Origin of the sequence: Lactiplantibacillus paraplantarum (assembly GCF_003641145.1) — a bacterium.
Taxonomy (GTDB): Bacteria; Bacillota; Bacilli; order Lactobacillales; family Lactobacillaceae; genus Lactiplantibacillus; species Lactiplantibacillus paraplantarum.
Map to the genome: position 1 here is coordinate 2,536,341 of NZ_CP032744.1, position 115,343 is coordinate 2,651,683.

Below are 115,343 nucleotides of genomic sequence, written 5' to 3' on the forward strand. Positions count from 1 at the left end.
ACTGTGTGCTGCTCGAGTGAAAACACCGTCGCGAGCGTCCCCTGAATCATTGCTTGCGTACTAGCCGCTTGACCATCACGATGACCATTGTTGAGCCACTGCACAATACTGGTCACAACACCACTGACTAAGTAAGCTGTTAAATCCGGGTGCTGTGACTGTCGAATCATCGCAAAGACCCGGTCGTCCGCACCCGTTTGCGCGACCGTGACAAAACAGTCGTTGATCACTTGTTGTGAACGTGTATTATCGCCCTCATTATTAGTGACTAATAAATGCCGTAACACCTGCGTGTGCGTCCCAATAAATGTCGACATGATTGCCGAGCCGACTGTATCCGTCCGTTCAGCTGCTAGTAATTCGTCAAGTGTATGCATCACCATCTGCCTGAGTAAATCAAACTTATCGGTATAGTACCGATAAAAACTACTGCGATGTATAAATGCTTGTTTACAAATCTGCTCAACCGTAATCTGTGAGATTGAACGTTGCTCCAACAATTGGTACATCGCTCGCTGTAAATCCAGCTCCGTACGAATTGAAATTACCATCACCCCGTTTTTTAATTCTTATATTCGAATGGAAGAATATAGTTGCCATAAAAACACCGCTGCATCCCCGTGCAACGATCGCTGGTATTCATTCAGTTAGTGCAAGTACGGCTTCAATTCCAGATCAGCCTTGAGCGTATGAATTAAATGCTCCACTTGCGTTAGTGGCGCGTCGAACGTCACCCGGTAATAGTTCCGAGTCCCCTGATGTTCAACAGCGACAAAGTGACGTTCCCTTAACGTCTTCAATTGATGCGAGACAGCCGGTTGCGAAATGTGCATCCGTTCAGTCAACTCACCCACGGTCATTCCCTGCGCATGTTGCGAGAGTTCAATCATGATTTGTTGACGCCGTTCATCCGCTAAGACTTCAAAGATCGGAATTGTTTCCCGAAATTCTTGCAGTGCTTCCTCACTACTGACCATGCTGGCAGCCTCCTATATTCTTATATTCTAATGTTCGAATGTATCAATGATAAAGCTTTTTGTATTCGTTTGCAACAACTAAAACGGCTATGTCGACAAACGCGACAAATCATTAAATATGTCGCATTTTTAGTCAAAAAAAACGTCTGACCACGCAGTCAGACGTTTCCAAGGGTAATTAGTACTAGCAATCAAAACGATTGATAGCAACGCCCGGTTGGGAGCCGGGGCCGTTGTATGGAAAATCACAGGTGTTTGGGAAGGCCCCATGATCTAAGACATCGCGCTACTTGTTAATAATGACAGAAACATCAGCAAATTAACGGCGGTTAAGTAACTCGAATAACTACAGTATAATCGCTCAGCCTAACTTTGCTAGTCCTAGTTTAAAAATTTTGTCGTAAAACGGAACATTTAGCATAAACTGTTGCATCGATTATCGGCAATCCCAAAGAGTGACAGCTGTCATACGAAGCTTTATCACTGTCCTGACGCTTAATTCAGCGCTCTCTTCACATATTTGTAACCATACTTAACCAACTCACGCTCAACTTGCTTACTAGTCGTCGTCGATTGAGAATAGCGACTCGCACTCGTATTCTGACTACTGTTGACTTTATCAGCCCCGGCGATCTGCATCGCTGAATCCGCTTTGCCGCGACCAGTCGCATAGTCAAAGCTAACGCCGGGTTCAACATTCCAAATGTAGACATTAAAATTGACGCTACCGTCAGTTGAAATTGCTTGTGACCAGTAACCCCGAGGCATTAACTCATTGCCCCGAAAGACCGTCGTCACCCGATAAATAACTTTCTTGCCTTGCTCTAACGCCGTACGTACTTGCTCTTCATAAATCTGCATCGTCTTCTGATTCGAGTAGGCCGTCTGCGTTGCCAGGTTCTTCGGGTTATCCAAGCTACCATCTTCACCGGCTCGATATTTACCGTCAGACGTCAGGTTAAAGGATAACGTGTACGCAATCAAATGCCCCCGATTTTGCGGATAGACCCGCTTACCGTTGACCGTGATTGGTTGGTTATGCCAGCCAGTTGGACTCCAAGTTTGTGCCGTTCGTCCTTCAGACCGTCCCAAATTAGCCTTACTCAAATAAGCCGTGTCCGTGGTTGTGCGATTCAGTGAATCTAAATTACCATAATCGATCTTCGAATTTTTCCACTGACTCGCCGCCAACGTACTCTTACCACTATTGACCTTAATCGCTGCCGCACTACCCGATTGATAAGTCATCTTAGCCAGTTGCTGATACGTCTGTTGCGTATTACCAGTCGTGCTGGTCGTTTGACTACTGGATTCGGACTGCTGACTAGTCGTTGAACTCGTCGTATCCGTACCAGATGTTAACAAGCTACAGCCGCCCAATAATAAGCTCAAGCTTAAGAGACCCGCTATGCCAACGCGTCGCATTAATTTCACCATGATTCTCTTCCACCCCGTCTTTTTTAAGTACAGTTCTATCATACCGTACTTTCACGAGGGGAACAAACGTTTTCTTTTAATCTTTTTGTGGGTGCCAGTCAGACCTTAGAATGCCATACTTAACCGAATCATAATACTGGCCTTGCCAGTAGCGGACTTGTGGAATCCGGGCCTCCTGTTTTAAGCCTACCGCTTCAGCTAAGTGCATCATTCGTGTATTCCCCGACCAAGTTGTTAACCCAATGTGCGGTAAGGTCGTCTCTTCTTGGAATAAGTGAGTCAACCATTTAGTCAACGCAATCCGACCAATATGTTCACCCCAATGCGCCTGATCATAAATGATAATGCCCACCTCTAACCAACGCTTTAGTGGCCCATCCACAAAGTGCCAATTAACACTGCCGACAATCCCGCCATCCCGTGTGATGACCCAGTTACGCGGTTGAATCAACCAATCACGGGGGCCAATAATCGTCTCAAAGTCCGTTTGAGTCGGTAGTTGGTCATGAAAATACGGTCCATTCCAGCGCGTCCACTCCGCATCTGGATTACTGAAACCTAGTTGCCATAACGTCGTTAATTCTGCGCGCTGAAGCGGTCGAATTGTAATTGTTGCCGTCATTTGATCACACCCTCTCAATTCATAGGTCTACTATATCGAAAACCCGCCCTAACAACAATCAAATTCGTGGACATATAAACTTACATTAACCGGCCCCTTTTCCAGCGGACCGAAGCTAGCCGTCCTTGACTTTAGCTCACCTGGGGACAACGACAGCCAAAAAACCATCATTCTGGCTGAAAGAATGGTGGTCATAAGTCTTAAGCGTGTGTTGCAAGCTGTCGCAACAAATTTAGTATAGTTGCTGAAACGCGTTTCAAGTCAAGCACTAAGTTGGCGCCAGGTTGCTTTGGTCAGTAAGTACCGCATGACGTGGATCACTTCACCTTTATCACTGGTAAACGTGTGCAGTTCTCCAGCCGCTTGCATGCCCATCTTAGCCATCACCCGGCCAGAATTAGGGTTGGCACTCGCATAGTGGGCCTCGATGGTCTCATAGTTCAGCGTTTCGAACCCATAATGCATCAAGCAATTGCCGGCTTCCGCAACGTAGCCGTGCCCCCACGCAGCTGGGCTTAAAGCGTACGTCAATTCACCGGTCGCACCACTACCATGAAACTCATAAAATCCAATCAGTTGATGATCACGTCGGCGTTCAATGCCAAAAACAGTGGTCGTGTCTGCCAAAAAGTGCGTCGTAAACAGTTGCTCGAACGCTTCCGGACTCTGAACCCGTCGGTAACGTAAATAAGCGACAACCTGCGGATCAAAAATCATGTCCGCTAACGCATCATGATCCGCCGTTGTCATTGGTCGTAATATCAACCGTTCCGTTTCAAACTGAGTCAAATTGCCATCTCCAAATTATTATTGATTCGTTAATTATAATAATCTACTGACAAATGTAAATTATTTCGTTCCACTCTCAATGATTTGGCAAGGTCACCTGTGCCAGCATCGCAGTTCCTACCGCTTCAAACCGATCGTCGGCAATCTGATTCACGTACGTAAATATGCCAGTGCTACATTGCAACAATAACCACTGTATCACTAATGGTGGTATTTGTAAGTCTGTCCCATAACCAGCCCCAAAAGCTTGAATCAACGTTGAAGATTGTTGAAGATCCTCAAAAAAGAATTTAAAACAGTCCTCGAGGACATAACCACGGCGAGCCCGTTCAAAATCAATCAGGACTAGCTGACCATGATGGTAGCGAAAATTACGAGTGCCCATGTCTCCATGCAGTGTCACGACTGGTTGCTGTGCTAATGCGGTTCTAATCATCATCCGGTGGTCGAGAAAGTATTGTAATGCGGACACCAGCTTACCATAATAGGGACTAGTCTTTAACCGTTCGACCCGCGCCACCATCCCATCAAAATCCAGAACAGGCATTAAATCTGGGGTTGTCGGAAGCTGAACTGTATGATGAAATTGAGCGACGACCTGACCCATTTGGTAAACGAGCATCGGAGTCAAAGCTGTTTGTACAGGGGTTAGTTGCCAATCCCGCAACACCAATACCCACTCGTGACTTGCTAATTGAAAACTGGCTAAGACCCGGTTCATTAGTTGCGCTGTCACTTGCTGCTCAGTTCTAAATTTACGTTCGCGGTCCGGACCAAAAACCTTAACAAAAATCACAGTGCCGTAGTAGCGACTATAACCGGTATACATCTGATTGAATGAGACATGCGTAATCTGGATCAAATCTGCTTGCAGCATCGTTGATAACGTTTTGTGTAGCGCTTTCATTTCAGTCTCCTAAATCTTGATTTCACAAATTTTAACCATAATAAAAGGGCCGGTAACCAACCGTCCCTTATCTGATCGACTTGCAAACCCCAAGCTTGCCATTGTGTATGTGCCTCGTCATGGACCCAGCCCATCCCGAGAGGTATAAATGATTGTCAAACGTTATGATTCAGCTAACTGAGCTACTTATCACTATCAATAATTGCTTATTAACAATGTCCTGACAAAGTAAATCGATCCGGCTCCCAACCTAAATCCGCTGACAAAGCGTATGTATTAATCCCATAACTCTGTTTTTAGTATAGCGAGCCAGCATTGCGTTTAGATAACACGAAGATTACAAAAATGTTACAACTGGTCTAAACCAACTAAAAGTTAGCTTGGTATTGCTTAATCGTCCCTGACTACGGACACCCAGTTTATCTTTAACGAACAAAGTCGCCCACTATGACCTTAACAGTCGGTCTTTATTGAGCTAAAAGCCGTTGATTGACATGTGCTTGAATAACTTGTCGCCGGGAACCGGTCAAGAAATAAATCGTTATGCCAACAAAAATAATGACGGTAGCACCGATTGTTTGCCATTCGAACGCATCCGGCTTAACCATCGTCTGGCTACCCGATGCCATCATGCTCAAAATATCAATGGCGGCATGGATCACCATCGGCAGCAAGATACTACCTGAGTACAGGTACGTCGAGGCTAAAAACCAGCCTAGCGTCGCTGCAAAAATGATTTGCTCAACCGTGGCTGACAAAGGTTGGCCCGCAAAAACGTTTGTAATATGCCACATTCCAAATAGGCCACCGCTTAGCCACACTGCCCAGTCGAGTTGGTGACGCCGATGCTGAAAAGCTTGTAATAACAAGGTCAAAACGGCAAAACGATACAACCATTCCTCCGCGATCCCCGGTTCTAAACCACTCAAAAACATTTTCCAAGTTGCTGACCGTAGCTGGAAGTCCCAATGTGTGAACGTCGTCGCCCACGAACTACCCGCACTAAAGGCATTCCATAGACTAAAAGCCGTCCCCACCACGATCAGCCCAACCACTAAACTGGTTTGAGTCTGACGATTAAACCGCCACGATGGGCCCATCAATCCCCATCCCCGCAGTAAGACCCCAACGGCAATCACAAAGCCCAGGGCGCCTAAAATACCAGTATCACTGACCATCTCAAACACTGATGGTGCTTGCAGATTCGGTAAAATCAGAAAAGTCTGCTGCGCACTGACGACGCCACTAAAAATAGCCGTAATTAGGACCACAATCCGGCCAATCACAGATTCGATCGGTTTAGTGACCACCACTGCCACCGGCACGAATGCGACCATTAAATAAGCCATCCCCACAGCAATCAGTCCCTGTTCGTCTAACCATGACAGCTGACTTAACCAAGCCACAAGGTTCGCCAGCAAAATCGGCAAGAGTGTGAACTGCAGTACTGTTTGGACGTAATAATTAACATGTCGCAAGCGCCGCCACTGTGCTTGGTCCTCCTCGGCAGCTGGCCACCAAGCTAACAGTCCCCATATCAGCAACTGCATACCACCAACGGGGAAGAACACACCACCATCAAACGTAAATAGTTGAATAAAGGCCGCGCCAAATAACACGATAAGCTGCCCCATGTACCAGCGTCGTAATAATTGTTCGGTTTCCGGCGTCATAAAAAAATCCCCCAATCTGATATGCATTAATCATACCAGATTGGGGGACGCTCACACGTGATTTTGTTTATATTTATATGGTTCAGCGACGCATTGTACTAGTTAATTTGTCATGAATCATGATTAAAACGTGCCAAACAGTTAAGGTCAAAAGCAGCCAGCTTAGGCCCGCTGGAAACAGTTCGAGGTAGCGTAAACTTGCTTAGTTAGTTCGTCCTACGCCGACTTCCAGGCATTTCTGCCAATTGCTGGAACGCGGTGGACACAGATTTAAGCCGAAGACCACGTCTTAAATACTGGTCTTCCACGCCCAATGCAATATTGTCGAAACGTGTTCGGGTCAGACTGAGACTTCCGGTTAGCTACGCTATGCCGCCAAGCGGAAATTCACCGCTTAACGCCCTAGCTAGGCTAATCCTCAGTCTCACCCCGTCTGAACCTCACACTCTGGAACCGCTGAGCATTGGCCGAAACGCCTTCCAGTCGGGATGGTATTCGAATGGCTGACATAGACGTACCCAATTTTTTGATGAACTAGTCGTTGCTTTTCACGATCAGTAATTTTGTCATTCAACTGTCAGACTGATAATGCTATTGTGATAGTTTGTCTGATTCTAAATCACAATACTAGTATTAAAAAATAGTCAATGATAACTTAGTGTTTAATTGAAGTTCCAATATCGGAATATACAACGAGCAATTGTATCAAGTTCGGTGGCCATTCATCCGCCATTCGAGTGGTTTTCTGAAACGTGTTCGGTGCCACTGAAACCTGTGCTTGCTACGCCAATGGACTAATGCCAAGACCATTAATCCGTTGGTCAGGCAATGCTCGGCTTCAACCCGTGGCCCCTCACAGGCTTTTAGACCGGAGGGGCTGGGTGACAATGCTCAGTAGCCAAATTATTCTTAGCTGGAAGCGAACTGCTTCCGGCTTAGAATAAGACTCGTATTTGAGATGACGCGGGTTGGGCGTTAGCTCAAATCGACGTCGGCTGCGTTCCAGCAATTGGCACCCAGCCCCGGAGGTCGGCATAGGACGCACACGTGCTGACGAACAACAAACCACCTAACCAGCACGCTTTAATCATGATTCATCCCAAACAGTAACTAGCACAACGCGTGGTTCAGCGACTAACTAGTAAAGATCTTGCACCCGGCCCTGTGTTGCTTCATGGGCCAAGTATTCATCATAAGTCGTATCACCACGATCAACCACGCCTTTTGCACTCACTTCGACAATGTGGTCGGCAATCGTTTGAATAAATTCATGGTCATGAGAAGTAAAGACGATGGCGCCTTTAAAATCAATCAAACTATCATTCAGTGCGGTAATGGATTCCAAGTCCAAATGGTTGGTCGGATCATCTAATAATAAGACGTTAGCCCGACTAAGCATCATCTTTGATAACATTCCCCGTACTTTTTCACCACCAGATAGCACATTCACTGGTCGTTCAACATCGCTACCAGAGAACAACATTTTACCCAGGAAACCTCGCAAGAAAGTATTGTCACTTTCTTCTTTCGATGCAAACTGGCGTAACCAATCAATAATTGGCAATTCACTACCCGCGTATTTTTCATTAATATCTTTAGGCAAATAAGTCCGCGAAGTCGTTTGTCCCCAGGTCACCGTACCACTATCTGGCGCCATCGACCCAGCAATAATTTGCATCAGCGTTGTCGTTGCCAAATCGTTACGGCTGATCAACGCCGTTTTTTCATTGGGACGCAGCGTAAAGCTAATGTTATCAAGAATCTTAACGCCTTCAATCGACTTGGAAACGTTCTCGACCTTCACAAGGTCATTACCGATTTCACGGTCTGGCGTGAACTTAATGAACGGATATTTACGTGATGATGGTTTGATATCATCCAACGTAATTTTCTCCAATTGTTTCTTCCGTGAGGTGGCTTGCTTAGATTTCGAAGCATTGGCACTAAATCGCGCCACGAATTCTTGCAACTCTTTGATTTGGTCAGCTTTCTTGGCATTGGCATTCGCTTGCAACTTGGCCGCTAACTGGCTAGATTCCATCCAAAAATCATAATTCCCAACAAATAGTGTAATCTTGCCAAAGTCAACATCACACATGTGGGTACAAACTTGATTTAGAAAATGCCGGTCATGAGAAACGACAATGACTGTCTTTTCGTAACCAGCCAAAAAGTCTTCCAACCAGCTAATTGATTGGACGTCCAACCCGTTCGTCGGTTCATCCAGTAATAGTACATCAGGGCTACCAAAGAGCGCTTGGCCTAATAAGACTTTCACTTTTTGGGGTTCCGTTAATTCACTCATTTTCATGTGTTGCATTGATTCGTCGATACCTAAATTTTGTAACAACTGGTCCGCTTCCGACTCCGCGTTCCAGCCATCCATTTCGGCAAATTCGCCTTCTAATTCAGCGGCCCGAATCCCATCTTCATCGCTAAAATCAGGCTTGGCATACAGCGCATCTTTTTCAGTCATGATTTCATACAACTTTTCGTGACCACGAATAACAGTTGCTAACACTTCTTCATCTTCGAAAGCAAAGTGATTTTGATTCAAGCTAGACATCCGCTCGTTAGGCCCCATCGAGACCGTCCCGGACGTTGGCTGTAACTTACCCTCCAAGATTTTTAAGAACGTCGACTTACCAGCACCATTGGCTCCGATAACGCCGTAACAGTTTCCCGGCGTGAATTTTAAATTGACATCTTCATAAAGCTTACGTGTTGAAAACTGCATACTAACATTATTTACGGTGAGCATTGCATTACCTCTTCTTTTTTAAGTGAAATTGTCCGATAGAAAAGAGGTCGGAATTAAGCAAACCTTCCAGACCTCTGCGTCGTTAATTATATAAGTTCAATTCTAGCATGCTTTTAACCAGTTTGGCAATCAAAACCATAGCTCGCTTTCTGAAAACGGTTCATCATTTTCATAAGCAAGCTACCATCACCGCTACTTTCATTAATACCAATACGAACTAACGATGCGCTTAACTAATCAGCCCGTTGTACCAGCCCTATGTCTCACTCGTGCCAGCCCCAACCCATCAGTTATGCCAAAACATGTTGCTCAATATAAGCTAAAACGCCATTATCAGCATTGGTCCCAGTTATCGCCGTTGCGTTAGCTTGTACGTTAGCCGGGGCATTTTGCATCGCGACCGCATGCGTTGCATAGTGAAACATCTCAAGATCATTAGTACCATCACCAAAGACTAGCATCTCATCGGCACTAATTCCTAACTGTTCCCCCAATTGCTTAAGTGCACGCCCTTTATGCATGCCTGGTTGAATCAAGTCCATACTTCCCTGACCGCCCGAAGCGGGAACCGCGATTCCCGCTAATTTAGGTGTCAGTTCATATACTAATTGGTCGGTCATCGCTGGTGGACAGATAATATCAAACTTAACGACCGGATCAGTAATCATAGTCAAATCCGCACACGTCTCTAATTGATAGTAATAGTCCCGCATATTAGCAACAAATTGTGGATTGGCATGCGTTAATACATGGACTTTATGTGTACCACACAGTGCGATTTGTAATTCAGGATACGGTGCTAACGCCGCTAGTACTTGTCGCGTCGCTGCGGGGCTAAACGTTGTCGCGGTCAACCCCACTGCACGTTGCCACAACTCTGCACCATTGCCACCAATCAACCACATTTCGGGATAGTCTGTAAACGTTGTCGCTAATTCAATCGCCTGGTGACCACTTGCAATCACGAACTGAATGCCGCGCCGTGCTAGCGCTGCATAATCCTTTGCAAAGCGGACTTGATCATATTCACCATGATTATCTAAGAAGGTCCCATCCATATCTGCTGCAATCAATTTAATTGTCATTACTAATCATCCATTTCATGTAAGCCTTTACTACCCCTAGCCTACCGATAATTCTACTAAAGTACAAGCCTTTTATGACACCACTTAAAAGGCACCACCACCAGATCCGCCACCGAAACCGCCGGAACTACCACCTGAGAAGCCGCCGGAACTACCGGATGAAGAACTGGCGCTACCTGAAGCATCCAACGCACCGCTGAAACTATCGTTGATTGCCCCAGACAAATCAAAGTCGAGGCCGCCATTCGCATAAAAGAGCGGGTAATAGACAAGCATCCCAGTTGCCAGGGCTTCCGTACCAAAGTCGATTGCCAACTGCTTGGTGACTTGATCAGCCAGTCCAAACGCTGCAGCATAAGGTAGAATTTGCTCCCATAAAATCAAATCACCGACTTGGGCCGTATTAAAGTGCCCAATATCCTTAAGCATGCGGCGTAGTCCATTGATCTGATTACGTAATTCCAAGCCTTCGTCAGTATTGATGGCAATCCGCCGCCGTTGAATCAACCAGCCGATCCAGAAAACCACCGCGGCCACCACCGCTGGAACCGCCATCAGGATCACAGCCTTCGAACTAACTAATAGACCAGCACCCGTGGCAATGACGCCCATAATACTTACGATATTCGCCGCCATCAGCCATTGATTACGCAGCCGGTAATTAGCTTCATCTTGATAGACTGCGACATCTTGGTCAACCTCGGTCTGCCACTTGCTGAACCATTTACCTAGCCGCCCTGCTTTATCACGCTTGCCATATTTTTTAAGGTCAGTTAACAGAAACTGCCCATCGACAGCCACCTTATCAAAGCAGTGCGCCAAAAATGAATTAGTCACTGGTTTCAGCTGAGTTAACCGCACATCTGGCTTTCGTTTACCAGCAACCGTCTCAATAGTTAATTCTTGATTCGCAGCTGCCCGCAAAATTTCGGCCGTTAAAGCATCCGTATTCGGCGACTTCTGCGCCCATAACGATTCTGCGACTGCCGGCGCTACTGGTGGTACATCAAACGAATGGTTAATGGGAATCGGCTGTTGATGTCGCTTGGCCGGATGCCGTGCTAACCACCAAGCATAGCCAATCATGACCAGCAACCAAACAACTACGGCAACCCCAAACAACCCGCGACGCAATAATTGATTGTGACGTCGCTTTTCATTGGCCGCCTGCGCTAACTTAGCTTCTTGTTTTTGGACCGTTGCCTTCCGTTTTACCGTACTCGTACGCGTATTCGTAGCTGTGACCGTCGTTGGAAACAGTAAGTGACTTTCCACAAACTGGTTCGCCGGATTATGCCCCAACGTCATTGTGACCCGTCCAGCTGCCCGATCAACCTTCGTCTGGCCACTCAACGGACCGTGCGTCCAAGCTTGTAATGCGCTCACATTTTTAGCTGGTAGTTGAATCACAATTTTTACGTTGTCTAACGCAACATCCCAACCACTACCGATGACTTTCCAATTAAGCTCGGCCGTATCGGCGTAGTTAGTCACAACACCTTGCAGTCGATACCGATAAACAACCCTTAATTCATCATCATCTTGAACTTGTCGATAAAGCTTGACGCGCATTCGATCAGCATTTTGCGTTAATTGATACGTATTGTTTGCCTCAGTGTTGCCTGCCGTTGCAATCGTCGTTGGGCCACTGTTAAGTTGCGTTGTGACGCTTTCTAACTGAGCCCCCCGAATCCCCTTCAAATCTTGAACATTAAATACCCCGTGATAATCATCATCAAATTGATAGGTCATTGCTTGCGTCACATTGGCGCTACCATCACGTTGAATGTCCACATTTACTCGGTATTGATCGATATCATAATCGGCCGCCGCTTGCATTGATAAGCTAAACCACAAGCAAAATCCCGCTAAGAGCCCAAGCACGCTCAGCCAACTCAATCGTCGTTTCTTTTGCATCTCATCGTCTCCCCCTCCAATAATCGTTAGCCCTAGTTTATCATACTCACTCAGTCGTTGGGCGCGAGATACTGCCACCGCTTTTTTAGGCAATGGCACCTTTTTGTTGTAGCATAGAAGATGACACGAAAGGGGTTTTAGCCATGCCACAAACCACGTTGCCGACCCACATTCAAGTGCGGGGCGCACACGTTAATAACTTAAAAGACTTAAATATCGATATTCCACTTAACGAATTCGTTGCAATTACCGGTCGTAGTGGGTCTGGTAAATCATCGCTCGCAATGGGCGTCCTGTATGCGGAGGGAGCTCGGCGTTACTTAAACGCACTGTCCACCTTTACCCGCCGACGAATCAATCAGGTCGGCAAGGCTAGCGTTGATTCAGTGCAATACTTACCATCCGCCCTCGCGCTCCGGCAACGACCACAAGTACCAGGTGTCCGTTCGACCGTCGGCACGATGTCGGAAAGCCTGAACATCTTACGACTGGCCTTTTCGCGACTCAGTTCGGCAGTTTGCCCCAATGGTCACCGTATGTCGCCAACACTCGATGTGGCTGAAAACGACGGGTACGTGACTTGTCCGACTTGTGGCGTTGAATTCAGAGCACCCGGCGCAGAAGATTTTGCTTTTAACTCTGCCGGGGCCTGCCCAACTTGTGGTGGCTTAGGCCAGGTCCGCCAAATTGACCCAACGCTCATTATCGCCGACGAAGACCAGACGATTGAACAAGGTGCTGTCGCATCTTGGCACCTTCCTGGTCGTAACTTTATGCCCATCGTCGCGCGTGAGATTGGTATTCCTATTGACATTCCGTATAAAGACCTTAGTGCAGCTGATAAGCAGCGCGTACTACACGGCCCAAAACAAACCGTCGCCATTAACATTCCGAGTTCTAAGGGCAAGATCTTTCACATGGATAACGCGGTTTATGAGAATGCCTTTGCCGCCGTTGAAGATAGCATGGCAACAACTAAAAATGAACGGGCCATTACTCGGCTGAATCGCTTTTATAAATTTGATACTTGTCCAGACTGCCACGGGTCGCGCTTCAATCCGCAATTGCTTAACTACGAATTGAATGGCCAAAATATTGCAACGGTTAGCGATATGACCGTCGCTAACTTACATGACTTTGCGGCCACGATTGTCCCGTGGCTCCCTACTAAAATGCACCATCTTGGGCAATCACTAGTCGATGAACTGTTATTCAGTCTGCAGCCCATGGAAGAACTTGGTCTCGATTACCTCACGCTCAGTCGTCCCGGTGCGACCCTGTCAACCGGTGAATTACAACGCATTCAACTTGGACGCACCTTGCGAAGTGCCACGACTGGTGTGCTATACGTTTTAGATGAACCTTCCGTGGGACTGCACCCCGCTAACGTGGCGGGCTTAATTAAAGCTTTCCGCGGACTAGTCGCTCAGGGTAATTCCGTCGTCGTGGTTGACCACGACACTAGCATTATCAGTGCAGCCGACGATGTGATTGAAATTGGCCCGGGGGCTGGCAAACACGGTGGTACCGTTGTTGGCCAAGGAACTGTCGCGGCAATCAAGCAGGATAAAAACTCCTTGATTGCCCCATTTCTCACCGGTACTGCCCCGCTGCGTGAGCGTCCCGTGCTGACAGACGATGCGCTCTGGCAAAAAGGCGCCCTCGCCATTGAAGTCGCCCATCATTTTAATATTCAAGATATTACGGCACACATCCCCAAGAACCGTTTCACGACCGTCACGGGTATGAGTGGTGCTGGTAAAACGACTCTCATACTGGATAGTTTGATTCCGGCACTGCAAGCCACAGCCAAAAAGCGACCGCTACCAACTCACGTTAAGACCTTCGACAACGGCCACATTCGGCATGTCGTTACCGTCGATTCGGTCCCCGTCGGCAAGAATGTACGGTCAACGGTCGCCACTTATACTAATATTCTCGACCACCTACGCCAATTATTCGCCGCCACCCCAGTAGCACAAGCACACGGTTGGACCGCTAGCCAATTTTCATACAATGTCGCTGCGGGAGCTTGCCCAACTTGTGGTGGTACGGGCCAAATCTCATTAGATGTGCAATACTTGCCAGACATCACCGAAGTCTGCCCACAATGTCACGGCAAACGCTACAATCAGCAGACCCTGACCGTTAAATGGCATGGTTATTCGATTGCGGATATTTTAGATCTCGCGGTTGACGAAGCACTACCGATTTTTAAAGATCAAGCCGCCATCGCTAATACGCTCCAGATTTTGCATGATATGGGGCTAGGCTACTTGTTGTTAGGCGAAAGTACACCGGCACTCTCTGGTGGTGAAGCTCAGCGCTTGAAACTCACCTCCCGCATCGGCAAACGCCAAACGGGAACGCTCTTTGTATTCGATGAACCCTCAGTCGGTTTACACCCGCTCGACATTCAACAACTCGTCAAAGTCTTCGACCAGCTGATTCAGCAGGGCGCAACGGTTATTGCTATCGAACACGACCTCGACGTTATCGCCAACGCCGATTACGTTATTGACATGGGACCAGCTGGCGGTATCAACGGTGGTAACATTGTCGCCACTGGTACCCCACAGGTTGTTAGCGAAAATCCGGCTAGCGTGACGGGCAAGTACTTGAAGGCGCATTTGGCGCTGTTTCGCAGTTAACTAATGCACTTCGAACTCACCTAATCCATCACAACGGTCTTAGTTGAACATTTAATCAAAAGCGTGTCCAACACCAAGCCAGTTAACTACTGACTTAGTGTTGGACACGCTTTTTTTACTAAGCTGATGTTAGGAAGATAGAATGCAACGAACCACGTTCTACCCGAGTTACCACATCAATAAAATTTGGCACTATCTCTAAATACTTTGACCTGAACATTAACGGACTAATCATTTAAAGAAACATGCTTATATTTCAAACGCTACTCAAAAAGCATTTTAGAATACTATTTCCTTAATGAGCAGTCTCACCCTTCGCCTATATCCATACATCAATTTTGTGTATTTTTTAAATATTTTTATTCAAAGGCATGCTATCACCCTGATGCACCATCACTGCCCAAATCAACGCCAGCGCACTCATACCAATCACTAGTGAACACGCCGCCGTTGCACCAACTAAGTTATATAGTAAGACGATACCAACGCTACCAACTGGTGCGGCCAACGTCACAATCGAACTGATGGTTCCAAAGACCGTGCCCGTTAAGTGTGGATCAATTTGTGGCATCATAATGGCGAACATCTTCGGATCTAGTTTGCCGCTCATAAACCCAACCGCAAACATGCCCCCAAGAATTAGGAGCAGCCGTGGCAATGCCAATAAGATCAGATACGTTACCATTGGTGCTAAAATCGCCGCTAGCAACAATTGAAACAATGAGAACCGATCAAACCAAGTATTTTTAGTGATGCCACCTAACACACTTCCAGCAACAAAAACCACGTTGACCATTAAAATCGCTGCTGAATAACTCACGTGCATGCGGGGAGCCAAATCAATAAACATCAAGTTCAATATTGCATCACTGCTCATCGTCGCCACGTTTAAAATCATCAGAATTCCCAGATAACTCACCGCTCCCATCCCAGTCGTTGTCATCATCACCCGTTGAATCACGAGCCAGACCCGATCATGTCGTGGTTGAACAGCCACTTTGGGTGTCGTGCGGATTGCTGAACGCCCCACCAATAAACAAACCGCCGCTAAAATAAAGGTCAGCGCGTTAACGACTCCGGCTAGCGCGTAATTCTGCCACCATGCAATAATTAGTACGCCTAACGTCTGCCCTAATGGTTCAATGATCGTACTGACACTCGTATTAATTCCCATCACTTGTTGGCGATCATCAGGCGCAACTCGGTCTTGAATAACGATTGTCAAGATGTTGCCACCGTAGCGCCCCAGCAAATCTGAAATGAAGTTGATCGCCACGACCGTATAAAAGATACTGGCAGTTCGTCGATTGATAATTAGGGCCAACACAAGATATAGCCCTGCCTGAATGAACTTGGTGCTAATCAGCCAGTTAGTCTTCCGACGTGTCTGGTCGGCTAATCGGCCTGTCAAGCCCCCGAATACGTAAGGAACGACCGTCACAATTGAAACTATCGAAACAAACCAATGTGGATCATGAAAATCTTTAGCATACGTCAGTAAAATGATATTGAACAAGCTCACACCCAACATTGTAAAGAAGTTCGCACTAGCAATCGTTTGAAGTGTCCGATTCTTTAAAAGAACACGCATTAACCCATCTCCCATCAAGATAATGACCTTAGCTTACCCTCAAATACCGTGATACAATTAGTAAGTAGGTTGCATATATGCCACATTAAGGAGAATGCGATGACAACAATCGGAGAAACCATTCATCAGATTCGGTTAACGAAGGGCTTGACCCAAAAAGAAGTGTACAGCGGCATTATCTCACGTTCATTTGCCTCGCGCTTTGAAAGCGGCGCCAACGATATTGGCGCTAGCAAGCTCTTTGCAATTCTGGATAACTTGGCCATTTCAGCTGATGAGTTACGATTCATACACCAGAATTATCAGCCATCGTCGTACGACCAAGCCTTTTGGACCATTCGTCACGCTTACGAAACACAGAATTTCCCCGCCCTAGCAGCCTGGATTCGCAACCATCAACACAGTCCTCACGCCTACGAACAACTTATTGCCAGCTACGCCAGTATTTTGTTGCTATCCTATGACCATCGTTCAATCGGCGTCACAACCGCAACTCAGCCTGCTTTTGACCATCTTCGTCAAGCCAAGACTTGGACCTTGCAGGAACTAAAATTGGTACCCGTCTTGATTCCAATCATTACTACCGTCGACGGCTTAGCCGCATTAGCGCCACTAACGACTCATATGGAGGTGAATTGTGCCCGTTATCAAACGGCTTGGGGTGATCCCTTTCACGTTAGCAATGACTTACTTGATTTTTATGGCTCTTTATTCCAAGGAGAATTGAACTTTCATGATTTTCAATCGGCCAAAAAACTGCAAACAAAGTTCGCTGCCATCGACAGTCATCAGTTAAATTGGGATGGCCGTTTGAGCCAGCAATTCTGGTTGGGCATCTGGGCCCTCTACTTTGGCGACTGGCAAACCGGCAATCAATTACTTGACGAAGTTGTCGCCTTAGAAGCACATCATCACCCGCGAATTGATAATACGTTATTTGCAATTCGTAACGTTCGCACTAAGCAAGCCCAAACTTATCGACAATCAAGCTCTCATCATGTTAATTAACGCGGCAGTCTTTAAGGTCAAAAACAAATAACTGTAATCACTAGGAAGGTATTATTTAGTTTTCAAATTGTGAAAGTCTAATCGTAAGTAAACACAACCAATAACCCAAAGTTACAACAAAGACAGTAGCCATAATCATATGATCACCAATCCAACAGTATGCTTGACTTATTTTTATTCACAAAATTCTTTTACAGACTCATTGGGAAACTCAAACAAGCACTATGTATAAAAAATGACATTGAAAAGTTTCAATGTCATTTTTGCTTAGTATTTAATTAAACTGACTTTGTCTGATTCAAATGCGGCAATGCCAAGAAGATCACTAACCCGACGACGAACAAAATGCTCAATGAAACGGCACCAATCGTCGATTTACCCGTCATTTGAGTCACGATTCCAACTAGAACGGGGCCCATCACGGCTGAAAACTTACCGAGAATGTTGTAAAAGCCAAAGAACTCACTCCCACTAGTCTTAGGAATCAAGCGACCAAAATACGACCGACTGAGTGCTTGAATCCCACCCTGACTAGTCCCGACTAGTATGGCTAAGATCCAAAAATCCGTCGTACTGTTCAATCGTAAGGCATACAAACAAATCCCTAAATAAATGATGATTCCAAGTAAGATTCCCGTCCGAGTCGACGTTTTATTCGCTAACCATCCGTACAGTAGCGAGAACGGAAACGCGACTAGCTGGACGACCAACAACACAATCATTAGCGTGGTGGTCGTAATCCCCATATCCATGCCAATCGAAGTCGCCATTGTAAAAATGGTATCAACCCCATCAATGTAGAAGAAATACGCTACTAAAAACCAGGCCGCAGCACGATAATTACGAATATGCTTCAAAGTCGACCATACCCGTTGAAAACTTGAACGCCCCGGATGTGTACTAGGTGCCAATGCGTACTTTTGGTGAACATTTTTCAACAAAGGAACATAGAAGATAATCCACCACGCGGCAGCTAAGACAAAGCTCCACCGTGCGACCCCGTAACTCGATAATTGGCCAAAACCACTAGTTAATTGCAAGACCAAGAATAAGATAAATGCCAAGACACCACCGAGGTAACCAAACCCATAACCATATGACGACAAACGGTCCATCTGGTCATCAGGCGCCACGTCCGTCAAAAAACTATCATAGAATAAATTACCACCAGAATAGCCGATAATCGATAAAATATAAATACCTAACAGCCACTTCCAAGCACTGGTCGGCGCAACACTCAGGCCAAGTGTCATCACCATTCCGAGTGCCGCAAAAATATTAAGCATTCGTTTTTTAGCATGCGGATAATCTGCTAGTGCACCTAAGACCGGTGCCAAAATTGAAACTAGTAAGGTGCCAATACTATTGGCATAACCCCAGTAAGCCGTTGCATTGGCTGATGTCACGCCGTTACTCTGAGCAACCGCCTTAAAGTAAACGGGGAGCACTGCCGTTGTAACAATAATCCCGTAGCCCGAGTTGGCCCAATCATAAAAGATCCAACTCCACTGCTGTTTGTTAAATTTCATTAAGTTACTTTGCGGGAACCTCTGATCGTAATCGGAGGCGGAATAATCACTAACCATATGATGAGTGATACTTCAGTCCGCCCGCTTTTCCTTTCTCTCTTTTTATCTAGGCCTTAAAAATCTCATCGAGGCATTGTCCTGGCATGGGCTCATCGAAGTTTAATCCGAGTAGTCGAGCAAAGGTTGGTGCTTCATCGACTAAATTGGCAGTTTCAATTGTTCCACCAGCTTTGACCGCTGGCCCATTGAATAACAGCGTTGTCTGGTAGTCAGGCTTAGTCGGATCATAACCATGGACACCATGATAGCGGTCCGGTTGACCGAGTGTTGCTGGATGAACAGGCTCAACCACTGCTGGCCGCCGACTTTCATCAGTAAAGTAATAGCCTTCCTTCGCTTCAACCATCAGCGCACAAGTTGGATCAGCACCACGTAAAGCAGCTGCATCACCGGTAATAATGGCTTCAACGCCTTCCACTTGACTGATCAAAGTCTTTAGTTCATCTAACTGATCAAATCCTGGACGAGTATAAATATACGTGGACCCATCCGCCGTCTTCGCCATCACAGACCAGTCCTCTTCAAACGTCTGATCTTGGCGCGGCGTTAACCACCCCTGTTGAGCAAATAACGTATTTAAGTGAATCATATGATCAACATTGATTTGATAATGATCACCTAAAATGACAAAGTTGGTATCTGCAAACGTCCCCGCGGCTTTAGTCGCATCAATCAACTGGCCCACGTGGCGGTCTAACCGACGTAAAGCCGCCATCGCCTCATTGGACCGCACACCATAGCGATGACGCATACTATCCATATCAACTAAGTGAATCATCGTTAAGTTCGGCTTTTTATGGGTCAAGGTATCCACCGCACAAGCCGTAATAAATTCATCTAATTGCGGCTGCTTAATGCCGTTGCGTAAGTGACCGTATTTATGATTCATTTCTAGTAAGAACAACGGCGAGCTCGCTTTCAATGAGACCAAAACTTGATTCGTCCAAATGCGGTTAGGAAAAATCTCGGCAAGGTTATATGTAATCTTGCTGCCAGCCGTCACTGGCCATAAAAAGGCCGCCGTTGTTAGTTTTTGTTTGCGTGCCAAATCATATAATGTCGGCACTTGGACATCCTTTTGGTACCAGTACCAATCTGGTGATCGCCGAGTCGGCTGTAACTTAGTATTGTTGACAATCCCGTGTACGCTTGGATACTGCCCCGTAATAATCGTGGTATGCGATGGGTAAGTCAGCGTTGGGTAGATACCCGTCACTGACTTGACCCAAGTACCACCGGTCATTAAACCATTCAGTACGGGTAATTCTGCTTGGTGTTCCCGTAAATCCCGGAACCCTAGAGCATCTAAGGAAATAATGACTAGGTGTTGATTCATTGCCATCTCAATCGCTCCCTATTAATAAGCTTATTCGTATTATTATACCGCAGATAATTAATCGGTGTCAGGATCGTTGACAAAAAGCGGCAATCAGTGGACCGCTTGTCAGTCCACTGATTGCCCCATTGATTATGTCAAAAAGTACCCGCTAATAACGATTGTTCTTGTAACCATCGTAGTGCGAGCTGCGGCCAGATTGCCGCTTGTTCATTCAAGTACTTAGCTTTACCAGGCTTTTGCGTCACATGGTCGGCCAGCGCTAAACCGTGAATTCCACTACCAAACAAATGATACGCGGTTGCAACGTGACACTGTAGCAATGCCTGCACATATATTAACGAATTTACGGGTGGTACTAATTCATCCGTCACCGTTTGCCAGACAAATGCGGGCTTGCTAGCTGCCGTCACTAACCGCTGCGCAGCCCACAAATGGTCATCGGTTGTAATTCGCTGCCGTTCCGCGGCGGTCGTGGGAAACCCAGCTGTCAGATCAATCACCGGATAACCGAGGATAACCGCAGCATGCTGGCCCTTATAATGATTTAAGCGATAACGTGCTCGTAATACAGGTTGGGTTGCAACGCCATTATAAGTTGCAACTACGTGTCCACCAGCCGAAAAGCCTGCAAGAATAATTCGTTGACAATCAACATGGTGCGCGGACGCTTGGGTGGTGACCCAATCAATCGTTGCGGCTAATTGTTGTAACGCTCCTGGATAGACCAGCTGATTTCCGGCAACTAATTGATAATTTAAGATGACCGTATGCATCCCAGCAGCCATCATCCGGGTGGCAATCGGCGCTTCTTCCCGACCAGAATGATAAGTAAAGCCGCCGCCCGGACAGATAATCATGACAGGATAATCAACCGCCGTCTCAAAGTCACTGATCTGATCTAACCAATAGGCAGTCACCTGAAACGGCTGTCCCGCGGTATTTAGTGTACGTTGTTCAACTTGCATATAGTCTCCTCCTACTCCCGTATTGCCGATTTGATTTCGCTTTCATTATAGAAGGTTGCCTGAGCGCTTGTCAATTTTTATTCGAACAAATATTAATATTTGTTCGTTCTTTTAGCTCTTAGCAGTCATAATTTGTTATAATTAAATTAATCACATGATGGTCGGAGGCATTCAAATGGGTAGTCAAACATTCAACGAAATCTATCACATTTTAAGAGAACGTATTCTAGCAGGTAAATATAGCGTTAAAATGCGTCTTCCCATTGAAGACGCATTAATAGCAGAATTTGATAGTAGCCGCTATGCGGTTCGTAAAGCCATTGCTAAGCTCGCAAAAGAAGGTCTGGTTTATAGTGTTAAGGGCCGCGGCGTAGTCCTACTGGAACATTCACCACAAACGCAGCAATTCAACCTGGCCTTAAATAATCTCAACGGCCTACAAAGTCTCAACGCAGAGCGACACCTTGATTATCAGACCGAGGTCGTTGCTTTTCACCAACAAATTGTGGATCAAGCCCTTAGTGAGCACACTGCCTTTGAGGTCGGTATTCCAGTATATGCCATCCAACGCGTCCGAATCGTTGATGGTATTCGTGCCGTTCTCGACATCAACTATTTCAATGCGCAACGTACACCTACGCTGACTGCGGCAATTGCTAAACGCTCGATCTATCAACATTTCAAAAAAAACGGGCTCAAAATTGCGGTTGTTAAAAGAATGCTTCGTGTCGAAACCGCAACCGAACTTGATCAAGCGCAACTAGCACTCGATGACAATAACTGTATCGGTAACATGATTAGCATCGCGTTCAATGATGAAGGTCGTCAATTCGAATACACTGAATCACACTTCATCCCTAACAAATTCAACTTCAACGAATTAATTCGTAACTAAACATTACTAACCCCAATTAACTGGATGATCATTAGTGTCATTCAGTTTTTTAGCCCATGCCTACCTAACTTTAGGCCGATGAACTTAGTTGATGAGACTCACCCGTAAATAGGTTTCAACATAATCATGATATATATTCGAATAAATATTGACTAATGTGCTGAAGTCTTTATAATGATTATTATAAAGACTAATGGGGGTTAGTATTTATACCACGTTTACCTAGTGGCGCATTTGGGGTCAAGGAATTAGGTCGGTCATGGAGTAGATAGAATTGAGCGTCACTAGACCAATTTGGTTTAGTGACTTTTTTAGTGCAAAAAAACTGTCGATTTGCTAGGTTATCCTCGTCAAATCAACAGTTTTTCAAATATTATTCTAGTTATTAATTCTGCCGTTTCCGTCGACTGACAGCCGTTGCACCTAATACCAAAGTGCTGGCTAATGCGATGCCTGCTAAGCTAATCATTTGATCAGCACCTTCACTAGTCTGTGGTAGCGACTGGCCTTGAGCAACCGCCAACGCCGCAGCAACCTTAGTCCGTAAGGCTTGTAGTTGTGCAACTAATGCCGTATTGTGATGAGCCTTAGCTCGTACGATTGCTTGATCAATTAAGTTAAGCAGACTGGCCTCATCCTTAATCTGATTACCGACAACTGCTTCCTTTTGAACTTCTTCAAACGCTGTTTCTAATTCAGTCACTGTTTCGTCCGTAACCCAGTCCGCTGTAATTTCATTTTTGACTTCTTCTTCAATTTGATCAACAACTTCATCCGGAGTCACACCAGCTTCAATTTCATCTTCAATGGCATCTTCAAATTCTTCTTCGGCCTCTTCAGCTTCGGCTTCATCTTCAATGTCATCAAAATCGGGCATTTCAATATCAATGCTTGGATGGACTGGCTTTTCATATTCCGATTCATCTTCGTCATCACCGGCACTTGGCATTTCGACGACATCAATGATTGGGTGAACCGGCTTTTCATATTCCGGTTCATCTTCGTCGTCACCATCACTTGGCATTTCGACATCAATGCTTGGGTGAACTGGCTTTTCATATTCCGGTTCATCTTCGTCGTCACCGTCGCTTGGCATTTCAATATCAATGCTTGGGTGAACTGGCTTTTCATATTCCGGTTCATCTTCGTCGTCGCCATCACCATCACCTGGCATTTCGACATCGATCGTTGGTGGTACTGGCTTATCGTAATCTGGCTCTGGTTCTTCGCCATTGCCGTTGTCACCGGGTTCTTCGCCATTGCCGTTGTCACCGGGTTCTTCGCCGTTGCCGTTGTCGCCGGGTTCTTCGCCGTTGCCGTTGTCACCAGGTTCTGGATCATTTTCGTTATCGACATTATCCTGCAAATCCCAACGGTGCGTTTCTGCTCGCACATTGACTTTATTGGCAATTAAGTTGCCATCTATATTTTGGTTTGCATCAATTTCTGCCGCGGGGGCTAAAATACTCCCTTGGAACGGACGCTCCACGCTAATTACACCACTAGCCAATCTGTCAGTCGCAGTTGAATCGTAAAAGTTCCAAAGTAAATGGTTATCACCAAAATCTTCAGTTTCCTTATTGTTACGTTCCGTCCCATCATCATAGATGATTTTAATTTGTGAATTAACCTGGTAAGTTGCTGCTCCAGCTGTATCAACGTTAATAATCACCGTATTACCATCAGCATCCGCTGATAGTCCTTTGATAGTCAAAGGTGTACTCGTATTTAAGACATCTGCTGACAAATTGATTACAATATGACCATTCGCATCAGGCTGCATATCAGTCACATCAATGACCCGTTGATTCATATCTTCAAAACTATCACTAGTATAAGTTACATCAGCTGGCTGTTCGCTGAGACTTGTACTCAACTTTTCCAACTTAGCGAATTCTTCATCGAAATCAATATAAACATTACCAGCTTTATCTTGATAAACTTCTGATGCTAATAAATGATCAATATAGACACCGTTGACCATTGGCCGATTAGGATTCGAAACATCGATATCGATATTCTCACCAAAAATAACTTTGTTACTCCGCGTTTCACCAGCTGAAACAAAAGAACTACCGGCAATATTACTAATATTTTGAATATAAGAAATATCTTTATCCAATAATTCTTCAATAATGTTGGTCCCAAAGTTAACATTGCCGACCAAGTTCTGAACAGCGACATTACCGTTAGTATGTGCATGTAATTCCGCTTCACGGGCAAAAATATGGAATTGAGACGAAATACCGAGCATATTATGTAAATCAGGGTAATCATCCGTCACGTTACCACCATCGGCAACGGCATCATTAGTTTGCGTTACCGCTTGTGTCAGCGCCATCGCAGCCGTTTGCGGGCTAGCTACTTTATTAGTCGTAGTCGCAGCTGTTTTAGCTACTGCGGCGGATGTGCTAACCGTAGTCGCTTGAGCTGTCACCTTATTGGTGTTTTTCTGCTCAGTCGAAGCATCTACAGTTGCTGATGTAGTGGCTGATTGATCACTAGCTGTGTCAGTCACCGTATTGGCAGTGGTCTTGGAACCATTATCATCACTCGTAGTGGCAGTTGACTTTGTACTTTCGCTAGTTGTTACGGTCGAATTAGCCTCATTCGACTGGCTCGTAGTACTTGCATTCTTAGCTGAATTTGAGTCAGCATCGGCCGTCACTGTCGAATTAGCGACTGAACTCGCCGTGGAACTCCCCGTATCATCAGCATCCAAAGCCGACTGATTTTGGCTAGCCGTATCCGTACTAGCCTGTGAGGACCGCTTAGTTGTTGAAGACTTTAATGTCTGCGTTTTAGCTGTAACTGATTTAGTTGTCGTTGAACTCGTTGAAGTTGAGTCGGTTGTTGCTTCAGCCGCCCCATCATCGGCCTTGGCCGCGAGTGTTGTTGTCCCTAACGTTAAAATTACCGCACAAGCAAACGCCCACCGCCGACCAATTTTATACATTTTAAAATGCGTCCGTTTACGTTCCATCGTTAATCCCACCTAAACATAGTTTATTAACTTTCCTTTAATTCAACTCTATTTTCACGCTTTTACAAAGAACATTCAACCGTTTATATAATTTATTTTATATAGCTATATAAACAATAAAGCCCTCATAACAGTTGTATTGACAATCACTGTGGTGACTGACAATTCAGCAAAGTAAGTTTTTACTATTGATCCGATAAGCCTGGATGCAACTAATGCTAAATGATTTGTTTCAGTGTTTACACTTTCATCTTAATAGACGCAACTTAATACCATAATTTGCCCTAACACTATTGATACCATCAAAAAAACCGGCATCACTGAAATTCACTTTCAGTAATGCCAGCCCAGTATGCTCAACTCATCAACCACATCTACTTTTAAACAATTATGCGCTGACGATTAATTTTAAAGTAACTACTTAATAATTGCCTGACTTCTAACAAAAAACTGGCCTTATTTAACCAGCCCTCAATACTTTAATTAGCCACGTACTGGCCAACTATGTTCAGCCCCTTTAGAACTTTGCGTCCGTGTGGTGATTTAGTATCAATAACTGCGGTTAATTCTTGTCCAGCAAGATTACCATGATGCTTACCACCAGCCCATGCTGCAACCCCCGTTACATCATAAACGACACCATCAACCGCAACGTATGCGGGTTGACCATTTTGACCATTATATTTGGCTAATTCAGTTTGATTAAACGTCGTTGTATCCATTACGAATCACTCCTTCACAATTTACCGTCATAATAAACTGGACTGCCAAGTAAAAGCAAGTGATTCGTTCGTAAACCGAACAATTAGTCCGACCTTGCGACAATTAATCATTGCCGAAATAATTATACCCCCACAATTATTTCAGTAACATCGGCCTAACCTTTGACCGTCATAACTTTAATTTACCGGGTATTTTGCAATGACTACTAAATATGCGTTACTACCCAGTATAATTTTACCCGTAATAGCAGTTGTGCTTATAAGTCTGCCAAAACTTAGCCGCTGACCAATTACTGCTACTCTAAACTACTTATCTTAATACCTTACAACATCAGCGACGTCATACCTACCAGTATGACGACCTTGTGAACCAGCACTGATCTAAAATCAGTACTGCCCCTAACTGCGTTATTACAACGCACACCTCAGCCACTACTATCCAATAAATGGACTGCGTCGAAGCGTGACGCCTAGACACACCCCGTATCTAGAAACGTCGATTGCTTATTGTCAAAGAAATTAATCTAGTTGAGGAGGGCCAATCGCTGCCACCCGATGATTACCAGCCATACTTGTTGTAATCCCTGCAATAACCGTCCCCATTGGATCGACTTGATTACTGGCCGCCAATAGCTGTTCACGAAGCCGAATAATTGCATGTCTGATTGTCAATGTAACTGCTGCTTTTGATAGTTGCCGACGTTGCGCCAGTATCGACATGACTTCGACCAGCATCTGACCACCAACGACTTGGTCACCCGCTTTAACTTTAAACTTAAATGTAGGCGATTCCAAAACACTAGTTAGTTGCCCAATTCGTAACCAACCGACTAGCCCATTGGTCGCTCGAAATCCAATTAACCGTTGATTGGCCGCCACTGCTGTAATAACCCCAGCAAAGGGGGCGACGATTTGATCCGTTGCCGGTAAAATTTGCTTCTTAAAACCTAATAACCCGTATAAGTGAACCGTATTAGCAAGGGTTGTCACACTAATAATTTGACGTTTAACCGGTGCAACGACGGGAATTAATGAGCTAATTGTTACTGGCACACTTCTCACTTCCTTAATATTTGAATTACCAACTATCCGTATTTAAATAACCTTAACAAACGTAATGCACAAAACTTGTCTTTTATCCTATGTAAATCAATTAGTTTAAGTCGTTGATCGTTATTCTTACACCATAAACCATACCATAACTAAACTAGAATACCAGCATAATTAACGGTTTTAACCAAGGTTTACATTTGTTTGCGTTGATTTGTAAACTCAATTAACGAACGATGCTACTAATTAGCGGTATTATTGATTATTTAATGTATCAATAGTAAGTTATCAAATATTTTGGATTGGACATTCAGCTTGGTGGACAAAGCCAACTTACGCTTGAACCCCGGCGAGCACGGCTATAATTAGTTACAAAAATAAGCTATCAGAATTTAATCTGCTAGCTCATCTAGTTAATACTATTGTATCTTTTTCAATACTAAAGACTCAGTTATTCAACGGTTACACGCATGCGACCATGCCGTTTTGAAAAGTAGAGGTTTTGATCGACTCGATTGTAGAAATCAACCGGACTACCATCAGCTTGATGTAGCGTGGAAACACCAACGGAAATCGAAACACTAATTTCTTGATCTTCGTATTTAATAACAAGGTGGTTGACCGCTTCAAAGATCTGCCGAACAATTACTTGCGTACTAGCCAAATCATATCCAGGAAATAACACGTTAAATTCTTCCCCACCTGTCCGATAAAGCTTGACCTTCTCATCATTCGCTTCCAAAACAGTCTTGACCGTTGCAGAAACTTCCTGCAAGACTCGGTCGCCAGCTAGGTGCCCATACGTATCATTGACCTGCTTAAAGTGATCGATATCAAACATCATCATCGAAAGGTTGAGGTTATTCTTAGCACTGTCATCGAACAAATACTTAATATGTTCCGTATAAGCTGCAAAATTCTCCGTTTCAGTTAACGCATCATGGCTAGCAAACTGTGCCAGCCGCAACTTGATTTCACTATCCTGCGTCAGCATATTAACGTATGCATACAGTAGACCAGCGAAAATCATCAGGTAGCCGTACTCTTGTAAGGTATTATCCCAATCCAGTGAATATTTGATTTTGATTAATCCCCATAAAAGGCCACCATAAAAAGCTACCGCACCATAGTAGTATAGCCAGGGATGCTTATGCTTGGGTACCCACAGCCGCAAATAGTTCATACTCCAGAAAAAGAGGACGAAAACCACGGCATAACTCCATGACTCCCAAAAAAAGATGGAACGATCAAAAATCATGTACACTATGACCACTGGTAATAATGAATAATACGGCATTCGGATATTCAAGAAAAACGAGCAAAACACCACGGCAATCAAGTGAAAGTTGACAAACTCCCAACTATCCGATTGGCCAACGACCGACAGTTGCATGACAAATACGAAGACCAACATGTAAATCACACCATGCCAAGCATTGACCGTATCATCATCAATATTAATATGTCGAGCGTGAAACCAAGTCGTAATCCAATTAAAGAGGACCCAGTAGAGTGTCAACACTCCTAGTATGAAGAAAATGCTCGTTACGAACGGCGAGATTCGCCAATTAGACCATGTCATCGTAAGAATCCTTTCTTAGCAGCCGCCATTCACTAACTGACGGCCATCGTCGACTAACCGCGGCTTCCCATAATAATAGCCCTGATGCCATTCAACACCTTGCTTTTCTGCCATCTTTTGATCACCCTGGTCTTCGACACCTTCCAGAATAAACTCTAAATGGTAGGCGCGGGCAACGTCTCGCCAAAAAGCTAATTCCCGTGGGATGCAATCTGCTTGCCCACTCATCCGCAAGTTCTGCATCGCAAACTTGATTTGATCAACAAATGGTAGCGCGTGTTGAATGTTCTGAAACGTATTCGAACCCGTGCCGACATCATCAATACTCAATTTGATGTCATGCTGATGAAAAAAGAGACTATATTTTTGAATCTCAGCTAGTGATGGACTCTCCGTTAGCTCAATTGTTAGTGCAGCGGGATTCAAACGCTTCTTCAAGTAAATAATTGTGCCTAACATGAAGTCATCTTCAGCTTGTTGACGATTTAAATTAAGCGCTAAGACTTGATTAGTTGCCTTAGTCTGCAACTGACTAGCAAGTTGTTCTAAGAGCTCGGCCTGTTTGTCTAATGACAATTCAGTAAATGATTGAGGAACGGCCCAGCGACCATTCATCTCTTTACGTAGTAATAATTCATAACCAAAAACAGCTTTTTGGCTATGATCAACTTGGGGTTGAACAAAAAAACGATACATTCATAAAGCCTCGCTTTTAATGATTTCTTTATGTCAATATAAATTAACGACTCCTGTAAAGTATAACCGCTTTTAACTAAAATATCGAGACATAGTTACATACTTTAATCAAAAAAATTATTTTTCATTATATGTAAACGTTATATTAATCGCAACAAAAAAGACGTTGTGTTAAAGTGAACCCCTAAGGTTGGACACCAAATCTAACCTTGGGGGTTTTACTATGTCAAAATTTAATTTAGAACTTCGAATAAAGGTCGTTACTGAATACTTATCTGGTAAAGGTTCACCGTCTCTAGCTAAGAAGTATCGCATTAGCAATCATGCAATCATTCTGGGTTGGGTTCATCGATTTGAGCGGCGAGGTATTGAAGGTCTAAAAGACCGGTCAATGTCCCAAGAATATTCTAGTCAGTTCAAAGTCGATGTATTAAACTGGAGGAAACGAAATCAAGCTTCGCTTCCAGTGACTGCCTTACACTTTGACTTGTCGTCGCCAAGTACGATTTGGCAGTGGGAAAAACACTTCCAGGAATCTGGAATAGCGGGACTTGAGTGCAAACGAGGGAATCCTAAGACCATGGCCAAACACAAGCAGAACAACCCCAAACCTGAAAAACCACAGACTCCAGCCGCAGAATTGAAGCAGCTAAAACAAGAGAATCAAATGTTAAAAATAGAAAATGAATTCTTAAAAAAACTCGATGCCTTAGCACGAAAGAAGTCAAAACACACGAACTCATCGAACTAGTAGACGAGTTAAGGCAGAATTTTCAAGTTTCCATCAAACTAGTTCTTAAGGCTGTTCGTATTCCTCGCAGCACGTATTATTATGCTAAGGAGCATCGTGGTCGTAACTTAGATGATTCACAAATTATTCAGGCAATTGATGAGATTCGTCAACAAGATCCAAAATATACTCGGAAATACGGGTACCGACGAATAACCGGTGCTTTACATGACGCTTATGGCTTTAAAATCAATCATAAGCGGGTCTTACGGATTATGCGGGAACAAGACTGGCTATGTGGCGCCTTTAATCGGCAGAAACGAAAGTATAATTCTTACAAGGGAACTGTTGGCGTCATCGCCCCAAATCGACTTAAGCGACGATTCAAAACAGATCGGCCTTACCAGAAGTTAGTCACCGACGTCAGTGAATTTCGATATGGGAACCAAAGCCAAAATGAACGGGTTTATTTAGAACCAGTCCTCGACCTCTTCAATGGAGAGGTTCTGGCTTTCAATATCAGTGACCACCCGACCGTTGAATTCGCTTTAAAGCCTTTGAAAGAAGCCCTAAATCAAATACCGGTGTTAGATTATCGGACGACTGTCCATACTGACCAAGGGTTTCAGTATCAGCATCGCCACTGGCAAAACACGCTTAAAGAGCACCATGTATTTCAGAGTATGTCGCGTAAAGCCACTTGTCTCGACAACGCCGCCATGGAGTCGTTTTTTCACATTATGAAAGTCGAGGTTATGGATGAACATTTTGAGACCAAAACAGCGCTTATCGAAGCTATGAACGAATGGATAGACTTCTACAATCATCGGCGCATCAAAACAAAACTGGACGGCAAGTCCCCGATAAAATACCGGGAACTTACCGTCCAGAAAGCAGCTTAATAAAGTTGTCCAATTTTAAGGGTTCACTTTATGTTCACTACGTCACAACGTCTTTTTTTGAAATTCGATCTTATTTAACCAACTTATCCCAGATGATAACTTTTCCATTTACCAATGACTTAGGAACGTCAATAATCCGTTGATTAGAACTCCCCCGAAATTGTAAGGAAAGATCCATCTTATCTTGTAAAAACCGTCCGTCCACTAAAATATCAATTAACGATAACATTTTAAGTTTATCTTCAGAATCTTGCTGCAGCTCATCCCACGTGTAACCTGACCATGACCAAATATCTTTCGTGTGACCAAATTCTGCACGCACCCGTTCGCAGATTCGAATTCCTACCTGGGTATTCAGAAAGGGTTCACCGCCGAGCAACGTTAACCCTTGCACATATTCCTGACTGAGATCCGCAATAATCTGGTCTTCTAGCTCTTGCGAATAAGGCTGTCCATAATGAAAATTTTGAGCAGCCACATTGTAACAACCGGGACAATGAAACGGGCAGCCACTTAAGTACAGGCTACACCGGACCCCCTCACCATCAACAAAGTTAAATGCCTTATAATCAGCAACGTATTGTTCACTTAAGTCCTTTGCCAACCATTCTTTGGGCATCGGATTGTTTGGTTCTTTCGTAACGCGCGGCATTCTTAATCATCTCCGGAGACATATTTTTAGCACGGGACGCGATTTCCACGTGGCGGCCGTGAACCATTGGCCGCTGTTGTGGATTTCCTAAATAACCACACGTCCGTTTAACAACATCACAATATTTAGGGTCATGATTGCCACATTCAGGGCAGACAAAACCGCGAGCAGTCGCTTTGAACTCACCCTTAAAACCACACTTAAAGCACTGGTCAATCGACGTATTTGTTCCTAAATAACCGACATGATCATAAGCCCAATCCCAGACAGCCTCTAAAGCTTTCGGGTTCTGTGTCAGGTTAGGATATTCACAATAATGAATAAAACCACCCGATGCATATTGAGGGAACCGTTCTTCAAGCGTCAATTTATCAAATGGTGTCGGATGCTTACGAACATCGTAATGAAAACTATTCGTGTAGTATTCCTTGTCAGTAATATCTGCAATCCGGCCAAACTTAGCAATGTCATCACGACAGAACGTGTCAGTCAATGATTCGGCTGGCGTCGAATATAGGCTATAGTGATAGCCACTCTCAGCTGCCCACTGCGCACATTTGTCACGCAAAGCTTTCACCACAGTCTCAGCAAACGCCAAGGCGTGCTCGTCTTGTTCCCAATCAGGGCCGAAAAAGGTCGCACAGACTTCGTAAATACCTATATACCCTAGTGAAATGGTCGCCCGTTGATTTTTAAAGAGCTCATCCACGTTGCCCCCCGCCGGTAGTCGTTTACCAAAAGCACCGTACATGTACAACAATGGCGCATTTTCTGGCTTGGCTTCCTTGGTTCGTTCAATTCGGTAAGCTAACGCTTCATGGCAAGTAGTCATGCGTTCTTCAAAGATTTCCCAAAATAGTTGTTGATCGCCATGTGCCGCCAACGCAATCCGCGGTAAGTTGACCGTCACGACACCGAGGTTCATGCGACCAGAATTTACTTCAACCCCGTCTTCGTCACGCCACCCTTGTAGGAAGGATCGACAGCCCATTGGGGTTTTAAAACTCCCTGTTAGTTCCTTGATTTTGTCATACATCAAAAGATCGGGATACATCCGCTTCGTTGAACATTCAATTGCCAATTCCTTAATGTCATAATTGGAATCATCAGGACTCAAGTTCAAGCCCCGCTTCATCGTAAAAATCAACTTAGGAAAAATAGCAGTGCGATGCTCCTTACCCAGCCCTTTGATTCGGATTTGGAGAATGGCCTTTTGAATTTCGCGTTCAATCCAACTAGTCCCGAGACCGAAGTTGACCGTCGTAAAAGGCGTTTGGCCTTGTGATGAATACAAGGTATTAATCTCATATTCTAACGCTTGCATCGCATCATAAATATCTTTTTTGGTTTTAGCCTGCGCGTAAGCTTCGCGTTGATCTGCTGCCACCCACTTTTCAGCATCAGCCATATGTTTTTGATAATTGATTGCCGCGTAAGGCGCTAGTAATTGATCGACCCGATTGGCAGAACAGCCACCATACTGTAAAGAAGCCACATTGGCAATAATCTGTGCCATTTGTGCCGTGGCTGTTTGAATTGACCGTGGCGAAGCAACTTCCGCATTGCCAATCTTATAACCATTCTTGAACATACCGTCAAAGTCAATCAGACAACAGTTGGTCTCAGGAGTTACTGGCGAATAATCCAGGTCGTGCCAATGAATATCACCACGCAGGTGCGCCTTAGCAACGACATCTGGTAACATCTTTAACCCCATCGCCCGACTGGCAGCCCCAGCCTCTAAGTCCCGCTGTGTATTAAAAATGGTACTATCCTTATTTGCATTTTCATGCACTACGCTAGCATCGCGCTCAAATAACTTTTTAATTCGTCCTTGAACATTCGTTGCTGCTGCGAAACGTTGCTGTTCAGTATCAAAATAATCCTGATAAGCTTTAGCCGCTGTCGTTAGCCCCTGAGCATTCAAAATCTGCATCAACGTTGTCCGCAATTCCCGCGTATCAATACCAGTTGCCTGTTGATAATGCGCAACCAGCGCTTCCTTGACAACTCGTACTTCATCTTCAGTTGCCAATAACTGTTGTAAGACAAAGTCAATTTTATACGGATGAAACTTTGTTTGAGCGCCACCCCGCTTGGTAACAGTCAGTGACCGTAATTGGTCTAATATATCGTTAGTTGTCGTTGTCAGCATTTTAATTCCCCACTTTTCAAAGTCATTGATCGAATACAATTGATAGTACGTTCTGTTTGAATCAATACTATATATAGTAGCTCATTTTTCTCAAGTTGCCCATGGTCTAATTTAACTGACATGTTCAGTTGTGTACACCAAATCGCTTTGATCATCCGTTTAGAACGCCATGCGAATATTTTTAAATTATTTTTTATATCATTATATTAGTAAAATAAGAATATTTAATCAATCTCATTAACTACCTGATTAACATTGACATACCTTGCTTTCACAGTTTTTCATCGCGCTCAAACCGTATTTTAATTCGTTAAAAATTAAGCTGAACACAACCAAATTGTTGCAGACTAATTAACTTATGACTATTTAGTTTAACTCCTCCAACGTATTCGCTATAATAATATTAAGTCCTCATTGAGGGATGTGGGCATCGGAGGAGAGAATAATTATGCAAAAAATACGGGGAATGATTGGAGGACTGTTGCTGGTCGGGCTGCTAGCTGGTTGCCATTCTACAACCAGTGATACATCATCAACAACAGTTCAACCAACGCCGTCCAAAATTAGTGCTGTCCGATCAGTAACGACCCACGATTTTTTAGGCCGCTGGGTCAGCACTAATCCAGCAACAAGTTTATATTTGAATGCTAATCATCAAATTGCTTGGTTTCAAAAGGGCTCCGCATCGATTCATCGCCATGCAAATCTGGCCTTAAATGATACTAAAGCAACATTTACAATTGATCACGATGTTGTTAAGTTGACCCTGAACAACGCTAATAGTTTGACCCTGGACTATCAAGGAACCAGCATCACACTAATCAAGGACCCTAACTGGCAGCCCAATCACAGTACCATCCCCACAACAACTAATGAAGCATTAAAATCGGGGACCTTAACACCAACATTTAAATTATCCTATTAGTGGGAAAGCGAGCGAGACAAAGGTGATTTGTTTGCGAGCATTAACATAAATTCGCCGATTATTCCTGGATTTGAAATAATTGCCGGATTTGGCTTAAGCGAAGCAAGCCATCATTTGGCGCACGTCTCGACAATATTGATAGAAAAATTACGCTCAGTTTATTGAGAAACGTTTTCTCAATAAACTGAGCGTAATTAGTTTCGTTCCCAACTCTTTTTATCACTAACGGTCCAGCAAACAGCTTGCTTCTATGGATAACGCTCCCTATAATTAAATTAATAGAATACTAGCCTAAGGTGGTGTACTAGTTAATACGAACCATGACAAACTAGCACACCACCTATAACTATAATGGAGGAATATTAAATGATTCGACCTATTGTGCATGACCCTGCCGCCTTGAGTATCCCCGCCGACTTAGCGACGCCAGCAGATGCTCAAGTCGTAACTGATTTACTTGATACCCTTGCCGCTCACACCGATAATTGTGTTGGAATGGCCGCTAACATGATTGGCGTTAACAAACAAATTATTGTTGTCCAATTGGGACCCTTTGCCATTGCGATGATCAATCCGAAAATTATTGATCAACATGGTGCCTATGACACTAAAGAAGGTTGTCTATCCTTACCAGGTGAACGCCCAACTAGTCGGTATCATCAAATAACGGTAAAGTACAAGGATCAGCATTTCAAACCCCAGCAGCAACGATTCAATGACTTTACGGCTCAAATCATTCAACATGAATTAGATCATTGTGCGGGAAAATTAATTTAACTCAACCACTCATCTGATGACTATTATCGAGATGAATCTTGTTCAGTTTGCTGAACGAATTGATATTTATGAAAGATAGGACTGGTATCATGACAACTTTAGCTTATAACGGCGAATCGGCTATCCCGGCATTCGCCCAACAACGTCAGCACCAAGCACACCATGCACTTGGTACTGACATTGATTTAACCCTCTTTGGTAGTGACAGCGACCAGTATCTGCAGACGGCTTGCCAACTTATTGACCAGTACGAGGACCGCTTAACTGTCAATCGTACCGCCTCGGAAGTTATGGCAATCAACCACGCTGCTGGTCAACACCCAGTTCAAGTGAGTGCCGCCACCTATACGCTCGTTCATCAAGCTGTTGAGCTCAGTCGGCAGAACTTTGGCTTCAACGCACTCATTGGACCGCTAGTTAAGCTATGGCACATTGGCTTTGATAACGCTCATGTGCCTGAACAACCTGCCATTAACGACCGTTTAACCCTGATTGACCCCAATCAAGTCAGCTGCAACGATACCGACTTTAGTGTCTATCTCAAAGTTACAGGGATGGAGCTTGATCTCGGTGCGATAGCTAAGGGTTACATTGCTGATCGCATCCAAGACTATTGGGAAGCATTCGGACAACGGGCCGGTATGATCAATCTCGGCGGCAATCTACTAATGGTCGGTACTTCCCCCTTACACGCTGATGGTCAATGGCGCGTTGGCATCCAAGATCCCACTACTGATCGTGGCAACGCCATTGCCAGTGTCACCATTGGGCCTTGCTCGGCTGTTACTAGTGGCATTTACGAACGACACCTTGAATTTAATGGACAGTCCTATCACCATATTTTGGATTCTAAGACGGGATACCCACGACAGAACGATCTTGAAAGTGTCACTGTTTTTTCAAAGACTTCTATTGATGGTGAAATTGAAACCACCCGACTCTTCTTTGCGGGTCAACCAATTCCGGGCTGGGCGGCCAACCGTCCTGATATTTACGGTGCTATCTTTGTTACTAAACAACGTGAGATTCAGGTCGTTGGCCTTCCCACTGAACGGGTCACCTTACTTGATAAACGATTTACTTTAATTTAAATCTCAAAAAAATAAGCTAGTCACTTCAAGAAAGATCTTTCTTAAAGCGACTAGCTTATTTCAGCGGTACATACACTATGTGCTTGTTATTATTTTAGAATGAATCATGATTAACACATGCCAAACGGTTAAGATCAAAAGCAGCCAGCTTAGGCCCGCTGGAAACAGGTCGAGTTAGCGTAAACCTGCCTAATTAACTGCGTCCTATGCCGACCTCCAGGCATTTCTGCCAATTGCCGGAACGTGGTGGGCACAGATTTGAGCCGAAGCCCACGTCTCAAACACTGGCCTTCCACTAACCAAGCACAAGACGCTTGCTAAGTGGAATTTCACCACTGGGCATTGGCAGAAACGCCTTCCAGTCGGGACAGTGTTAGAATGGCTGACATGGATGTACCTAGATTTTGATGGACTGATCGTTATTTTTCTTAAACAGTAATTTTGTTATTTAACTGTCAGACTGATAACACTTTTGTGGTAGTTGACCCGTGTTTAAAAACAGTCAATATCGATTTGATGTTTAATTGAAGTTCCAGTATCAGAATATCCAACGACCATTTGTACCAAGTTATGTGGCCGTTCATCAGCCATTCGAGCGGCTTACCGACTGGGGGGGCTGGGTGACAATGCTCAGTAGCCAAATTATTCTTAGCTGGAAGCGAATTTCTTCCGGCTTAGAATAAGACTCGTATTTGAGATGACGTGGGTTGGGCGTTAGCTCAAATCGACGTCGGCTACGTTCCAGCAATTGGCACCCAGCCCCAGAGGTCGGCATAGGACGCACATGTGCTGACGAATAGTAATCCAACTAACGGGCACGTTTTAATCATGATTCATGCCAAATTAACTAGTACAATGCGTATACACGATATTAATCTTTGCCACTCTGCAAAAATGCTAAAACGTGCCCTGAGTTTACTTGTTTGTTCGTCAACAAGGATTCATTCTAATCCGTTGGTAACTCTGCCTCTAACCGGTCAATAATCGCTCGCACGTCGTCAGTCGTCTTAGTTTGCATTAATTCGTTACGCAATTCAGCTGCGTGTCGCATCCCACGAACGTAGATCTTGAAAAAGCGTTGTAGTGGCGCAAAGTGGCCCTGCAAGCCTAAGCCAATGAATTGATCATATAAATCAACCTGATAACGTAGCAACTCCAGCATGTCGCGAGTTGAATGATCCTGTGGGGTCGCCTCAAAAGCATAGGGATTTTGGAAAATACCGCGTCCAATCATGATACCATCAACACCAGGATGGGCTTGGGCCAACTTCACTCCAGCTTGGTAGTCCAAGATATCCCCATTAATTTGCAATAGTGTCGTTGGTGCTAACGTGTCACGCATCTGAACTAAATTATCAATTAATTCATAGTGAGCCGGCACTTTGCTCATTTCCTTCTTAGTCCGCACATGAACGGTCAGCACTGGCACCTGTTGTTGTAGCAAAAACGGAATCCAAGTCTCATATTCATGCACGTCATCAAAACCTAAGCGCGTCTTAACACTGACAGGAAGATCAGCTTGTCGAGCACCTTCAATCACTTCTTTGGCCCGATCAAAATGTCGAATTAAATCACTCCCACTGTGATTCTTGATGACGGCCATATCCGGACAGCCCATATTGAGATCAATCGCTTGATAACCTTGACGTTTTACCTCATACGCAGCTTTGGTAAAATCCTCACCACTATTACCCCAAAGTTGGACGATGGGGCGTGGCTTTTCAGTCTCATCAATGTATAATCGGCCTCGTGTCGTAAACTTAGCTTTCGGGTGGGTAATGCTCAACGCATTCGTAAATTCAGTATAAAAAACATCTGGTGCTGTGGCGCGCATCACAACGCGGCGAAAAACGGACCCCGTCACAGCTTCCATAGGCGCCAAACTGAAAAACGGTCGCTGTTCTGCCTGTGCTTTGGCCGCAATCCGTTGCCAATATGCCGACTGCGTCATAGTTAGTCATTCCCTTCTAAATAGATAATCACTTAACCATAATAGCGATGTTCCACGTTGAAGTGCAAGTATTTTGGTGGTCCACCTCAGGCTATTGGTAAAATATTAGCCAAAATAAAAGTCCGGCCGCGGCCGGACTGATTAAAATAGCTCAAATAATTAATTTTAATGAATTAAAAACAGTGCCCACATCAATAATCCGATTACGAGTACTAGGTTTAAAAATTCCATCCGCAAATCAGTCAATTTCAGTGAGCTGAATGAGATACCGGCAGTCGTATCCATGTATCGGAAGAAAATCCCACTTAAAACTAAACCAACCAATAATACAAATAGAACCATCATTCCCGTCATCATCATCACAAACTCAACTCCTTATTTGATAAAATTCTACGGCTTTTCAAAACCATGTTTATAGTAGTCCAGTGACCACTTTCAAGCAAGGATTTCCGGCCGAAAAGCCGGCGTTCTTAGCATTTTTTTATTAACTAAACGAGTCCGCTCATTACACTCAAAAAGTCCTTTCAGGAATCATTAAAATTCCGAAAGAACTTTTTAATTATGAACGATAAGTTACTTACTCAGTTTCGACGACCAAACTGAGTAGTCATGATTTCAGCCCACCATCATCGCTTATTTAACTCTAGTACCGTGCACACACACTTTAACGTTAATCAGTCGTCTGATGACGTTGCCGTTGCCTGCTTAATCCTAACAAACTAGTAGCCGTTAACAATATCAAGCCCATTACCGTCAGCGCATGGTTCGTCTGTTCACCAGTTTGTGGTAAGGTAGCTGGTTTGGCTGAAACGCGCGGCTGCGCTCGCTTAGTAGCCGGTTTGGCCACTACCGGGCTAACTGTCGTTCTTAAGGCCGGAATTGCTTGGCGTGACTTAGTAACCACTCGATATGGTGTTGATGTTGTAGTTGGCTTGACTGGTTTCATCGACTGGTTGCCCACTGCTCCTCGATGTGTCGCTTGGTTAGCGTCCGCAGACGTGTCAGTGGCACGATCAGCCACTGGTTGTTCACTCACTGGTTTTTCAGCCGCCGCTGTCAATGCCGCCAAAGTCTGGGCCCGCGCCGTCGCTAACTGCTCTTGGGCCTGAGCTAAATCCCGTTGGGCCGCCGCTAGCTTAGTCTTAGCAGCAGTAACCCGCTGAACCTTAGTCATATAACTGGCTTTAGCTTGATCAACAGCCGCTTGTGGCCGAATGATATCATAGTCAACTTGTGCAATTTGATAATCACGCGTCGAACCACTGACTTCCATCTTCGCATTAACTAACTCTTCCTTAGCCGCACTAACACGCGTATTGATTTTATCAAGAGTGGACTGCGCTGTTTGTAACGTTTGCTGGGCAGCTTTTAACTTAGTCTGCGTGGTTTGTAACGTCACCTTATTAGTGCCGCTATTATCCTTATCAAAGTTACTTTGGGCCGTCTGCACAGCGGTTGCTAACCGCGTCACTTCGGCTTGCGACTTAGTAACCGCAGTTTGTGCGGTGGTCTGTCCTGATAATTGTTCAGTCAATTCTTTTTGTGCCTGAACTTGGCGTACCATTGCGGCTTGTTTAAGGGCCCCCATGTGTGCCTGAATCTTTTGGTTCTTTGCTAAGATTTTATTGGTTGCATCTAAATTTGCTTGCGCTGCTGGCAACGCATCCGTTACTGTAGTTAATGCCGTACTAGCCGTTGTTAACGCTTGGGCTGCTAGTGTCACTCGGTTGTCTGCAGCCTTAACTACCGGACTGTTTTCAACCTGACTTGCAAGATTACCCACTGGCGCCACTTGCCTTACTTGCTTGGTTTGCGTCGTACCAACGGCGGCGTGCACCGCGATTGCTTGACCCAAGACTCCTCCAGTTAACATCGTAATCCCCATCATTACTCTAAGAATGTGTTTAGAATCTTTTCAAGAGTATTCGCAGGAAGGCTAAGCTAATCATCATCTTACTGGTGTTCAGCTTTCGCTCACAATTGCGCCAGAGGCGCCGATATTTTCCTAGCCAGCTAAAACTGCGTTCGATAACCCAGCGTTGCGGGGTCACTTGACCGTGCCTAAGGTCACTCTGTTTAGCAATAATGACTTCAGCGTTAATCATTGCCTGAACTGATTGAGCAAAGTTGTTACCAGTATAACCACCATCGGCCATTACTCGTTGAACCAGGTCAAACTGTGATTTGTTTAACGCCAGTAGCGCATTGGCGCCATCACGCTCAGAAACATTGGCGGTTGTCACATGGACTGCCATCGGCAGCCCATTGATATCTACAGCAAGATGGCGCTTAATCCCACTCACCTTTTTACCACCATCGTAGCCGCTACTTTCAGCAGGATCGGTATTCTTGACACTTTGAGCATCTAGAATGATGAACGATGTATAAACTGAACGCTTCTGAGCCAACCGATGTTGGCTGACAATTTTTTTAAAACCTTATCCAGAGGAGTGATACCAGTAGGAGATGGCGTTTTAGTCCAAAGTAACCAGTAATAATAGACGGTTTCCCATTTAGGAAAATCGCTGGGTAAATCACGCCAAACGCACCCATTTTTCAAGGTATAAAGCAGGGCACAAAAGATATCATATAAATCAACCTTTCTTGGCTTAGTCCGCTTACGTATGCCTTCTAGATCTGTCCGGATTAGTTCAAATTGTTCACGAGAGATGTCGCTACTATAATGGTGTGCAAAGCTTTTCATGGATTAAAAACTCCTGTTTTTGATTTAATTTAACTAAAATCAAATCGAATGTCAAAGTATCCAAACACGTTCTAAGCGCTTTTGACATGCTCAACCAATCCCCTTTTACAAAGTATTGTCCAGTCCATGACCAGCGTCCTGATCAAAAATAACAGCCACTGGAACCCTTTCATTTTGCCGGATTCGGTACCAAAAGCAAGTAAAATTAGCTATTCCACTTCTTCATAATTACCAACCATTCGCCAATTTCTAATTACAACACTAACATTATTATATCTTCCCAAAATTAGTCAGTGTCACGGTACTAGCTCCCATCTATGATCGAGTCACGACTCATAATCATTCGCACTAGCAACTGTTCATCGACACCACAATTTTATTAACGACCCATTCCCATTAAAAAATATAATTAATATTTTGATTACCGTAATTGCCCCATAATATTCATACTAATTTATACCATTGCTTAATTAGGCTGTCCTCCTAATCGGTGTTAAAATAGAATCTAACCTAAAGAAAAGTGTGACTGCCATGACCATTAATGACCTCCAAGCATTTGTGATGGTGTACGATTTACGCCACATTTCTAACGCTGCCGTCGAACTCCATTTATCACAATCAGAATTATCCAAACGAATGCGCGCCCTCGAGAATGAACTTAATATCAAATTACTAGATACACACAACAAACGTCGCTTACAAATCACACCAGCTGGTGAAACGTTTTATCATCACGCGCATAAAATGATTACTGATTACGAGACCATGATGCACGATTTAGCACCGAACCGACCAACCATGTTTGCCAACCTGATCATTGGTGCCATTCCAATTTCAGGTCAATATAATATCGCCAAAAAAATTGCTGCCTTTGACAATCAACATCCCGATACCGCAATCAAAATTATCGAAGATGAAGGCGATCAAATCGTTAAGCGCTTGCTGAACGGTGAACTGCAGGCGGCCATTATTCGTGACACCCAGACGACCCAACTGCAACCCACCGAATTTCAAAAACAACCACTACTCGCAGATGAACTAAAAATCATTCTGCCGCGTGATCACCCCTTAGCTGCCCAACCTGTCATTCGGATACAGGATTTGGCCAGTCAAAAAATCGCTACTTTACCGCCAGGCTCTGGTGTTTACGAGCCTATTAATGCGCTTTTTGCACGTCAAGGAATGACCCCACAATTTTTCTTTGAAAGCACGCATATCGAAACGCTTTTAGGTATTCTCAACCAAAATAACGTGACCTTTTTATTTAAACAGTCGGTCCTTCCATTCATGACGGAACACGTGGTGATGCGCTCGCTAGCCATCCCGTTCATCAGTCAACTGAACTTTGTTTATCCCCAGCGTGCGGGTAATCAATTACTGACCGACTTGATCGACTACTTAACCGTTCAGACTAACTAACAATCCTAAAAAAGCTCCTTTCCAACTGACCGATGGCCGTTTGAAAAGGAGTTTTTTTAACAATACTTTGCTTATGCCAACCCAACTAAATGGAACCAGAACATTTCAACTAACGCGACGACAAAGACAACCGCTGTCAGTGGAATTCCTAAGCGCATCACGTCTTTTTGTGTGTAACCACCACCAGTATCGGGGTCACTCCCAACTAAGACAGCTAGGTTATGGAACGGTAAAATATAATGTAAGTTCGTTACTGAGAAGACTAATAACGAGACGGCCAATGGTGAAATTCCCATGTGGGCTGTCGCTGCCACGAAGGCCGGAATCGTAATCCCCATTACCGCAATAACTGAACCCATGAACATGTGGATAATCATAGCAAAGACGGTAATCACAATCGCTAATAAGTAAATATTGGTTGGTAAATTGCTTGGAATCAAGGTCTTAGCAATCCAGTTATTCATACCAGTTACACCACCGACATTCCCAATCGCAATCGCCGAAGTCAAGAACACTAGCACGTTTACGGGCACGCCTTCCCACGACTTGGCTGTTAAGATACCACCCACGACTGGAAGACTCATCATCAGCGCAACGATTAACGTTAACCAACCAACATCTAAGCCAGTGATACCACTCGTTAACCAAAGTGCAATCGCAATGATCAACCAAATAATCGTCCGAACTTCCTTCCCCGTCATACCACCTAATTGCGCTTGTTGTTGCTTTAAAGCTTCAACGTCAATATGAACTTCTTGACTAGGTTTGAAGAGGAATAAGAAAAGAAACATCGTTAAGACGGCCGCAATAATCATTGGGACACCCATGTAAATGAAGTAAGAAACAAAGTTGACACTCTGACCAGAAGCTTGCACGGCCAACGGGTTCAGTGATGTATCACCAGTATAGAATACCCCGGATAGCGGACAAGACGCTGCAAACACTGCTAGCCCTAATTTAGCCAAATCGCGTTTCGGCATCTTCGCCGTTTCCGCGACCACCGTAATAACGGACATGATCATGAAAGCCCGTGGCCATGGATGAGGAATCAATAGCGCTAAGATAAAAGTCAGCGCAAAAATTGAAATCACAATCCCTTTCCAACTACGCACAAACTTAATAATGAATGCGTACGCGATTCGTTGACCCAGTCCAGATTCATTAACCGCACCGGCAATCAAGTACGCCCCAATCACAAGCCACATAATCGAACCGGTCCATGCCGACGAGAAGACCTGGGATGGCGTCGCCACATTCATAATAATAAGTAACATTAAGTAAATCCCACCAACGAACGCGGGTTGCGCAATTTGGGTGGCCCACCAGACGACCGTCATCAAACTAAGCGCCAAATCCATCTGACCCTTAGCCGATAAGCCGGCAATCGGTAGGAAGTAAATAATAGCACACACAGCGATTCCGCTGAAAAAGCCAATCGTTTTCTTGTTCACGAGGTAAATGCTCCCTTCATTTTGACAGCAAAAAAGCCCCCCGACCAGCACACTTCCGTTGGTCTGGCGGCTCCTTGCACTATTAGAAATTTAATTTTTTGAAATTATAAGTTAAACAGCATCATGAATCAAATCAAGCTGCGCGGCTTATTTCAAATATTTCTCCCAGTCATCAACTTTCATGAATTGGGCCCGTTCGAATTGATCCTTCATATCGAATGGGACGGTCCCATCAATCACTAGTTTAGAACTCATGCCACGGAAACGGATCGACTTCGGATCATATTGTGGCCGTTCAGATGGATCCAATGGATGATTCCGCATCCCAGATAAGACCATCAAGTCTTCATCTGCTTGGAAACGCGTATTCATCGTCCAAATCACATCGTTCATATCGAAAATATCAACATCCTCATCAACTAAAATAACGGTCTTTAATTCCTTAAAAGCTGAAAATGCTAACAAAGCCGCTTGCCGTTGAATACCTTCATCCGCTTCATTCTCTTTATGAATTTGCATGATGGTCATTAACTTCCCACCACCAGCCGGCGGATTATAGACGTTGAGCACTTTACCAGGAATGGCCCGATCAACTAATTGCAAAATACTTGCTTCAGTTGGAATTCCAGCCATGCTGACGTGTTCTTCGGAAGGTCCGATAACACTTTGCATAATGGCATTTTCCCGGTGCGTCACCGCCGTCACCTTAATCACTTGCAAGGCCGGATTAGCATCACCATCATACCCTGGAAATTCAGGCATCGCTTTACCCGTATGCGTATTGATGTCTTCTTGAATGCGTTCGTTAGGCATGATGTAGCCTTCCAACGTGTATTCAGAACGTGCAATCGCTTGTTCATCAACGGTCACCCCGTCAACTAATTGAACAGCTTGGTTCCGAATCGCACCAGCAACACCTAATTCGTTATAGCCGAATGGCGTGGTCGGTGGCTCGAAAGTCGCACCAATCGTAATCGCCGGATCTAAACCAATATTAATGGTAATTGGCATTGGTTTGTTAGCTTTTTCATATTCCTCAGCAAAAGCACCGATATGCCGACCACCAGGCATAATATAAATGCCTAGTTTGTCCTTATCTTCAAGAACCATCCGGTGAATCGTAACGTCGCTCTTAGACTTGTCCATACTTGAGCCAAGTACAACACCGACTGTAATGTAAGGGCCAGCATCTTGGGGCGTATTCGTTGGGGCAGCAACTAACTTTCGAATATCAAAACCTTCATCAGTCGCCTTATAAATAACATCGTGAGCAGGTGCATCCGCTTCAGTGACCGTTTCTGGTTCAACTGGGTGTGAAACTGCTTCATTCAAATATTGACCTAACGTTTGGTAATCATGATGGAACATCTTACCAACGCGTCGGCGACTAGCCATTAATCCGGTTAAAACGCGGGTGTCAGGAAAGCCTTTAACGTTATTGAACATCATTGCAGGGCCTTCTTGGGTTGGCCGTTGAACGGTCCCACCAGCACCAATATACCGATAAACACCAGAAAGTTCCGCATCTGGATCAACTTCTACGTCAGTTTCATGATAGTTCTTTGGATCATCCTTGATCTCATCAAGTACCCGGCGTAAATCCCATGGTTGTTCTGCCATTTCATTCATCTCCCTTAAAGTTTACAAGACTATCATACGGCCAGTCGTAAGCGGGTTCAATTCGGATTCAGCGGATGTGTTATTCATGAATGGAATAATAAAAATTCAACTGATTATCGATGATTAATGGCAAACATCGTCAAACTAATCAGCAGCCTTTAATAAAGTTCATCTACTGACGTAATAACTGCAAAAACAACTGTATTTTTTCCAATTATTAATCAGATAATTGATTCTCAAAAATACGCTATGTTATGAGAAATACTGATAGACTAGTCAAAAAGATTAGACGCTAAATCAATGTACATTAAGCAATAGCAAAAATCCCACTTGAACAACCAGCCATTAACGACCGTTGTCCAAATGGGACCTGCTTTATTAACTATCTACATCAGGTGCGTAATGTGTTCAACTACAAAAACCTGTGGTCAAATTCCATCTATCAAAACTTAATGATGACGCGCTTCAATTGGCGAGCAATAGCATACACAGTCAAAATAATTGTAATTAACCATCCGGTAGTTGCTAGGGCCTTAATTATAGCGATAAATCGCTGCATACCGTTTCCACCTTTAAAACAAATTAAATTGCTAATCAATTGTCTGGGCATCTAAACGATGACTCAATGATAATAATTCGCTAACTAATAAATTTTCAGTTGGCGTTAATCGTATACATTGTGTAAAAATCGTATAAGTTAAATAGTCCGTAAGTTGCCTAATCAGACCACTATCTAATTGACTTGTCATTGATAACTGGTGCTGAGCATCCTGTAATGCCATTCGCATACCTTGATACGTAACAGTTGGCGTTAGCTCCTGATACAGAGCTTGAATAATTCCTTGTGCTTCACTTTTCACGTTACGCACCTTCTTTTCAGAAAACTAATCACTACTAGTATAAGCTCTTTTTACAGAAAGTTTAAGGTTATTTTAATTAAACCTAAATCATTTATAATTTGCTAGCAGTACGAACTCGGTTTTAAGCTACCAAAATCTGATCTTCTGAAAATTCATTCTTGCTAATCTCTTTCTTTACTTACCTGTATCAGTGACACTCACCACCTATTCTTTCAAAAACCATTATTTCGTTCAAACTTCATTTAAGAAATCTTTTTCAAAATAAGTTCAGACCTCAAACGTAAGCATCATATCAATAGTGCAAAACTTTCCCCCATACTCTCGACAGATACTAACTAGCACTGATATAATCTGAAAACCATTAATTAATTTATCTTAACTTGATAATTATTACCGCTAAGTCCTACAAAAGCACCATTTTTCGCTTCATCACTCTCCGAATGTGCTATTAACCATTTATCTGTAGCGAGTAATACCTGCTTTTGACCAGTCGCAGCAGTCGCTAAAGACGAATTAACACCCTTCAGCAATGCAACTAAGCACCGATAGCCTCGCAAACTAGTCTGACAAGGAGCATAATGTAAAGTTGTTCCATATAAAACAATCATCGTTCCAGCAGGTACAAAAAAGGCTTTCGTATTAGCTGTCGCATACTGATTATTGTGAATTTCCCTAACATCGCCTAAGAACAAAACAACGTCTTCAGTAAACCAATTTAGCTCTGGTGTTTGATGCCATTCTAAACAATTCATTCGATCGGTATGACCGTTACAATATCCCACTTGAACTGGAAGACCGCCAAAAACATCTTTTTGGATTGTGTGAGCGATTGCTAATTGTTCTAGTGCTTCATCTGATGCTACATAAACGTTGCCCTGTTTCGGTATTGGCCTAGTATTCAATGTCTTAGCCGCTGAACTAGTATTAATGGTTGTAACGATCTGCGCATATTGTGTAAATTCTGCATCAGTAATCTGATAAAGATGATACTCTAAATTCATTTTTCGAATTGTTTCGTACATATTAATGACTCCTAACTATATTAAAACTCATTTGTGAATCACTCGCCCTAAAAAGCATTCCCAAGTAATTGCGATACTTTAATTGCAAGCCAGCCAAGCGGATTGGTTACTGCTGAATTCATACTGATAATCTGTGAGGTTCCAGTTGGAACAGTTGCTCCTGTCATATGTGCTGCCGCAGTGTAAAATCCCGCCACATCAGTACCAATATATAAGATAAATACCATCATGATAGTACCCGCAATTAACATCCGTAGTAGGTCTTTCTTCAGGTACGCCGCCATCATTGGCAAAATAAAGATAATTGACGATAAATCAACCATTGGCAAAACACGATTTCCTGGGAGAATCACTGCTAGCAATAGTGTTATTGGAATCAATAACAGACCCGTCGCCATCACGGATGGATCACCAGCCATCAAGGCAACATCCATCCCAATAAAGATTTCCCGATCTGGGTACTTCGACTTGAGTACTTTTTCGACTGCTCCACGAATGATTTTCAAACCCTCCATTAATATATCGACCATTTTAGGTAATAGGAGCATTGACGCGCTGACCTTCACAGCTAGGTCCATAACTTTTGGTGCTGAAAATCCAGCCAGTGCGCCAATCAATATGCCAAGGATGAAGCCAATAACTAATGGTTCTCCTAACACGCCAAAGCGTTTATTGATTTGTTTTGGACTTAACTTTACCCTATTCAATCCAGGAATATGGTCAACAATCCCGTTAACTAATAACGCCAGTAAAACCCACGGACTATTAGTGAGATGTGGAAACGATAGTCCAGACATTCCAAATTGCTTTTGAATTGTCGGAGCAGTCCAATCTGCCACTTTCAACATTAAAATAAATAGCAGCAACATAATCACAAAAGCAATAACAAAACTTCCCGATGCAACATACATTACCGTACCGACAACTAAAAAAATCCAGTAATTAAAAATATCAATATCCATGGTCTTCGTAAACTTGACAACAAACAATAAGACATTTACTAATAAAAAAGTAAACACGGCTAATGGCATCAATGCTGAACTCCAGCCAATCTGAGACGCATTTGCCCAACCAGTATCTAATACAGTCAAATGAACCCCAAATCGCTTAACCATTGCATTAGTTGCTGGCCCCAGATTATTGAGTAATAAATCAATCACCATGTTTAGCCCCGTAAACCCAACACCAACCAATAAAGCGGCTTCAAATGCCTTACCAATCTTCACCCGAAATAAAAGACCCACAATAAAGAAAATAATCGGCATCAGAACTGACGCGCCTAATGAAATGACTGACTTTAAAATACTCATTTCGTTACCCCCACTGATTGACAAACTTGTTCGATTGCCTGCTGCCAATTCTTCAAAATTACTTGTCGTCTATCCTCATTAATTGTTCGCCGATATTCATGATATCTCAGTACTTTATTAAGCTGTAGGTTCCCATAAACCATCATTGACCGACCGGCACAATATGCTACTCCAAAAGCACTTAATTCTTCAATATCAGGAACATCAACAACCAAATTCGACATATCACTTTGAAATTGCATTAAATAAGCATTAGCCGTCACACCACCGTCTACTTTGAGTACATGCGTCTTAATAGCTAATTTTTTGTCAATTGCATTTAAAATATCATTGATTTGAAAAGCAATTGAATCAAGCGCAGCTCGGACGACTTCTGGCCGCCCAGTTGTTCGGGTCATACCAGTCAACGTTGCTTTGGCACGTGTATTCCAATATGGTGCACCTAGACCAGAAAATGCCGGTACTAAGCAAGTATGATCCTCCGGTATTGCCTGACGAGCAAGGGCCTCTGCTTGATTGGCTGAATCAATTAATTTTAAGTCATTGACTAACCACTGGACAACAGCACCCGCATAGTTGATATTTCCCTCCGCAACATATGTCATCTGACCATTAATTTTCCAACCAATAGAAGTCACAACATCCGATGACTGAACTGGCTTATCACCTATATTCATCATCACAGATGATCCAGTGCCAATAGTAGCCTTAACATCACCGATATTTTCGCATCCTTGTCCGTAAAGCGCCGCCTGTGAATCGCCTAACATACAATGAATTGGCAGTGCTTTAGGGAAAATACCTTCAAAATCAGTTTTCCCAAATAAAGTATTCGACTGTTCAATCGTTGCTAAAGCTTCCAGTGGAACACCAAATGCATGACACAAACTCGAATCCCATGCAACCTTATTAATATCTAACAATTGAGTTCGAGATGCATTGGATGGTTCAGTCTTAAAAGCATGACCATGGGTTAATCGGTACAATAGCCACGTGTCCATCGTTCCCATACAGAGATTGTGATTTATCGCGGCAGTTTGTACCTCTGGAACGTTTTTTAACATCCAAGACAACTTGGCCGCCGTAAAATAAGGTGACAAAGTTAATCCAGTCTTCGCCTTCACCTCATGTGCAATCCCCTTTTTTTGTAGCAACTCAACAATATCAACGGCCCGTCCATCCTGCCACACAATGGCTTTAGTCAAGGACTTTCCCGTATCCTTCGCCCATGCAGCGGCAGTTTCTCGTTGTACCGAAAGTCCAATACCACTAATTTCCTTTACTGGAACACCGGCATTTTGAACTAAGTCATTCATTAACAAAATAACATTTTGATAGATTTCATCTAAATCATGGCTGATCCAACCATCTTTATTAATTATTTGCGCGTGGCTACGCGACTGTTTATAAACAATATTGCCTAAATCGTCGAACAATAATACTTTAGTCCCTTGTGTGCTTTGATCAATTCCAATTACATAATTACTCATCATTTTCACCAACTTATTAATTTTGGGTTATAAACAAAGACAGCCACCAGCCGAAGCCCAGCAGCTGTCTTCAAATTTCAATTCAACACGGTCGGTATGTCAGTTGTCCAAACACTTAATGACTCGAGTTGTAATATTTTGCGCATCAATTCCATAATGTTCGAAAACTTCAGCTTGTGAGCCAGCAATCGCTGGCTCGTCTGGGAAACCGACAATATCAATCTTTGTATCACCCCGAATTGCCAGTGTTTCAGCAACTGCTGAACCTAAGCCTCCATAAACAGTATGTTCCTCAATAGTGGTTACTAAACCTACTTGGTCGGCAATTTGATTAAGCAAAGCAGTATCTAACGGTTTGACACTGACCAAATCAACCACTTTAGCGTGAATACCCTGCTTAGCTAATTTATTTGCAGCCTCCACTGCAATTTGAACAGTTTCACCAGCAGCAACTAAAGCGACATCATTACCATTATCTACAACAATATTGGCTTTACCGGGGCCACGAAAAGCCTGATTAGTATCATCATAAATATCTGGTAATGCTTGTTTCCCAATTCTGACATAGGCCGGATGATCCGATTTAGCCAAATATTGCATCAAACCACGCGTTTGCCACTGATCAGCGGGCATATAGACCTGCAGATTTGGCAACGCTCGTGTAATAGCTAAGTCTTGTAACGAATGATGTGTATTTCCCAAAACACTGTACGAGTTTCCACCGGAAATACCAATCAACTTTACATTGGTATCAGAATAAGTGACATCAACTTTAACTTGTTCAATGCTTCGCATCGTTAGGAACGCAGCTGGTGAAAAAACGAATGGTCGTTTTCCACTATGTGCTAGTCCAGCACCAACAGTCACCGAATTTTGTTCTGCAATCCCCATTTCAACTAACTGGTCTGGTAGCTGTGACGCAAATGGCATTAGTGAGGCCGAACCACGAGAGTCACTGGTTAACGCCAAGATATTATGATCATGTTTAGCCGCAGTGATTAACTCCTCACAAATTATAGAACCTACCTTTGCACTTTTAGTCATTTTGTAACCTCCCAATTAATTCATCAAGTTCATCCAACCCTTGTTGATACTGTTCTGCAGTCGGAACTTTATGGTGCCATTCAGCACGATTCTCAGCAAAACTAATACCACGACCCTTAACGGTATCTGCTAAAATTAACTTTGGACGTAAAGGTGTATTGGGGGTCTCCAGTGCCTTAACAAGTTGTGCCATATCATTCCCGTCAATCTCAATAACATCAAAACCAAATGCACGATACTTATCAACTAGTGGTTCACTATTCATGACTTTTTCAGTTGGGCCACTGATTTGCAAGCGATTATGATCAATAATCGCTGTCAGATTATCCAACTGAAAACTACCTGCGGCCATCGCGGCTTCCCAGACAGATCCTTCAGCTTGTTCACCGTCTCCCATCAATGTATATACGTGATAATCCTTGTGGTCTAACTTCGCCGCTTTGGCAATGCCAACACTTAGGCCTAATCCATGACCTAACGAACCAGTATTCAACTCAATACCATTAACGTGATTGGTTGGATGACCAATATAAGGTGAATCAAATTGTGAATAAGTTTGTAAGTCACTCTTTGGAAAATAACCCCGATCTGCTAAAACGTTATATAACACCTCAACAGCATGGCCTTTGGACTGAACATAGCGATCACGGTCATCGTTAGCAAATGTCGTTTGCGTCTGATTCATAGCCGCATAATATAACGCAACCAGAATGTCGGTACATGATAAATCCGAACCCGTATGTCCCGTCTTAGCTTGATAAATCATTTGCCAAGTTGAACGCCGGATTTGCGCTGCTTTTAACTTTAATTCGTCAATTCTCAAATTAATCTCCCCTATTCCTTACTTAACGATTGAATCAATATCACCACGTAAATATGCTTGCACATCGTCTTCAATTGGATCATAGAAATCAGGTGTTACCCCTAGATACTTACATGCCTCATACAAGACAGGAACCACATCGGCACGTACTGCGGCCATATGATGAATATATGGTCCATATACAAGTTTTGTTTCAAAGCGATTGAGATTAGCGAATTGTAACCAAAGATAAGTACCTTGTTCATAAGGCCCCTCACATGACTTAGCATTACCTAGTAATAAGTTATATTGACCATTATCTCCGTCAAAACGACACAACGTATATTCGCCATCTTTTGCTTGAAGTGCAACAGAACCAGGGAAATCAAAGACAAAGTGTGATTTTGGTAACGATGGTTTATTCTTGGCCGTGGAGAACGGGAAAACACCCAAATGTTGCAATAATTCACCGTTTGGATTTTCTGGATGACGACAGTTAACATCAGCAAAAATCGCCTTCTCATCACCCATCGTTGCAGCTTCAACTAATAATTCGGAGATAACACCGTGAATATCAGTTTCACAAGTTACGGGAGTTCCTTCATCTTGAAGTAACGATTCCGAAGCGTATGGTAAAATGCCAATCTCATCTTGCAAGGCCGTCCAGCATTGGATAGCACCAGCATTACATCCATATTCAGTCATCTTGTGTGATAAGGCGACTTTTAACGCGGCTACCATATTCAAATCTTTATCAGTAATATCGACATCTGCAACTTGCTTTAACGTTGCAACCGTTACGTCAATTTCTGACGAATGACTTGCTTGTAGCGTATGAATTTCTTCAACAAGTTCCGTCAACGGAATTGGTGATAATGAAATGTTGAACTTTTCAAGCAGTTCTCCTTCATTTACCATTGTTGACCAAAAATCAAATGGCCGTGGTCCAACTTGTAAGATTCGCGTATTCTTGAAAGTTTTTACAATATTACATACTTTAATGAAATCTGTTACACCGCGTTCAAATTCAGGATCGTCAATATCAACATTGACTAAGTAAGTAAATGGAATTTGGAAACGACGTAATACTTTTCCAATAGCAAACAATCCACATTGCGTGTCTCGAAGACGAGAGCCATCAGCAGCTGGTGCTTCATCTTTAGGACCCCAGAGTAATACTGGAACATCTAATTGTTTGGCTAACCGTGCACATTCATATTCAGTACCAAAATTTTCATTTGCTAAAAATAAGCCATCAATTTTTTCAGCTTTAAATTTAGTTGCAATTTTCTCCATACCAGCGTCATCATATAATAGACCATCATCGTTTACTTCTTTAATATCAACATAGTTAACATGCATGGCATCCAACTTATCACGCGTTAAATTTGCGTATTCAATAGCTGCATCTGCCGAAAAAATATTACGTCGGGTCGGTGCAAAACCTAATTTAATTGATTGAGTCATAAAAATACCTCCTGATTTTTTGTTATCGCTTACATGATGCATTCTAAAATATCAGCTAAATCTCCTCAATAGTTTTTGTAAAAATAGCATTAGTTTAGTATAATTTTAGTTATCACAGGAGATGAATTTATGGGAATTAAAATCAGTGACATTGCACAACTTGCTGGCGTATCTAAATCAGCCGTTTCATTAGCACTTAATGAAAAGCCAGGAATAAGTATAAGCACTAGAAAAAAAATCATTAAAATTGCTCATCAACAAGGCTATACACCACTGCGTAAAAAGCGTCAGGATATTCAAAACAATCTAGGAGCTGTAGCCTTTCTAGTTGTGACAACAACCGGTGTTGTAAAGAGTAATTATCGAACGCTGCCTTTTTTTAACTCACTCATTTCATGCTTATCTGCTGAGATCAGTGCAGTTAACGGTAGTTTAAAAACTATTACTATTACACAGACTGAATTAAGCCAGCAACTCTCCTCTATTAGGGAAACAGCAGATAGTTTTCTAGTACTGGGTACTGATCTCACAAAGAAAAGTGCTGCACTAATTAATCAACGTCTTAAACATGTCGTTTTCCTTGATACATATTTTGAAGACATTAATGCTGACTTTGTTACCATGGATAACTACCAAGGTGCCCGATTAGCAGGAGAGTATATCTTGCGAAAGGGGTATCGTCAGATTGGTTATTTTGCATCTGACAAAATCATGTCAAATTTTTCAGAACGGCGCCGCGGTTTTCGGGCAATTCTAAAAGAAGCCGGTGTCACTATTTCTAACGATAATTTTTATTTCATCTCGCCAACTGAAACTAATCCCAATGGCCTTAATATGACAAGATTTATTAATAAGTTACCTAAGGCAATTTTTTGTGAAGACGATTACATCGCCCTTCGGCTACTTAAGGTTGCTCGCCAAGCTAAAATTACTATCCCTGACCAACTAGCAATCATGGGTTTTGATGATATTTACGAGAGCACTTTGGTTTCCCCAGAACTGTCAACCATTCATGTGCCTATTGAACAAATTGCTCATGAGGCGCTAAAGCAATTAATCGATCACTATTTACATCCCCAACGGCTGCCCTTAAAAATTCTTGTCGCAACTAAACTTGTCGAAAGGCAATCATTATAAAAACGAGGGGCAACTAAACTAATTAATTAGTTTAGTTGCCCCTCGTTTTTATTTACTCAGTCGCATCTCGGTTTTAGTCGTACGATCAATGTGATTAAACCACTTCCAACTGTAATTGCCGCGATTCAACCCACTTCGCCGCCACTAGTACGCGGTACAGTACGATTGAAATAATGGCTGGCATCAGGACGCCCGTCAGCAAGTAGACCACAAACTGGTTAAAGTTAGTCGAAGCTAACGAAATCGGCGCAATCAGTGAATTCAAACCTAAGCCTGCTAACTTGTAGCTCGTTGAAAAGTGGAAAACCATTGTCGCAACTGGCGCAGAAACAATGGCCGCAACCATTGGTGGAATCGCTAACCGTGGATTCACCAGCAAGTTCGGAAATTGGACTTTAGGTGTAATAATCCCCTGTGCAATATTAGCGCCCAAGTTGTTCTGTCGAAAAGACATAATCGTAAAGCCCACGAACTGGGCGGTCGTTCCAATCAAGGCTGCGCCAGACGACACTGGATCCAACATCACAGCAACGGCCAGTGCCGCCGAAGAGGCTGGCGTCATCAGGAATAAGGCCCAAGCGAGCGAGACCGCCATTGACCCCATCAACGGGTTAACTTTCATCGAGGTCGCAATGAATTTACTCAACCAGACAAGCGCTGGTGTCGTCACTGCTGCTAATCCCAAACCAACCACCGCACCAACAAAGGTAGCTGCTAACGGCACTAACATCATATCAAGCGGTGTCTTACCCGTTAAATAATTACCGACCAGCACTGCTACCAGCCCAGCCGCAACTGCTGAAATCGGTTGTCCAGTGGTAAAAACAGAACTCTGGGCCGCCTGAGCTAATGTATGTCCAGTAGCCGTTACACCGTTAGTAGCTGATTGTGAGAAATACACCGCGTTAGCACCAATCGTGGATGAAATCATGGCACTAAACGTGACCAACGTATTACTATTAAGCATCGTCGCAATGGCGACCCCAAAGGCTGGTCCTAGTAAGACTTGCGCAATCGCCCCTATTTGATACAACGCCGTCCAGTGAACAAAATTAGCAAGTGATTGCAATAACAATCCAATTCCCAAACAAACCAAAATTGCATTAGAAACACCGGCTGAAACTTTATAAACGTAATCCATGGTACTCATCTTATGTGTCGCGGTATCCGCGGTAGTCTTAGTTTCCATATGTATGCCTCCATTTAAATTAATAAGAATATGATTAGAAAAATATGAGAATAGCTACATTTAACCATGAGTTATGAAAATTGTCAACGTTATTTTCAGCATTGTTCTAATAACGACATCATAAAAAGAATGACCAGCAAGCTTTGGTACAGCTGCTGGTCATTCTCATTCAGGTTAAAACATTCAAATTATTGACACAAGTGATCAATCCAGGCGAATAATTCCCCTAAATCGTAATCGCCACTATGTGGAATGTCCCATGGTAACGCAAAGTCAACATCATAGCCCTGATTTTTGAGCATCGTTGCTAGAATGATTGGAATCGCAAAACTCGTATCCCGGTCAGCCGCGCCATGACGAATCCGCCAATGTTTAGCAACTTGTGCCTGTTGTGTTAATAAGTAGCTGATTGGATTAACCGCTTTGACAAGATCATCATCAGCCAGTTGAGCCGTAACCGTACTTCGTGCCTGTGACAATGCTGTAAAGTGCTTGCCTAGCACCAGCGCATCACCAAATAAATTATTTTCTGGACTATCCAAATCCAATTGATCAAATGCTGGTACGGCTTTCATCCGTGTTAACGATTTCAGATAGGCTGTCAAATCTAGTTCAGTCACTTGACCATCCGTGACGGTAAAACCCGCATACTTATGAATATCAGTTCCTTGGTCCAGCGCATTTTGTGCCGAAGCCATCAATAAGTGGCGGACGACTTCACGAAAAGGGCCAGTACCAGCCGCTGTCACGGTCAACGTCGTTCCGTCAGTCGCTTTTAACCCCAAGTGATTCAAATAATCCCTAAACTGACGTTTTAAAGTCGCTGAAAGTGCCTGCGCTTCAGAATCCAACACACCACTAACTGGTTCAAATTGCGGACGCCCGTTCACAGCAGTTCCCGCTACCGGTTGATATCGGTGCCAGTCATTGATACCGTTAAATTGCCACTCATAGGCCATGTCTGCGTGTTCCAGATTATGAATCGGGCAGTAAGCCGACACTGCAAAGATATCATCAGTCGTTGGTGCCGCACCAAGCGCGGTTAACGCCGTTTCAAAATAGGCGCTGTTTCCACTAGTCCCCGCTAAAGCGGAAGTGGCACCCCCAGCACTCGTTCCATTCGTGATAATCCGATCCGTATCACCTGGCAGCCGATTCTGGTTATACTTAACGTAGCGGATAGCCGCCTTCATATCTACAATAAAGGCCGGTGCCTGTCCGACCCGTTGACCTGACTCATCAAGCGTGGTACGCCCTCGAATCCCGGCGGCCACCACCACATAGCCTCGTTTTAGCGCCTGCTGAATCGTAGTCGCATTCGTTGGCCATGCCGTTCGCTGTGGATCATCCGCCGGACCAGGCATGTAGCCACCAACCGTATTGGGCATCAAGATTGGTGCAGTCGTTCTTTGATAACCATTAACTGAACCATCATGCAAATAAGCTGCTGGCACAAATACATTTAACACCTGAATACTTGCCACCGGATGCTGAACATACTGAATCTCTCGGGCCGCATAGTAATGAACCGCTTGGCCTGCAACTTGGACTTGTTCAGGAACCAACCAGTCAGGATCAAAGATTAAGCGATCATACATCTCTCTACCTCCGTTTCTATCTAACCGTTACTTTACCCCTATTATCAAGTTTAAAGCAACTCCCTTTAAATAATCTATTATTAATTGCGAATAATGATGCTAAGGCGATCGATGACCTTTCAATAGCATGTGTGCCTATTGAATAGCGCCATTAATTGATTCTGTGTTCCATTCAAATCACTTAGTACTCACTTGGGGACAAACTGATTCGCACGAGTGGCGGCAAATTGCAAAATAGTCACCCCAACAATCATCATCGCACCAATCAGTCCGACCCAATTAAAGTGAACGTGTAAAAAGAAGACACTTAAAATAGTGGCTGCTAATGGTTCAATCGCCCCCAAAACACTCGCGGTCGTTGGTAAGATAAATTCGAGGCTTTGCAGAAAAAATAAGTAGGCTAGCATCATCCCAAAAATCACTACAAAACTGACTTGCCCCCATGCAGCCCAAGTTAGCTGTGGTGAATAACGCCAAGCTCCCGTTCCAATCAGCACTAGGAACCCACCAATTAACATCGACCACCCAACAATAGGCGTGGCGCCATACCTCGTTAGTAACTTGGTCGGCATCAACGTGTAAATCGTCGCCCCAACTGCAGCCAGCAAACCCCAAATAATTGCAATTACTGGTAAAGCTAGCGAATGAGTCCGGCCTTCCGTAACGATTAGAATCGTCCCAATAATCGCCGAGATTACAGAAATGACGTCTACCTTACTGGGGAGCTGCCAAGTGGTGGCGGTAATGAAAATAATGATCATGACCGGTGACAAAAATTGCAGAATCGCTGCCATCGCCGCATTTCCCGTACTAATGGCCATAAAATAAGTCAGCTGAACACCAGCCATCCCAAACAGACTAAACACAATCAGCCGTACCGTTGCCTGCCAGTCGTGAAACACCGCCATTACGGGTAACCGACGACCAAGTCCATATAATATTAATAGCCCCCCTGATACTAGCATCCGCACCGCAACTAGCCACAGTGGTGAGATGACCGTCGTATCAAATAAATGCTGCGCCACCGTTCCCGAACTCCCCCACAAAAAAGGGCCTACACTGGCTAACAATAACCCCACCGTTTTCTTTTGCATTCAATCCACCTCCAAAAGTCACTAGTCTTAGTCTAACAAGCACACCTTAACTTTCCAATGGCCTTTTCAAAACTGGCTTGGATGTCTTACTTAACAAACTAACACTGATGCAACTTTGATGACCATATAATTAATTTCATAATTGACACCGCTAAAGTGGTAGGCTAATCTTATAGCGGGGTATGGAGGTGTCAAATGAAACATCAAAAATTAATTTATTGGTTAGTTGGGATCTTTGCTGTCGTCTTCATTGGTGGCGCATTGATTATTCCAACACCAACCATTAAGCAACAGGTTGTCAGTATTGGCAACGCCATTACGGGGAATACTAAAACTAAGGGTGCCACCCACGCCGTCTCGGATAGTGCCCTTGGCGAAAAATATCAATTATCAACTAGTGAAATTCACGCACTACGCAAACTTAAAGTAACCGGTATTGGTGATTCAATCATGGTCCGAACTACAGCTGATTTAAAACAAATTTTCGGACACTTTAACGTGAACGCAAAGGTCGGTCGCCAAGTGTCTGAAGCACCAGCTATAATTAGCCAATTAAAAGCCGATAACGCCATTCAAAAAAACGTGCTAATTAACCTAGGGACAAACGGTCCAACAAGTGCCGCCGAAATCAATGGAATCATTGATCAGATTGGCAGCAACCACCAGATTTACTGGGTCAACACTCGCGTTCCTGGTAAGAACTGGCAAGATCCTAATAATCAATTAATTGCCGCAGCCACTAAGAAGTACAGTAACGTCCATCTAGTTGATTGGTTGTATGTCGCCCAAGACAACGATAACTGGTTTGTCAAAGATAATTTACATCCCAACAGTCTCGGTGAACGTGAATATACCGCAACGGTCGGTCAGACAATGGCTAAAACAGCAACGCCATAATTTTAGTGTTGATTATCACATTAATTACAAACAAAAATGAGCTTTGACAACGGTATAATGCCGTCGTCAAAGCTCATTTGCATATATGTTACTGCATGTCGATAATCATCTGGTCGCCCCATACCTCTAATTGTTGAAGCTGGTGCTGGAAATGAGTTCCAGCAGCTGTCAATTGAAACTGGTAGTCCGCCGTCGCTACAACTAACCCTAATTCAGTCAATCGGGCAAGAACATTTAATAATTTAAGCGTGCTTAGTCCCCGAATTTGTTGCCGCAAATTCATGATAGCCATCGGTGCTACCGTTAAATTTGTCAAAACCAACGCATCCCAACGATCATTGAGCACGCTCAAACCAACTTTGGTTCCAATATTTAGATCACGCATCACCATCAGTCACAACTTCCTTACCTTAAATTAGAAATGATGAGCTTATTTTAAGGTAGTCATTAGTGGAATGCGAGTAATTTGTCTGAGCGATTCGCCAATTACTCGCAGTCATTCTCGAACATCCGGATACGTCTGACAAAAATCAACGACCGCTCCCCGTAAATTAGCTTCATCGGTAAAATGACAAGCCACAACATCTGGTTTTATAGAAGCAATTTTTACAGTTGCCCGCAATTTTTCAATTTCAGCATTGATTGCTGGGAGTAGGTGCGGATTATTCGAGACCGCCCCGCCCATCACGATCAATTCCGGGTCAAAGCTGTATTGTAAGTTGTAGATGGCGCGTGCTAAAGCCCGAACCATAACTTGAACTTCGGCTTGCGCATCGGCGTCACCCTTGGCAGCCAGTTCGAACACGGCTTGCCCGTCTAGCTCAGGTTGAGCTGAATGGCTCGCGTTGTACCGCTTCGCAACAGCTACCGCGGTGCCTAACTCACTTAAAATCTGATGGTCATTCATGAGCGTAAATCCAAACTCACCACCGAATAAGTGCGCGCCGTGCCAGATTTGATGATTCACAATGACCGACCCACCAACACCGGTTCCCACAATTAAGAAGCACAGGCTAGCAACCTGTTTCCCGGCCCCATCCGCCAATTCAGCCAACGCCGCACAATTAGCGTCATTTTCCATACTGACCGGTAATTCAAAGCGTCGTTGTAATTCTGGTTGAATCCGAAAATTATGAATATACGGCAGTGCGCTGGCACCCTCAATAATCCCAGTTGCCTTATTGACGGCCCCGGGTGAACTAATCGCCACGCCCACAATTTGATAATCGCGTTTCATCTGCGCGACCTGCGTGGTTAGCAAAGTGTAAAATTCAGCTAGCGTTGTGGGCGTCGCAACTTTAGTTTTACCAACTAATTGCTGCTCTTGCCACACCGCAAACTTAATGGTCGTGCCACCAATATCAATAACTCCTAATGACTGCATCGTTTTATCATTCCTTTATCAATTAAACTAGTTATCATAACAATGATAGCGCTTAATTAAGTAAATGTATATTCTTTTATAATGACAATCCATCCCGACATATTTTATCAAATTATGCTTTTCTAACCGATACTGGACAGCAAAAACAGTTGATTACCACGTGCCACGTCATGGTAACCAACTATTTTTAGTTAATCTTTAAATTGAATTTTAACATAATCCCGATAGAGTGGGACATTCGCCATCAGCTCTTGATGCGTACCTGAACCACTCACATGGCCATCTTCAATGAAGTAAATCTGATCCGCATCCACGATCGTACTTAGCCGATGGGCAATCACTAAGGTTGTTCGGCCCTTCATTAATTCGCCGAGGGCTTGTTGGACCATCGCTTCTGATTCAGAATCCAAACTAGCGGTCGCTTCATCGAGCATCAGAATCTTGGGGTCCCGTAGAAAGGCCCGTGCAATGGCTAACCGTTGCCGTTGACCACCACTGACTTTAACCCCACGTTCGCCAACTTGCGTCTCAAGGCCCTCCGCCATGGCGCGTACAAAGTCAGCCGCGGAAGCTAATTCTAAGACGTGCCACAATTCATTGTCGGAGTATAACCGATCAGCACCGTACGTTAAGTTTTGACGAATCGTGCCGGCCATGATTGCCGAGTCCTGACTGACATACCCGATTTGTGACCGCCAACTATTGAGACTTAGTTCATTAACATCTTGCCCGCCAATACTAATTTCACCAGCGGTTGGTTGATAATAACGTTCTAGAAGGCCAAAGATAGTCGACTTACCACCACCAGACGGTCCCGCAAACGCCACCACTGTATTTGGTTTAGCTTCAAAACTGACATCGTGCAAAATTTGTTGATCATCATCATAGGCAAAGTCAACATGGTGCATCGCCAAAGTCTCATTGGCGACCGCGTGTTCAACACCAACCGTCAATTGTTCTTCCGGTTCATTCAACAACTCCCGAATCCGGGCCGTCGAGCCACTAGCCTTTGCTAACGTGGTGAAGAACTGACCAAGCATCCCAGCTGGGCCAATGATTTGGAACAGGTACATTAGAAATGAGACCAAAGTCCCCATCGTCATCGTTCCACTGGCAACCCGCGCAGACGCATACAATAGTACTCCAACGAATAACGCCATCATCGTTGCCGTCATCACTGGGCTCGAAATGGAATCATAGATGGCTTCGCGTAGTCCAATTCGATATAACGTCTTGATTTGGCGTGCACCCGTTGTCGTTTCGACGGGTTCAGCATTGGAAGATTTCACTAAGCGAATCTCACTCAGCGTTTCTTCTGCCGTCCCACTAAAATTAGCTAGAGCATCTTGGCGTTCATGACCAATCTTGCCCGTCTGCCGCATGATTGGAAACATGACTAATAAAACGGCTGGAATTGCTAAGACCATAATCAAGGTCATCCGCCAATCCATCAAGACCATGATGGCAATCGCCCCCACTAGTTGCATCAACGACGTCACGACTTGCGGAAACGCGTTAGCGAGCAAATCTTTGATCTGCGTCGAATCATTGACCAACCGCGACGTCATTTCACCCGTCTTAACGTTATCAAAGTAGCTAACCGGCAACCGCACTAATTTATGCCACAAAGTACCCCGTAAGTTAGCAACAACGTTTTCACCAAAAATCCCCAATAAGGAACCGGATAACGCGCTAATGACTGCACTGATCAAGAATAAGCCAATCACACCAATTAGTAAGGTCTGATTAACACCGTGACTAAAACCATTAATCAACGTTTGGGCAAACTTGGGCACCATCAACTGCGCACCAGTCGCCAATAAGCCTAATGCCAAGCCCAACCAGAGTTGCCAATAACGAGGGCTAGCGTGCCGAATCAATTGTAAGAATTGTTTTAAATCAAATTTACCACCCGCTGGACGCGAGTATGTTGCTTGTGGTCGTTCCATCTGTTCTTATGCCTCGTGTTTCTAAAATTTAATTAAACCAATGATGCCCATGACCCCAACCGGGACGTGGGCCAAAACCGTGTTGTTGACCAAATTGCATTAAATCTTGAATATCGATGTCATCCGCATTGGCCCGCAACTTATCTAATAAGTGTTGTAACTGATCGCGCTCATCATCCGTCAGATTGCCAAATAACTGATCCGCCAGATCACTCGTTCCTTGCGCGCGATGGTCCGCCATCTCACGACCACGATCACTTAACCGGACGATCACCACCCGTTTGTCATGCGCACTGGGTTCGCGTTCAATCAAACCGCCGTCTTCTAACCGATTCAACGTGGCACTAACTGAACTTGGTCGAATATCCAAGATCTCAGCAATCTCAGCATTGGTTAAACCAGCGGGTGCATCCGCCAATACCCGTAAAATGCCCATTTGACCACGCCCGCCACGCTCAGAACCACGGTCACCAAAATGAAATTGTTGCGCAACCGCCATGACGAAAGCCCGATTCTGAAATAACTTTCCAAAACTACTAAATAAATCACGATTATTAACTGTCATGAATTTTTGTCCTCCTTGATTTGAATGATGCTTATGTTAGCACGATAGTTAGATTAATACAACAAAAACTAACTAAATTAGTAAATATATTTTTCATTGCGTCAACCAGCCGCGATCTAACGGCAATTATCATCACCAACTTTGATTTTAAATTAATGATCAATGTTGACGATCGCGCAATAACTTAAAAATCCGGTCTTTCTGACAAACAGTTCTCAGAAAGACCGGACTTACGATGATTCAACCTTGGGTCCTTAATGATTAATAATGAGCTCAGCTGGTAGCGCAATACTTTGTGGCTGCTCACTGATTGCTAAATCCAGTGCCCGGGCCCCCACGGTCTCAAAGTGATGGTCAATGGTTGGTATGCCTAATACTTCACCAGATAATTGGTTCTCCTGGCCAATCAAAAACGGTACGGGCTGGTGCGCCGCCAAATACGCACGGCGCATTCCTACTGCAATATCATCACCATTTGTCAGTACCGCAGTCACCGGTTCAGTAAGTTGAGCAAAATAAGTGCCAGCACGGGCCCCATCTTCCGCCGTAATAATCCCGGTATACAATAATTCAGTTGGTAGCGCCCGCTGATACACTTGTTCATAAGCACTCACCATCGCCTTAGTTGTAGCGCTAGCCTCAAGTGGTCGACTCGTTAAAATCGCGACTCGTTGGTGCCGTCGATGTTTGAGATATGTGAACGCCTCAACGTATGTCGCAGTGCGCTCAGCATAAGCGGCCGGTAAAGAATAGTCGTGTGGATTCTCACACAGCACAATCCGCCCATACCGTTGATAAGTTGCCAGCCTCTGTAGCGGTAATCCGTGTGACGTAAAAATCAACGCATCATAAGCATGCTGCCGAAGCGCCTCCAAGTATTTCAATTCTAATTGTGGCTCCCACTTGGATGGCAACAACACAATATGATAATTAGCAGCAAACGCAGCGCGCATGATGCCATGTAACAGTTGGGTAAAGTACGGGTGATCCACGTGTGGTAATACGACTCCAATCGTTAGCGTTGCCCCTCGGCTTAGATTACGAGCGACTGCGTTTGGCACATAATCCAATTTATCAATCACCGCCTCAATATCGGCACGGGTCTTGGCCGAAACATAATTTTTTTGATTCAGCACGCGTGAAACCGTTGAGACCGAGTAGCCAGATAAGCGGGCAATATCATGAATATTCGTCATCCACGTTACCTCCCAATCAAATGTTCCAAGGCATAAGCCACGCCATCTTCATCATTACACTTAGTGACATGTTGACCATATTGCTGAATGGTTGGATCAGCATTCCCCATCACAATCGGCAGGCCGACCGCCTTCAGCATTGGTAAGTCATTTTCACCATCACCAAAGGCCGCAAGTTCACCAGTGGTTAGATGAAATCGTTCCTTGATAAATGCAATGCCACGGGATTTTTGTGCCTGAGCACTAGTTACTTCTAAATACGTCTGTCCAGACAACTTAACACTAGCGCTGCTACCGACCATTTGTTTAAGAGCCGTCGCAAGCGTCGCCATCACCTGATTGTCTAAAGTCATAATCATAATTTTAAAAATAGCAGCTGGATGTTGACTAAATTGAGCGGCATAACTCGCAATCGGTGTTGCTATTTGTCTCGTCAGTTGCTCTTCAGCACGCGTTCCCGCATCAACTTTTTCCGTCAGCCACTCCGACTGAGTGTAACAGCTCAAGCTGACTGTTGGTGCGGTGGCCTTAATAAAGTCGAGCACCTGCAGTGCCAAGGCTTGCTCTAACGGCGCTGCTTGTAATGCCTGGACTTGATTCTGACGGTATTCAAAAATCAAGCCCCCATTAAAGCCGATCTGGGGCCCAGTTAACCCTAGTGCCTGAATCGCACCACGCATTTCAATAGGTGCACGCGCCGACACCAACGTCATTGGCAAGCCACTTTTTCGCACCGCTTGAACAGTTTGCGGACTCACAGTCCCTTGGGAATTCAACAATGTCCCGTCTAAATCTGAAAATAAATAATTAATCATACCAATATACTCCCGTCAGTTATGTGATTAGTCGTGCCTTTAGTATACATGCTCAAACGCGTTCGAGAACAAGCCTAGTAACTAAAAAAACTCGCGAACAATCTCGCGAGTCAAAAAGGTTAGCTGATTTAAATAAACGCCGTCACTTGTGTGCCAGCATACCGAGTCGTGGTAATCGGTTCACTGGCTGCTTTGCCAAGTGCAATTGCCATAACAGGAACGTACCGACTGCTGTCAAGACCAAACGTCGTGGCGACCTTATCCGCTGCATAACCAGCGATTGGATTCGCATCATAGCCATGGGCCCGGGCAATTAATAACAACTGCATTGCGGCCATACTACTATCGATCATCGCATCGGCTTGTAAAAATTCTGGACTGGCATTTTCATACATTGGCAAGAAGGTGTTAAAGATCTGATCCCGCTTCTCCGGGGTGATGCGCCCTTCTTCACAAGCTTTATTCCAAACATCCCGATAAACTAAATGTGATTGGGTATCGCCCAGTACAAAAATCATCGCGGAACAAGACTCAATTTGTGGATAATTGAATGGCATCAAAACTGACTTAGCTTTAGCCTTACCATCCGCACTATCGGCAACCACAAAATGCCAGGATTGCAAGTTACATGCTGATGGCGCACTGATTGTCTCATCGATGATTGCCTGAAGTTCTTCTCGATCAATCTTAACCGTTGGATCAAACTGGCGTACTGATTGCCGGTTGAATACCACGTCTTTAAAATCATTATTTTTAATGTTAGTTGTCATTGTTGTTGGCATATAAACCACTCCTCGTCTATTTTACTGACTTCATTATAACTGATTTTGTGTTTAATTTCACAACTTTTTGAAAGCGCCACCATTAATCTGTTTGTGGTACCAGCGTTCATGACCGACCAATGCACATTGGGGTTAGTTAGCCAGTCATGAGCTCTGGTTAACGCGTCCCGATTAGGTGGCTTCCTGTTCGTCAGCACTTGCTCGTCTTATTCCGACCTCCGGGGCTGGATGATTTAGCCCATGATTGATACTAACAAAAACAACGCGCATAACGCATGACCAATATTTATTTTCAATTATCTTAATGCTCCACCATTGGTTAGACCGTTTCCATTTTCCTGACCTAACCATAATCCCCGTATCTCATTATCTTTTAGACCACCTCAATCCAGTTTTGTCGATCATTATCAACCAACGGACTATACCAATATAAAACGATTGAAAAAGCGCTTACACACCAGTACAATAATGATTGCGCTTATTTCACACTATCATTTAGGAGGATTTTATACATGAAGAACTACTTACAACGTATGGGACGTTCACTGCAACTTCCTGTCGCCGTCCTGCCTGCAGCTGCGTTGCTTGTCGGGATTGGAAACTGGTGGGCTTCTGCCAGTAACGATATCGTCGCGCACTTTTTGCAAGCGGGGGGTAACGCCGTTCTCGGCCAATTACCACTACTATTTGCGGTCGGCCTGGCCTTTGGCATGTCCAAGGATAAAGATGGTGCCACCGCTTTGGCTGGTTTAGTGGCCTTTGAACTACCGACCAACGTTTTAAAGCCAGAATCAGTTGCCACCTTATTGAATATCAAGGTAGCCACCGTCAACCCGGCGTTTGGCCAAATTGGTAACGTCTTCATCGGGATTATTTCTGGTCTGATTGCCGCCGCCCTCTATAATCGCTTCCACGAGACTAAGCTACCAATGGCGCTGTCATTCTTTAGTGGCAAACGGCTCGTTCCCATCCTAGCTGCCCTGACCATGTTACTCGTCAGTGTGGCGCTACTCATCGTTTGGCCACCAGTTTACGATGCACTCGTCGCGTTCGGGAAATTCATCGTTGGCTTGGGTGCTGTCGGAGCTGGTCTGTATGGTTTCTTCAACCGCCTATTGATTCCAACTGGCCTGCATCAAGCCTTGAATTCCGTGTTCTGGTTCGACGTGGCTGGCATTAATGATATTGGTAAGTTCTTGGCTCATAAAGGAATCAAGGGTGTGACCGGGATGTATCAAGCGGGCTTTTTCCCAGTAATGATGTTCGGACTTCCAGCTGGGGCCTACGCGATTTACCGCAATGCCCTACCAGAACGCAAGGTCGAAACGGCGTCTCTGATGATGGCCGGTGCGTTCGCGTCCTTCTTTACCGGTGTGACCGAACCATTAGAATTCTCCTTCATGTTCGTCGCTTGGCCACTTTACGTTCTTCATGCGATCTTCACTGGTTTATCGCTAGCCTTTTCAGCCTTCATGCACTGGACTGCTGGCTTCGCCTTTTCTGCCGGCCTAGTCGATTACATCTTAAGCCTGAAGAATCCAATTGCCAACCAACCATTAATGCTGATTATTCAAGGCCTGGTACTTGCAGCCATTTACTACTTTGGCTTTGATTTCGCCATCAAGAAGTTCCACTTAATGACACCGGGCCGCGAACCAGTGACAGCCGATGACGTCGATGATTTGGCACTAGCCACTGATGACAACGACGACAAATATACCCGCCAAGCTAAGCAAATCTATGCTGCCTTGGGTGGTGCCGACAACTTAACGGTCATTGATAACTGTACAACGCGTTTGCGGCTTCAACTCGCTGATACCGGAACGATTAACGAAGGTGCCATTAAACGTAGTGGCGCTGCCGGTATCAACAAATTAGACGAACATAACTTACAAATTATCATTGGCACTGAAGTTCAATTTGTCGCGGACGCTTTGAGCAAGTTAAAGGCTACGAACGCACCCATTAGTACAATCACGGCAACATCAGAAGCTCCGGCAACGACATCAATCAAGTCGGATATTACTAGTGGTGTGACCACCGACTTTTACAGCGTCGCTAACGGTCAGTACGTAGATATTGAAAACGTCGCCGACGACACCTTTGCTAAGAAGATGCTGGGCGATGGCTTCGCAATTGATCCCGCAGACGGGACGATTACGGCGCCGGTTGACGGAACGGTCAGCACCGTCTTTCCTACCAAGCATGCGATCGGTTTTAAAACCGATTCAGGGTTAGAAATTCTGCTGCATATGGGGATTGATACTGTTGAGTTGAACGGTGCTCCCTTTGAAGTACTAGTCCAAACCGATCAACCCGTTCACCATGGCGAAGTGGTTGCCAAAGCTGACCTGGCAGCGATTAAGGCTGCTGGTAAGGCCACAACCATGATGGTTATCATCACTGACATGGATGCTATCAATTTGATGAAATTCAAGATGTTGACCAACCAAGTCAAAGTCAGTGATGAGATTATGCTGGTCACAACAAAATAACGTTTTATACTAACAGCCCCCTGCGTATTTTACACGCGGGAGGCTGTTTTAGATGGATCTGTCTAATTTTATTAACGCGACTACTTTATCATTTAACAGCTTTTGCTGACAATTATTAATGGCTAGACCAACTCATTTTTTAATAATTATACGCTATGTGAATATTATCAACACACAACCAATGTACTATTGCTAATGGCATTCCTACAACAATTATGCATTGTGCTAGTTAATTTGTCATGAATCATGATTAAAACGTGCCAGTTAGTTGGATTACTATTCGTCAGTATATGCGCGTCCTAGGCCGACCTCCGGGGCTGGGTGTCAATTGCTGGAACGTAGCCGACGTCGATTTGAGCTAACGCCCAACCCGCGTCATCTCAAATACGAGTCTTATTCTAAGCCGGAAGCAAACCACTTCCATCTAAGAATAATTTGGCTACTGAGCATTGTCACCCAGCCCCTCCAGTCTAAAAGCCTGTGCGGGGCCACGGGTTGAAACCGAGCACGTTTCGGTAGGCCAATCGAATAGATGATTGCAGCTATTGTCAATCCAAATAATTGCATTTTAAGCTGATGTGCTATGAAACAACGACTAATTTAACTAAAGTTGATCCTATCAATAACTGCCATTCAAATACAATTCCGGATGGAAGGTATTTCTGACAATGCTCAGTGGTGAAATTCCACTTAGCAAGCGTTCTTTGCTTGGTTAGTGGAAGACCAGTATTTGAGACGTGGGCTTCGGCTCAAATCTGTGTCCACCACGTTCCAGCAATTGGCAGGAGTGCCTGGAAGCCGGTGTAGAACGCACTAATTAAATAATTTTCTTCCAAATTGCCCGCTTTTCAGTGGGACTCAGCTGATAGCTTTTAAACTTAGAAATAGCCATTTTTAATCATGATTCATACTAAATAATAACAAGCATATTGCATACAATAATCATCATCTACAGCGCCCATCATAGACTGGTCCAGAAAGTAACGACATATATTTCAGCGACTTAAGCTTCATTATATTGTCATCGGTGATTTCGTCGGCTTAGGACTTATCATTTATCTGGTAGCGAAATTCATCAAATAGGTCCTATTGTTAACCTGGCCATTAACTACTGCCAAAAAATACTTGCAACGACAACCTCACACTTCAGCCGCAAACATCGTCACCAAGTCATCCGTCCGCAACGCCTGCTTCTCAGCACCACGCACGTCCAACTTGATTTGCCCATCCTGTACCATCACCAGCCGGTCGCCGTATGTCAACGCATCGCTCATCTTGTGCGTAATCATCATCGTTGTCAGGTGATTAGCCGTCACGATTTGTTGGGTCAGCGCCATCACTTCCGAACTCGTCTTCGGGTCAAGCGCCGCCGTATGCTCATCCAGCAACAACAGCTCTGGTTGACTCAGTGTGGCCATCAGCAAAGATAAAGCTTGCCGTTGCCCCCCGGATAAATACTTCACTTGTGTATTCAGTCGTGCCTCTAATCCCATATTAAGACTAGCCAGCAACTTTAAGTATCGTTCTTCCTGTCCACGTTGGCGGTAACGGCGCAGACTCAAGCTCCCCGTATGGCGTTGGGCTAACGTAAGATTCTGAGCCACACTTAATTCGCCAGCAGTACCCAACTTAGGATCTTGGAAAACCCGAGCCACCCACCGTGACCGATACGCGACGGGACGATTGGTCACCCGATGATCAGCAAGTGTGATTTCGCCAGCATCAGAGTTCAGTGTTCCCGCAATCGTATTGAGCAAGGTCGACTTACCGGCGCCATTGTTCCCAATGACTGCTACAAATTCGCCAGGCTCAATCGTTAGATTCACGTCCTTTAAGACGTGCCGCTCGTTGCTGGTTCCGGGAAAGAAGACTTTTTGTAAGTGTTGGACGTTCAGAATAGTTGGTTGTGGCATGTTGATCGACTCCAATCTCTTTAAGGTACCGGCGTAACTGCCGTTTTGTCCGGTATTTATTTTGTAATAGTGGCAAGCAGATGACGATGACAAGAATCGCCGCTGATAAAATCTTTAAGTCATTGACGGGGAAACCTAAACCCATTGCTAAAGTCAATAAGTAACGATAGATAATGGCGCCCACGACCATGCCGGTCAAACGGACCCAGATTTGACGACCATGTAAGAAGATTTCACCAACTAGCACCGAAGCCAGCCCGATGACAATCGTCCCAATGCCCATCCCAATATCCGCGTAGCCGTTACTCTGTGCAATCAGACCACCCGATAAAGCAATCAAACCGTTAGATAACATATAGCCAATAATGACCATCCGATCGGTATAGATTCCATTCGCAGCACTCATCGCAGGATTATTACCCGTTGCCATCAAGGACAGTCCCAAACGCGTTTGGAACAACCAGATCAACCCGACCAGGACAACCAGCGTGACCACCGCACCAATCACGATGGTTTGTAAATTCAAAGACCAGCTCGCTGGTAACCACCCCATCAACGTCTTCTGGTCAAGCAACGGAATATTGGCCTTACCCATAATGTGCATATTGATGGAATATAGTCCCGTCATCGTAAGAATTCCGGCTAACAATGATGGCATTTTAAGTTTAGTGTCTAAAAGACCGGTCACCCATCCTGCCAAACAGCCGGCTACAAATCCGAATAAACTCGCAACGATGGCCGACTGTCCAGCTAACATTGCACTAATCGTCACGGCAGCCCCTAATGGAAAGCTCCCTTCAGTGGTCAGATCAGGGATATTTAATATCCGGAAAGTGAGGAATACCCCGATGACTAGTGGTGCCCATAATAAGCCTTGTCCAATACTCGTGATTAACATATTATTTTGCTCCCTTCTTACGGTTGCTTAATCGAACTTGGTTGTAAGCCGATTGCTTTAGCATTCGCTTTATTGACGTAGAGGTGTAACTTGTCAGCCGTTTGAACCGCCATCGTTTGCGGCTTCTGCTTTTTGATCAACACTTGGTAAGCCATTTTTCCAGTCTGTTCACCTAATTCGTAATAGTTAAGGCCATACGTCGCTGTCCCACCATCTTCAGCCATTTCAATCGACCCCGTTACCACTGGCAACTTGGCAGCCTTGGTCTTCTGACCAATCGTCTTCATCGCACTCGCCATCAAATTATCGGTTGGTAAGTAGAGTCCAGATATTTTACCCGTCAAGCCGGCCAAGACACTGGCAACATCATTAGTACTCGTTGCGCTAACGACCTTTAAGTTGATGCCGTGCTTTTTCGCGTAAGCCTTCGCCAACTTGACTTGCAGCACTGAATTTTCTTCTGACGAATTATACATAATTCCCAACGGTTTATTACCAGTAGTCATATTTTTCAATAACTGTAATTGTTTACCAACCGGCATTAAATCGCTCGTGCCGCTCACATTAGTTTGGGGCTTCGCATCACTTTTGACCAACCCCGCCGCTTTCAAGTCGGTGACAGCCGTAACCAAGGTCGGCACCGTCGTCGTTTTCTTGGCGAGGGCCTGAGCAGCTGGCGTTGCGATACCAACTAACAAATCATTTTTCTGTTGGACGAGTTGTTGGCTCATTGTATTCAAATTACTCTGATCACCCTGTGCATTTAGATAGTGATACTTGACCGTTACTTTACTGTTATGTGCTTTTAATTCTTTTTGTAATCCGGCTTTGAACCCCTTGCGCGCTTGGTCTAGTGACCCATGTTGAACCACCTGTAAGATACCCACCGACACACTTGATTTGCTACTGGTTACCTGTTGCCCACAGCCGGCCAAAAGTAGCCCAGCCCCTAAAATTAATCCGCTTAAAATTGTCTTTTTCATCTTGAGATTCCCCTTAAAAGTTGTGTGTTCCGTCCAACTCTCACCAACGTCTTGACGAAGCGGACCGAAAATAAAAAACACCAGTTAGATTCTGGGAAGAATCTAACTGGTGTTTTATCGGGCCCGATATTTTTCCAGATAGATTGTCCCTGCATCTACCTGGCGTTTAAGTCATGTTGAATAACTTTAGCTCTCGATAGATACAAACGCGTTGCGTGCGCTTGTATCCATCGAACGAATACAAACGCTATCTAAAGAAAAAGCTAAAGGCAAATTGATTATTTAATTGAAGGTTAGTTGTTAATGACATATTAGTCATCCTCCGTTTCAATTTATAGCTTATAGTAAACCATGGCGACACCTAACTTGTCAACTACCAACTAGTAAAAAATTCACTGGCTAACGATGAAACACCCGTCACTGAGCCGATACCCAACCAATTATTTATCTGGTGTATCGGTCAATGTCCAACTCAGGGTGCCTTGATAAGTGTCGGCATAAATACCTGGTTGAGCTGCTAATCCGATGCCTTTCGTCGCTGACCAATCGTCGGTCACCACCGTATCAGTCATCCCAGCCGTTTTTTGTCCTTGCTTGACCAACGTTGCTTGTTACGTTTAATCCCAATCCGGCAATTATTCCAAGCCTCAGAATAATTGCCGGATTTATGTTAATGCTTGTCAGCAGACCACCTTTAGTCCACTTTCAACTATTTCTCTATATTTAAGACCCGTCATACGTTATTCCACATGCGCGTCTAATCACCATCAATCACTGACTGGTTGCACTTCAAAGCCGGCACGTGATAAGACTTGATTAACTGCTACGGCTTGCTCACTGTTAACATGCAACTCAATGACTTTAGTTGCTTGGTGATTCACTACCATTAATGTCTGAATACTCAAATCATGCTCCGCTAAGACCTTACCGATTTCAAAAATAACGCCAACATGATCATGGTGAACGACGACCCGCGTCACTATACCTGGTTCACCGTAACCAGCAATATTCAAGAAGGCATCCAAGATATCATTGTTTGTAATAATGCCCACAACTTGATCAGCCGTCATCACCGGTAAGACACCGATCTTATGTCGACGCATCGTGGCAATCGCCACTTCCAATTGTGCATCCGCTGCTACCGTTTGAACCGCAGTCTCCATGATTTGATCCACGGTCGTCTTGTTGAGTAAATAGTTTAACTCGTAAACTGACAAACTGGTCGCTTGTGATGGCATGGCCCGCTGAATAATACCATGCGTAATAATACCAACCATTCGATGTCCTGCCATGACCGGTAATCGGTGAATCGCATTCTTCTTCATTAATTCGACCGCCACACTAATCGTCGTTTTCGGACTAACAACTACCAGTCGTGGTGTCATATAATCTGCAACACTCATACTTAACCCCCTAAGTAAGCTTTTTGAACTTCTGAATTAGCCAACAATTCTGAACCACGACCACTAAGCTTGACCTGTCCACTAGCCAAGACATAACCACGGTCCGCAATTTTGAGTGCTTGATTGGCATTTTGTTCAATCAATAAGACCGTCGTTCCGGCCTGGTTGATTGCCTTGATAATCTCAAAAATTTCATTAATAAAGATTGGTGCTAAACCCATCGATGGTTCATCTAATAACATTAGTTTGGGTTGGGCCATCAGTGCCCGCCCCATCGCTAACATTTGCTGTTCACCACCTGATAAAGTCGCCGCATCTTGATGACGACGCTTCTTTAAAATTGGAAAATACTCATAAACCTGCTGGTAAGTCTGAATCAGCTGACTACGTTCCTGCCGTAAAAAAGCCCCCATTTGTAAATTCTCTTGGACTGATAAACCGGGAAAAATGTGCCGTCCTTCGGGAACTTGTGAAATACCAGCGCGAACGATTTTAGGTGCGGCTGCTTTTTGAATCGGACGATCTAAATAGTGAATGGTACCACTAACTGGCCGCATTAATCCCGATATCGTATGTAACAAGGTGGACTTGCCAGCCCCATTAGCGCCAATTAACGTCACAATTTCACCTTGCTGCACGTCAAAACTAACACCTTTGACTGCCTGAATCGCACCATAATTAACAACTAAGTCACGTACTTTGAGCATTTACACCCCTCCTAAGTAGGCTTTGATAACGGCCGGATCATGCTGAATAGCTTGCGGGGTACCAGTCGCCAATAAGGCCCCGTGTTCCAACACATAAAGTCGTTCAACGACGTTCATAACAAGCGACATATCATGTTCAATCAACACAATGGTAATGTGAAATTCCTGCTGAATGCGCCGAATCAAACGGGTCAAAGCCGCCGTTTCTTCGGGATTCATACCAGCAGCTGGCTCATCAAGAAAGAGCAATTTAGGTTTAGTTGCCAGTGCCCGTACGATTTCTAATCGTCGCTGAATACCATAGGGCAAGCTTTTCGCAGGTTGATCAGCCACCGCCGTTAAATCAAACATTGACAACAATTCTTGGGCCGCCTTGGTCATCATTCGTTCAGTTTGATAATATTTAGGTAACCGTAACACGCTAGTCACAAATCCTTCACGGTAATGATTAGTCATCGCAATCCGAACATTATCTAACACGCTCATCTCTTTGAATAGTCGAATATTTTGAAACGTTCGTGAAATACCAACACGGGCGATAGCAGCTGGTCGCTGACCATTTAACGACACCACGCCTTGATCCGTATAAAAACTAATACTCCCCGAACTAACTGGCGTTTCACCAGTCAATAAATTAAAGAGGGTCGTCTTGCCCGCACCATTGGGGCCGATTAGTCCAATCAACTCATCTTGATCAAAGTGAACTGAAACATCGGCAACGGCCGTCAGCCCACCAAAATTCTTTACTAAGCCTTGCGCATCCAATAACCGACTAGTCATGATTAACCGCCTCCTTAGCTGGCCGCCGTTTAAACAGGTTCGCAAACGAAAATTCCCATGTTCCTAACAATCCAGCTGGTTTAAAAATCATAATCAAAATCAGTGCTAATGAATAAATAATCATTCGAATCGTACCGAAATTTTGTAGAATCGTATCAAGTGCGCCTAAGACGATGGCGGCAACAAAGGTACCCGTAATACTGCCGACACCACCAAGCACCACGATAATCAGAATTGCAATGGAGGCCATGATATTGAAGTCACCCGGTGCAATCGTTTGAATATACGCCGCGTGTAACGACCCACCAATGGCAGCAGTTGCTGCCCCAAAGACGAAGGCCGCTAGCTTCCAGCGAGTCGTGTTGATACCCATCGCGCCAGCAGCGAGTTCATCATCGCGAACGGCCATCACGGCTCGACCACCGCGACTATGAATAAAATTAACCGTCACGATTGTCGTGAGACACATTAACACGTACACGGTCGCCCAGGATGCCAAAGCCGGAATGTTGAATAAGCCGGCCGCACCATTTGTAATCTTTAAATTATTAATGAGAATGCGAATAATTTCCGCCGCCCCCATCGTTGCAATGGCTAAGTAGTCACCACGGAGTCGTAATGTTGGGATACCAACAATCACCGCCGCAATTACCGCAATCACCATGCCGACAATCATCGAAATGAAAAAGCCAGCGGGGGTCGCCATCGTTTGCGTCATGATACCAGTCGCATAGGCGCCAATCGCCATAAAGCCGGCGTGACCGAGTGAAAATTGCCCCGCAAAACCAATAACCAGATTGAGTCCAACTGCTAAAATGACATTGATCCCAATCGTCACTAACATATTTTCAATGAACGAATTGATGATCCCCATCAGTTCCAAGCCATCAATAATGACAAAACCAGCGACCATAATGCCTAGCCATGCCAAGTTAGTTTTCAAATTTGCTTTCATCATCAGCCACCTCCCTCAGACTTTTTCCTTAGTTCGTTTGCCAAAAATACCAGCCGGTAATACTAGTAAGATCACAATCAAAACGAAATAGACTACTGCATCCTTATACGCTGATAGGCCAATTGCTTGCACCCCGGTCTCCAAAACACCAATAATAAAACCGCCCAGTGAGGCCCCTGGTACTGAACCGATCCCACCAATAACGGCAGCCACAAAGGCTTTAATACCAGGTGTCATACCCATCAACGGATCAATCGAGTTATAGTACAATCCAATCAAGACCCCCGCGGCCCCTGCCATTGCGGAGCCTAGTGCGAACGTAAACGAAATCGTCTGGTTAAGGCTGATTCCCACTAGCTGTGCCGCTTCGGGATCAACGGAGACTGCCCGCATCGCTTTACCCATCTTGGTATGTTTGATGATCAATTCCAATAAAACCATTAGTAAGCAGGCCGTACCGAGAATCAATAATTGGACATTCGACACCCGTAGCCCCGCCCAGCGGTAGGTCACCACTTTAATCGCTTGCGGGAATGAACGGGCACTCGCACCCACAAAGTATGACATGCCGTTTTCAAGTAAGAATGAGACACCGATTGCCGTAATCAGGGCCGTAATACGCGGTGAATGTCGCAACGGTCGGTACGCAAAGTATTCAATAATCACACCACTAATCGCACAAATCACCATGGCTGAGAGGAGCGCTGCAATAAAATTAAAGTGTAGTGTTTTCAGGCTGTAATAGCCCCAAAAGGCGCCCAACATATAAATATCACCATGCGCGAAGTTAATTAATTTGATAATACCGTAAACCATCGTGTAGCCCAGCGCCAATAGCGCATAGATACTGCCCAGTGATAGTCCGTTAATCAGTTGTTGTCCAAATGTCTGCATATGTGTTCCCCCACGCTTTAACGAGTTAGATTACTTGACGTTATATACCTTGCTAACAGCACCGTTGGTCAATTGTTCAATCGAAATCGTCTTTTCAGGATTATGTTGTTTGTTAATTGTTGTCGTCCCAGTGACACCCTTGAAGTTCTTAAGCTTAGCCAAGCCATCGGCAATTTTAACGGAATTAGCCGAACCTTCTTTTTCAATCGCCGCTTTGATCATATAAACTGAATCATAAGCCAATGCTGAGAAGGTTGGCGCCGTGCTACCATATTTTGCTTTATAAGCACTCATAAAGTTTGAAGCAAGCTTGTTGGTTGCCGAAGCCTTAGTAGAAAATGGCGTCGTGTAATAAACGTTAGTGGCATTGGACTTGCCAGCAATTTGGGCCAGCTTAGCATCCGCCATGCCGTCACTACCAACGATTGGGACTTTAATGCCTGCTTGGCGAGCCTGCTTAACAATCAAACCGATTTCTGAATAATAACCTGGCGCATAAATCGCATCAATTTTTTTATGCTTCAAAGAGGTCAGGATGGCATTAAAGTCCTTATCGCCCTCTTGGAAAGTTTGGCTGCTAACGACTTTGCCACTGTACTGCTTCTTGAATGCTTTAGTTAGCCCCGTGCCGTAATCGCTTGAGTTGTCAGTCAAGATAGCGACGCGTTTGGCTTTCAAATTCTTAGTCACAAAGGTTGCAGCCGTTGAACCTTGGAAATTATTCTGATAACAAGCTCGGAATATGTACTTTTGGACTTTACCGCTCTTTTGCAACGTATAGTCCGGATCAGTTGCTGATGGGCTAACTGATGGCACCGCCGCCTTAGTCATATTAGGAATCGCAGCTGTTCCGGCACTGGTGGTTGCTGGCCCAACTACCGCTACGACCTTATCGTTATTAACCAACTGAGCCGCAACCGAGGCCGCCGTCGTGTTGGACGTCTTGTTGTCCCGGATGACCAGCTTAATCTTTTTCTTGGTCCCCCCAACCTTGATACCACCACTCTTATTGATTTTATTAACCGCCAATTGAATTCCTTGCTTTTGCTGTTCTCCATAACCAGCCGCAGAGCCCGATAATTCCATGTTGACCCCAATTTTGATCGTCTTACCAGGGTTATTCCCCTGGCTTGAACTAGATTTTGCGGTTGCACACCCCGCGAGTGTCAACGCCATCGCTCCAACTGCTGCAATCTTCATTGTTTGTTGTTCCCATTTTTTCATTTGTCATTCCCACTTTCAATTTTTTGATGATTCATTGTTACCGACCCCGATCCCCCTTAAGTCACAAAAAGGCCTCATCCACCGTAGTGAATGAGGCCTTTACCCGGAACTGAGCCTCATTACCACAATGGGAAAGAAGGGCTCAGTTCACTTGAATTTTGAGTTATACTCAAGGTCAAGCGACCGGGTCCTTCTTCGTTAATAATAAGGCTAAGTTTTGAACAGCAAGGGTTGTCAACAAATTGGTTAGGTTAGATTGAATTTTCATCATGGACGCGCCTCGCTTTCAAAAGTTTTTGTAATGTTGATGTTTCTTAGATTAATTAATTTTCAATGATAAGTCAAGTTATTTTTTAATTATTTTTATATTAATCAAAAATAATTAACCGCTATTCTTGTTCACAAGTCTTAATTCATGGCAGCTTACCCACCTAAAATTAAACTAATTAACTAGCTTAAATAAGGGCTTGAGAACCAGCTAACTATTTATGTTACTTTACAATTAACAGCTAGTATCCCCTAGGAGGTTCAACAATGAAATCAATCACACTATCTTTGATTCGTCACGGCGAGACTTACTTTAATATTTTTCATGAATTTCAAGGGTGGTCGGATACCCCGCTGACCCCGACAGGCGTAACGCAAATCCATCAATTGGCGCACCAATTACGTTCTTTACCGATTACCGCGGTCTACGCAAGCGACGTCACTCGTGCCCGCCAAACAGCCACCATCCTCTGTCATGACGCAACGTGGCCCATCACTACCATCCATTTTCGCTCGGCTCTACGTGAACATTTCTACGGCCGCTTTGAAGGTCAAAAAATGACTACTGTCTGGGAACCAATTGCTCAGGCCCACGGTTGCCAAACCTACGAAGACTTAGTCACTCAATACGGTGTCGATCAGACCCAAGACTGGTTAAGCGCTGCTGATCCCAGTCATTTAACAGAAACTAGCCAAGCGTTTTGGGCACGCTTTTTACCTGGCTTAGCGGCTATCATGGCTGAGCAACCCGACCAGGCCCACGTCTTACTAATCTCTCACAGTTCCATCATTCGCAGTCTGGTTGCCCGGTACGCTCCGTCACAACTCGATCCAATCACACCTGAAAATGGCAAACTAACGCAACTGACACTGAATCAAACCGTGGCGGGCAAACTCAGCATCCAGATTAAAACTTATAATCAGACTAGGCTGAATAACTGACCCTGGATTGTTCTGATTCGATTGAGCATATCAAATGCCCAGATCTGACTAAAAATAGTGGTGATCATCGATAACAGATGATCACCACTATTTTAATCGGTGTGTCCGGGTCGTTATCCCGGATGTCTCGGTGCAAAAATTAGGCCATTATGGTCGTTATTTTAGTTAAGCCTTTAGGAGTTTTTCAACTTCGCTCTTGAGCTTAGCTTCATCCATACTCATATAAGGCGCTACTTCGTCAGCCGTCTTGTCAGTATCATGACTATCCGCATCCATGAAATGATTCCAAATAGCATCCCGTACGGGTAACTTGGAATCACTCCAATCAAACACGTCCGTCATCTTTTCGTCTAACATACTGTTCATTTCAACTGCTGCAGCCATACTAAAACAACTTCCTTTCTAATTTTTGATACACCTTAATTATAGGTCATTATTTGAAAAGTGGTTAAATTCTGTTTGTACTACGTCCCGTTTGTTATGCATCCTTCGCGTAAATGGCCCGTAAGGCCGCAACATCCGCTGACGAGAGCGTCCATTTGCCTTGTGAGACCGGGTACATGACCGACTCAGTCGATGAACTGTGATCTAACCCCAAAGCATGACCAAGTTCATGAACCGCCACTGCCTTACTATAGGCCGCCGTGTATGAGCCATTGAGACTGGCCGTTGCATTGTTCCAATACTGAGTTCCACGCCAGCTAACTTGCTTCGTGATGTCAGGACCACCATGCCCGAGCTCAACACTAGTCGAACCGGCGACCATCTTCTTATGGTACAACGAGAAGGTAATTGAATTCTGAGAACCACTCGCTTTGCCCGCTACTAAGTGAACTAAACCCGTTTGATTATAAGCCGTGATTGCCGCTTGAAAGACTTGGCGCCCCGCCTTAGGTAAATCACTGGCAAAGCTGTAATAATACGTCTTCTTTAACGTGGCCTCTTGGACGATTGATTCAATCGGGGTCATCGCACGCGTTGTGGACGTAGTTGAACTGGTCACTTGTGAACTGGCATCCGTGTTCGCAGTAGTACTTGAACTGTGCGATTGCTTAGTCGCACTGGCCCCGCTACTCGTGCTTGACTGACTTGCTTCGTCCGCATCAAGCAGATGACTTGATAAATCACCGGATAGAGCCGCGGCCAGATTTTGGCGGCTCGTTTGATACAATGCAATTGCGCGCGGTGCTAATGTATCATAGTGGCTCCAACCAAAGATTAATAGCCCAATTAAACATAGCACTTTAATCCCACGCATCAGATTTTTTAACATGGCACGCGCTCCTCTTAATTTTTCAAATGGGGACTACGCCACATTTAAGTTTATTAAACCACATGATCCCGTGCTTAGACACTGCTCTTAGTGAATCATTAAGAATATTTAGGATTACCGCAATCTACTTGTAATCTTAATCCGTTTTCACTATCTACGGTCTTGACCAGCTCAATAACTGCGGTTATCAAAAAAGGCCCGAATTAATATTCGTGACCTAATCGACTTTATTTATTTCGGAAAACATACAATTTTGAAAAGAGAAAGTTGCCAATAATTGCGCCGGCTTGACCAAGCACCTTGGCTAATACCGCCGAACTACCAAGCACCGACATCAACAGCCATAAAATAATGGCTTCAACCACGTACGTCACGACTCGGGTCCCATAAAATTTACCCATTTCCCGATACACATGATTAGAATGGTGATCAAATACCTTTAGGCGGTCGACCCAAAAAGCGACTTGCACAGCAATTACCCAGGACACAATATTTGCTACTTGGTACTCAAGCCCAATTAGATGGTACGTCGTATAGAACGTTGCAAAATTGACGGCCACACTAATTAACCCCCACAAAATATAACGGATCGCTTGATTGCGCGTTTCTTTCACGGGTGACACAATTTGCTTATCTAACTCAGCAACCGGTTCTAAAATTTCAGTAGCGGTTTCTTCAGTTTGATCAATATTAACTGAATTCAGTTTACTCATGGTTACCACACCTGACTTTCTTCACTTAAACGTCATTATCATGAAATAATTTATTTTAAGTTGCATCTTTATTACTTTATGAGTAAAATTCAACACAACTTAATCTTAGCACAGCAGTTAACTATTGGCGATGACAACTATTGTGTTTATCTCCAATAATTATCCCGCAATTTTCAGTCAAGGGCCAATATCTGCACATCGCCTTGCCGGTGTGCAAGTCAATAGATTAAAAATTCAACGACAAGGATGTTACCAATGAGTGCCTTATTAATTGGCTTAATTATTTACCACTTCTTACACGAACAATTTGAATTCAGTAAAATTACCCGTTTAGGCTACTGGATTATTCCCATCTTCACTCTTTATCAGTTTGGTCGAACTTTCACTTGGTCACCAATCAACGGACTTGTGCTACTGATTATCATTGGTTTTGCTACTTGGATCGGTCATTATCAAGCTCGCCACACTAAAATCCGCCTAGAAGAGACGGCCACCACTTTTTTTCGCGATTCTGAACAGCACGAGATTCCGATTTATCGTAAGGTCATTACCGCTCAAGGTGGTCGCCCTTATCTTTTAGGCTGGTTAATGACACTCGGTGCACAATTCATCATCGAAATCACCTATCTTCACGAACATCTCTCTTGGACTAAAATCAACCAAGAATTCTTCCAAGAAGTGCTCGCGGACTTGATCACCTTTTACCGTTTTTCAGCTAGTGGTCGTCATACTAGTTGGACACTATGGGCTTTAACTGGCGGGACTAGTCTCGCTTACACCTTATGGCTAGCACACCGGTCGCCCGCCGCCAAACAAACTTTGTTCGGTGAAACGATGTACCACCATATCAGTTCGGAACACGTGGACTAATGCCGTCATACTCATATTGACTGTCACCGTTCAGGCCACACCAAACAAATCATTTCAAGAACAAGGGGACTGCCAGAATTAATTATCAATTCTGGCAGTCCCCTTGTTAATATCCGTCATTTTGAAAAAAGACTGGCGCTAAAAATTAGCCGGACGACGGTCAATAAACCAGTCACTGGCGCGCTGTCCATTCGTCACCAATTAACTAGCAGCTTTTCTCGCTTGTTGTAACGGAATTTCAATGGCCATGACAGCAGCAGCAGTCCAAATAAACAAGTGCAGAAAGTCGCCAACCAACTTACCGCTAGCGTTACCCGCCAAATAAGCTCCAGCGTGCGCATTCAAAAAACTCGTTGTCGGGATTTGATGGGCAAGTACCGGCCATTCTAGCGCAATATTCAACACCGCTAACATTGCAATTACCCCAAACAATTCCCAGCCGCGCCTCTTAGTAGGGACCCAATCATCAAAATAAGGATAATTCATTATTAACGTCACCGTCGTCACAATTAAGCTCCCATTGATAATCACGAGCACCGTTCCAACCGACCAATTCATAAAATGACACAAGTAACTTAAAAACAGTAACCCAACGACCAAATAGTAACTAATCACAACCAAGCGCCGTTGATGGCGACTACTTGTCGCCTGAGCCTCATAGTGTTCCAACATACCCAAATCCTCCTTCAATAAGCGATCAATCGAAAGATCGTAAGCTTTACTAATCTGAACCAACATCCCAATATCTGGATAACTCCGACCATTTTCCCAACTTGAAATAGTCTGCCGTGAAACATGTAATTGCGCGGCAATGTCAGTTTGTGTCATCTGCTTCTGCCGTCGAACGACTTTTAAATTATCCGCAAAACGCATCGCGCACCTCCCAGAATAGCGTATGTAATTTGTGACTAGGATACAAGCTAAGTTTCTAAGCATTGCGATTATTCCGGTAGTTTGCACGTATCTACGGTGACTAAAAGCACGCAACTTTACGGAAGAACAAACGCTATTCGTATTATTCTCATCATAGCGTTTGCCCACAATTAGTTCCGCTTAGTAAGTTAAAATTATTATTTTTAAAACAATAATTTTAGATTAACAAGTTTTATTTATTTTGTAGGTGTACCTAAAAAAGTGTTTCTATTTACTTTTATTTATTGTACAATGACAACGGCTCAAAGTTTTAGATGAATAGAAAGGTGGTCTTTTAATTGAGCGAAAAGACGAACACCCCAAACCGGAAGCATAAATTGATTGAATATGCTAACGGCCCCTCACTAGAGGAAATCAACGGTACGATTGAGGTTCCTAAAAATTTAAGTTTTTGGAAAACCCTCTTTGCCTATTCTGGTCCTGGTGCCCTAGTTGCTGTGGGCTATATGGATCCCGGTAACTGGTCAACTTCCATTACTGGTGGGCAAAATTACCAGTACATGCTAATGTCTGTCATCTTGATTTCAAGTTTGATTGCGATGTTATTACAATACATGGCCGCTAAACTTGGTATCGTGAGTCAGATGGATCTGGCCCAAGCAATTCGGGCCCGCACGAGTAAATCACTCGGAATCGTTTTATGGATCTTAACTGAATTAGCTATTATGGCGACCGATATTGCCGAAGTTATTGGTGCTGCGATCGCCCTGTATTTATTATTCAACATTCCGTTAGTCATCGCGGTGTTTATTACCGTCTTAGACGTTTTAGTTTTGCTATTATTGACCAAAATCGGCTTCCGTAAAATTGAAGCCATCGTGGTTTGCTTAATCTTAGTTATCTTATTCGTTTTCGTTTATCAAGTTGCATTATCCAATCCCGATTGGGGTGGCGTTATTAAAGGGTTAGTGCCAACGGCCGATACTTTTTCTACGAGCCGTTCAGTCAATGGGATGACACCATTATCCGGTGCCCTCGGAATTATTGGGGCGACCGTTATGCCGCATAACTTGTACTTGCACTCGGCAATTTCACAAACGCGCAAAATCGACCATACTGATGAAGCAGACGTTGCCCGAACCGTGAAATTTGCTGCTTGGGACTCTAACATTCAGCTTTCATTTGCGTTTGTGGTTAACTCATTACTCTTAATCATGGGGGTAGCCGTCTTCAAGAGTGGTGCCGTCAAAGACCCATCATTCTTCGGCTTATATGAAGCTTTATCGAACACGTCCATGTTAAGCAACGGCATTTTAATTAGCGTTGCCAAGTCGGGGGCCCTATCCGCGCTCTTCGCAATCGCCTTGCTAGCTTCTGGTCAAAACTCCACTATTACTGGTACTTTGACCGGTCAAGTTATTATGGAAGGCTTCGTTCACATGCGGATGCCGCTTTGGTTACGGCGGTTAGTTACCCGGTTGATCTCGGTTATTCCCGTACTTATCTGTGTGCTATTAACTAGTGGTAAAAGTGCCATTGATGAACACACTGCTTTGAATAACCTGATGAATAACTCGCAAGTCTTTCTAGCCTTTGCCCTACCATTTTCCATGTTGCCATTACTCATGATGACTGACAGCGCCGCCGAAATGGGCAAACGATTCAAAAACTCACTTTGGGTTAAGGGTCTAGGTTGGTTATCCGTTATTGGTTTAACTTTCTTAAATCTACTCGGTCTACCTGATTCTATTCTAGGATTCTTTGGTGATAATCCTTCAACTGGAGAACAGACTTTTTCTAAAATCTTAGCTTACGTTTTAATCGCTGCTATTCTTGCCCTACTTGCTTGGACTATCTTCGATTTGCAACGTGGTAACAAGCGTTACGTTGAACAACAACTCGCTGCTGCAGCTAAGGAGGCCAACAAATAATGGCAACTAAATTCAAACGCATATTGGTTGGTGTCGATGATTCAGCTGATGCATTATTAGCTTTTGACTATGCGATTCATCAAGCCAAGCAAGATGACGCAGAACTCGTCATCGTCTCAATTCTTGAAAATGATGAAATGAATGTTTATCAAGCCCTTAGCAAGGATTACGTTCACGGTGAACGCCAAGAACTTGAACAACATATTTTAAAGTATCAAAAGCAGGCTCAAACAGCTGGTGTGACAAAAGTTCATGCCATGATTGCAGAAGGCGAACCTGGCGAAACTATCGTCAAAGAAGTCATTCCACATGTTCAACCGGACTTGCTCGTTATTGGTTCACTAGCTAAAAAAGGGATTGCCAAGCATTTCGGTAGTCAAGCTGCCTATATGGCAAAATACGCCCCTATCTCAGTCCTAGTTATTCGTTAATCCGTAAAATCATATCTAAAAAGGCCACTTTCAGTTTAGAAAGCGGCCTTTTTAGGTTGACCAAACATAATTTGACTATTATGCCAAAGATACTATAATAAGGGTTGAAGGGGGATTCAATTATGACACCTAACGAAACCTACGAAGCATTAGTACAATGGCACTTATTACCAGCGACTAATTTCACTTGGCGGCCCTTCACTACTACCGCTATTTATGTTGACAGTCCTCACTCTCGCCGTGTATATCGGCTAGACTTGACCAACGCTAAAGTTGAAATCTTTCAAGCCGATCCCAGTTCAGAACTTTCCGAGCATTTCTTACCATTCAAGACGGTTACGTTAACCGCTACTCAAATCAATCAATGGCAGCATTCCCAGCCAGTTGCTTCATAATAGCAACTTGACCGATAAATGACTAACGCAGCGCCTTAATCAATTAAAGTGCTGCGTTAGTCATTTATATTTAGTCATTTATATTATGAGTGATCAGTATCCACATCGACTGTGCGCTGGCGATCATGGTGAATCAACCACAACAATCCAACCAATAATATCAAGACGCCAATCAGCAGCAAAGCATTTTTAAAATGAGCGTTGATTAATTCATCCCCACCCCAAGCATAAATAATCGCTGTCGGCATGCTTCCAATCAGCGTAGCTATTGCCAATTGGCGCTGTGTCACTGCCGTTTTGACAGCTGCTAAACTAACTAATGACGTTGGAATAAACGGTACTGTATAGCCAATCATGATGCCTAACAAGGGATGGCGCATCTTACTAATGGCAGTCACTAATCTCGAAGGCTGTTGCTGTTGGCGTGCCGTTACGCGGCCAAAAAAACGTTGCGCAATTAAATTACCGAGGGTGATCCCAACAACGTTCAACCCTGCTCCTAGTCCCTTGCCAAAACAGATGCCAGCGACAACACTAACCGTTGCCACAGGTGCGCCGGGAATAATTGAAAAACAGATTAGTAAGGGGACTACTAACAAAATGTCGATAGCTTGATGCTGCCGGACCTGTGCAACCAGCGTTGCTTGGTCAAACATCCGGTGTTGCAGCAGCGCCCACATCCCATGATATCGGTAAATTAACAAAGCAATTAATAGTAATGCTAACAATAAAGCGCCCCCGATAAGCCGTCGTTTCATTACGTTATCCTTCAAGACAATCCTCCCACCACTAGTCATGATGTGGCTCATGCTTAATTTCATGTGCCACGTGTCCAATCATTGCATCGACCATTTCTAAAATATGGGGATCATCTAAACAATAATAAACGTGCTTTCCCCGTTTGGTCTTAGAAACTAGTTGATACTGAAATAAAATTGCTAATTGATGCGATACTAATGGTTGCGCCAGATGAACGTGTGCCACAATATTAGTGACGTCTGCTTCATGTTGCTCTAAAAATATCAATATTTTAATCCGATTAACATTGCTGAGTACTTTATAAATCTTAGCTGCTTCCGTTAGCAGCGGTTCACTGACTTCCACATCGGCTCCTCCTGTCTTACTGAACTATAGGAGTGCTAACAGATGACTGATCAAGCCACTATCCCAGAAAACATACAGCCCAATCACAACGTAACAAACCTTCATTAACCATTCGCCGTGGGCCGTTATCTGTCGTTGAACAGCGCTTATTCCCGCAACTTGGTTAATGATAAACACTACTAAAATGGTTAGCACCCCGATAAAACCTAAAGTCATCAAAAAGTGTAACATGCTTTCACCGATGAGGACAGGCAAGAAGATCGACAAATTACAACCAGCACACACGGCTAAATAAGTAACGAGTACATTAATCACTGGTGAACGGCCTGATCGATCAGTCGCATCATCATCGTCATCGTGAAATGCCAACCAAATAGGCAGTACTCCTAGTACGCCTAATACCCATTCTGGCAAAAATAAAGTCAATGTTTTACCCACAAAAAAACTAGCTGTTAGGAGAATCAGATTACCTAATAAATAGCCGACTAATACTTGTCGCAACTGATACTTTTTCAACAAAAAAACTAACATCAGAAAAAAATCCAAGTTGACACTTAGAAAAGTTAACGCCAAAATTCCATAATGCATTTGATCACCCACTCTATTTAGTTATCCCTATTATATGTCAATTTCGACATATGTAAAGCTAATTATCCCCCCCTTTGAAACCTTCCGCCTTTCCAATAAATTAGATTCAGCTCGTCTCAGCCAAGCTCGACAAACGACAAAAAACGGTAACAATAAGCCTCTGAAGGCCTTGTTACCGTTCAATCAAACACTATTTAATTTATCACCTTAATCAGCAGCTAGCGCGTCGATCGGATTCAAACGTGCTGCCCGCCAAGCTGGCAAAATGGCTGCCAGTAGTGCAATCACTAGCGCAATAATAAAGGTTGAAATGATATTGCTCATTTGAATCTCAATCATATTGTAACTGGCAATTTGGTACAAGGCTTTATTCAGTACCGCCCCAATACCATAAGCAATACCAGTGGCCAGTAAAGCGCTGATAACCCCAATAATCAACGATTCGCTCGTAAACAACCGCCGAATATCACGTCGACTTTCACCAAGTGCACGTAAGATGCCAATTTCCTTCTTTCGGGCACTGACCGACATGAACATCGTAACGATAATCATCAATGCTGACACTAACAATGAAATACCAGCAATAGCTGCTAGAATGGTCGTCGCTAAGTTTACGTACGTGTTTACCGTATCAAGTATGCTAGCAATACTAGTGGCACTATAAGCCCGTTTGCCGTCAGTCTTCAGCTTATTAATCTGTTTCGTCACGGCATCATTATGATTACGCGAATCAACTTTAACTGCTACTGAGGTTGGCTGTGTGCTCAAGTCCTTCGCTGACCGCATGGCTTTCATTGTCGCGTAAGTTACCGCATTTACACTACTCCCAGTCGTGCTATCCGTGATCCCGGAAACCGTTAATTGCCGTTTAACCGTAACACTCTTGCCACTCTTATTAGTCGTCTGGAAAGCCACCGTGACTTTTTTACCTACCAATTGCTTCCAATTCTTAGACGACCATTTTTTCGCAATGCTACTCTTATCGACGACAATCTCGTCCTTACCAGCCGCATGTCCGGCCTTAATAATCGATTGACGGTTCGACGCTGTCCACGTCGTTACTGAGGAAGCACTATAATCCTTACTACCAACCGTAATCGTCGCATTACTGGCGCTTAAAATCGGTTGAACAGTGGTTACATGCTTAACTTTTTTCAACTGGTTCAACTGGGCCGTACTGAAGGTTGGTTGACTAGTAGTCGTTACGCTGGCGCCCATTGCAGCCGCCTGCTGATTGCCCTGTTGACCACCACCTCGCTGGCTCTGACTGGATTTCTGATACCGGCTCACAGTCACAACCCGTGGATTAACCATATCATTGATTTCTTGATTGATATAGCCTTTCAAGCCATTACCTAAACCGTTGAACAGCATTACTGCGAATAGGCCAATCGCCGTCCCAATGATAATAATTAAATTCCAAGTCCACGTATAACGAAGGTGTTTAAACGCCGTACTCAATGGTACATACCATGGTAACTTGCGTGCCGGAATCTGTTGGCGATTTTCATCGACGGGATAAGCTGGCTTTAGCCGCTCATCATCGGTGATTTTACCGTCAGCTAACCGAACGATCCGCGTGCCAGCATTGGCAACATCCTGAGAATGGGTCACACAAATCACGAGCCGCCCTTCCGCTGCAATTTGATCCAAGATTTTCAAAACTTCAGCCGTGTTTTCAGAATCCAGTGCACCAGTCGGTTCATCCGCAATAATAATTTGTGGATCACTGGCCAATGCCCGGGCAATGGCCACCCGCTGCTTCTGACCACCAGACAACTGATTGGGATACTTTTTGATCTGATCCGCTAAGCCGACCTGAGTCAAGAGTTCCTTCGCCCGTTGTTCGCGCTCTGAACGGCTTAACTTTGTCATATCTAATGAAATCAGAACATTATCTAGCACTGACAAATGATTGATTAGATTATACGACTGATAAATATAGCCGACCGTTTCACGTCGGTACTGGTCCATTTGCTTTTCTTGATGATGATCTAAAGCGGTTCCCTGTAATAACACTTGACCTTCAAATTGACGATCCAAGCCACCAATAATATTCATTAGCGTTGACTTACCGCCACCAGATTCACCTAAGATTGCGACAAATTCGCCACGTTCAAAAGTTAAATTGATCCCATTTAAGACTGGGAAGGCTTCTTTACCTAAATAATAGGCTTTGTGAATGTCTTTTAATTCTAAGTAACTCACGCTAACTCACCCTACCTTACTGTCAATATCGTGTGTGCAACTTCCTTAAGTTTATAAAGGACTTTAACTGTGACTATTAGTCACTAAGTTTAACAAAAATACTGCCTGGGTAAAACCCTTAAGCTTCAATTGAATGAAGCTTATCATAGCACTTTAGTTAGTCTAAAACAACGAAAACTAACTATTTTTCTAAATATATTAATCTATTATGGCTAGTTAAACTGTCATGGATCATAATTAAAACGTGTCAGTTAGTTGGATTATTGTTCATCAGCATACGTGCGTCATATTCCGACTTCCGGGGGCTGGATGCCAATTGCTGGAACGTAGTCGTCGTCGATTTGAAACATTCAAATATTAATGTAGTCACTAAAAAATAAATGAATTGTTGCAATTACTATCAATCCTATAATTGAATCTTAAAATGATTGCTAGCACTATTTTGAAGCCAGCTTGCTCACTTCGCCATTCGGTTCAAACTTCCTAGATTAATCAATCTGACATGCACAAAAGGCAGCTTCGAGAAACGCGTTGTTCTCAGAAACTGCCCCAGCTATATGCAATCAGCAAATTACGCTGACAAAATATGCTTATTTATGCCCGTCGTTTACGCCACCAAACAACAATCCCACCGGTAATCATGAGTAATACACTACCGGTTACTGCCAACCATCGTTGCACATCTTCACCCGTCTGCGGTAACCAACTACCACTATGGTGTCCAGCTGCGTGACTATCATGATTAGTCGTTGCACTTGCGCTGACTTCAGGTAACACCGTTCCGGTAGCCGTACTATTGCTAGTCGTATCTGCCTGCGAACTGGCAGTATTCGGCTTCACTGGTGTACTACTACTGTTTGGCTTCGTTACATTCGCTTTATCCGTATTAGATTCAGCGACTGTCCCATGACCATTCGGCTTGGCGCTATTATTACTTTCATCAGGCTTAACGACATTACCATTGCCACCTGGTTTGATTGTGCTCGTTTCATTTCCATTAGGCTTTTCAGCATTACCGTTACCACCCGGTTTCGCGGCACTAGTTCCGTTTTCATCGGGCTTTTCAGCATTACCGTTACCACCCGGTTTGGTGGTACTAGTTCCATTTTCATCGGGCTTTTCAGCATTACCGCTACCACCCGGTTTGGTGGTACTAGTCCCGTTTTCATCTGGTTTTTCAGCATTGCCGTTACCACCTGGTTTGGTAGTACTAGTCCCGTTTTCATCGGGCTTTTCAGTGTTGCCGTTACCACCCGGTTTGGTGGTACTAGTTAGTGGATTATCATTATCCAAGTCAACTAACACTTCTGTACCAGCCGCAGTCGCGGCCATCGCCTGACTTAACATGATTGTCTTGGCCGCCCGTGCTTTGGTTGGAACCAACTTGACCGTTACCAGCTCAGTCACTGGTTGACTTGCACTAACTGTCAGTCGCAGTTGGCCATTTGCGACGGTCTGCCGCAAGACTTGAATACCAGTTGGAACTTTGATATCAGCGACTTCTCGGCCAGCTAAATCAAATTGTAGATCAAAAGCCGTTAATTGCCGGTTCTGGTTGCCAACTAATTGAACTTGGGCTGCTTGATCATTACGACTAAGTTTTAATGTTTCAACGGCCCGCTGCTTCTTAGCCAGATCAGTTTGCTTGAGAAAAGCTGATGAATCAAAGACTTGGCTATCAAACATCTGTGGTGCTTGCGGTACTTGTAAGGCGTTTAAAATCAGCGCACTAATATCAGCATTACTACCACCATGTAATCGACGGCCACTATCAACGGTTTCGCCGCCCAACGCCATAAAAATACTGCGATTATATTCATCCCAACCACCATGGCTCTTACCAGAACCACCGTGATCAGCATTAGCAATCACTAACGTATCATGAATATGACCAGTCGCCTCAAGCTTATCCATGACTCGCTTAAATAGTGCATCATACTGGGCGTACTTATCCCAATAATTATCGTTATACCAGCCATGCCCATGACCTTGACCATCCATATAATCACTTTGCATGTAAACCAAGCCGGTATTCTTAAACGCCGGAGTGCCAATATAATCGGCCACATCGTCAAAGGATTTCAGTGACGCTGACTGCTTAGTCGTCACTGGTGCATCGGGTTCCACAATACTATTGATAATGGGCCCCCATTCTGAGAAGGCTGCCGCTCCCCGCGTGGGATTATTGGCCTGCAATATCTTGAATACTGAGGGGAACAGCGCCTGGGGCTTACCAAAATCAGCAAAATATTCTTGACCCATCGTTGCATTAGTCCCCTGGTATTCCTTAGGTAACGTATCCCATGGCCGACCGTGTAACATGGAAATATAGTTTTGTGCCGAAATTGCTGGTGAGACCGCCCGCGCCGACGTACTCATCGCAAACTGCTTATTGAACAAGTCCATCGTATACGTATTCCGACGCTTTTTCATAATATCTGGATTCGTCGTCCATACGGGGGTCTTAGTATTTTGTTCAGCACCTTGTGCATAGTACATTCCCTTAGGATCCCACGGGTTACCACCACCGTCAGTTGTCAAAACGACAACGTGTTTATACGGCCTAATTTCAGCTTGCTTAGCTGCCGCAACTTTGTCAGTTGCGGCTGCCAGTGCGACGTCACCAATACCAATAATCCCGTCGCCATTATAGTCGAGCGCATACTTGCCCTGAATTTCAACGGCTTGGGCCGGACCTAATTCGACTGTTGTATTTTTAGTTACCTGCTCAAATTTAATCTGGGTTTCACCAGCCGCTTTCGCCCTCAAATTAAGATGTGCTAACCGAGTTTGGGCGTAAGTTTTAAAATCAGCCTTTGATAGGTTGGCCGTGGTGGTCAAACGTACACGTCCTGGCTGAATAAGTTGAACCCGCGTCTTATCACCTTGCAACAAGCGTTCAGCACCAACATAATCAAACTTAGCCGCGTCATAAACAATATCCATCGTGACTGGCTCTGAACCCGTAGCCTTAACTTGTCGGGCATGCACATTCAGTCCATATGTATGACCATTAGCAATTTGTTTAGGGCCAACAAACTTAGTCGCAACTGTTTGTTCCACTGGCACTGGCGCAACTGGTCGCTTACCAACCTGGGCAGCATCGTTCAATTGACGCACTTGTTGCAGCGTCAAAGTTTGATTGTACAAGCGGGCCTGCTTGATTTTCCCAGTCATCATTGATTGGACATGACTTCCTCCCGGTACCGCATCACCGCCCAGTACAAAATCTTTGGTCCCCTGAGCCAGCTTCAAATCACCTGGCATGGCCACTTGTTGGACTAGTTGTCCATCTAAATATAAACTCGCTGTCTTATGCTTGTCGATCACACCAACCGCATGTACCCATTGGCCTTTCTGCAACGTTCCTTTAGGTGTTTTGTAGCCAGAACCATCATGGGCAAAAAAGACGACTTGATCATTTTGAACACCAAGCCCTAGCCCGCCACCTTGTTGGCTGGAGAAAATCTCGTGTTCGGCACTAGCATCGGCGGCCGGATCATATTTGAAATAGGCTTCAATTGCCATCCCATCTTGTAATTGTGCTAACTGTTGATCCGTAAACGTCGTATAGAACGCTGACTTACCATCCAAGTTCAGCACCTGGTCGTCAAATTCAGGATCCGTAGTCACGGCCGGTTGACCAACTGGTTGCCACTGCGTTTGTCCAATCGAATCAATCAAACGTTGATTCTGGACTGCTAAACTCAAAGTTGCTGCCGGAACTGCTGTATTAGCAACTGGTTCTGCCACTTGCTCAGTCGCAGGTGCCATCGGGGTCACTGCGGCTAACGCCGGGGTCACCGTCGTTGTTAAGATTGCTGAACAAACTAATAAGGTCGTTAAAACACGCGGCTTCATTATAAAATTATCACTCCATCCTTTTTATCGTAAAACAAACTGCACTTTTAAGGATAGTTAAAGAATGTAAAGTGTTTAGTCAGATATTTGTAAAGAAACGATATTATTTGTGTTATGACGTTTACCCCAGCTTAATCATGTTCACTTCTAGATACTAAAAAGGCTTCCCATAATAATACTGGAAAGCCGTACTGCCCTAGATGATCATCGTATTAAGCTGCTTGTTGATAGCCGTTAGCCACCAGCTGATTTCTAAACCAAGTCTCAAACATAAATCCATACCAAATATCACCGAGTAATCCAATACCTAGTACGATCTGATCAGTAAAAAACAACTGGGCAATCATATTCAACAAAACCATCCCTAAAAACGGTACTGCCGTTTTCAGCATAAAAAATGGTGTCCGACACCGTACACTGAATAACGCATAAAACCACGTGAATAATAAGGCCCACACGTTAAAGTGCCCGTACACTTTTTTGGTACTAGTCTCCCCATTGATTGTTTTAGTAAACGTCATGTCATGTCTAGCCCGCTTATTGAAGCCAAACCACTCTGATGGTGCAAAGTTCATGAAAATCCTCCTCATATGATACTCAGTTCATTATAAAAGTTAACTAGCTAACTTGCCACTAATGGTCACGCTTGGGCATCAAAAAATGCTGTACTTCAGTAATATAGTCATTATCAGCGTTCACCTTAGCCAATAGTGCTTGATCATGAGTGCTGGTGAACCCAGTTCGACGAAGATGTTCATATAAATCCAAGTACGGTAACTGCTGATCACGGGCAACCGCCAACTCAAGCTCAATATCATAGTCAACTTTGCAAAAATCAACACTGAGTCGGCCCGCTTCATCTACCGTTAAAATCGCGTAATGTGCCCGCTGGTCAGCCATGAATTTAGCATACGGGCTGTATGGTTGGCCCGCAGCACCAGGGTTAATAATAAGTTGGCCCCGCTTGCTAACTCGCATAATTTGTTGGTGCGTATGACCATAAATAGCCACATCCGCGTCCCCTGCCAAGTGATCAAAATTAGCCTGCTGTTCATCTGGGTACAAATCATGACCGGTCGAACGTTCTGGCTGATTATGAGCTAGTTGAAAGGTTAACCCATTCACAGTCACGGTCGTTGCAATCGGTCGTTGTACCAATTCAGCATAATGATCAGCGCTTAGGTGTGTCACCAAATATTCCGTCAAACGCGCAAAATAAACTTGCGACGGATCATTTAATTGTCCCATTCCCGTCATAATAGCATTGATGCCTTGTTCCCAATTGCCCTGCAACCATACCGATGGTGTCAGCGCCGCAAGCGTCTGATATAACTTTTCCGCACCCGGACCGGGTAAGAATAAATCACCCAAAAACCAATAGTCCGTCACTGCTCGTTGTTTTGCATCGGCAAGCACGGCGTTAAGTGCCGTTAAGTTGCCATGAATATCTGCTAATACCGCAATTCGGTGTAACATCTCTTGCCACTTCCTTATGTAACTTATTACTTCCAGTATACGCCGGCACATCATGAATGTCGCATCTGTAAAGCGACCTTATTAATGTCGTTGAATAAGCGCAGATAGTCGCCTTCATGAATATTCAATTGTATGCTAATAGTAACATTTAGATTAATTAATACCTTGGGGGAGGCATTACTATGCAACAACTAACACCATTAGCGACCTATTCTGCTTTATCCCACTATTGGACCATCATCACTCACGAAGGTCTCTCGGGATTAGTCACTATCAAACAACCTTTGACAGCCATACTTAACGACTGTCTTGCTGCTCACGTGACGATTCTTTGTGAGACAGCGTCCATGTTCTTATTGATTATTCATGACCATCGTCAAAAAATAGCGATTCCAGGGCATATTTATCCTGGCACCACTCAATCCTACCATATATCACTAGATGGTTGGCCCGTCGATAATAGTACGGCGTTGCTAACAATTATTCAGAAATATCGCTGACCAATTTATAGCTACACCACAAGGTTACCCAACCATCACCAATCCGGTCGAAATAGCGCCGCTAAATTTGTTGATAAAACTGCTGGCACTTTAACTCCTATGTTAAAATAAAGAGAAGTAACCAAGGGGGAGGAAGCTGACATGCAGATTGATAAGCAACAAGTCGGCAAGCGGATTCACCAGCTTAGAACAACAGCCGGTTTAAGTATGGCTGCACTCGCATCCGCAGTTGGTTTAGCTGGTAAAAGTACCATTAATGATTGGGAAAAAGGACGAACCTTAGCTAGCACTGAACGGATGACTAAATTAGCTGTGTTTTTCAAGGTCTCAACTAACTATCTTCTGTATGGTAACCTGACTGAATACGTGACCACTATCTTCCAAAAAAATGGCCTTAATCACTCAGAATTTAACGTCTTATTATGGGAGTACGTGGATTTAACAACAACTAATCCCAATGTATTATCCAGTGATGTCTTCAGCCCAACTGCTCATACTGAACAAGCACAGTCAAATCAAACCAAGATTGCAACGGCCTTGATCGCACCAACCATCAATCATGCCATCCAACAAATCGTTCCCGCCGTTGTGCAGCATTATCAGGATACGACCGTCACCTATCCAGAACCAGATGAGATCATTCAGGCTGGTTGCTATGTGTTTCGACAACGAATTCAGATTATCCGGCGTACTTTTACTGGCAAATATAATCGAATCGTCCGCCTGCTCGATAACGTGGATCTATACGAAAAACTACAGCCCGACGATGATTTTAAAGCTTACTTAAATCAAACAACGACACCAAAAGAAGATAGTCGTAATGGGTTCTCACTGGACGAGAAATACCAGCGCCAAATGAACCAATTAATGACTAAATTCCATCAACAACTTAATGAGATCAACGCTGCTTATCAAGCTGAACTAGCTGCTACTGAAGGTCGCCAGCCTGATTCAGCTACTGACAATTAGTTCAAACTCGATTGGCTGTCTAAAAAGGATTGGACAAAACTTCAAAACGCGTAAATTACCCAAAGCAAACTGAGTAATTTACGCGTTTTGTTTTCCACGACAATGGTACCGCACTAAATTCAATTGTTTAATTGGTATCGCTGACGCCCACCTAACTTATTTTAACCGTGCATAACTAACCGCTGATCAATTGCTACTTATCAACAACCGTTGCAACTTCTTGATCATGACTAACTTGTCCACTTGTGGATAGGTTGATTTTTTCAGCCGGCTGGCCACCTTTATCCACAGTCACCATTACCGTCATATCCTCATCATTTTCAGCCGCTTGTTCTTGATCCACAAATGCTAACGGCGTCTCTGGGGTCACTTGGTCACCTTCATGCACATAGGTCGCAGGCGCCACACTAGTGTTGACCCCCATCTGCAATATTACTGTCAGTTTGCCCGTCGATAGTTCAATCGCGTTTTGTTCCGGCATCAACGCGCTGACCGTCCCCGACACCGGACTGAAAATATGGTGTCGTTCTGGTACCACCGCAAAACCAGTCTTATTCGCAGCCACTGTGGATAAATCGTGCAACGTTCCATCAACTGGTGCGTACAACTTAACTTTTTTACCGAATGAAAATAGTCCCATGATAAAACCCTCCCAAATTTGATGACTAGATCTCCATAATGGTGCTGGCCAGCTACCGTTCTTTGATTATCTCTATCCTAACTGCTCGAACGGGTTTCAGGTCAAGGGTTTTGTTTAATTTCTTTAAATCACTACCGGTCTACTTAGATTATCACCCTCAGTTCAAGGCTCAAAATTGCACCTAGAGCTAACTTCAAACTACCCTAATGATTCATAATTAGACCATCACTCAGATTGGTTTAAGATTAAAGGCTTTCTAACCATGCACGCTGACTCCAGTTTCTGGTCTACACAAAAGTTCCCCACCAGCATCAAACTAATGGGGAACCGTAACATATATTGGTATCCAGAGATACCCACCACCAAAACGATCTAGGATTTGGTTAGTGTTTGATTATTACTCGGATAAGTCACGACTATGTTAAAGCAACCACCGCACACGTTGGTGATTCACAATCGTATTAACTTTCCCGGTTAAATCCTAATTATCTATCGCCAAGTAGCTTTTCGGCTGCTTGTAAGACGTTTTCACCATTCATCATGCCATAATCAGACATGTTAATGATATCCATTGGAATCCCAGCCTTATCAGTCTTCTTCTTCACATCGTTCGCCATGTAGCGAACTTGTGGTCCTAATAATAAGACGTCGGGATGCGGATCTTGGCTCAATTGGTGGTCAATATCAGCTGCCGAGGTCGCAAAGATCTTGTAATCAACGCCATCTTGCTTAGCCGCAGCTTCCATCTTAGAAACTAACAGTGAGGTTGACATTCCTGCAGAACATGCCAACATAATAATTTTTTCAGCCATAATCGTTTAATTCCTTTCCAAATTACATCTTTTCGATTTCAGCGTTACCGGCAGCGGCTTCCGCAGCGGCCTTTTCGCCTTCTTCTTTTGTTAAGATTGCATCGTACTTCTTAGCGAATGGGAAGTAAATTGCCGTTGACATAACCAACGTAATTGTTTGCCAGATAGCCATCTTCCAGCCACCAATTAGGAAGCCAGAAATAATCGCTGGCGTTGTCCATGGGGCCGCAAAACCATTCAGTGGTGGTACGATTCCGAAGTAGATAACCAGATACGTCGATAATGCCACAATAACTGGTGTCAAGAAGAATGGAATCGCTAAGAATGGGTTCATCACAATTGGTAACCCAAACAAGAATGGTTCGTTAATATTGAATAAAGCTGGAACAAATTCAACTTTACCAATTGTCTTAAATTGAACAGATTTAGCTGCAAACAATGTAAAGATAACAAGTCCGATCGTAATCCCAGAACCAGTTAAGTTAATGAAGTTATTGTAAAATTCGTTAGTCACAATGTGGGCACCTTGAGCAACGGTCAACTTACCTGCCTTATATAAAGAAGCATTGTCGAACGTGTTAGGAATTAATAACCCACTGGTGATGGCCCCCATGATTAACCCACCATGGACCCCAAAGAACCAGAAGAATGGGACTAAGAACGCAATAACTAACGCGCCACCAAGTGAGTCTGATAATCCTTGAAGTGGTGTTTGAAGAACCTTGTAAATAAATTGCAACATATCAGTATTGCCGAAAGCACTGAAGGCCGCAAAGATCAACATAGCGACAATCAAGATAACCCCGGCTGGAATCATAGCAGTAAATTGGTTCGCAACACTAGCTGGTACTTGTTCTGGTAAGGTAATCTTCCAACCCTTACGAATCATCGCAGAGTAGGCCCAACCAACTAAAATCCCAACAATAATGGCGGCAATCATCCCTTGGCCGCCTAACCAAGTAATGTTAACAACCCCAGTAACTGGTGCTTGCACAAAATCTTGAAGGACTTTTGGTAACTTATCAATATTTTGTGAAACCGCGCTACCAGACATAACGACATTACCAGCAGCGTTGGTAATCCCAGAACCAGCTTTCCCCATTGCTGCAACTAATGGGTTAGCAATATTAAGCGTTTGCAAAAGCAAGAATACGGCCATCGAAGTTAACCCAGCTGGTAGCGGTTCATACCCTTCGTTACGGACGTAGACATACGCAATCCCAACAGCAGCCCAGAGTGAGAGCACCCCAAACGTTACTGTATAGGCTTGGTTAAAGAACGCAGCCCAACCAGAGGCTTTGATGACGGCAGCCACGGCTGGAATTGGAATATTCGATAAGATTAAGAATACAGAACCAATGATAATAAATGGTAAGGCGTAAACCATCCCATCTTGTAAGGCTTTAACTGGCTTAGTATTAACGAACTTCATTATTGGTGGTAAAACTTTATTGTTAATGAAATTGCTAAAAGCGCCATTACTACTATTTTCCATTACAATTCATCTCCATTTTTTGCTAGAATCCCTTGAAGCCAATAGTATGATTTCTTAGGGACCCGCTTTAAGTCTTTTAGATCATGATTACTCCGATTAACGTATACAACCCCGTAACGTTTTTCGATATCCGCATGCGAACTTGGAATATCGATCAATCCCCAACCGAGATAACCGAGTACTTTTGCGCCATCAATCAACATGGCATCTTTCATTGCCTTGATATGTTCTTCGTGATAAGTAATCCGCTCATCATCTTCGATCATATGCTGGCCATCCCAATGCTCGCGTAATCCAATCCCGTTTTCGATTGGGAACACTGGTACTTCGTATTGATCGTACAATTTGGTAATCAAGTTCCGGAAGCCGAGCGGATCAATCGCCCAGCCCCACTCATTAGCTTTCAAAAAGCGATTAGCCTCAAATGAATAATTGAGATAACGGTTCGGTACAGCATCAACTGGCACCTTATCGCCATTGATAACCGTTGAACGATAATAACTAAAGGCTAAAAAATCCGCTTTCATTTTACCAATGATCGCTTCATCACCTGGTTGTAAATCATAATCAATCCCCTGTTGCTCGACGTAACGTAGTACTTCTGGCGAATAATGACCATGCACGTAAGCGTCATTCAAATTATTATTTAAAAATTCGTCACTCTTACGGGCCATCATAATATCAATTGGTTTGGCCGTTTCTGGATAAACCGGGGTATAGGCTAACATGCCACCAATCTTAACGTCGTCGTAGTTGCGATGTACAAAGTCATCTAAGCGAGCGTGCGCTAACATGGTGTGGTGGAAAATCCGGTACAAATCATTAACACTCTGATCACCCTTGGTATAACCTGAAATATTGAAGACCTCATCGGTAAAATATAAATTATGTTCATTGAACACGATCCAATATTTAACCCGGTCAGCAAAGTGGGCAATCATCTTTTCGCCGAAACGAACGAACGCATCGACAGTGTGGCGCGACATGAACCCGTTTTCATTTTCAGCCAATGCTAACGGCATATCAAAGTGATACAGGCAAATCATCGGCGTAATGCCCCGCGCTAACATGGCATCAACTAACCGATCATAAAAAGCAATCCCAGCCTCATTGAATTCACCATCGCCATCTGGTACAACCCGCGACCATGAAATCTGAATGCGATACATATTCAGATGCAGATCTTTCATTAGGTCGAGATCTTCTTCGTAGCGATGATATTCATCAATGGCATCATGCCAATCCGAAGTGGTTGCCGTTGCTGGTCGAACATCATAGACTGACCGGCCTTTACCGTCCTCATCCCAAGCACCCTCAGTTTGCATACTTGACACTGAATTACCCCAGAAAAAATCCTTGGGCATCCGTCGCTCCTTATCCATCAAACTCCTCCTCTTTAACAATTATTTTGGAAAACGCTTTCCTCGTGAAATAATACTAACCTATTTCCGTTTCAAAATCAATACTTTTACTTTAAAAATGTATACTTTTGTAAAAACAGACACTATCCCCTAATCTCAAACACACTAAAAAAGCTGATCTAACAGTGATAGTTACCGTTAGACCAGTTTGATTTACTTGTTCGACTGATTTTCAATCAACGTATCAACAGCCGCCAGCACCGCCACATCTGTGGGTCGAGCCTGCCATCCTAATAATTGTTGGGCTTTTTGTGTGCTAACATCATGATTAATTCGCATCATTAGGTTAGACTCGCGTAATTGACTACTAACTGGTGCTAAGACCCGCACGAACCAGTCCGGAATCAAGTGCTTAGTCAATCCGGCAGCTAACTGGGGGCGTTGCTGTTGAATCAATGTCTTGATCCCGCTCATTGAAACCGAACCGGGAGCTACCGCTAAGAACCGTTGATTAGCCGCTGCTGGTGCGGTCATCGCCCGTACTTCCAGGTCGGCAACATCACGAACATCAACGACATTGACCTTGAGATTAGGCATCATTTGGCCCGTTATTAGCCGACTGACCAGGTTAAAGCTACCCGTCACGTGGCCATTTAACGATGGTCCGAGCATGGCCCCCGCATTGATGGTTGTAAATTCTGGACTGTCAGTATGTGCTTGACAATAGGCCCAGCCAGCCCGTTCAGCGACTAACTTCGACTTTTCATATAATGAAAGGCCCGCTTGATCTTCACGCGTCCAATCCGCCTCAGTGACGGGACGTGCATTATCAAGACGACTAAAGCTAACCGCTCCTAAGTTAGCTGTCATAACAACGCGCTTCACGCCGGCTGTCGTGGCCGCTTTTAAGACACGTAGCGTGCCAACTTTAGCTGCACTGGTCACTTCAGCGGACGCTTGGCCCTGATTGACAAACACGGGCGCCGCAACACTCATGACATACGTGACATTCCGCATTGCTTGCTCCCACCCTTGATTCCGCGTCAAATCTAACGCGACAAAGGTGAGCTGATCTAAGTTAGGCGTGCCGGCCAGCGTTTGTTTGACAGCGGGTATCTTATCTAACGACCGTAACGTTGCCCGTACTGGATAGCCAGCTGTTAGTAATTGTTTAATAATATGGCTTGCTAGAAACCCATTGCCACCAGTAACTAATACTAATGCTTTGTTCATATTTAAATCCCCCGTAATATTGGTTGTTTTTTTCATCATGGCTTGTTAATATAGCCACTATAAACCTTAGATAACACTCTAAGGCAAGCGTAAGGAGGATTTTTTTGACTTATACTATTAAAGAAGTCGCAAATAAAGTCGGACTTAGTGCATACACCTTGCGTTTCTATGATAAGCAAGGCTTACTGCCCTTTGTCAGCCGCGACCAATCTGGCTACCGAGCATTCACTGATGGCGACCTACACTTATTGCATACGATCATTTGTCTAAAAAATACCGGCATGGCAATCAGTACCATTCGTCAGTACATCGACTATGTGATGGAAGGTCCCCAGTCAATTGCTAGGCGTCGACAACTGCTGACTGCCCATCGTGATACCATTCTTGCTCAGCAAGCCCGGATTATGACCAATCTGCAAGAAGTGGATTACAAATTAAAGCTTTACAGTGATCCTCATGCGAGCGACTTAGTCCACGAAGAACTTGCCCAAGCTAAGTCTGAAAAGCACGCCCTTGGCTTAGCAGATCCTTTTCCTGTCACTGAATAACCCATTCATATGGGGCGTTTCACACCACGATTGAGTACTAATTGCCGATTATCCTAAAATAATCGGCTTTTTTTATCCGACGAATTGTCAAATCAAGTGTAACTTTTTACCGAAGAAAACTTCAGACGGTGTCTTCCAGACTAAGACCTTACGGGGTCGATTATTTAAATCCCTGACAAACTTCGCGATATCTTGATCGGTCAGTTCATCAAGGTCAGTTCCTTTGGGAAAATACTCTCGGATGAGACCATTGGTATTTTCGTTGGTCCCACGTTGTTGTGGTGCGTGCGGATCTGGAAAATAGACTGAGATACCAAGCTCTTTACCGACTTCACGATAACCCGCAAACTCTGTACCTCGGTCTGGTGTAAGCGTACGAACGCGTTTAGGTGTGACTGTATGCAGGAGGTCGATCATCGCTTGGGTCACATTCTTGGCATTCACTTTGGGTACACGCTCAGACAGAAGGTATCGTGACTTACGGTCGACCAGTGACACTAAACCCGAACGCCCGATCTTGCCGCGAACGGTATCGCCTTCCCAATGGCCAAAACGAGTCCGATTCTCACATGAGACTGGTCGTTCATGGACTGATGGGACATTATTAAAACGGCCACGTCGTTCGTTGACAGTTCCTTTAACCTTACGAGTTTTCCCACGATGTCGTAACTTTCGAGCGAATCCTCGAGCCCCATGACTTTTACGTTTAACGCCTAAATTATTTCGTTCAATTCCGCGATAAATCGTGTTGTAGCTGATATGCCAATTACTGTTCTCTAAAGATAAACGACCGGCGATTTGCTCGGGTGACCATTGCCGTTGAAGAATGCAGTGAAGGACAAAGTCGCGTAGCTTTAAATTCTCCAGTACCCTGAGGCGACGACTCTTTAATCGGCGCTGTTGATAGTTCTGCTGGGCTTTTACGGCAGAATAGGCACCCCGACCGCCGTTGCGTTTAATTTCTCGTGACACAGTGGCTTTGGAACAACCGATTTGATCGGCAATAACCTGGTAAGTATGGTGTAAAGTTACACCTAACAGTATGCATTCGCGGTCTTTTAAGGTAAGATGTGTATATGGACTCATAGCCTAAGAACTCCTTTAGATGATTGTTATGGTGACTTCATTCTACAGGACTCAGGCTAGGAGTCTATTTTTATTTTCTTACTTGTTGCACTTCAATTGTAAATTCGTCCCCTAAATTTCAGTGATTTTTACGTCACAATGTTAATTTTAGGCAAACCTCAACTTGGTTGATCTAGCTTGTCACGGTCCCCTAGCAACCGATTTAACAATCAATTATGAACGTCACAGTTTAGTTACGAAGATTACAAAAGCCCCCTCGAATGTAATCTTTGCATTGCGTTCTTAAAATTGGCGACACTAACAAGTAACACGCAGGCGTTAGACTGGGTTCTGTTGATTGCGAACGAGAAGCAATTAAGATTTTTGTCAGTAACTTATTTAATCGCTAACCACAAATTTATAGGAGTGTCTAATTTGAAAAAACTTGTAAGTACAATCGTAACTACCTCAGCTGCAGCCGCTGGTTTATTATTCGCCGGTGTCCTCAACGCTAACGCCGACTCAACTTACACCGTTAAGAGCGGTGATTCCGTTTGGGCCATCGCACAAAAATTCAACACAACTATCAATAACGTTGAAACGACTAACAGCATCAAAGGTCATTACATCTTACCTGATCAAAAGTTATCTATTAAGACGAGTTCAACTAATTCTGATAACAACACCTCGTCAACGACTTCAAGCACGACGAGTTCAAGTTCAGCAACTACTAGCTCCAGCTCAACTAACAATACAACGGCGACGACCACTTCAACGAGTTCAACTGACTCAACGACTTCAAGCTACACTGGTAGCAATTTGAAGAGTTACGTTTTGAGCCAGATGCAGTCACGGACCGGCGTCTCAGCTTCTACTTGGAACACCATCATTACGCGTGAATCCAACTGGCAGCCATACGTCCGCAACAGTTCTAGTGGTGCCTATGGTTTATTCCAAAACATGCACATCAGCAGTGGTTCTGTTGAAGAACAAGTTAACGCTGCCGTTGCGTTATACGAAGCACAAGGCATGGCTGCTTGGGCCCTTTAATCTAAAATAAATGAATGAGTGGGCCAAAGGTGGTCTGCTTGCAAACATTAACGTAAATTCGGTGACTATCCCTAGGCTTGGGATAGTCACCGAATTTGGGTTAAGCGGAGCAAGCAAACTTTTGGCACACGTTTCGACAATATTGACAGAAAAATTGTGTTCAGTTTCTTGAGAAGAAGTCTTTTCTTAAGAGACTGAACACTTTTAGTTTTGTTCCAATTTCTTTTTGTGCACATTAAGATACACCCATCAATTCATTGCCACCAACTTAGTTACTTATGATGATGCCTATTAACTTTTCGATATAGAGAACGTCGCCTGAATCACAGTTATAACGACTTTTTTAGCTAACAGACTCAATCATCACTGTTTTTTGAAATTATTTTATACATATTTTTGTTACATTATTTATATTAATTAGCGATATATTGAATCGGTTACAGCCAGTCAGCGCCACAATAAATACTCGCGGAAAATATTTTGCCGCCATTATTTTCTCAGAATCTCGCAATCCCTTCTTAAAATTACCGATACGTTCAAGTAACAAAACGCCGCTATACTATTTTTTGTTGATCAACAAATTGTCACGACACGCTGATTGTTTACAAAATAGGAGAGTTTAACTTGAAAAAATTATTAACCACAATCTTAACAACATCTGCTGCAACGGTTGGCTTATTGATGGCCGGAACTGTTTCTGCGAACGCCGACGCAACTTACACCGTTAAGAAGGGTGACTGTGTCTGGGCAATTTCACAAGAATACAAAACCACCATTGAATCAATCGAAACGGCCAACAACATTCACGGCCATTTAATTTTACCAGGCCAACAATTACGGATTCCGGGTGCGACCGACCAACCGCTGACTAATCAGGCACCAGCAACACCCGTCACTTCCGCACCGGTTCAACCGGCACCGACACAACCAGTTGAAACAGCCAACAACTCGACTGCACCAGCTCAAACACCAGCGGCTCCGGTTCAAACTAGTGAACCAGTAGCAACAGCCCCAGCGACGACACCGGCAACTAACGCTGGCGATAACTTACAAAGTTACGTGCTGGGTCAAATGCAAGCGCGGACTGGCGTTGATGCTGGAACTTGGAATCACATTATCAATCGTGAATCCAACTGGCAACCACACGTCGTTAACGGCGCAAGTGGTGCCTACGGTTTATTCCAAAACATTCATATTAGCGGTGGCTCCGTCCAACAACAAATCGACGCTGCCGTTAATTTATACCACGCACAAGGCATGCAAGCTTGGGCGCTTTATTAAAAATCGCACATCAAAAAGGCTGGGAAATTCCCAGCCTTTTTTGGCGCATGCTTATAATGTTAAATGTAACTGGTGCGCGTAGGCCAACACTAAAACAAGAATTCCCACAATCACAACCACTTGATATATTGGAAAAGCTGCTGGCCAAACCCAGCCAACACCAACCATACTGTAGCTAGCTACTAACAGCAAGCGCCCCATCAACCCGTTCACTTTCTTCCAAATCATCGGCGAACCATATGTCCAAGGTATGCGGACGCCCCAAACACCATTGCGTGGAACGTCAATACAGATTCCCCCAACAATTGCAAAGATTATGCCCAGTACAAGTCCCGAATTAGCCGGTTGAAACCACACGGGAACGACTAATATTAAGACCAGATAGCCCAACCAACCGAGTGCCAAGTGATCAGTCATCGCCATAAATTCAAAAGGCGTCAGCGCTAAGCGATTCGTCAGCCATGGTGCGACTAACAGAAAAAGATAGCCGCCAGTTAAATAAACTAGCCCGAGCCAAGTAAAACGTTGATTACCCAATTGCAACGGTCGACCTAACAGTGAGCGACTCCACGCATACATAATAATCAAGGTGCTCACAATCCCCACGATCCAAAGTCTTACTGGAATCAGTGTTCGTTTTGTCATTTTCCCCATCTCCCCCTATCGCTTGGTCCCAATTATAGACGGTATTAACCTACCAATCATTATTAAGCAACACTCAGAAGAGGCAGGGCCAATGTTTACGCACCTATTTTGTTAGTTATCGACTATAATTAAGGCTAAACTAACAGGAAGTGGTATTGATGGTAACGATGCAATTAGTTCATTCACAATGGTTGTTGATAAAAGCTGGCATTAAAACAATCGAGATCCGGTTGAACGACACCAAACGTCAAGCTTTACACGTCGATGAACTAGTAACTTTTATTGATTTAGCAACTGGTCAACCCCTGACGACTAAAATCATACGAATTGAGACATATGTTGATTTTGAGTCCCTCCTGAGCCAGTACACAGCCATTCAAGTTGGTAGTGCCCCTGAAACGTCGGTAGCGCAAATGGTTCAAGAAATGCAAACATTGTACTCACCTGCCCAAGTCCGTCAATTTGGCGTCGTTGCCTTGCAGTTACAACCGCTAATCGGCTAACAACTGGTTAAGTTGCCGGTACTGTTTGAGCATCCACTGTTGATAGGTCAGGTGTGCTGGCATCGTCTCGGTGACCGATAGTACTGGCACGTGATTTTTCTTAGCCAACGATACCATGTTAGCAACGAGTTTATCACTGACTTGCTGGTTATTCACAAAGAAAGCTACTTGGCGCTGTTTCAATGCCCGTTGCATCTTGTGGATTACTTGTGGCGATGGATCCGTCCCCTTTTCAACAGCATTTTCAAAATCGCGATTGCCAACTTTAAAGCCTAAACTAGTGAGTGCATAGTCAAAAACGGGTTCACTAACTAGAACTTGCCGCTGCCGCATCTTTTTCGCTTTAGCTTGTAACTTTGCTCGTTCGCGTTGAATCGGCTTAAGTGTCGCAATATATCGTTTGGCATTCGCTTTAAAATAAGCTCGGTATTGCGGTTGTTGCTTAGCCAACTGCTTAGCAAGATAGTTCGCGGTTGCTGGCATCGTTTGAGCATCGTACCACAGATGTTCGTTAACGCCGGCTTTACGGTGTAACACATCTTCGCCGACCCGAATCAACTTCGCCTGCTTCGTTGACCGAACGACCTTATTCATCCAACCATCATAGCCTAGTCCGTTTGCAACCACGATGTCCGCCTTGCTAACCGTCTTAGCCACAGCTGGCGTCGGTTCAAAATCATGTGGGTCCACGGACGGCTTATTAATAATGGACGTCACCGTGACGTGTTTGCCACCAACCGCCTTGGCCACGCTCCCATAAAAATCCGTTGTTGTAACGATGTTCGTTTTAGCCGTGTCGGCGGCTGGCTGCTTTGATTGACATCCCGCCAGTATGCCCCCACTAATCATTAATCCAACTAATAATCGCCAAAATCGTTGCATAATTGACACCCCTTTTTAAATAGTAATCATTACGTTTTAAAGCATAACAATATTTCATGATGTTGTAAATAGTAATTTTTACGTTTTACATTTCTGTTCTGAGGAGTTTATAATGAAAAAAATTTTAGTTACTAGTTTGACCATTCTTACTATTGGTATTATTGTCGGTCTGTTCACCTTACACCAGCCACCAACCACCACACCATTCGTTCGCCAAACGCGGGTCCGCCATCACGTTGCACCGATTACCATGGCGACCGTTAAAAATAATGATGCGCTACGATTCAGCTGCATTATTTACTACGCCGTAAAGCATCTTAAAATTCAACGCTGGCAGGAAGTTAGTGACTTTCAATTAGGCTGGCAAGTTGAAATCTACACTGAAAATGGGCAAACCAAGTATTTAGTTTGGCCAGATAAACACATTCAGGCTAGCGCTAAGCAACTACAGCCCAACTGGTTTACGTTCAAAAATGGGCAGGTAACCTATGATAGTTTCGGCGTTCATACTTTTCAAAAGGATTTGACAGCAACGGTCAGTTTGACCACCATTGTGACACAAATCAAGCGTGATCATGCGGCCAAGCTGGTCCGCCACATGCCAACCAATCTAGTCATTAAAGATCACCGCTAACTCACCAATTGCTCGCCGCTCATCGGCTGGGCAATTTTTGGGGTTAAGAACATGTCGATCAGCCCAGTTAACGTAACTAACTGATATCCCCCACTAACAATTTAGAAATGAGGACTGTCCTGATGATCACTACTTGGTTCGATGATGACCCCTTGTTTAATCGCTACTATCCGTATTACGCGGACTACCGGTATTATTTTGAAAATGAATGGGGGCTGCCCCCGCACTGTGACGAACGTCTATTTGAATTTCTGAGTCTGGGCAATTTCGCAGCTGGTCTGAATTGGTCGCTAGTCTTAAATAAACGAGCCGCCTTTCGAAACGCATTTCACAATTGGGACATTGCGGCCGTCGCCGCCTATGATGCGTCCCAAGTTATTCGATTATGCCACGACCCCAACATTATCCGCAATCAACGCAAAATCAAGGCCGTTATTCACAATGCACAATTGATCCAACAAATTCAATGCACGCAATCTTTTGAAGCCTATCTCTGGCAGCACCTAAATTATCAACAGCTCGTCTTAAATTGCCAATACTTTAGCGACCTGCCACGTACCACTATTACTGGGGACCAGGTTGCACATCAATTACGTCAAATAGGCTTTCAATTCGTCGGTCCAGTCACCGTCAATGCTTGGCTAGTAAACACCGGCTTTATCACCGCCCGGCCGGATCACCGAGGAATTATCCCGACTCCGCTTAAACCCCAAGTAGCCGTACGACCATCGTTGCCAACGCGCACACCCCATCAACTCGGCCATTTTGATAATCCACATGATACTAGATTACAGTAATGTCCTTAATATCAACGTCCTGAACGCGCTGTCCTAGTTTGTCAACGGTTGCGATCATTATTGATTAAAAAGACCAAAGCGGGGCAATCATGGTCGCTATTTAGCAGTTAAAGGGCTATACTTAGTCCTATGTAATTTAATTTAAACCAATGTATGGTTAGTAACTTGGAAGGTGTTTGGCGTATGACTTGGTCACATTGGACGATTTCACCGTTTATTACTAGTGTTTTTTTTATTCTGGGAGTCTTAACACTCTATTGGGTATCACAAAACTGGCTACTCACGTTTCTGAAAACACACCACCACTCGGTCAATGAAGCAATAATCAATGACTGGTACGGTTTGCTTTATATGATGGTCTTTGTTTTTGGTATGCAGTCTTTAATTATCGGTCAAAGTGACGCGTGGGCTTTTATGAATTTTCAGCTGATCGCCCTGACCTTCTGTGGCTACTTTCTTAATATTCGGGTTCACTATTATTACTTGTATCCACTCGTCCTCATCTTTATGATCTATAATCAGTCAATTGGTTACTGGCAATCATGGGCTCACGCAATCGTTTTGATTGGATTCTTTACCGTACTGGGACAGCTCCGTAAACGCGTGCCGTTACAAACTAAAAACGGACAAATCGCAATTTATTTGTTAGTATGTGCAAGCTTTGGCGCTATTTTATGGTGGTTAATGAAACTCAAATTCAACTTATCCTGGGAAACTTACTTGCAAGAGTGGAGTTACTTACTAGTCTTTGAAGTCCTCCTCTACATTTACGCTAGTATGTTATCCGCCAACGCTCAGCTTAAACAGAATCTCGTCTCGTTTGCGAATCACGACGCCCTCACCAAGACCGAAAACTTTGCTGCGTACACTAACGCAATTAATTACCACTTTACAGTCAGTCGTAAAAACGGCTTAAAGTTAACTATGATGATGTTTGACATCGATCATTTTAAACAAGTGAATGACACTTATGGTCATCTCGCCGGTGATAAGATTTTACAACACGTTACCCAAGTCGCTGAAACGGTCTTCCAAGCGAATAATCCTCAAATCACGTTGTACCGAACGGGTGGCGAAGAATTCAACGTGATTTTTCCCGGCTATGATTTGAATGAAGCACGGCCAGTTGCCGAGCAGTTATTCATGGCCATTAATCACATCGTCGTTCCAGTTAATGATCACCAGATTCAACTTTCAATTTCAGTGGGCTTATCGGAATTAACTGCACACGATCAGACTCCCACGGATTTTTATCAACGCGTCGATGGCAACTTGTACACCTCGAAACGCAATGGTCGCATGCAGATTACTGCTAAGTAAGTATCGTATCCGCCCCTACTAATCAGGAGTTTAAATGAGCACCAGGTAGCTGCTTGCTACTGGGTGCTCATTTATCTTTGGGATTCGCTATAGAAACGCTACGGATGTTGGCCATGGCGATACTGGCAATCGTTGTGAAATAAACGCGCCCACGTTTCCAGTCTAACCGGCATAATTGGCTGGTCGCCGTCTGATAATAACCGACCGCATCATTAAAGTAATCAATATTCAGTTGCGGCATGGCTGGCAAAGCCGTAACCGCTTTTAACTGTGCAACAACCCGTTGCTTAGCCTGCTTGGTTGGATAATGTTTATGGGCATAGATTGCTGCCCGTTGTCCAATTAGTTCATGATAGCCGGTCAAAGCAGCAAATGGGGCAAACTGAGCTGCACGATCAGCTTGCGGCATTGGTAAGTGCCATTTTGCCACTGGCTGTGGTCGATCAATAATATCGGCGTACTGGCTCGTATCATTGAATAACGCCGCAGTCTGTGTTTGATGATCAGTTGTCATTATGCGCGATGACCTCCAATCTGTTCGTTACGTTCAATCGTGGTTGCACCGGTCTTTAAATCGGCCAGACGGATCACGACATTTTTATTACCGGAACTTCGTTGTAAGTTTAAAATCGCTTGTTGTAAACGCTGGTCGCGTTCACGTTGCTGCTGAGCAATCTGATCGCGTTTTTTTGCAATGTCTGGATTTTCAAATAAGTTCGTCTGTTGATACCGCGGTTGCTGGCTTAATTGCTGTTCATCAACAAGGTGATTAGCAATCACCGTTACCCGCCGAATCAGCAAGTGGTGGTTGACCACTTGCTGATAAAGTTGCTGATACGCTGTCCCTATTTCTCGCTGAGAGGCCGTTGCCTGCGCCAATTTTACGGTTGTATGAGCTGGCTTAGGCACACGTCGGTCATAATAATCTTCAGTCATCGCCCCCTGATAATCAGCCGCATTCTCCGACCGTTGCGCATCATAATCAATCCGTATCCCCAGTTGATCAGTTACGACCTGGCGCTTAACGAGTTCAAGAACTAGATTATTCACCATGCCGCGCAAGACTGACCGACCTTCTGCATAAGTATATGGTCGCATGAGTACCTGGCTGGCATAGATTCCATGTTCGCTAGCATGATAGTGTTTAATATCAGCTAAAGTGGCGGTCTCTGCCCCCCAAGCATGATCAATCAAAAGTTCAGCGTTCTTCCCAAACTCCCGGTACAAGACGTCTTCATTCCACGAATCTGATAAAGTTCCTAATGAACAACGCGCGATATCTCCCATCGTATATAACCCCAGCGCCGCTAATCGTTTGGCATAACCATGCCCCACGCGCCAAAAATCAGTCAATGGTTGATGGGCCCATAAATAGTGCCGATACTGATATTCGTCCATCTGCGCAATCCGTACACCATCTTTATCGGCAGGCATCTTCTTAGCCACAATATCCATTGCGACCTTGGCCAAGTACAGGTTCGTTCCAATCCCAGCAGTCGCCGTAATCCCCGTCTCTGCTTGAATTTCATGAATCATGGCCTTAGCTAACGTATGGGGTGTCACCTGATAGGTTTGTAAATATTCGGTTATATCCATAAAAACCTCATCAATCGAGTAAACGTGAATATGCTCAGGCTTGATGAATCGCAGATAAATATCATAAATAGCCGCACTCTGCTGCATGTAATAACTCATTCGTGGTGGAACGACCTGGTAATCAATCCCTAGCTTGGGCTGACGTAATAGTTGGTCACGATAAATGGATCGATGTCGTTGAACATACTGATATGACGTTTGGCAGCTGCGTTCACGATTCAAAGCAGTCACCCGTTGTTCAACCTGAAATAAGCGGGGCCGACCTGGAACACCAAACTGTTTCAAGGCCGGCGATACTGCCAAGCAAATCGTCTTATCAGTCCGGCTAGTATCCGCTACTACTAAGTTCGCATTCAGTGGATCTAAGTGATGCGCAACACACTCTACTGAAGCATAGAATGACTTTAAATCAATTGCCATGTAAGTACGCTTCATCGTAACCACCTCCTGATTTAAAGCATCGCAGAACATCTGTTCCCCTTAATTATAAAATAAAACTCATGTGAATACTAGTTTTTTATCAAAAAATAATCCTGTAATTCACTATCTACCGTGACTTACAAGATTATTTTTAAAACATTGATTTTCGATAAGCTGAGAACATCGACTATACGACCTAATTATCGGCTACTGCACTTTCCTGTTCCAACTTAATCGTCAGTAATCCCGGATCTTCATTAACTAACGCTTGCAGACGTGAAAATAACATCAGCAGCCAACCAAATGAAATCGCAAAGGCTTGAATTTCAAATGCCGTTAGTGATGGGTAGCCAAACCAGCGAAAGCCGAAGTTGAGCAATAATAGTACCACGCCAACGCCGTAAGATAACCACAGGAAATCTTTCGTCACGGCTGGTAATAACCAGCGCACACCCACAATCAGCAAGACTAATAACGTGACCAAACCACCAGCGACCAAGTCATGTAACCAGTGAAACGTCAGGTTGTTGGGAAATAGCCCGACCGCTCCAAAATCGATGGCGGTCAACGTCAATAGTATCCGCAACGTTGATGTCCGCCAAGTACGTGGATAAATTCGGCTAAGCGAGACAAATAGGTAATCGATTAATACGACCATTAACAGCGCCGAAAAAATCAGTGTGAGATTGAATTGCCAAGCATTTTCAGCGGCATGCGTTCCCAGAAAGCTTAAATTATGCTGCCACCACCGCCGTTGACCATTAGCCGCCATTGAGATTACACAGCCACTGACAATCACCACCGTTAAGATCGTTGATAACGACCGCGCATTAATCGTCAGCGCGGCACTAATCATGAACGCATCCGCAAAATACGTAAACAAGACCAGTAGCAACATAGACGTAAAGCGATCGAAAATGACATCTGGAAACAATAATTCTAATACCCAGAAAGCTCCGACTAGCGCAAAGGCTAAGATCATAATAAATGCAATCGTAATGACCGGGAAGTTCCGCCAATAAATATGCCGCGAAAATCGATTCTCTGGATCATTACGTGTTTTTAAGAAGAACCCAATAAATAGCACGGCGCCGGTAACTACGCCGGCCACAATCGTCAAACTCCCGATTGATTGCGCGCCCGTCAGTGGAACCGGCCTAACTTTTTGAAACCACCAGTACCCGTAACTGGCTAACCCTGATAGGATTGCAACTAACAGCGGCCAAATTATCAAGTATTGCTGCCACTGCGGTTGCCGTGGCTGAATTTTCTCTAAGACTAGTGCGTCATTACGCACCTTTAACTGTAACTGATCATCACGGTCAATCCCGGCTCGTTTTAATGCTGAGACTGGAATTGAGACCCGTACTTGTTGCTCTTGCCCTGCCATGTCCGACTCCTTATACTTTCATTACTCAAAGACCATCTGATTACGATACAGTTCCGCATAGAAGCCGTCTGCCGCTAATAAATCATGGTGGTTCCCCTGTTCAATAATTTGACCATCCTTCAATACAACGATTTTATCGGCATTCAGGATTGTTTTCAAGCGGTGAGCAATGACAAAGCTGGTTCGTCCTTGAATGACGTTGTCCATTGCGGCTTGAATATTGGCTTCCGTCACCGTGTCAACGTTCGAAGTCGCTTCATCCAAGATCAATAATTTCGGATTGGTTAAAATCGTCCGGGCAATCGACATCAACTGCTTTTGCCCCGCTGAGAAAATACTCTGTTCGTCGGAAACGCGCGTCTGATAGCCATCTGGCAGGCTCATCACAAAGTCATGAATATTGGCTTGCTTCGCTGCATCGATGACCCGGTCCATACTAGCCGTTGGGTCCCCGTAACGAATATTGTCCGCGATCGTGCCCGTAAATAACTGGGGTTCCTGTAAGACAATCCCGACATTTTGCCGGAGCACCTGGAGATCAAAGTCTTGAATATTCACCCCATCAAACGTAATCGCACCACTATCAACATCATAGAAGCGATTCAATAAGTTCATCACCGTCGTTTTCCCCGAACCAGTCGGGCCAACGAGTGCCACCATCTCACCGCGGTGCACATGAATCGACACCCCATGTAAGATTTCCTTATCTGGTAAATAACTAAAGCGCACATTATCGATCAATAATTCATCATGAATCCCGCCGTGCACCAGTAATCGCTAATTGAATCATACTATATAAAC

The 115,343-nt window shown here is 44.1% G+C and carries 103 protein-coding genes and 1 pseudogene (2 of these 104 cut by a window edge); 26 read left to right on the forward strand and 78 right to left on the reverse strand.

Features of this window, described 5'->3' with window-relative positions:
• The 11 genes from LP667_RS12540 to LP667_RS12595 all read right to left on the reverse strand — a co-directional run.
• A protein-coding gene (locus LP667_RS12540; RefSeq protein WP_021731824.1) for a TetR/AcrR family transcriptional regulator crosses the window boundary here: on the reverse strand, nt 1-551 show its 5' portion. 4 nt of this gene lie to the left of the window's left edge; the window shows 551 of its 555 coding nt (coding positions 1-551); its start codon is at nt 549-551; the stop codon falls past the left edge of the window.
• A 96-nt stretch (nt 552-647) separates the two neighbouring features.
• Nucleotides 648-977 (reverse strand): ArsR/SmtB family transcription factor, encoded by a 330-nt coding sequence (locus tag LP667_RS12545; RefSeq protein WP_021731823.1) that lies wholly within the window; start codon nt 975-977, stop codon nt 648-650.
• Between the two features lie 495 nt (nt 978-1,472).
• Nucleotides 1,473-2,414, reverse strand: a complete 942-nt coding sequence (locus tag LP667_RS12550; protein WP_021731821.1) for a DNA/RNA non-specific endonuclease — start codon at nt 2,412-2,414, stop codon at nt 1,473-1,475.
• Between the two features lie 76 nt (nt 2,415-2,490).
• Nucleotides 2,491-3,036 carry a GNAT family N-acetyltransferase gene (locus tag LP667_RS12555; RefSeq protein WP_021731820.1) on the reverse strand — a complete coding sequence of 182 codons (546 nt, stop codon included), beginning with the start codon at nt 3,034-3,036 and terminating at the stop codon, nt 2,491-2,493.
• Between the two features lie 261 nt (nt 3,037-3,297).
• Nucleotides 3,298-3,825: a GNAT family N-acetyltransferase gene (locus tag LP667_RS12560; RefSeq protein WP_021731819.1), complete on the reverse strand. Its 528-nt coding sequence runs from the start codon at nt 3,823-3,825 to the stop codon at nt 3,298-3,300.
• Nucleotides 3,826-3,901: 76 nt separating this feature from the next.
• Nucleotides 3,902-4,732 carry a phosphotransferase gene (locus LP667_RS12565; protein ID WP_021731818.1) on the reverse strand — a complete coding sequence of 277 codons (831 nt, stop codon included), beginning with the start codon at nt 4,730-4,732 and terminating at the stop codon, nt 3,902-3,904.
• Nucleotides 4,733-5,199: 467 nt separating this feature from the next.
• Nucleotides 5,200-6,405, reverse strand: coding sequence for a CPBP family intramembrane glutamic endopeptidase (locus LP667_RS12570; protein ID WP_056988539.1), 1,206 nt, complete (start codon nt 6,403-6,405; stop codon nt 5,200-5,202).
• A gap of 424 nt (nt 6,406-6,829) precedes the next feature.
• A complete protein-coding gene (locus LP667_RS16790; protein WP_162985031.1) occupies nt 6,830-6,979 on the reverse strand; it encodes a hypothetical protein in 150 nt (49 codons plus the stop codon).
• A 564-nt stretch (nt 6,980-7,543) separates the two neighbouring features.
• Nucleotides 7,544-9,166, reverse strand: a complete 1,623-nt coding sequence (locus LP667_RS12585) for an ABC-F family ATP-binding cassette domain-containing protein (protein ID WP_021731816.1) — start codon at nt 9,164-9,166, stop codon at nt 7,544-7,546.
• A 290-nt stretch (nt 9,167-9,456) separates the two neighbouring features.
• Nucleotides 9,457-10,251, reverse strand: a complete 795-nt coding sequence (locus tag LP667_RS12590) for a Cof-type HAD-IIB family hydrolase (protein WP_021731815.1) — start codon at nt 10,249-10,251, stop codon at nt 9,457-9,459.
• Between the two features lie 84 nt (nt 10,252-10,335).
• Nucleotides 10,336-12,168, reverse strand: coding sequence for a DUF2207 domain-containing protein (locus LP667_RS12595; protein WP_033609497.1), 1,833 nt, complete (start codon nt 12,166-12,168; stop codon nt 10,336-10,338).
• A 143-nt stretch (nt 12,169-12,311) separates the two neighbouring features.
• On the opposite strand from LP667_RS12595, the gene LP667_RS12600 reads away from it, so the two are divergent.
• Nucleotides 12,312-14,819: an excinuclease ABC subunit UvrA gene (locus tag LP667_RS12600; protein ID WP_021731813.1), complete on the forward strand. Its 2,508-nt coding sequence runs from the start codon at nt 12,312-12,314 to the stop codon at nt 14,817-14,819.
• 349 nt (nt 14,820-15,168) lie between these two features.
• Here the strand turns inward: LP667_RS12600 and LP667_RS12605 are convergent, their stop codons facing one another.
• Nucleotides 15,169-16,410, reverse strand: a complete 1,242-nt coding sequence (locus LP667_RS12605; RefSeq protein ID WP_021731812.1) for an MFS transporter — start codon at nt 16,408-16,410, stop codon at nt 15,169-15,171.
• Between the two features lie 99 nt (nt 16,411-16,509).
• On the opposite strand from LP667_RS12605, the gene LP667_RS12610 reads away from it, so the two are divergent.
• The gene (locus LP667_RS12610; protein WP_021731811.1) at nt 16,510-17,418 is read left to right on the forward strand and encodes a helix-turn-helix domain-containing protein; all 909 of its coding nucleotides are present in this window, start codon (nt 16,510-16,512) and stop codon (nt 17,416-17,418) included.
• Nucleotides 17,419-17,696: 278 nt separating this feature from the next.
• Here the strand turns inward: LP667_RS12610 and LP667_RS12615 are convergent, their stop codons facing one another.
• The 3 genes from LP667_RS12615 to LP667_RS12625 all read right to left on the reverse strand — a co-directional run bounded on the left by LP667_RS12615 (nt 17,697) and on the right by LP667_RS12625 (nt 21,311).
• The gene (locus LP667_RS12615) at nt 17,697-18,947 is read right to left on the reverse strand and encodes an MFS transporter (protein WP_056988581.1); all 1,251 of its coding nucleotides are present in this window, start codon (nt 18,945-18,947) and stop codon (nt 17,697-17,699) included.
• A gap of 106 nt (nt 18,948-19,053) precedes the next feature.
• On the reverse strand, nt 19,054-20,349 hold the full coding sequence (locus tag LP667_RS12620; protein ID WP_056988580.1) for an alkaline phosphatase family protein: 1,296 nt from the start codon (nt 20,347-20,349) through the stop codon (nt 19,054-19,056).
• A gap of 131 nt (nt 20,350-20,480) precedes the next feature.
• Nucleotides 20,481-21,311 carry an alpha/beta hydrolase gene (locus tag LP667_RS12625; RefSeq protein ID WP_021731808.1) on the reverse strand — a complete coding sequence of 277 codons (831 nt, stop codon included), beginning with the start codon at nt 21,309-21,311 and terminating at the stop codon, nt 20,481-20,483.
• A gap of 175 nt (nt 21,312-21,486) precedes the next feature.
• Between LP667_RS12625 and LP667_RS12630 the strand changes: the two genes are divergently transcribed.
• A complete protein-coding gene (locus LP667_RS12630; protein WP_021731807.1) occupies nt 21,487-22,206 on the forward strand; it encodes a UTRA domain-containing protein in 720 nt (239 codons plus the stop codon).
• Between the two features lie 385 nt (nt 22,207-22,591).
• Here LP667_RS12630 and LP667_RS12635 read toward each other — a convergent pair whose 3' ends face one another.
• The 5 genes from LP667_RS12635 to LP667_RS12655 form a co-directional block, all read right to left on the reverse strand.
• Entirely contained in the window at nt 22,592-25,189 is a 2,598-nt protein-coding gene (locus LP667_RS12635; protein ID WP_021731806.1) for a collagen-binding domain-containing protein, read from the reverse strand.
• Nucleotides 25,190-25,668: 479 nt separating this feature from the next.
• A complete protein-coding gene (locus LP667_RS12640; RefSeq protein ID WP_021731805.1) occupies nt 25,669-25,911 on the reverse strand; it encodes a cytochrome b5 domain-containing protein in 243 nt (80 codons plus the stop codon).
• A gap of 519 nt (nt 25,912-26,430) precedes the next feature.
• A complete protein-coding gene (locus tag LP667_RS12645; RefSeq protein ID WP_021731804.1) occupies nt 26,431-26,964 on the reverse strand; it encodes a PTS glucose transporter subunit IIA in 534 nt (177 codons plus the stop codon).
• Between the two features lie 448 nt (nt 26,965-27,412).
• On the reverse strand, nt 27,413-28,543 hold the full coding sequence (locus LP667_RS12650) for a GGDEF domain-containing protein (protein WP_033609495.1): 1,131 nt from the start codon (nt 28,541-28,543) through the stop codon (nt 27,413-27,415).
• 15 nt (nt 28,544-28,558) lie between these two features.
• On the reverse strand, nt 28,559-29,239 hold the full coding sequence (locus tag LP667_RS12655; protein WP_056988578.1) for an EAL domain-containing protein: 681 nt from the start codon (nt 29,237-29,239) through the stop codon (nt 28,559-28,561).
• Between the two features lie 223 nt (nt 29,240-29,462).
• On the opposite strand from LP667_RS12655, the gene LP667_RS17105 reads away from it, so the two are divergent.
• Nucleotides 29,463-29,990 (forward strand): helix-turn-helix domain-containing protein, encoded by a 528-nt coding sequence (locus LP667_RS17105; RefSeq protein ID WP_054519414.1) that lies wholly within the window; start codon nt 29,463-29,465, stop codon nt 29,988-29,990.
• Nucleotides 29,981-30,871: an IS3 family transposase gene (locus LP667_RS17110; RefSeq protein ID WP_056988819.1), complete on the forward strand. Its 891-nt coding sequence runs from the start codon at nt 29,981-29,983 to the stop codon at nt 30,869-30,871. Before LP667_RS17105 ends, LP667_RS17110 begins: the two co-directional genes overlap by 10 nt.
• A gap of 70 nt (nt 30,872-30,941) precedes the next feature.
• Here the strand turns inward: LP667_RS17110 and nrdG are convergent, their stop codons facing one another.
• Both nrdG and nrdD read right to left on the reverse strand, forming a co-directional pair.
• Complete coding sequence (gene nrdG, locus LP667_RS12665) at nt 30,942-31,523, reverse strand: anaerobic ribonucleoside-triphosphate reductase activating protein (protein ID WP_033609494.1); 582 nt, start codon at nt 31,521-31,523, stop codon at nt 30,942-30,944.
• Entirely contained in the window at nt 31,456-33,678 is a 2,223-nt protein-coding gene (gene nrdD / locus LP667_RS12670) for an anaerobic ribonucleoside-triphosphate reductase (protein ID WP_033609493.1), read from the reverse strand. Before nrdD ends, nrdG begins: the two co-directional genes overlap by 68 nt.
• 448 nt (nt 33,679-34,126) lie before the next feature.
• Here nrdD and LP667_RS12675 point away from each other — a divergent pair, with 448 nt between their 5' ends.
• From LP667_RS12675 to LP667_RS12685, 3 genes are all read left to right on the forward strand, one after another.
• Entirely contained in the window at nt 34,127-34,603 is a 477-nt protein-coding gene (locus LP667_RS12675) for a hypothetical protein (protein ID WP_021731799.1), read from the forward strand.
• Nucleotides 34,604-34,969: 366 nt separating this feature from the next.
• Nucleotides 34,970-35,380, forward strand: a complete 411-nt coding sequence (locus tag LP667_RS12680) for a peptide deformylase (RefSeq protein WP_021731798.1) — start codon at nt 34,970-34,972, stop codon at nt 35,378-35,380.
• An 89-nt stretch (nt 35,381-35,469) separates the two neighbouring features.
• Nucleotides 35,470-36,471, forward strand: coding sequence for an FAD:protein FMN transferase (locus tag LP667_RS12685; protein WP_021731797.1), 1,002 nt, complete (start codon nt 35,470-35,472; stop codon nt 36,469-36,471).
• 946 nt (nt 36,472-37,417) lie between these two features.
• On the opposite strand, the gene LP667_RS12695 is transcribed toward LP667_RS12685, so the two are convergent.
• The 4 genes from LP667_RS12695 to LP667_RS12710 form a co-directional block, all read right to left on the reverse strand.
• Nucleotides 37,418-38,422 (reverse strand): tRNA dihydrouridine synthase, encoded by a 1,005-nt coding sequence (locus LP667_RS12695; protein WP_021731015.1) that lies wholly within the window; start codon nt 38,420-38,422, stop codon nt 37,418-37,420.
• Between the two features lie 165 nt (nt 38,423-38,587).
• Nucleotides 38,588-38,782 carry a hypothetical protein gene (locus LP667_RS12700; RefSeq protein WP_021731016.1) on the reverse strand — a complete coding sequence of 65 codons (195 nt, stop codon included), beginning with the start codon at nt 38,780-38,782 and terminating at the stop codon, nt 38,588-38,590.
• 310 nt (nt 38,783-39,092) lie between these two features.
• On the reverse strand, nt 39,093-40,295 hold the full coding sequence (locus LP667_RS12705) for an LPXTG cell wall anchor domain-containing protein (RefSeq protein ID WP_235806625.1): 1,203 nt from the start codon (nt 40,293-40,295) through the stop codon (nt 39,093-39,095).
• 31 nt (nt 40,296-40,326) lie between these two features.
• Nucleotides 40,327-41,126, reverse strand: a protein-coding gene (locus tag LP667_RS12710; RefSeq protein WP_121018929.1) for an IS5 family transposase whose coding sequence is annotated in 2 segments (ribosomal slippage) — nt 40,327-40,856 and nt 40,856-41,126 — 801 coding nt in all. Because the reading frame shifts where the segments join, the coding sequence is not laid out codon by codon here.
• A gap of 531 nt (nt 41,127-41,657) precedes the next feature.
• Between LP667_RS12710 and LP667_RS12715 the strand changes: the two genes are divergently transcribed.
• Entirely contained in the window at nt 41,658-42,545 is an 888-nt protein-coding gene (locus LP667_RS12715; protein WP_056988552.1) for a LysR family transcriptional regulator, read from the forward strand.
• 71 nt (nt 42,546-42,616) lie between these two features.
• Here the strand turns inward: LP667_RS12715 and LP667_RS12720 are convergent, their stop codons facing one another.
• From LP667_RS12720 to LP667_RS12765, 9 genes are all read right to left on the reverse strand, one after another.
• Nucleotides 42,617-43,996 carry an SLC13 family permease gene (locus tag LP667_RS12720; RefSeq protein WP_021731019.1) on the reverse strand — a complete coding sequence of 460 codons (1,380 nt, stop codon included), beginning with the start codon at nt 43,994-43,996 and terminating at the stop codon, nt 42,617-42,619.
• A gap of 147 nt (nt 43,997-44,143) precedes the next feature.
• A complete protein-coding gene (locus LP667_RS12725) occupies nt 44,144-45,616 on the reverse strand; it encodes a UbiD family decarboxylase (RefSeq protein WP_021731020.1) in 1,473 nt (490 codons plus the stop codon).
• 590 nt (nt 45,617-46,206) lie between these two features.
• Nucleotides 46,207-46,476: a hypothetical protein gene (locus LP667_RS12735; protein ID WP_021731022.1), complete on the reverse strand. Its 270-nt coding sequence runs from the start codon at nt 46,474-46,476 to the stop codon at nt 46,207-46,209.
• 365 nt (nt 46,477-46,841) lie between these two features.
• Complete coding sequence (locus tag LP667_RS12740; RefSeq protein ID WP_021731023.1) at nt 46,842-47,498, reverse strand: DUF4867 family protein; 657 nt, start codon at nt 47,496-47,498, stop codon at nt 46,842-46,844.
• A 47-nt stretch (nt 47,499-47,545) separates the two neighbouring features.
• Nucleotides 47,546-48,808: a PTS galactitol transporter subunit IIC gene (locus LP667_RS12745; protein ID WP_021731024.1), complete on the reverse strand. Its 1,263-nt coding sequence runs from the start codon at nt 48,806-48,808 to the stop codon at nt 47,546-47,548.
• Nucleotides 48,805-50,301, reverse strand: coding sequence for an FGGY-family carbohydrate kinase (locus LP667_RS12750; RefSeq protein WP_021731025.1), 1,497 nt, complete (start codon nt 50,299-50,301; stop codon nt 48,805-48,807). Before LP667_RS12750 ends, LP667_RS12745 begins: the two co-directional genes overlap by 4 nt.
• 96 nt (nt 50,302-50,397) lie before the next feature.
• Nucleotides 50,398-51,342, reverse strand: coding sequence for a transketolase family protein (locus tag LP667_RS12755; protein WP_021731026.1), 945 nt, complete (start codon nt 51,340-51,342; stop codon nt 50,398-50,400).
• Nucleotides 51,335-52,165, reverse strand: a complete 831-nt coding sequence (locus LP667_RS12760; RefSeq protein WP_021731027.1) for a transketolase — start codon at nt 52,163-52,165, stop codon at nt 51,335-51,337. Before LP667_RS12760 ends, LP667_RS12755 begins: the two co-directional genes overlap by 8 nt.
• Before the next feature lie 18 nt (nt 52,166-52,183).
• Nucleotides 52,184-53,611: an L-fucose/L-arabinose isomerase family protein gene (locus LP667_RS12765; RefSeq protein WP_056988553.1), complete on the reverse strand. Its 1,428-nt coding sequence runs from the start codon at nt 53,609-53,611 to the stop codon at nt 52,184-52,186.
• A gap of 129 nt (nt 53,612-53,740) precedes the next feature.
• Between LP667_RS12765 and LP667_RS12770 the strand changes: the two genes are divergently transcribed.
• A complete protein-coding gene (locus tag LP667_RS12770; protein WP_021731029.1) occupies nt 53,741-54,748 on the forward strand; it encodes a LacI family DNA-binding transcriptional regulator in 1,008 nt (335 codons plus the stop codon).
• Between the two features lie 94 nt (nt 54,749-54,842).
• Here the strand turns inward: LP667_RS12770 and LP667_RS12775 are convergent, their stop codons facing one another.
• The 3 genes from LP667_RS12775 to LP667_RS12785 form a co-directional block, all read right to left on the reverse strand.
• Nucleotides 54,843-55,937 carry a PTS sugar transporter subunit IIC gene (locus LP667_RS12775; protein WP_021731030.1) on the reverse strand — a complete coding sequence of 365 codons (1,095 nt, stop codon included), beginning with the start codon at nt 55,935-55,937 and terminating at the stop codon, nt 54,843-54,845.
• Nucleotides 55,938-56,125: 188 nt separating this feature from the next.
• A complete protein-coding gene (locus LP667_RS12780; RefSeq protein WP_021731031.1) occupies nt 56,126-57,535 on the reverse strand; it encodes a subtype B tannase in 1,410 nt (469 codons plus the stop codon).
• Between the two features lie 188 nt (nt 57,536-57,723).
• On the reverse strand, nt 57,724-58,629 hold the full coding sequence (locus LP667_RS12785) for a DMT family transporter (protein WP_056988554.1): 906 nt from the start codon (nt 58,627-58,629) through the stop codon (nt 57,724-57,726).
• Between the two features lie 195 nt (nt 58,630-58,824).
• Between LP667_RS12785 and LP667_RS12790 the strand changes: the two genes are divergently transcribed.
• Nucleotides 58,825-59,526, forward strand: a complete 702-nt coding sequence (locus LP667_RS12790; protein WP_021731033.1) for an SGNH/GDSL hydrolase family protein — start codon at nt 58,825-58,827, stop codon at nt 59,524-59,526.
• An 88-nt stretch (nt 59,527-59,614) separates the two neighbouring features.
• Here the strand turns inward: LP667_RS12790 and LP667_RS12795 are convergent, their stop codons facing one another.
• From LP667_RS12795 to LP667_RS12825, 7 genes are all read right to left on the reverse strand, one after another.
• Nucleotides 59,615-59,917 (reverse strand): winged helix-turn-helix transcriptional regulator, encoded by a 303-nt coding sequence (locus LP667_RS12795; RefSeq protein ID WP_021731034.1) that lies wholly within the window; start codon nt 59,915-59,917, stop codon nt 59,615-59,617.
• A 105-nt stretch (nt 59,918-60,022) separates the two neighbouring features.
• The gene (locus LP667_RS12800; protein WP_021731035.1) at nt 60,023-60,910 is read right to left on the reverse strand and encodes an ROK family protein; all 888 of its coding nucleotides are present in this window, start codon (nt 60,908-60,910) and stop codon (nt 60,023-60,025) included.
• Between the two features lie 191 nt (nt 60,911-61,101).
• Complete coding sequence (locus tag LP667_RS12805) at nt 61,102-62,859, reverse strand: ABC transporter ATP-binding protein (protein WP_021731036.1); 1,758 nt, start codon at nt 62,857-62,859, stop codon at nt 61,102-61,104.
• A gap of 28 nt (nt 62,860-62,887) precedes the next feature.
• Complete coding sequence (locus LP667_RS12810; RefSeq protein ID WP_021731037.1) at nt 62,888-63,424, reverse strand: MarR family winged helix-turn-helix transcriptional regulator; 537 nt, start codon at nt 63,422-63,424, stop codon at nt 62,888-62,890.
• Between the two features lie 254 nt (nt 63,425-63,678).
• Nucleotides 63,679-64,620 (reverse strand): LacI family DNA-binding transcriptional regulator, encoded by a 942-nt coding sequence (locus LP667_RS12815; RefSeq protein WP_021731038.1) that lies wholly within the window; start codon nt 64,618-64,620, stop codon nt 63,679-63,681.
• A gap of 5 nt (nt 64,621-64,625) precedes the next feature.
• On the reverse strand, nt 64,626-65,435 hold the full coding sequence (locus LP667_RS12820) for a Cof-type HAD-IIB family hydrolase (protein ID WP_021731039.1): 810 nt from the start codon (nt 65,433-65,435) through the stop codon (nt 64,626-64,628).
• A gap of 128 nt (nt 65,436-65,563) precedes the next feature.
• Nucleotides 65,564-66,217, reverse strand: a complete 654-nt coding sequence (locus LP667_RS12825) for a nitroreductase family protein (RefSeq protein WP_021731040.1) — start codon at nt 66,215-66,217, stop codon at nt 65,564-65,566.
• A gap of 512 nt (nt 66,218-66,729) precedes the next feature.
• Between LP667_RS12825 and nagE the strand changes: the two genes are divergently transcribed.
• The gene (nagE, locus tag LP667_RS12830; RefSeq protein WP_021731041.1) at nt 66,730-68,712 is read left to right on the forward strand and encodes an N-acetylglucosamine-specific PTS transporter subunit IIBC; all 1,983 of its coding nucleotides are present in this window, start codon (nt 66,730-66,732) and stop codon (nt 68,710-68,712) included.
• Between the two features lie 1,139 nt (nt 68,713-69,851).
• Here nagE and LP667_RS12840 read toward each other — a convergent pair.
• The 10 genes from LP667_RS12840 to LP667_RS12885 form a co-directional block, all read right to left on the reverse strand.
• On the reverse strand, nt 69,852-70,625 hold the full coding sequence (locus LP667_RS12840) for an ABC transporter ATP-binding protein (protein ID WP_033609368.1): 774 nt from the start codon (nt 70,623-70,625) through the stop codon (nt 69,852-69,854).
• Complete coding sequence (locus tag LP667_RS12845) at nt 70,522-71,523, reverse strand: ABC transporter permease (protein ID WP_021731043.1); 1,002 nt, start codon at nt 71,521-71,523, stop codon at nt 70,522-70,524. Before LP667_RS12845 ends, LP667_RS12840 begins: the two co-directional genes overlap by 104 nt.
• A 17-nt stretch (nt 71,524-71,540) precedes the next feature.
• Nucleotides 71,541-72,506 (reverse strand): ABC transporter substrate-binding protein, encoded by a 966-nt coding sequence (locus LP667_RS12850; RefSeq protein WP_021731044.1) that lies wholly within the window; start codon nt 72,504-72,506, stop codon nt 71,541-71,543.
• Between the two features lie 440 nt (nt 72,507-72,946).
• Nucleotides 72,947-73,108 (reverse strand): hypothetical protein, encoded by a 162-nt coding sequence (locus LP667_RS12855; RefSeq protein ID WP_021731045.1) that lies wholly within the window; start codon nt 73,106-73,108, stop codon nt 72,947-72,949.
• A gap of 165 nt (nt 73,109-73,273) precedes the next feature.
• On the reverse strand, nt 73,274-73,909 hold the full coding sequence (locus tag LP667_RS12860; RefSeq protein ID WP_021731046.1) for a CBS domain-containing protein: 636 nt from the start codon (nt 73,907-73,909) through the stop codon (nt 73,274-73,276).
• A 2-nt stretch (nt 73,910-73,911) separates the two neighbouring features.
• Nucleotides 73,912-74,616 carry an ABC transporter ATP-binding protein gene (locus LP667_RS12865; RefSeq protein WP_021731047.1) on the reverse strand — a complete coding sequence of 235 codons (705 nt, stop codon included), beginning with the start codon at nt 74,614-74,616 and terminating at the stop codon, nt 73,912-73,914.
• Entirely contained in the window at nt 74,617-75,396 is a 780-nt protein-coding gene (locus tag LP667_RS12870; RefSeq protein WP_021731048.1) for an ABC transporter ATP-binding protein, read from the reverse strand.
• Nucleotides 75,389-76,351: a branched-chain amino acid ABC transporter permease gene (locus tag LP667_RS12875; RefSeq protein ID WP_033609369.1), complete on the reverse strand. Its 963-nt coding sequence runs from the start codon at nt 76,349-76,351 to the stop codon at nt 75,389-75,391. The genes LP667_RS12870 and LP667_RS12875 overlap by 8 nt, the downstream gene beginning before the upstream one ends.
• Nucleotides 76,352-76,366: 15 nt before the next feature.
• Complete coding sequence (locus LP667_RS12880) at nt 76,367-77,245, reverse strand: branched-chain amino acid ABC transporter permease (protein WP_021731050.1); 879 nt, start codon at nt 77,243-77,245, stop codon at nt 76,367-76,369.
• Between the two features lie 30 nt (nt 77,246-77,275).
• A complete protein-coding gene (locus tag LP667_RS12885) occupies nt 77,276-78,469 on the reverse strand; it encodes an ABC transporter substrate-binding protein (protein WP_021731051.1) in 1,194 nt (397 codons plus the stop codon).
• A 534-nt stretch (nt 78,470-79,003) separates the two neighbouring features.
• On the opposite strand from LP667_RS12885, the gene LP667_RS12890 reads away from it, so the two are divergent.
• Nucleotides 79,004-79,678 (forward strand): histidine phosphatase family protein, encoded by a 675-nt coding sequence (locus LP667_RS12890; protein WP_021730058.1) that lies wholly within the window; start codon nt 79,004-79,006, stop codon nt 79,676-79,678.
• 165 nt (nt 79,679-79,843) lie between these two features.
• On the opposite strand, the gene LP667_RS12895 is transcribed toward LP667_RS12890, so the two are convergent.
• From LP667_RS12895 to LP667_RS12905, 3 genes are all read right to left on the reverse strand, one after another.
• Nucleotides 79,844-80,062 (reverse strand): P8 family protein, encoded by a 219-nt coding sequence (locus LP667_RS12895; RefSeq protein ID WP_003642248.1) that lies wholly within the window; start codon nt 80,060-80,062, stop codon nt 79,844-79,846.
• A 94-nt stretch (nt 80,063-80,156) separates the two neighbouring features.
• Nucleotides 80,157-80,951: a matrixin family metalloprotease gene (locus LP667_RS12900; RefSeq protein ID WP_021730057.1), complete on the reverse strand. Its 795-nt coding sequence runs from the start codon at nt 80,949-80,951 to the stop codon at nt 80,157-80,159.
• A 227-nt stretch (nt 80,952-81,178) separates the two neighbouring features.
• Complete coding sequence (locus tag LP667_RS12905) at nt 81,179-81,664, reverse strand: GtrA family protein (RefSeq protein ID WP_021730056.1); 486 nt, start codon at nt 81,662-81,664, stop codon at nt 81,179-81,181.
• A 255-nt stretch (nt 81,665-81,919) separates the two neighbouring features.
• Between LP667_RS12905 and LP667_RS12910 the strand changes: the two genes are divergently transcribed.
• A complete protein-coding gene (locus LP667_RS12910) occupies nt 81,920-82,534 on the forward strand; it encodes a hypothetical protein (protein WP_021730055.1) in 615 nt (204 codons plus the stop codon).
• A gap of 201 nt (nt 82,535-82,735) precedes the next feature.
• On the opposite strand, the gene LP667_RS12915 is transcribed toward LP667_RS12910, so the two are convergent.
• A complete protein-coding gene (locus LP667_RS12915; protein WP_021730054.1) occupies nt 82,736-83,407 on the reverse strand; it encodes a helix-turn-helix domain-containing protein in 672 nt (223 codons plus the stop codon).
• A 338-nt stretch (nt 83,408-83,745) separates the two neighbouring features.
• Here LP667_RS12915 and LP667_RS12920 point away from each other — a divergent pair, with 338 nt between their 5' ends.
• From LP667_RS12920 to LP667_RS12930, 3 genes are all read left to right on the forward strand, one after another.
• Nucleotides 83,746-85,338: an Nramp family divalent metal transporter gene (locus LP667_RS12920; RefSeq protein ID WP_021730053.1), complete on the forward strand. Its 1,593-nt coding sequence runs from the start codon at nt 83,746-83,748 to the stop codon at nt 85,336-85,338.
• Entirely contained in the window at nt 85,338-85,769 is a 432-nt protein-coding gene (locus LP667_RS12925; protein ID WP_021730052.1) for a universal stress protein, read from the forward strand. Before LP667_RS12920 ends, LP667_RS12925 begins: the two co-directional genes overlap by 1 nt.
• 122 nt (nt 85,770-85,891) lie before the next feature.
• Nucleotides 85,892-86,164: a hypothetical protein gene (locus LP667_RS12930; RefSeq protein ID WP_021730051.1), complete on the forward strand. Its 273-nt coding sequence runs from the start codon at nt 85,892-85,894 to the stop codon at nt 86,162-86,164.
• An 83-nt stretch (nt 86,165-86,247) separates the two neighbouring features.
• Here LP667_RS12930 and LP667_RS12935 read toward each other — a convergent pair whose 3' ends face one another.
• From LP667_RS12935 to LP667_RS12965, 7 genes are all read right to left on the reverse strand, one after another.
• Nucleotides 86,248-86,922: a TVP38/TMEM64 family protein gene (locus LP667_RS12935; RefSeq protein ID WP_225366478.1), complete on the reverse strand. Its 675-nt coding sequence runs from the start codon at nt 86,920-86,922 to the stop codon at nt 86,248-86,250.
• A gap of 31 nt (nt 86,923-86,953) precedes the next feature.
• On the reverse strand, nt 86,954-87,268 hold the full coding sequence (locus tag LP667_RS12940) for an ArsR/SmtB family transcription factor (protein WP_021730049.1): 315 nt from the start codon (nt 87,266-87,268) through the stop codon (nt 86,954-86,956).
• A gap of 24 nt (nt 87,269-87,292) precedes the next feature.
• Nucleotides 87,293-87,856 carry a cadmium resistance transporter gene (locus LP667_RS12945; RefSeq protein ID WP_021730048.1) on the reverse strand — a complete coding sequence of 188 codons (564 nt, stop codon included), beginning with the start codon at nt 87,854-87,856 and terminating at the stop codon, nt 87,293-87,295.
• A 207-nt stretch (nt 87,857-88,063) separates the two neighbouring features.
• Entirely contained in the window at nt 88,064-90,064 is a 2,001-nt protein-coding gene (locus LP667_RS12950) for an ABC transporter ATP-binding protein/permease (protein ID WP_021730047.1), read from the reverse strand.
• A 594-nt stretch (nt 90,065-90,658) separates the two neighbouring features.
• Nucleotides 90,659-93,928 carry a LamG-like jellyroll fold domain-containing protein gene (locus tag LP667_RS12955; RefSeq protein ID WP_056988546.1) on the reverse strand — a complete coding sequence of 1,090 codons (3,270 nt, stop codon included), beginning with the start codon at nt 93,926-93,928 and terminating at the stop codon, nt 90,659-90,661.
• 209 nt (nt 93,929-94,137) lie between these two features.
• On the reverse strand, nt 94,138-94,500 hold the full coding sequence (locus LP667_RS12960; protein ID WP_021730045.1) for a hypothetical protein: 363 nt from the start codon (nt 94,498-94,500) through the stop codon (nt 94,138-94,140).
• A gap of 58 nt (nt 94,501-94,558) precedes the next feature.
• Complete coding sequence (locus LP667_RS12965) at nt 94,559-95,401, reverse strand: metallophosphoesterase family protein (protein ID WP_021730044.1); 843 nt, start codon at nt 95,399-95,401, stop codon at nt 94,559-94,561.
• Between the two features lie 182 nt (nt 95,402-95,583).
• On the opposite strand from LP667_RS12965, the gene LP667_RS12970 reads away from it, so the two are divergent.
• Nucleotides 95,584-95,901, forward strand: a complete 318-nt coding sequence (locus tag LP667_RS12970; RefSeq protein ID WP_021730043.1) for a hypothetical protein — start codon at nt 95,584-95,586, stop codon at nt 95,899-95,901.
• 141 nt (nt 95,902-96,042) lie between these two features.
• Nucleotides 96,043-96,870 (forward strand): helix-turn-helix domain-containing protein, encoded by an 828-nt coding sequence (locus LP667_RS12975; RefSeq protein ID WP_021730042.1) that lies wholly within the window; start codon nt 96,043-96,045, stop codon nt 96,868-96,870.
• A gap of 193 nt (nt 96,871-97,063) precedes the next feature.
• Here LP667_RS12975 and LP667_RS12980 read toward each other — a convergent pair whose 3' ends face one another.
• The 5 genes from LP667_RS12980 to LP667_RS13000 all read right to left on the reverse strand — a co-directional run bounded on the left by LP667_RS12980 (nt 97,064) and on the right by LP667_RS13000 (nt 102,411).
• On the reverse strand, nt 97,064-97,510 hold the full coding sequence (locus LP667_RS12980; RefSeq protein ID WP_021730041.1) for a PTS glucose transporter subunit IIA: 447 nt from the start codon (nt 97,508-97,510) through the stop codon (nt 97,064-97,066).
• 485 nt (nt 97,511-97,995) lie between these two features.
• A complete protein-coding gene (locus LP667_RS12985) occupies nt 97,996-98,322 on the reverse strand; it encodes a PTS sugar transporter subunit IIB (RefSeq protein ID WP_003642267.1) in 327 nt (108 codons plus the stop codon).
• A 22-nt stretch (nt 98,323-98,344) separates the two neighbouring features.
• Nucleotides 98,345-99,817: a PTS sugar transporter subunit IIC gene (locus tag LP667_RS12990; protein ID WP_021730040.1), complete on the reverse strand. Its 1,473-nt coding sequence runs from the start codon at nt 99,815-99,817 to the stop codon at nt 98,345-98,347.
• A complete protein-coding gene (locus tag LP667_RS12995; RefSeq protein WP_021730039.1) occupies nt 99,817-101,199 on the reverse strand; it encodes a glycoside hydrolase family 1 protein in 1,383 nt (460 codons plus the stop codon). The genes LP667_RS12990 and LP667_RS12995 overlap by 1 nt, the downstream gene beginning before the upstream one ends.
• Nucleotides 101,200-101,391: 192 nt before the next feature.
• Nucleotides 101,392-102,411 (reverse strand): SDR family oxidoreductase, encoded by a 1,020-nt coding sequence (locus LP667_RS13000; protein WP_033609164.1) that lies wholly within the window; start codon nt 102,409-102,411, stop codon nt 101,392-101,394.
• 104 nt (nt 102,412-102,515) lie between these two features.
• Between LP667_RS13000 and LP667_RS13005 the strand changes: the two genes are divergently transcribed.
• Complete coding sequence (locus tag LP667_RS13005; RefSeq protein ID WP_021730037.1) at nt 102,516-102,959, forward strand: MerR family transcriptional regulator; 444 nt, start codon at nt 102,516-102,518, stop codon at nt 102,957-102,959.
• 87 nt (nt 102,960-103,046) lie between these two features.
• On the opposite strand, the gene LP667_RS13010 is transcribed toward LP667_RS13005, so the two are convergent.
• Nucleotides 103,047-104,045, reverse strand: coding sequence for an IS30 family transposase (locus LP667_RS13010; protein ID WP_012490951.1), 999 nt, complete (start codon nt 104,043-104,045; stop codon nt 103,047-103,049).
• Nucleotides 104,046-104,459: 414 nt separating this feature from the next.
• On the opposite strand from LP667_RS13010, the gene LP667_RS13015 reads away from it, so the two are divergent.
• Together LP667_RS13015 and LP667_RS13020 are read left to right on the forward strand one after the other, a co-directional pair.
• The gene (locus tag LP667_RS13015) at nt 104,460-105,074 is read left to right on the forward strand and encodes a LysM peptidoglycan-binding domain-containing protein (RefSeq protein ID WP_021730036.1); all 615 of its coding nucleotides are present in this window, start codon (nt 104,460-104,462) and stop codon (nt 105,072-105,074) included.
• 624 nt (nt 105,075-105,698) lie between these two features.
• Nucleotides 105,699-106,355, forward strand: a complete 657-nt coding sequence (locus LP667_RS13020) for a LysM peptidoglycan-binding domain-containing protein (protein ID WP_021730035.1) — start codon at nt 105,699-105,701, stop codon at nt 106,353-106,355.
• Between the two features lie 51 nt (nt 106,356-106,406).
• Here the strand turns inward: LP667_RS13020 and LP667_RS13025 are convergent, their stop codons facing one another.
• Nucleotides 106,407-107,000: an SdpI family protein gene (locus LP667_RS13025; protein ID WP_021730034.1), complete on the reverse strand. Its 594-nt coding sequence runs from the start codon at nt 106,998-107,000 to the stop codon at nt 106,407-106,409.
• Nucleotides 107,001-107,158: 158 nt separating this feature from the next.
• Between LP667_RS13025 and LP667_RS13030 the strand changes: the two genes are divergently transcribed.
• Nucleotides 107,159-107,503 carry an ASCH domain-containing protein gene (locus LP667_RS13030; RefSeq protein WP_021730033.1) on the forward strand — a complete coding sequence of 115 codons (345 nt, stop codon included), beginning with the start codon at nt 107,159-107,161 and terminating at the stop codon, nt 107,501-107,503.
• On the opposite strand, the gene LP667_RS13035 is transcribed toward LP667_RS13030, so the two are convergent.
• The gene (locus LP667_RS13035) at nt 107,492-108,385 is read right to left on the reverse strand and encodes a metal ABC transporter solute-binding protein (RefSeq protein ID WP_021730032.1); all 894 of its coding nucleotides are present in this window, start codon (nt 108,383-108,385) and stop codon (nt 107,492-107,494) included. The two genes, LP667_RS13030 and LP667_RS13035, sit on opposite strands and share 12 nt — an antisense overlap.
• 112 nt (nt 108,386-108,497) lie before the next feature.
• Here LP667_RS13035 and LP667_RS13040 point away from each other — a divergent pair, with 112 nt between their 5' ends.
• The 3 genes from LP667_RS13040 to LP667_RS13050 all read left to right on the forward strand — a co-directional run bounded on the left by LP667_RS13040 (nt 108,498) and on the right by LP667_RS13050 (nt 111,136).
• Nucleotides 108,498-109,019 carry a hypothetical protein gene (locus LP667_RS13040; protein ID WP_021730031.1) on the forward strand — a complete coding sequence of 174 codons (522 nt, stop codon included), beginning with the start codon at nt 108,498-108,500 and terminating at the stop codon, nt 109,017-109,019.
• A 122-nt stretch (nt 109,020-109,141) separates the two neighbouring features.
• Nucleotides 109,142-109,816 (forward strand): DNA-3-methyladenine glycosylase I, encoded by a 675-nt coding sequence (locus LP667_RS13045; RefSeq protein ID WP_021730030.1) that lies wholly within the window; start codon nt 109,142-109,144, stop codon nt 109,814-109,816.
• A 183-nt stretch (nt 109,817-109,999) separates the two neighbouring features.
• Nucleotides 110,000-111,136: a GGDEF domain-containing protein gene (locus LP667_RS13050; protein WP_021730029.1), complete on the forward strand. Its 1,137-nt coding sequence runs from the start codon at nt 110,000-110,002 to the stop codon at nt 111,134-111,136.
• A gap of 67 nt (nt 111,137-111,203) precedes the next feature.
• Here the strand turns inward: LP667_RS13050 and LP667_RS13055 are convergent, their stop codons facing one another.
• From LP667_RS13055 to LP667_RS13070, 4 genes and pseudogenes are all read right to left on the reverse strand, one after another.
• Nucleotides 111,204-111,650: a hypothetical protein gene (locus LP667_RS13055; RefSeq protein ID WP_021730028.1), complete on the reverse strand. Its 447-nt coding sequence runs from the start codon at nt 111,648-111,650 to the stop codon at nt 111,204-111,206.
• A complete protein-coding gene (locus LP667_RS13060) occupies nt 111,650-113,167 on the reverse strand; it encodes a Y-family DNA polymerase (RefSeq protein ID WP_021730027.1) in 1,518 nt (505 codons plus the stop codon). Before LP667_RS13060 ends, LP667_RS13055 begins: the two co-directional genes overlap by 1 nt.
• A 181-nt stretch (nt 113,168-113,348) precedes the next feature.
• Entirely contained in the window at nt 113,349-114,542 is a 1,194-nt protein-coding gene (locus LP667_RS13065; protein WP_021730026.1) for an ABC transporter permease, read from the reverse strand.
• 21 nt (nt 114,543-114,563) lie between these two features.
• A pseudogene (locus LP667_RS13070) lies at nt 114,564-115,343 on the reverse strand (ABC transporter ATP-binding protein); it runs 940 nt beyond the window's last position.

Bases quoted from the DNA above. Each gene is read 5' to 3' on its own strand.
- LP667_RS12630 (WP_021731807.1), top strand. From the start codon at position 21,487: ATGGGTAGTCAAACATTCAACGAAATCTATCACATTTTAAGAGAACGT.
- LP667_RS12875 (WP_033609369.1), bottom strand. From the start codon at position 76,351: ATGAAAGCAAATTTGAAAACTAACTTGGCATGGCTAGGCATTATGGTC.
- LP667_RS12975 (WP_021730042.1), top strand. From the start codon at position 96,043: ATGCAGATTGATAAGCAACAAGTCGGCAAGCGGATTCACCAGCTTAGA.
- LP667_RS12610 (WP_021731811.1), top strand. From the start codon at position 16,510: ATGACAACAATCGGAGAAACCATTCATCAGATTCGGTTAACGAAGGGC.
- LP667_RS12655 (WP_056988578.1), bottom strand. From the start codon at position 29,239: ATGTATCGTTTTTTTGTTCAACCCCAAGTTGATCATAGCCAAAAAGCT.
- LP667_RS13060 (WP_021730027.1), bottom strand. From the start codon at position 113,167: ATGAAGCGTACTTACATGGCAATTGATTTAAAGTCATTCTATGCTTCA.
- LP667_RS12620 (WP_056988580.1), bottom strand. From the start codon at position 20,349: ATGGCAATGAATCAACACCTAGTCATTATTTCCTTAGATGCTCTAGGG.
- LP667_RS12775 (WP_021731030.1), bottom strand. From the start codon at position 55,937: ATGGAAACTAAGACTACCGCGGATACCGCGACACATAAGATGAGTACC.
- LP667_RS12965 (WP_021730044.1), bottom strand. From the start codon at position 95,401: ATGTTACACCGAATTGCGGTATTAGCAGATATTCATGGCAACTTAACG.
- nagE (WP_021731041.1), top strand. From the start codon at position 66,730: ATGAAGAACTACTTACAACGTATGGGACGTTCACTGCAACTTCCTGTC.
- LP667_RS13050 (WP_021730029.1), top strand. From the start codon at position 110,000: ATGACTTGGTCACATTGGACGATTTCACCGTTTATTACTAGTGTTTTT.
- LP667_RS12900 (WP_021730057.1), bottom strand. From the start codon at position 80,951: ATGTTAAAAAATCTGATGCGTGGGATTAAAGTGCTATGTTTAATTGGG.
- LP667_RS13065 (WP_021730026.1), bottom strand. From the start codon at position 114,542: ATGGCAGGGCAAGAGCAACAAGTACGGGTCTCAATTCCAGTCTCAGCA.
- LP667_RS13040 (WP_021730031.1), top strand. From the start codon at position 108,498: ATGAAAAAAATTTTAGTTACTAGTTTGACCATTCTTACTATTGGTATT.
- LP667_RS12945 (WP_021730048.1), bottom strand. From the start codon at position 87,856: ATGCATTATGGAATTTTGGCGTTAACTTTTCTAAGTGTCAACTTGGAT.
- LP667_RS12915 (WP_021730054.1), bottom strand. From the start codon at position 83,407: ATGCGTTTTGCGGATAATTTAAAAGTCGTTCGACGGCAGAAGCAGATG.
- LP667_RS17105 (WP_054519414.1), top strand. From the start codon at position 29,463: ATGTCAAAATTTAATTTAGAACTTCGAATAAAGGTCGTTACTGAATAC.
- LP667_RS12790 (WP_021731033.1), top strand. From the start codon at position 58,825: ATGAAACATCAAAAATTAATTTATTGGTTAGTTGGGATCTTTGCTGTC.
- LP667_RS13010 (WP_012490951.1), bottom strand. From the start codon at position 104,045: ATGAGTCCATATACACATCTTACCTTAAAAGACCGCGAATGCATACTG.
- LP667_RS12880 (WP_021731050.1), bottom strand. From the start codon at position 77,245: ATGCAGACATTTGGACAACAACTGATTAACGGACTATCACTGGGCAGT.
- LP667_RS12815 (WP_021731038.1), bottom strand. From the start codon at position 64,620: ATGACGAATATTCATGATATTGCCCGCTTATCTGGCTACTCGGTCTCA.
- LP667_RS12705 (WP_235806625.1), bottom strand. From the start codon at position 40,295: ATGTTAACTGGAGGAGTCTTGGGTCAAGCAATCGCGGTGCACGCCGCC.
- LP667_RS13000 (WP_033609164.1), bottom strand. From the start codon at position 102,411: ATGAACAAAGCATTAGTATTAGTTACTGGTGGCAATGGGTTTCTAGCA.
- LP667_RS12850 (WP_021731044.1), bottom strand. From the start codon at position 72,506: ATGAAAAAGACAATTTTAAGCGGATTAATTTTAGGGGCTGGGCTACTT.
- LP667_RS12635 (WP_021731806.1), bottom strand. From the start codon at position 25,189: ATGGAACGTAAACGGACGCATTTTAAAATGTATAAAATTGGTCGGCGG.
- LP667_RS12885 (WP_021731051.1), bottom strand. From the start codon at position 78,469: ATGAAAAAATGGGAACAACAAACAATGAAGATTGCAGCAGTTGGAGCG.
- LP667_RS12930 (WP_021730051.1), top strand. From the start codon at position 85,892: ATGACACCTAACGAAACCTACGAAGCATTAGTACAATGGCACTTATTA.
- LP667_RS12650 (WP_033609495.1), bottom strand. From the start codon at position 28,543: ATGACATGGTCTAATTGGCGAATCTCGCCGTTCGTAACGAGCATTTTC.
- LP667_RS12895 (WP_003642248.1), bottom strand. From the start codon at position 80,062: ATGGCTGCAGCAGTTGAAATGAACAGTATGTTAGACGAAAAGATGACG.
- LP667_RS12980 (WP_021730041.1), bottom strand. From the start codon at position 97,510: ATGGGACTATTTTCATTCGGTAAAAAAGTTAAGTTGTACGCACCAGTT.
- nrdD (WP_033609493.1), bottom strand. From the start codon at position 33,678: ATGCTGACAACGACAACTAACGATATATTAGACCAATTACGGTCACTG.
- LP667_RS12910 (WP_021730055.1), top strand. From the start codon at position 81,920: ATGAGTGCCTTATTAATTGGCTTAATTATTTACCACTTCTTACACGAA.
- LP667_RS12570 (WP_056988539.1), bottom strand. From the start codon at position 6,405: ATGACGCCGGAAACCGAACAATTATTACGACGCTGGTACATGGGGCAG.
- LP667_RS12600 (WP_021731813.1), top strand. From the start codon at position 12,312: ATGCCACAAACCACGTTGCCGACCCACATTCAAGTGCGGGGCGCACAC.
- LP667_RS12700 (WP_021731016.1), bottom strand. From the start codon at position 38,782: ATGATGATGACGGGAATGATGGTTCTATTTGTATTATTGGTTGGTTTA.
- LP667_RS12825 (WP_021731040.1), bottom strand. From the start codon at position 66,217: ATGCCAACAACAATGACAACTAACATTAAAAATAATGATTTTAAAGAC.
- LP667_RS12970 (WP_021730043.1), top strand. From the start codon at position 95,584: ATGCAACAACTAACACCATTAGCGACCTATTCTGCTTTATCCCACTAT.
- LP667_RS12640 (WP_021731805.1), bottom strand. From the start codon at position 25,911: ATGGATACAACGACGTTTAATCAAACTGAATTAGCCAAATATAATGGT.
- LP667_RS12605 (WP_021731812.1), bottom strand. From the start codon at position 16,410: ATGCGTGTTCTTTTAAAGAATCGGACACTTCAAACGATTGCTAGTGCG.
- LP667_RS12550 (WP_021731821.1), bottom strand. From the start codon at position 2,414: ATGGTGAAATTAATGCGACGCGTTGGCATAGCGGGTCTCTTAAGCTTG.
- LP667_RS12740 (WP_021731023.1), bottom strand. From the start codon at position 47,498: ATGTACGAAACAATTCGAAAAATGAATTTAGAGTATCATCTTTATCAG.
- LP667_RS12595 (WP_033609497.1), bottom strand. From the start codon at position 12,168: ATGCAAAAGAAACGACGATTGAGTTGGCTGAGCGTGCTTGGGCTCTTA.
- LP667_RS12675 (WP_021731799.1), top strand. From the start codon at position 34,127: ATGCAAAAAATACGGGGAATGATTGGAGGACTGTTGCTGGTCGGGCTG.
- LP667_RS12905 (WP_021730056.1), bottom strand. From the start codon at position 81,664: ATGAGTAAACTGAATTCAGTTAATATTGATCAAACTGAAGAAACCGCT.
- LP667_RS12585 (WP_021731816.1), bottom strand. From the start codon at position 9,166: ATGCTCACCGTAAATAATGTTAGTATGCAGTTTTCAACACGTAAGCTT.
- LP667_RS12750 (WP_021731025.1), bottom strand. From the start codon at position 50,301: ATGATGAGTAATTATGTAATTGGAATTGATCAAAGCACACAAGGGACT.
- LP667_RS12810 (WP_021731037.1), bottom strand. From the start codon at position 63,424: ATGACAGTTAATAATCGTGATTTATTTAGTAGTTTTGGAAAGTTATTT.
- LP667_RS12555 (WP_021731820.1), bottom strand. From the start codon at position 3,036: ATGACGGCAACAATTACAATTCGACCGCTTCAGCGCGCAGAATTAACG.
- LP667_RS12860 (WP_021731046.1), bottom strand. From the start codon at position 73,909: ATGAGTGTTGCAGATTATATGACACCACGACTGGTAGTTGTTAGTCCG.
- LP667_RS12745 (WP_021731024.1), bottom strand. From the start codon at position 48,808: ATGAGTATTTTAAAGTCAGTCATTTCATTAGGCGCGTCAGTTCTGATG.
- LP667_RS12800 (WP_021731035.1), bottom strand. From the start codon at position 60,910: ATGCAGTCATTAGGAGTTATTGATATTGGTGGCACGACCATTAAGTTT.
- LP667_RS12960 (WP_021730045.1), bottom strand. From the start codon at position 94,500: ATGAACTTTGCACCATCAGAGTGGTTTGGCTTCAATAAGCGGGCTAGA.
- LP667_RS12795 (WP_021731034.1), bottom strand. From the start codon at position 59,917: ATGGTGATGCGTGATCTAAATATTGGAACCAAAGTTGGTTTGAGCGTG.
- LP667_RS13045 (WP_021730030.1), top strand. From the start codon at position 109,142: ATGATCACTACTTGGTTCGATGATGACCCCTTGTTTAATCGCTACTAT.
- LP667_RS12990 (WP_021730040.1), bottom strand. From the start codon at position 99,817: ATGGAAAATAGTAGTAATGGCGCTTTTAGCAATTTCATTAACAATAAA.
- LP667_RS12845 (WP_021731043.1), bottom strand. From the start codon at position 71,523: ATGTTAATCACGAGTATTGGACAAGGCTTATTATGGGCACCACTAGTC.
- LP667_RS13055 (WP_021730028.1), bottom strand. From the start codon at position 111,650: ATGACAACTGATCATCAAACACAGACTGCGGCGTTATTCAATGATACG.
- LP667_RS12685 (WP_021731797.1), top strand. From the start codon at position 35,470: ATGACAACTTTAGCTTATAACGGCGAATCGGCTATCCCGGCATTCGCC.
- LP667_RS12725 (WP_021731020.1), bottom strand. From the start codon at position 45,616: ATGGCAGAACAACCATGGGATTTACGCCGGGTACTTGATGAGATCAAG.
- LP667_RS12780 (WP_021731031.1), bottom strand. From the start codon at position 57,535: ATGTATGATCGCTTAATCTTTGATCCTGACTGGTTGGTTCCTGAACAA.
- LP667_RS13035 (WP_021730032.1), bottom strand. From the start codon at position 108,385: ATGCAACGATTTTGGCGATTATTAGTTGGATTAATGATTAGTGGGGGC.
- LP667_RS12935 (WP_225366478.1), bottom strand. From the start codon at position 86,922: ATGAAACGACGGCTTATCGGGGGCGCTTTATTGTTAGCATTACTATTA.
- LP667_RS12870 (WP_021731048.1), bottom strand. From the start codon at position 75,396: ATGACTAGTCGGTTATTGGATGCGCAAGGCTTAGTAAAGAATTTTGGT.
- LP667_RS12590 (WP_021731815.1), bottom strand. From the start codon at position 10,251: ATGACAATTAAATTGATTGCAGCAGATATGGATGGGACCTTCTTAGAT.
- LP667_RS12805 (WP_021731036.1), bottom strand. From the start codon at position 62,859: ATGGAACGACCACAAGCAACATACTCGCGTCCAGCGGGTGGTAAATTT.
- LP667_RS12820 (WP_021731039.1), bottom strand. From the start codon at position 65,435: ATGATTAATTATTTATTTTCAGATTTAGACGGGACATTGTTGAATTCC.
- LP667_RS12985 (WP_003642267.1), bottom strand. From the start codon at position 98,322: ATGGCTGAAAAAATTATTATGTTGGCATGTTCTGCAGGAATGTCAACC.
- LP667_RS12765 (WP_056988553.1), bottom strand. From the start codon at position 53,611: ATGACTCAATCAATTAAATTAGGTTTTGCACCGACCCGACGTAATATT.
- LP667_RS12785 (WP_056988554.1), bottom strand. From the start codon at position 58,629: ATGCAAAAGAAAACGGTGGGGTTATTGTTAGCCAGTGTAGGCCCTTTT.
- LP667_RS12865 (WP_021731047.1), bottom strand. From the start codon at position 74,616: ATGCTCAAAGTACGTGACTTAGTTGTTAATTATGGTGCGATTCAGGCA.
- LP667_RS12680 (WP_021731798.1), top strand. From the start codon at position 34,970: ATGATTCGACCTATTGTGCATGACCCTGCCGCCTTGAGTATCCCCGCC.
- LP667_RS12625 (WP_021731808.1), bottom strand. From the start codon at position 21,311: ATGCAAGTTGAACAACGTACACTAAATACCGCGGGACAGCCGTTTCAG.
- nrdG (WP_033609494.1), bottom strand. From the start codon at position 31,523: ATGCCGCGCGTTACGAAAGAACCAAACAATCCGATGCCCAAAGAATGG.
- LP667_RS12995 (WP_021730039.1), bottom strand. From the start codon at position 101,199: ATGGATAAGGAGCGACGGATGCCCAAGGATTTTTTCTGGGGTAATTCA.
- LP667_RS13025 (WP_021730034.1), bottom strand. From the start codon at position 107,000: ATGACAAAACGAACACTGATTCCAGTAAGACTTTGGATCGTGGGGATT.
- LP667_RS12545 (WP_021731823.1), bottom strand. From the start codon at position 977: ATGGTCAGTAGTGAGGAAGCACTGCAAGAATTTCGGGAAACAATTCCG.
- LP667_RS13030 (WP_021730033.1), top strand. From the start codon at position 107,159: ATGGTAACGATGCAATTAGTTCATTCACAATGGTTGTTGATAAAAGCT.
- LP667_RS12755 (WP_021731026.1), bottom strand. From the start codon at position 51,342: ATGACTAAAAGTGCAAAGGTAGGTTCTATAATTTGTGAGGAGTTAATC.
- LP667_RS12770 (WP_021731029.1), top strand. From the start codon at position 53,741: ATGGGAATTAAAATCAGTGACATTGCACAACTTGCTGGCGTATCTAAA.
- LP667_RS12715 (WP_056988552.1), top strand. From the start codon at position 41,658: ATGACCATTAATGACCTCCAAGCATTTGTGATGGTGTACGATTTACGC.
- LP667_RS12840 (WP_033609368.1), bottom strand. From the start codon at position 70,625: ATGCCACAACCAACTATTCTGAACGTCCAACACTTACAAAAAGTCTTC.
- LP667_RS12615 (WP_056988581.1), bottom strand. From the start codon at position 18,947: ATGAAATTTAACAAACAGCAGTGGAGTTGGATCTTTTATGATTGGGCC.
- LP667_RS12565 (WP_021731818.1), bottom strand. From the start codon at position 4,732: ATGAAAGCGCTACACAAAACGTTATCAACGATGCTGCAAGCAGATTTG.
- LP667_RS12925 (WP_021730052.1), top strand. From the start codon at position 85,338: ATGGCAACTAAATTCAAACGCATATTGGTTGGTGTCGATGATTCAGCT.
- LP667_RS12695 (WP_021731015.1), bottom strand. From the start codon at position 38,422: ATGACGCAGTCGGCATATTGGCAACGGATTGCGGCCAAAGCACAGGCA.
- LP667_RS12890 (WP_021730058.1), top strand. From the start codon at position 79,004: ATGAAATCAATCACACTATCTTTGATTCGTCACGGCGAGACTTACTTT.